The sequence below is a fragment of the Micromonospora sp. WMMA1998 genome, from assembly GCF_027497375.1.
GTDB lineage: Bacteria > Actinomycetota > Actinomycetes > Mycobacteriales > Micromonosporaceae > Micromonospora > Micromonospora sediminicola.
This window is the reverse complement of record NZ_CP114911.1, coordinates 2079400-2194742: the sequence shown is the minus strand read 5'-3', so window position 1 is coordinate 2194742 and position 115343 is coordinate 2079400. Positions and strand designations below refer to the sequence as shown.

Below are 115343 nucleotides of genomic sequence, written 5' to 3'. Positions count from 1 at the left end.
GGAGGCGTATCTCCCCGTCGGCTGAGCCGGCCCCCTCCCGGTGCCACGGCCGGACGCGGGAGAGGGGCGCCTTTCCGGTGCCTTTCGAGCTGATATCAGAAACGACTCACCCGCACGGCACTTCCGCGGCGGGCCTGGCCCGTCCGGATGTCCGGAGCTGCCGGCGGCGGTGGGCGCGGTCCGTCCGGAAGCCCGGCGCGGTGCCTGAGTCGTTTCCGATATCAGCTCGAAAGGCGGTGCCGGGCGATGGCCCGCTCCGCCTGCGAACGGCATCCCCGCGCAATCAAGTTGTGCACAACTTGATTGCGCGCTACTGTTCAAGGCGTGACCGATGATCTGGTGCTACGCCGGCAGGTGTGCTTCGCCCTCTACGCGGCGTCGCGCGCCCTGACCGACGTCTACCGGCCCATCCTCGACGAGCACGGACTGACCTACCCGCAGTACCTCGTGCTGCTGGTGCTCTGGGAGCGCGGCGACGACGCCCCCACGGTCTCCGAGCTCGGCGCGCGGCTCCGGCTCGACTCCGGCACGCTCTCCCCGCTGCTCAAGCGGCTGGAGGCGGCCGGCCTGGTGGTGCGTACCCGCTCGGCTGCCGACGAGCGCCGGGTCGAGGTGGGCCTCACCGACCGCGGCCGGGCGCTGCGGGAGCGGATGGAGGACGTGCCGCTGCGGGTGGCCCGCGCCACCGGCCTCACCGAGGCCGAGCTGGTCGGGCTGCGCGACACCCTCACCCGGGTCACCGAGACGATCCACTCACCGAAGGAGCAGTGACATGCAGGTGCTCTACACCGCGTCCGCCCGGGCCACCGGCGACGGCCGCGACGGCCACGTCCGCACCTCCGACGGCACCGTCGAGCTGGACCTCGCCGTGCCGAAGGAGATGGGCGGCGCCGGTGGCGCGGCCAACCCGGAGCAGCTCTTCGCGGCCGGCTACGCCGCCTGCTTCCACTCCGCGCTGCGCATCGTCGCGCGCCAGGCCAAGGCGGACGTCACCGGCTCCGTCGTCGAGGCCGAGGTGGGCATCGGCCCGAACGGCAGCGGCGGCTACGGCCTGACCGTCACGCTGGTGGTGGACCTGCCCGCCGTCGAGCGCTCGGCCGCCGCGCGGTTGGTCGACGCGGCGCACCAGGTCTGCCCCTACTCCAACGCGACCCGCGGCAACATCGAGGTCGCCCGCACCGTCCGGGAGGCGCTGTGACTGCGAACCGGGAGATCCACCTGGCGTCTCGCCCGCAGGGGTGGCCGACCGCCGACAACTTCCGGCTGGTCACCACCGAGGTACCGACGCCGGGTCCGGGCCAGGTCGTGGTCCGCAACCAGTTCATGTCGGTGGACCCGTACATGCGCGGCCGGATGAACGACGTCAAGTCGTACGTGCCGCCGTTCGCGCTGGACGCCCCGCTCGACGGCGGCGCGATCGGTGAGGTGGTGGCCGGCGAGGCCGAGGGCGTCAAGCCCGGCGACGTCGTCCTGCACGGCTTCGGCTGGCGCGAGTACGCGCTCGTCGACGCGAAGGCCGTCCGCAAGGTCGACCCGGGCGTCGCCCCGGTCAGCGCCTACCTGAGCGTGCTCGGCATGACCGGGCTGACCGCGTACGCCGGGCTGCTCGACGTGGCCGCGATGAAGCCGGGCGAGACCGTCTTCGTCTCCGGCGCGGCCGGCGCGGTGGGCAGCATGGTCGGCCAGATCGCGAAGCTGCGCGGCGCCGGCCGGGTGATCGGCAGCGCCGGTTCCCGGGCGAAGGTCGAGCGGCTCACCGCGCTCGGCTTTGACGCCGCGTTCGACTACCACGACGGACCGGTGTACGAGCAGCTCAAGGCCGCCGCCCCGGACGGCGTCGACGTCTACTTCGACAACGTCGGCGGAGACCACCTGGAGGCCGCGATCGAGGCGATGAACCTGCACGGCCGGGCCGCCATCTGCGGCATGATCGCCCAGTACAACTCGACCGAGCCACCGGCCGCCCCGCGCAACCTGGCGCTGGTGATCGGCAAGCGGCTGACGCTGCGCGGCTTCCTGGTCGGCGACCACGGGCACCTGCGTGAGCAGTTCGTCCAGGAGATGGCCGGCTGGCTGCGCGAGGGCCGGCTGTCCTACGACGAGACCGTGGTCGACGGCATCGAGCAGGCGCCCGAGGCGTTCCTCGGCCTGCTGCGCGGCGAGAACCTCGGCAAGATGCTCGTCCGGCTCTGACCGACGGGCGACCCGGCGGCGGTGGCCGGCCTCACAGGCCGGTCGCCGCCGCCCGCGCGTTGGCTAGGCTTCGGGGCATGACGGTGGCGGTACGGGTGATCCCGTGTCTGGACGTGGACGCCGGGCGGGTGGTCAAGGGAGTCAACTTCCTCGACCTGCGCGACGCCGGCGACCCGGTGGAACTGGCGGCGGCGTACGACCGGGCCGGCGCGGACGAGCTGACGTTCCTCGACGTGACCGCCTCGTCCAGCGACCGCGGCACCATGCTCGACGTGGTGCGGCGCACCGCCGAGTCGGTGTTCATCCCGCTCACCGTCGGCGGCGGCGTCCGGCAGGTCGCCGACGTCGACACGCTGCTGCGGGCCGGGGCGGACAAGGTCGGGGTGAACACCGCGGCGATCGCCCGGCCGGAGCTGATCGCCGAGATCGCCGACCGGTTCGGCCGGCAGGTGCTGGTGCTCTCGCTGGACGTGCGGCGTGCGCCGGCCGGCACCACGCCGAGCGGCTTCGAGGTGACCACCCACGGCGGCCGCCGGGGCACCGGCCTGGACGCGGTCGAGTGGGCCGCGCGCGGCGCGGAGCTGGGCGCGGGAGAGATCCTGCTCAACTCGATGGACGCCGACGGCACCAAGACCGGGTTCGACCTGCCGTTGATCGAGGCGGTCCGCGCGGTGGTCGAGGTGCCGGTGATCGCCAGCGGTGGCGCGGGCGCGGTGGCGCACTTCCCCCCGGCGGTCGGCGCGGGCGCCGACGCGGTGCTCGCGGCCAGCGTCTTCCACTTCGGCGAGCTGACCGTCGGCGAGGTCAAGGACGCGTTGCGCGGCGCCGGGCACCCGGTGCGCTGACCGCGGCGGTCAGGGTCGGCCGGAGTGCCCCTCGGGGGAGCGACGTGGCATCGGAATCGACCGGACGACATATTCCTGGACGGCGGCGGCGTGGTCGTCCTCGTCGAGGCGCCACTCGGACTCGCCCGGCGGGTGCCGGCGGCTCAGCACGCCCTGCACCGTGTCGACCGTGGTGCCCAGCCCGGCGCTGGGCCGGGTGCGCCAGAGGCGCTCACCGTCCGGGGTGACCCGGAACCAGCCGTCGGCGACGCTGACCAGCCCCGCGCCGACGAGCCGGCGGACCGCTCCCTCGACCTCGTGCCGCTCGGGAATGGCCTGGTTGAGGTGGTCGGCGGTGGAGAGGACGTCGGCGAGGCGCACCCCCTCGGGGCGGCGTGTCGCGGCGGCCCGGCGGTGCCGGCCGGCACCGCTCGCGATGACCAACGCGACGAAGATCCAGGCGTCGCTCCAACGCCATCCGTTCTCCCCCATGTACGAATGATGCCCGGCGACGGCGGCGGAGAAAACACCTGGTTTCGGTGCCGTACGTCGTCGCAGCTCAGGGCCGTCCGGCTCGTCCCACCCCGTGGCGGTCGGCCCGACGGCGGTCACGTAGCGTAAGCGTCCACCGGTCGGGTGGGGATGGCGAAGATCGGGATGAACATCTGCGCGAGCGGTCCGATGGCCAGCGCGTAGGCCACGGTGCCGAGCCCGACCGTCCCGCCGAGCAGCCACCCCAGGGCCAGCACGGTGACCTCGATGACGGTCCGGACCAGCCGCACCGACCAGCGCGGGTGGCGGGCGACGAACCCGGTCATCAGGCCGTCGCGGGGGCCGGGGCCGAGCCCGGCGCCCAGGTAGAGGCCGGTGGCGGCGCCGTTGGCGACGATGCCGACGACCAGCAGCGCGGCCCGCACCGGCAGGCCCTCGCCCGGCGGCAGGACGGCCAGGGTGGCGTCGACGACCAGCCCGATCACCACGACGTTGCTCACCGTGCCCAGGCCGGGGCGTTGCCGCAGCGGGATCCAGAGCAGCAGCACGAGCGCGCCGACGGCGATGGTGACGGTGCCGAAGGAGAGGCCGGTCTGGCGGGCGAGCCCCTGGTGGAACACGTCCCAGGGGTCCAGACCGAGTCCGGAGCGGATCATCAGCGCCATGCTCACGCCGTAGAGGGCGAGACCGGCGTAGAGCTGGGTGAGCCGTCGCGCCGGCCGGTGCCGGAGATTGCCAAGCTGAGCCATGCATGCCACCCTAGGGGCCAATTGCGGAGTGCAAGGGGGCCAATTCCGGAGGTGTGGCCATGACGACCCAGGTACGCGGTGTCCAATTGGCGCGTCTGCTCGGCCAGTGGCACGCGTTGCCCGGTCGACGGCGCAGCCCCGACTACGCCGCGCTCGCCAGCGCCGTGCGGGGGCTGCTCGCCGACGGCCGGCTGCCCCTGGGGGTACGCCTGCCGGCCGAGCGCGAGCTGGCCGAGGCGTTGCGGATCAGCCGGACCACCGTCACCGCCGCGTACCGGGAGCTGCGGGAGACCGGCCACCTGGCCAGCCGCCGGGGCGCCGGGAGCTGGACCATGCTGCCCGGCACCCACCGGGTCGCCAGCACCGGCCTGTGGACCCCGCTAGACGACCGGGACATGATCGACCTCGGGGTGGCCGCGCTCTCCGCGCCGGCCCAGCTCGTCCCGGCCGCCCGGGCGGCCGCCGAGGACCTGCCCCGCTACCTCGGCGGCGCCGGCTACCACCCCACCGGCATCATCGAGCTGCGTGAGGCGGTCGCCCGCGGCTACACCGACCGCGGGCTGCCCACCAGCCCGGAGCAGATCATGGTCACCAGCGGCACCCAGCACGCGCTGGACCTGGTGCTGCGGCTGGCCCTGTCACCCGGCGGCGGGGTGCTGGTGGAGTCGCCCACCTACCCCAACGCGCTCGCCGCGCTCGCCGCACGCCGGGCCCGGATCAGCACCCATGGGCTCTCCGACGACGGCTGGGACGCCGACCTGCTGCTCGGCAGCATCCGGCAGACCCGGCCGAAGCTCGCGTACCTGATCCCGGAGTTCCACAACCCGACCGGTCACCTGATGGCCGCCGACCTGCGCGAGCGGCTGGTGGGCGCGGCGCACGCGGCCGGCACCGACCTGGTGGTGGACGAGTCCTTCGTCGACCTGCCGCTGGACGGCACCCCGCTGCCGCCCCCCGTGGCGGTCTTCGACCGGCACTCCCGGGTGATCAGCATCGGTGGGATGAGCAAGCCCTACTGGGGCGGCCTGCGGATCGGCTGGGTGCGCGCCTCCGCGCCCCAGGTGCAGCGCCTGGCCGCGGCCCGGGTCGGCGTGGACATGGCCAGCCCGGTGCTCGACCAGCTCGTCGCCGTGCACCTGCTCGACCAGGCGCCGGCCATCGTGACCGCTCGCCGGGCGCAGCTCGCCACCCAGCGGGACGCGCTGGTCGCGGCGCTCGCCGAGCGGCTCCCGGACTGGCGGGTCACCGTGCCGCGCGGCGGCGTCACGCTCTGGGCCGAGCTGGACGGCCCGATCTCCAGCGCGCTGGCCCGGGCCGCCGAGGAGGTCGGCGTACGGCTGGCGCCCGGCCCCCGGTTCGGCCTGGACGGGACGCTGGAGCGGTTCCTCCGGCTGCCCTTCACGCTGCCGGCCGCCGAGCTGGCGGAGGCGGTCGGGCGGCTCGCCGCGGTCCGCTACGACCTGGACCGGGCCGGCCGGCCGCAGTGGCGGGAGCCGAGCGTCATCGCCTGACCCGCCCGCCGCCCGATCCGGTGGGTGTCCGGGGAACCGGGTCACCGGCCCGGCCCGGCCCCGCAGACTGCGCGGGTGGGCAACGGGGGCGGTGCGCGGTGGTCGCGGTCGGTGCGGCCCGGCGCGCCGGGCTCCCGGACCACCCGGCTGGAGCTCTTCTACGACCTGGTCTTCGTCTTCGCGTTCATCAGCGTCACCACGCTCACCGCCAGCGAACTCACCCCGGCCAACCTCTACCGCTTCGTGCTGGTGCTGGCCCTGCTGTGGTGGTCGTGGACCGGGTTCGCCCGGATGGGCAACGCGCTGCGCGCCGACCAGGGCGTGCTGCCGCTGGTCGGCTTCGTCACCGTGGCCGCGACGTTCCTGCTGGTGCTCAGCGTGCCCGGCGCGTTCGTGGACCGCCCGGGCGGGCTGCCCGGGCCGCTGGTCTTCGCCGGGTCCTACTTCGTGATCCGGATGGCCCAGCTCGCCGTCCTCGGCTGGACGGACCGCGCCGACCCGGTCCGCCGCCGCCGTCTCCTGATCCGCGCCCTGGTCCCGGTCGTGGCCACCGTGCTGCTGGTGGTCGCCGGAACCGTCCCGTCCCGGCTGCCGGAGGGACGGCTCGCGACCGGGCTGCAACTGACGCTCTGGACGTTGGCGCTGCTGGTTGAGTACGTCGTCGGGGTGACGCTGGCGCGGCGCTGGTGGGTGGTGGTCTCGGCCGGGCACTGGGCGGAGCGGCACGCCCTGATGGTGCTGGTCGCGCTCGGAGAGTCGATCATCGCACTCGGGCTCGGCCCGAAGCGGGGACTGCCGCTGACCGGCCCGGTGGCGGTGGCCGCGCTGCTCGGCATCCTGATCGTGGCGGCGCTCTGGTGGGCGTACTTCGACACCCTGGCGTTCGCGATGGAGCAGGCGTTGCACCACGCCCGGGACCGCGTCGCCCGGCTGCGGCTGGCCCGCGACGTCTACACGTTCCTGCACCTGCCGATGATCACCGGCACCATCCTCTACGCGCTCGGCCTCAAGGACCTGCTGGCCGAGGTCGCCGCGCGCGAGACCCCCACGTGGGGGTGGCCGCTGGGCGACTTCTGGGGCGCCGTGCTGTTCGGCGGCGTCGCGCTCTACCTGCTCAGCCTCGCCGGCTGCTGGAGGCTGGCGCTGCGCGAGACGCACTGGCCGCTGCCGGTCACGGCGGCGGCGCTCGCCGCCGCCGGTCCGTTCGCGTTCCGCATCCCGGAGGTGGGCGCGCTGGCCGTCCTGGCGGTCGTCACCGCCGGCGGTGTCGCCTGGGAGACGCGCAGCGAGGACGGGCGGCGGCGCCGGGTGCGCCGGCTGGCCCTGGAGGAGCAGCTCGCCGCGGAGGCCGAGCAGAGCCGGTGGCGGCAGCGGCACCTGTGACCGACGTCCCGGCCCGCGACGGGGCCGACCGGCCGTGCCCCGGGACGGTGGGGCACGGCCGGTCGGCCTCTCGGGTGTCGCCTACAGCTCGGCGAGCGTGCCCTCGTACATCTTGTCGATCTCGCCGGCGAAGTTGGTCTCCACGCTGCGGCGCTTGATCTTCAGCGACGGGGTGACCTCGCCGTCCTCGATGGTGAGGTCGCGGGGGAGGATCGTCACCTTCTTGATCGTCTCCCAGCGGTTGAGCTTGGCGTTCAGCTCGGCCACGTAGCCCTCGACCATCTCCCGCGCCTGCGGCGAGGTGACGATCGTGGTGTAGTCGCTGCCCTCCAGCGGGGTGCCGGCGGCCCAGCCCTTGATCGCGTCCGGGTCCAGCGTGACCAGCATGGTGCAGTAGTTGCGGGCCTGGCCGATCACCACCGCCTGGGAGGTGTACGGGCAGACCGCCTTGAACATGCCCTCGATGTGCGACGGCGCGACGTACTTGCCGCCGGACGTCTTGACCAGGTCCTTCTTCCGGTCGGTGATGCGCAGGTAGCCGTCGTCGTCGAGGGTGCCGATGTCGCCGGTGCGGAAGAAGCCGTCGGCGGTGAACGCCTCGGCGGTCTCCTGCGGCAGGTTGTGGTAGCCGCGCATGACCGGACGACCGCGCATCAGGATCTCGCCGTCGGTGTCGATCCGGCACTCCAGGTCGCCCATGGCCCGGCCCACGCTGCCGATCTTCAGGCCGCCGGGCGGGTTGACGAAGGCGCCGGCGCTGGTCTCGGTGAGACCGTAGCCCTCGGAGATGGGCAGGTTCGCGGCGGCGAAGAACGTGGCGATCTCCTTGCTCAGCGGCGCCGCGCCGGAGACCAGCACCCGCATCCGGCCGCCGAGCCGGGCCTGGAGCTTGCTGAAGACGAGCTTCTCGGCGAGCGCGTACTTCAGCCGCAGGCCGGCCGGGACCGGCTTGCCGGCCTGCTCCAGCGCGACCTTCTCCTTGCCGACCGTGACGCCCCAGGCGAAGATCTTGGCCTTCGCGCCGCCGGCGCCCTGCGCGGTGGTGACCGCCTTGTTGTAGACCTTCTCGAAGACCCGGGGCGCGCCGCACATCAGCGTCGGGCGGACCACGCCGAGCAGCTCGACCAGCTTGTCCACCCGGCCGTCGACGTAGGTGGGCAGGCCGACGTGGGTGGCGCCGCAGAGCAGCGTCTTGCCGAACGAGTGGGACAGCGGCAGCCACAGGTACTGCAGGTCGTCGACCCGCAGCAGGCCCAGCTCGGCCTGTGCCACGCCCTCCCAGCACCAGCCGCCGTGCAGCAGCTCCACGCCCTTCGGGCGGCCGGTGGTGCCGGAGGTGTAGATCAGGGTGGCCAGGTGGTCCGGCCCGATGCCCGCGACCAGCATGTCGATCAGGTCGGGCTCGGCGGCCAGCGCGGCGGCCCCGCGCTCCTCCAGCTCGGCCAGGGTGAGCTGGGGTACGCCGGCGGCCGGGTCGGGCGTGCCGTCGAAGAGCACCACGTGGGTCAGTGCCGGCAGGTCCGCGCCGGCGATCTTCGCCGCCTGCGCGGCGTTCTCCGCGAACAGCACCCGCGACCCGGAGTCGGCGACGATGTAGACCGCGTCGTCGGGTTCGGTGGTCGGGTAGACGGTGGTGGTGGCCCCGCCGGCGCACATGATGCCGAAGTCGGCGAGCACCCACTCCAGCCGGGTGTTGGCCAGGATCGCCACCGGGTCCTCCAGGCCGACACCGAGCCCGTGCAGCCCGGCGGCGATCGCCTTGGCGCGCTGCCCGACCTGCTCCCACGTCAGCCAGACCGGGCCCGAGTCGTCGGGTGCGGGGTGGGCGAAGGCGTGCCGGTCGGGGGAATCCGCCACGCGCTTGAGAAACATGTCGGGTACGGAACGGTACGGTACATCGAGAGCCATCGCTGTAGCCGCCTTCAGGGTGGAGGGACGTGACGGGGGTCACGCCGATCTGCGGTTACCGAAGGGTATTGCCTGCACCGGGGCAGCGGCTAGCCCTGGCGGGCGCGTACCATGCCGGTCCCGCCTCGTGGAACCCGGAGTCAGGTGTATCGGGCGGCCGCGCGGGACCAGTCGTACGTCGCCCGGATCCAGTCCCGTCGGGTGTCCAGGAACGCCCGCACCCCGTCGTCGGCCCCGGTCGCCAACGCCGCGTCCCGCTCCGCGTAGGTGGCGAGGGCGGTGTTGAACCGGGCCGCCGCCGCCCGCAGCGCCGCCGGCTCGTCGTGGCCGTTCTCACCCGCGATCGTGGTGACCAGGTTGTGCGCCTCCGGCGCGACACCGCGCTCCTTGCCGTAGGAGAAGAGGTCGTTGCACCAGCACACCAGGTCGGTGGCGAGGGCGTCCAGCGCGGCCAGCGCCGGCTCGGACCGCTGCGCCGGGCCGGTCCGGGACGTACGCGCCAGGTCGGTCATGGTGAAGCTGGGGCGTACGCCGCCGGTGTGCCGGCGCATCTGGGTGTACTCGGACACCCCGGGCACCCGCCGGTGCTCCCGGTTGGCCGCCTCCCACAGCAGCGCCAGCAGGTACTCCCGCAACTGGCTGACCAGACGCAGCAGCAACGCCGGTTGCCGCTTCCCACGGGCCCGGCGGCACAGGTCGTCGAGCGCGACCGCGAGCGGCCCGACGTGGGTCGGGCTGGGCGCGTCCGGGTCGCCGTGCCGGTCGAGCACGGCCAGCAGCGCCGCCACGGTCGGGGCGAGCCGGGTGGGGTCCGCGCCCAGGCCGTCGTCGTCGCAGGCGTCGTCCATCACGAACAGCCAGTTGATCAGATCGGTCAGCAGCCGCAGGCCGTCCGGTGAGCCTTCGGGGGCCGCCCGCCCGGCCAGCTCGGCGGCGTGCGCGCCGGCCAGCCGGCGTCGCCCGGCCGGGTCGTCGACCAGGCCCAGGTCGTCCGCCCAGCCGGCGCTCTCCCCGGCGATCCGGTCGACGTCAGGGTGCCGCCGGGCCGGGAAGGGCGGCTCGTGCAGCGCCGAGAGCGCGAAGGCACGCATCCGTCGTGTCCCCTGTCCGCCGCCCGTCTGCTCGAGCGGCGGCGAGGAGCGTACGACAGACCGGATCGGTCACCATCGTTGGGCTGCGCAATTTCCACGAGGCGCGGTGACCGGTCCCGCACAGTGGGTCAGAAGCCCAGTTCGGCGGCGCGCAGCCGGTCGGCGCCCTCGCCCGGGCCGTCCACCTGGACCCGGGCCACCCGCTGCCGACCGGTGAGGAACAGGACGAGTTCGCCCGGCGCGCCCACCACCCGCAGCCGCCCGCCGCCGCGCCCCGCCCGCAGCTCGCCGTGACCGGGCGCCTGCACCAGCACCTCGGCCGGGAAGCGGCGCAACGCCATCCGGGCCAGCAGGCCGACCCGCTTCCAGAGCACCCGCTGCTGCCCCGCCGGCAGGTCGCGCGGGTGCCAGCCGGGCCGGGCCCGGCGGACGTCCTCGTGGTGGATGAAGAACTCCAGGCCGTTGGCCAGTTCGTCGGTGAGCGGATTGCTCACCGGGCTCCACAGCGGCGGGCGGCGCACCCGCGCCACCAACTCCGGGTAGGGCCCGGCGGCGATCCGCCGGCGGACCGACTCACCGTGCTCGCGCAGCGGCGGCAGCAGGATCCCGCCGGCCGCGTCCGGCCGGCGCTCGCGCACCAGCAGGTGCGCCGCCAGGTCACGGGTGGTCCACCCCTCGTTGACCGTCGGCGCGTCCGGTCCCAGTTCCAGCATCAGATCGGCGAGCGCCTCGCGCTCCGCCCGGGCGTACCGCGGCATGGCCCGATCGTAGGCCCGGGCGGGCCGATCGGCGCGCCGTGCCCGGCGCGGCGGTGGCGACCGGCCGACCACGCACCGTCGTCCGCCCAGCTCCGGGGCGAACGTGACGGCGGACATATCCCCGGCGGGTCGGCGGACCTGGCGGGGTGCGGTAAGGATGGGGGAGAAACGGGCGGCTTACGGCGGGGGAGAGCGTGGCGAGCGGGACGAGTCGGGACGTGCTCGGCAGAGGACTACGGGTGCTCGGCCGGGCGATCCGGGAGCAACCGCGCATCTTCACGGTGGCGGTGACCGGCAGCGTGCTCTTCGGTCTCCTGGTGATCGCCAGCGCGTACGTGGTCGGCGGCGTGGTCGGTGAGGTGGTGGTGCCGGCGGTCGAGCGCGGCGAGGTGGGCGGCGGGGTCCTCGCGCTCGCCGCCGCGGCGCTGTTCGGCATCAGCGTGCTGCGGGTGGTCGGCATCTTCGGCCGGCGACTCGGCGCCGGCTACATGCAGTACCGGCTCCAGGCCGCCTACCGTCGCCGGGTCACCCGCCGCTACCTGGACCTGCCGCTGGCCTGGCACCACCGCAACTCCACCGGCACGCTGCTGTCCAACGCCAACTCCGACGTCGAGGCCGCCTGGTACCCGATCGCGCCGCTGCCGTTCGCGGTCGGCACCCTGGTGATGCTGGTCGGCGCGGTGGCCTCGCTCTTCGTCACCGACTGGGCGCTCGCGCTGGTCGGCCTCGCCGTCTTTCCCGCGCTGTTCGCGCTCAACGTGGTCTACTCCCGCCGGATGGCGCCCCGCCAGGCCCGGGCGCAACGCCTGCGCGCCGAGGTCAGCGGCATCGCGCACGAGAGCTTCGACGGCGCGCTGGTGGTCAAGACCATGGGCCGGGAGGCGCAGGAGACCGCCCGCTTCGCCGCCCGCGCCGGCGACCTGCGCGACGCGCTCATCTCGGTCGGCCGGCTGCGCGGCGTCTTCGACCCGATGCTGGAGACGCTGCCCAGCCTCGGCACCCTCGCCGTGCTGGTGGTCGGCGCGATCCGGCTGCGGCAGGGCGCGATCACGGTGACCGAGCTGGTCAGCGTGGCGTTCCTGTTCACCGTGCTGGCCTTCCCGGTGCGGGCCATCGGCTGGGTGCTGGCCGAGCTGCCGCGCAGCGTCGCCGGTTGGGACCGGGTCCGCCGGGTCCTCGACACCACCGGCGAGATGCCCTACGGCGAGGTCGCGTTCGACCACGCCACCCGCACACCGGCCACGCTGGGCTTCGACGACGTGCACTTCGGGTACGAGCCGGCCGAGGCGCACCTGCCCGGCGCCGAGGTGCTCGGCGAGGTGACGTTCACCGTGCCGGCCGGGAAGACCGTCGCGCTGGTCGGGCCGACCGGGGCCGGCAAGTCCACCATCGCGTCGCTGGCCGTGCGGCTGGTCGACCCGGACTCCGGCCGGGTCACGCTCGACGGCGTCGACGTGCGGGAGCTGACCGCCGCGTCGCTCGCCGGGACCGTGGCGCTGGTGGCCCAGGTGCCCTTCGTCTTCGACGACACGGTCCGGGCCAACATCACGCTCGACCGCGACGGCATCGGCGACGACGAGGTGTGGGCGGCGCTGCGGCTGGCCGAGGCGGACGGTTTCGTCGCCGGCCTGCCGGACGGGCTGGACACCATGGTCGGCGAGCGGGGCACCTCGCTCTCCGGCGGCCAGCGGCAGCGGCTGACGCTGGCCCGGGCGCTGGCCGGGCGGCCCCGGCTGCTGGTGCTCGACGACGCGACCAGCGCTGTCGACCCGCGGGTCGAGGCGGCCATCCTGGCCGGCCTGCGGAGCCCTGGTGACGGCGGGGCGCCGGCGTCGATCCTGGTCGTGGCGTACCGCCGGGCCACCATCGCGCTCGCCGACGAGGTGATCTACGTGGAGCAGGGCCGGGTGGTGGCCCGGGGCACGCACGCCGAGCTGCTGGCCACCGTGCCCGGCTACGTCGACCTGGTCACCGCCTACGAGCAGGCCGAGCAGGAGCGCGAGCAGAAGCGCACGTACGACGAGGTCGCGCCGGTGCCCTCCGGCCTGGAGATGGAGGTGGACCGGTGAGCAGTGTCGCCGCCGAGGGACGGACCGAGTCGACCTGGGGGACGCTGCGGCGCGGGTTGGCGCTCTCCCCGGAGCTGAAGACCGGGCTCGCCGGCACGCTGGCGCTGGCCCTCGTCTACATGATCGGCCGGGTGGCGGTGCCGGTGGCGGTGCAGCGCGGCATCGACCACGGCATCGTCGGCGGGCTCGACCTGGACGTCATCTCGCTCACCGTGACCATCACGGCCGCCGTGCTGGTGGTGACCACCGCCTGCGGCTATCTGATGATGCGCCGGCTGTTCACGGTCAGCGAGACCGCGCTGGCCGGGGTGCGCACCCGGGCGTTCCGGCACGTGCACGACCTGTCCATGCTGCACCAGCAGTCGGAGCGGCGTGGCTCGCTGGTCTCCCGGGTCACCAGTGACGTCGACCAGATCACCCAGTTCCTCCAGTGGGGCGGCGTGATCCTGATCGTGAACCTGGGTCAGCTGCTGGTCACCACCGCCGTGATGCTCGCGTACTCCTGGCAGTTGACGCTGGTGGTGCTCATCGCGTTCACGCCCGCGGTGCTGATCATCCGGTTGTTGCAGCGCCGGCTGGCCGGCGCGTACGGGCTGGTCCGGCAGCGGACCGGCACGCTGCTCGGCGCCATCGGCGAGAGCGTGGTGGGCGCGCCGGTGATCCGGGCGTACGGCATCGCCGGGCGCACCGCCCGACGGCTGGACGCGGCGATCGACGGGCAGCGGCTGGCCCAGCAGCGGGCGATCCGGATCAGCATCGTGGGCAGCTCGGTCGGCGAGCTGGCCGCCGGCCTGGCGCTGGCCGGGGTGGTGGTGGTCGGGGTGAACCTCGGCGTCGACCGGACGCTGTCGGTCGGCCAGCTCACCGCGTTCCTGTTCCTGGTCACGCTCTTCATCCAGCCGGTGCAGATTGCCACCGAGGTGCTCAACGAGGCGCAGAACGCGATCGCCGGCTGGCGCCGGGTGCTCGACGTGCTGGACGTCGCCCCGGACGTGGCCGACCCGGGCACGCAGGGGCGGGACCTGCCGTCCGGTCCGCTGGACGTCCGCTTCGCCGGGGTGACGTTCGCCTACCCGGGCGGCCCGCCGGTGCTGCACGACGTGACGCTGGACATCCCGGCGAAGAGCCGGGTGGCGGTGGTCGGCGAGACCGGCAGCGGCAAGACCACCTTCGCCAAGCTGCTCACCCGGCTGATGGACCCGAGCGAGGGGGAGGTGCTGCTCTCCGGCGTCGACCTGCGTCGGGTGCGCTTCGACTCGCTGCGCGCCCGGGTGGTGATGGTGCCGCAGGACGGCTTCCTGTTCGACGCCACGGTCGGGGAGAACGTCCGCTTCGCCCGCCCCGACCTGAGCGACGAGCGGCTCACCGCCGCCTTCACCGAGCTGGGCCTGGCCGACTGGCTGGACGGCCTGCCGGCCGGTCTGGACACGCCGGTGGGGGAGCGCGGGGAGGCGTTGAGCGTGGGCGAGCGGCAGCTCGTGGCTTTGGCCCGGGCGTACGTCGCCGACCCGGACCTGCTGGTCCTCGACGAGGCGACCAGCGCCGTCGACCCGGCCACCGAGGTACGCCTGCAACGCACGTTGGACGCGGTCACCCGGGGCCGGACCACGCTGGCCATCGCGCACCGGCTCTCCACCGCGCAGGCCGCGGACGAGGTGATCGTGGTGGACCGCGGCCGGATCGTGCAGCGCGGCCCGCACGACGAGCTGGTCCGCGACACCGACTCGGTCTACGCCCTGCTCTACGCCTCCTGGCTGGAACAGACCCGCTGACCGGGCCACCCCGAACTCCCGCGATCTTGCACTTTCGGCCCCCGGTAGGGGTGGATCGTCCACTTTCGTCCGGGCAGCAAGTGCAAGATCGGCGCGGGGGACGGGTCAGCCCGCGTCCAGCGGGCCGGTGAGGTAGCGCTGGACGGTCGGGCCGATCGTGGCCGCCAGGGTGTCCGGCGTCGCGGACGCGACCGGTTCCAGGCGGATCACGTAGCGCATCATGGCCAGGCCGGCGATCTGGGTGGCGACCAGCGCGCCCCGCAGCGGCACCTCGGCCGGGTCGAGGTCGAGCCGGTCGACGACCCGGCGCAGGATCTGCGTGGTCAGGAACTCGCGCAGCAGGCGGGCAGTCCACTGGTTGCTCACGGCGGAGCGCAGCAGGGCCACCGCGGCGGTCCCCGCCGGGGAGTCCCAGACGCCCAGGAACGTGCGGACCAGTCGTTCGCCGACCTCGTCCCGGCCCCCCGCCAGCACCCGAGGCACCAGCTCGGCCGGGTCGATCGGGATCGCCATGGCGGCCCGGAACAGGTCCTCCTTGGTGCCGAAGTAGTGGTGCACCAGCGCCGGGTCCACCCCGGCGGCGGCGGCGACCGCCCGGACCGGGGTGGCGTCGAAGCCCCGCTCGGCGAACGCGGCCCGGGCGGCGGCCAGGATCGACTCCCGGGTGTCCGGGTTGCCGGGCCGCCGGCCGGTGCGTCGTGGGCTCATCCGCTGCGCCGGCGCAGCGTCGCGGCGGCCAGCACCAGCGCCGCCACCGCCGCGCCGGCCACGATCGCCACGTCGCGCCACATGGTGCCGGTCGGCTCGGCGTGCGCGCCGACCTCCTGCAAGGCCTCGACCGCGTACGACAGCGGCAGCGCGTCGCTGACCGCCTGGAGCCAGCCGGCCATCTGCTCGCGCGGCACGAACAGCCCGCAGAGCAGCAGTTGCGGGGCGACCACCACCGGCATGAACTGCACGGCCTGGAACTCGGTGCGGGCGAAGGCCGAGCAGAACAGACCGAGCGCCACGGCCAGCACCGCGTTCACCCCGGCGATCAGGACCACCAGCCACGGGCTGCCGGCGGTGTGCAACCCGAACACCTGGTAGGCCACCAGCGAGGCGACGGTGGACTGCACCACCCCGGCCAGGCCGAACGCGATGCCGTAGCCGAAGAGCAGGTCGAGCTTGCCCAGCGGGGTGGTGAGCAGCCGTTCCAGCGTGCCGGTGGTGCGTTCGCGGAGCATGGCGATGCTGGTCACCAGGAACATGATGATGAACGGGAAGAAGCCCAGCATGATCAGCGCCACCCGGTCGAAGGTGCTCGGCGCGCCGGGCGGGGTGGGCTGGTCGACGTACATGAAGTAGACCAGGGTGAGCAGCACGATCGGCACCACGACGAGCAACGCCACGGTGCGCCGGTCGTGCCGCAGTTGGCGCAGGATCCGCCCGGTGGTGGCGGTCAGGATCGTCGGGTTCACGCGTCGGCCTCCTCGCTGCCGCGGATCAGGCGCAGGAACGCCTCCTCCAGGTCGTCCACGCCGGTGGCGGCGCGCACCGCGGCCGGCGTGTCGTCGGCGACCAGCCGCCCCTCGCGGATCAGCAGCAGCCGGTCGCAGCGGGCCGCCTCGTCCATCACGTGGCTGGACACCAGCAGGGTGGTGCCGGCGGCGGCCATGGCGTGGAACCGCGCCCAGAGGTCGGCGCGCAGCACCGGGTCCTGACCGACGGTGGGCTCGTCGAGCACCACCAGCTCCGGGTCGCCGACCAGGGCGCAGGCCAGCGAGGCGCGGCTGCGCTGACCGCCGGAGAGCGTGCCGACCAGTTGGCCGGCGGCCTCGGCCAGGCCGACGTCGGCCACCGCCCGGTCGGCCTCGGCGCGTCCCCGGCCGTGCAGCACGGCGAAGTAGCGGGCGTTCTCGCGCACGGTCAGGTCGGCGTAGACGCTGGGGGCCTGCGTCAGATAGCCGACCCGGTGGCGCAGGTCGGCCGCGCCGGCCGGCCGGCCGAGCACGTCGACCGCGCCGGAGCGCACGCTCTGCACCCCGACGACGGCGCGCATCAAGGTGGTCTTGCCGCTGCCGCTGGGCCCCAGCAGCCCGGTGACCGTGCCCCGGGGCACGGCGCAGCTGATGCCGTGCAGCACCCGCCGTCCGCCGCGTTCGACCACCAGGTCACGGACCGACACCGCGTCGTCCATGTCCGCCTCCGATAACTCATCAACTGTTGAAATCAACGCTAGATGAATTTCTCCGTCCGGTCAACGGGCTTGACTTCGAGTGGACTCGAACTGGAAGCCTGGACCGGTGGACATCGGTATCCGGGAGAAGAGCCTCAGCGTCGGCGAGGCGGCGGAGCGGGTCGGCCTGACCACCTACACGCTGCGCTGGTACGAGCAGGAGGGGCTGGTCGCCCCCGTCGGGCGGGACTCGGCGGGTCGGCGGCGCTACACCGAGGACGACGTCAGCTGGCTGTTCCTGCTCACCCGGCTGCGCCGCACCGGAATGCCGGTGCGGGACATGCGCCGCTACGCCGAACTGGCCCGGCAGGGTGACCGCACGCTCGGCGCGCGGCGGGCGCTCTTCGAGGCGCACCGGGCCCGGGTGCTGGCCCGGATGGCCGAACTGACCGAGGACCTGACGGTCCTCGACCACAAGATCGACGCGTACCGGCGGGCCGAGGAGGAACTGGGCTGAAGTCGCCCAGTAGCGGACACCCGGTCCGCCATCGGGCATTGCGCCGAAGATCGGACTTCCGGCACCATGTCGCGGTGGGTCCCGCTTCGTTGCCCGAGTCCGGATTCCTCGACGAGTGGGCCGCCCGCCTGCGGCAGGCCGCGGACCGGCCGGTCGTCGGGATCATGCTGCGTGGCAGCCACGCCCGGCGGGCCGCCACCGAGCACAGCGACGTCGACGTCGACGTGCTCGTCGCGGACGACGACCGCGTGACCCGTACCCCCGGAACGACCGCACCGGCCCGCCCCACCGGCCCGTACGCGGCCCGCCGCGCCTACCTGACCGAGTTCGACGGCCGCCTGGTGCACGTCTCGGTGGCCGCCCGGGACGTCCGCTCCTGGGTGCACCGACTCGGTCAGCCCGCCGACTGGGCCTTCGGGCTCCCGGTCACCGCGCCCGCGCGCCTGCTCTGGGCGGTGCCCGAGTGGCGTCGCCGGATCGACCTGCCGGTGCTCTGCCAGCCCGCCGACGAGCCGCGCCTGGAGGAGCTGATCGCCACGCTGGGCAAGGTGGCCGGCGCCCACTGGGCCGACGACCCGATCGGCGTCCGGCTGGCCGCGGCCGACCTGGCCCGGCTCTGCCCCTCGGTGCTGCGGCTGGCCAACCCGTCGGTGCGGGTGGTGTCCCGCCGGGCCGCCCTGACCGCCGCGCTGGACCTGCCGGTCGCGCCCCCCGGCTACCGCGCCGACATGCTGCTCTGCCTCGGGCTGCGCCCCGCCGACCCGGCCGAGGTCGGCGCCGCCGCCGGCCGCCTGGTCCGCGGGATCCTCCCGCTGGTCCGCCCGTACGCCGGGGAGATCGCCGAGGTGGCCGGCACGGACCTGGCCGAGGCCCTGGTCGACGGCCGGGTGGAGCGCTACCTGCGCCAGTTGGGCCGGGCGCTGGACCCGGTCGGGCCCGTCCCCCGGGACACGTCGGCGGTGCCGACGCCGCGTGCGGGAGAATGGTCAACCGTGCCCGCCTCTGACGCGCCGGTGACCGGCGCCCCCGCCCACTCCGGCGGCGCCGCGGCCCCCGGCCCGGCCCGCCCCTCCCGGCTCGACCCGGCCATCGCGGCCAAGCTGCGCCGCACCCCGGACGGCCTGGTCGCCGCCGTGGTCCGCGCGCACGACTCGGGGGAGGTGCTGATGGTCGCCTGGATGGACGACGAGGCGCTGCACCGCACGCTCACCACCGGCCGGGCCACCTACTGGTCGCGCAGTCGGGGGGAGTACTGGGTCAAGGGCGCCACCTCCGGCCACCACCAGTCCGTCCGCTCGGTGGCGTTGGACTGTGACGGCGACGCGCTGCTGGTCAGCGTGGAGCAGGTGGGCGCGGCCTGTCACACCGGGCACCGCACCTGCTTCTTCACCGAGCTGCCGGTCAGCTCGCCGGAGGCGACCCCGTGACCGACGGCGCGGTCACCCCCGACCGGACCACCTTCGCCGAGCTGGCGGCCCGCTGGCGGGTCGTGCCGGTGACCCGACGGCTGCTCGCCGACGCCGAGACTCCGGTCGGGGTCTACCGCAAGCTCGCCGGCGGGCCGGGCACGTTCCTGCTGGAGTCCGCCGAGCAGGGCGTCGGGTCGGCCGGGACCGCCTGGTCGCGCTACTCGTTCATCGGCGTACGCAGCGCCGCCACGCTCACCGAGCACGACGGCGCGGCCCACTGGACCGGTGCGCCGCCGGCCGGCGTGCCCACCACCGGCGACCCGGTCGCCGTGCTCCGGGAGACCGTCGCCGCGCTCGCCGGCCCGGCCTGGGACCCGGCCGGCGACATGCCGCCGCTCACCGGCGGCCTGGTCGGCTACCTCGGCTACGACCTGGTCCGCCGGTTCGAGCGGCTGCCCGAGCTGACCCGGGACGAGCTGGACGTGCCCGAGCTGGGCATGATGCTCGCCACCGACCTGGTGGTGCTCGACCACTACGAGGGCTCGGCGATCCTGGTCGCCAACGCGGTGCTCCCGCCGCCGGACGCGCCCGACCGGGACGAGCGGGTCGCCGCCGCGTACCACCACGCGGTGGGCCGCCTGGACGCGATGACCACCGCGCTGTCCCGACCGATTCCGCCCATGGTCGCCACGGTCGGCCGGCCCGGCGTCGGCGAGGTGGTGAGCCGGACCCCGGCGGGCGGCTATCCCAAGGCGGTGGAGGCGGCCAAGGAGGCGATCCGGGCCGGCGAGTGCTTCCAGATCGTGCTCAGCCAGCGCTTCGAGCGCCCCACCGACGCCGACCCGCTCGACGTCTACCGGGTGCTGCGCACCACCAACCCCAGCCCGTACATGTACCTGCTGCGCTTCGACGGCTTCGACATCGTCGGCTCGTCCCCCGAGGCGCACCTCAAGGTCAGCGGCGGTCCGGACGGGCGACGCCGGGCCCTGCTGCACCCGATCGCGGGCACCCGCCCGCGCGGTGGCTCGCCGGAGGGCGACGCCAAGTTCGCCACCGAGCTGCTCGCCGACCCGAAGGAGCGCGCCGAGCACGTCATGCTCGTCGACCTGGGCCGCAACGACCTGGGCCGGGTCTGCCGGCCGGGCACGGTGGAGGTGCCGGAGTTCGCCACCATCGAGCGCTACAGCCACGTCATGCACATCGTCTCCACCGTGGTCGGCGAGCTGCGGGACGACCGCACCGCGTTCGACGCGCTGGCCGCCACGTTCCCCGCCGGCACGCTCTCCGGCGCGCCCAAGGTCCGGGCCATGGAGATCATCGAGGAGCTGGAACCGGTCCGCCGTGGCGTCTACGGCGGCACGGTCGGCTACTTCGCCTTCGGCGGCGACCTGGACATGGCGATCGCCATCCGGACCGCGCTGATCCGCGGCGGCCGCGCCTACGTGCAGGCCGGCGCCGGGGTGGTGGCCGATTCCGATCCCGCCGCCGAGGAGCAGGAGACCCGGAGCAAGGCCGCCGCGGTGCTCGCCGCGATCGCCGCCGCCGAGACGTTGCGGCCGGCCCGATGAGCGCGTCCGGCACGGCCGCGACCGGCGCGCCCGCCGCGCGGGGCCGGCGCGAGCTGGCGTACGCGGTGCTGCTCTGCCTGGCCGGCGCGGGACTGGCCTGCTGGGCGGTGACCCGGACCTGGTCGGTCGAGGTGACCACCCGCGGGTCGCTGCCGCCCGGGCGGCCGGGCCGCACCGGCGCGGAGCTGCTGCCGTGGGTGTCGGCGCTGGCCTGGGTCGGGCTGGCCGGCGGCGGCGCGCTGCTGGCGACCGGGGGGCGGCTGCGCCGGGTGCTGGGCACGCTGTTGGCCGGCATCGGCCTGGCCGTGGCGCTGGGCGGTGGGATCGGGCTCGCCGAGTCGGGGGTGAGCCGGCACTGGCCGGCGCTGGTCCTGGCGGGCGGCCTGGCTCTGGCCGCCGGTGGCGCGTTCGCGGCGCTGCGGGGCGGCGGGTGGCCGGCCATGGGCGCCCGCTACGAGCGGCGGGCGTCGTCGTCGGCCGCGCCGGGCGGCGCCGAGCGGCCGGCGGTCGAGCGGGGCGCCCGGGACGCGTGGGACGCGCTGGACCGGGGCGAGGACCCGACGGTCAGCTGACCGGCTGGGCCTCGCGCGCGTCCCGGCGCTCGCGGGCCGCGGCCCGGGCGGCGGCCAGCTCGGCCACCAGCCGCTCCAGCTCCCGACGCTGTGCGGCCCGGGCGCGGTCGGCGCAGACCGCCTCCCAGGCGTTGCCCCGGGCGGTACGGGTGCGGCCGTCGCCCGCCACCGCGCGTTCCAGCGTGTGCACCACGCCGACGGCGAGGGAGGCGACGGTCCGGGAGATGGTGGTCAGGCCCATGGTCTGGTTCGGCCCGTTGACGCTCACTGGTTCACCCCGCACGAGATCGTTGGTGACGGTCGGCAGCCGCCTCGTCGAGTCTGCCCGAGGACCATGCTGCCGGGCTCACGTTTCGGCGCCGTGAAGCCCAGGTCAACGGTCCGACAGAGGGAGCGACCAGGGCAGGGCCGGAGGTCCTTGAGCTTGGTCACAGTCGCGCGGGACCCGCCCCGCTGCGGCGCGGGAGCGGCCGTGGTGAGATAGGGCATGGGCGGCGATCGATACCCACGGTGGCGCTGCGTGACACCGCGTTCACCAGAAGTCGGCCATCATGCCACAGCCCGTTTCGTGAGGTGCGCCATACCCCCCGGCACGTGTCGCCAGGTGGCGCCCCCTAGCATCGGCCCATGACACCCGGAGAGGGGAGTCCGTTGGTGACTGCTGAGCATGCGCACGCGGAGGGGGACGACGCCGCAGGGGCGCCGTCCGCAGGCGTGCTCGACGAGATCCTGGCCGGCGTCCGCGAGGACGTGGCCCGGCGCCAGGAGCAGGTTCCGCTGGAGCGGATCCGCGAGCTGGCCGCGGCCGCGCCGCCGCCGCTGGACGCGTACGCGGCGCTGCGCCGGCCCGGCGTGGCCGTGATCGCCGAGGTGAAGCGCTCGTCGCCGTCCAAGGGGCGGTTGGCCGAGATCGCCGACCCGGCCGACCTGGCCGGTGACTACGCGGCCGGTGGGGCGCGGGCGATCAGCGTGCTGACCGAGGGCCGCTGGTTCGGCGGGTCGCTGGACGACCTGGCCGCGGTCCGGGCCGCCGTGAACGTGCCGGTGCTGCGCAAGGACTTCGTGGTCTCCAGCTACCAGGTGCACGAGGCGCGGGCGCACGGCGCCGACCTGGTGCTGCTGATCGTCGCCGCGCTGGAGCAGAACGCACTGGTCGGGCTGCTGGAGCGGATCGAGTCGCTGGGCATGACCGCGCTGGTCGAGGTGCACACCGAGGAGGAGGCGGACCGGGCCCTGGAGGCCGGCGCCCAGGTGATCGGTGTCAACGCCCGTGACCTGCGTACCCTGGAGGTCGACCGCTCGGTGTTCGAGCGGATCGCGCCCGGCCTGCCCAGCAACGTCGTCAAGATCGCCGAGTCCGGCGTGCGCGGCCCGCACGACCTGATCCGCTACGCCTCGGCCGGCGCCGACGCCGTCCTGGTGGGCGAGGGACTGGTCACCCAGAAGAGCCCCCGTGAGGCGGTCGCCGAGCTGGTCAACGCCGGTAACCACCCGGCCACGCCCCGCCCGGTGCGCTGACCCGCGCCGGGCCACCCGACCCGAGAGGACGCCCCGCGATGAGCGCCGCACCCGCAGCCGGCCAGGTCCCCGACGCCGCCGGCCACTTCGGCCGGTTCGGCGGCCGGTTCGTCCCCGAGGCGCTGGTCGCCGCGCTGGACGAGCTGGACGCGGCGTACCGCAAGGCGATGGGCGACGAGGAGTTCCTCGCCGAGTTCGACGCGCTGCTGCGCGACTACGCCGGCACCCCTTCGAAGCTGTACGAGGCCCGGCGGCTGTCCGCCCAGCTCGGCGCCCGGATCCTGCTCAAGCGGGAGGACCTCAACCACACCGGCGCGCACAAGGTCCGCAACGTCCTCGGCCAGGCGCTGCTCACCCGGCGGATGGGCAAGCGACGGGTGATCGCCGAGACCGGCGCGGGCCAGCACGGCGTCGCCACCGCGACCGCCGCCGCCCTGTTCGACCTCGAGTGCGTCGTCTACATGGGCGAGGTGGACACCGAGCGGCAGGCGCTCAACGTGGCCCGGATGCGCATGCTCGGCGCCACCGTCGTCCCGGTCACCACCGGCTCGCGCACGCTCAAGGACGCGATGAACGAGGCGATGCGGGACTGGGTCGCCAACGTCGACACGACCCACTACCTGATCGGCACCGCCGCCGGGCCGCACCCGTTCCCGGAGATGGTCCGGGACTTCGTGCGCGGCATCGGTGTCGAGGCCCGCCAGCAGTGCCTGGACCTGACCGGCGCGCTGCCGGACGCGGTCGCGGCCTGCGTCGGCGGCGGCTCCAACGCGCTGGGCATCTTCCACGCCTTCGTGCCCGACACCGGGGTGCGGCTCTACGGCTTCGAGGCCGGCGGCGAGGGCGTCGCCACCGGCCGGCACGCGGCCAGCATCACCGGCGGCTCGTCCGGCGTGCTGCACGGCACCCGCACGTACGTCCTGCAGAACGCCGACGGCCAGACCATCGAGTCGCACTCGATCTCGGCCGGCCTGGACTACCCGGGCGTCGGGCCGGAGCACGCCTGGCTGCACGACACCGGCCGGGCGACCTACCTGCCGGTCGACGACGCCGAGGCGATGGCCGCGTTCGAGCTGCTCTGCCGCACCGAGGGCGTGATCCCGGCGATCGAGAGCGCGCACGCGCTGGCCGGCGCCAAGCGGATCGCCCCGGAACTCGCCGCCGAGCTGGGCCGCGAGCCGGTGATCGTGGTCAACCTCTCCGGTCGGGGCGACAAGGACGTCCACACCGCCGGGGCGTACTTCGGCATCCTCGACAAGGAGTGACTGCGTGAGCCGCATCGGGGTCGCGTTCGACAAGGCCCGGGCCGACGGGCGGGCCGTGCTGATCGGCTGCATGCCGGCCGGCTTCCCGACCGTCGAGGGCAGCATCGCCGCCATGACCGCCATGGTCGAGGCGGGCGTGGACGTCATCGAGGTGGAGATCCCCTACTCCGACCCCGTGATGGACGGCCCGGTCATCCAGAAGGCCAGCGACATCGCCCTGGCCGGCGGCGTACGCACCGCCGACGCGCTGCGCGTGGTCGAGGCGGTCGCCGCGACCGGGGCGTCCGTGGTGACGATGACCTACTGGAACCCCATCGAGCAGTACGGCCCGGACGCGTTCGCCCGCGACATGGCCGCCGCCGGCGGCACCGGCCTCATCACGCCCGACCTGATCCCCGACGAGGCGGCCGAGTGGCTGGCCGCCTCCGACGCGCACGGCTTGGACCGGACGTTCCTGGTGTCGCCGTCCTCCACCGACGCGCGGCTGCGGATGACCGTCGAGCACTGCCGTGGCTTCGTCTACGCCACCGCGATCATGGGCGTCACCGGCGCCCGGTCGCAGACCTCCGAGGCCGCCCCGGTCCTGGTCTCCCGGCTGCGCGAGGTCACCGACCTGCCGGTCGGGGTCGGGCTGGGCGTGGGCACCGGCGCACAGGCCGCCACCGTCGCCGGCTACGCCGACGCGGTGATCGTGGGCAGCGCGCTGGTCCGGTGCGTGCTCGACGCCCCGGACCAGGCCGCCGGCCTCGCCGCCCTGCGCACGCTCACCGCCGAACTGGCCGAAGGCGTCCGCAACCCGGTCCGCTGACCGTCTCCGCCAGCCGTCCGGCACTTGTCGGGCTCGCATCGGGCGCCGTCGGGCCGGTGTCGGGCGCCCGTCGGGTCTCCGCGCTCGCACCGGGCTGGCTCGCACCGGGCACCGGGCTGGCTCGCGCCGGGCACCGGGCTGGCTCGCGCCGGGCACCGGGCTGGCTCGCGCCGAACCCGTCGGTGCCCGTCGGTTCCCGCCGCCCGAGACCGGGGCACCCCCGCCGCACGCCTTTCGAGCTGAGTCGTTCGTGATATCGCGCTGCCCCCGTGGCGCAGCGGGCCGCCTCCACCCGCACAGTCGACACCACGCCGCCGAGAAGGCGCTGCGTGGCTCACCCCGATACCGCCGGTCCGGCCGAGTGACGTCCGTTCCTGCGCCGTCCCGGTGGTGCCCACGTACTGGCGAGGTCCCCCGTGTGCAGAGTCGTTACTGATATCAGCTCGACAGGCGTCGGAAAGAGATCCAGCCCGGTATCAGCGCGCCAGGCGTCGGGACGGGATCCAGTCCGGCCGAGCAAGTCGAGGCGGTCTTGTCCGGCCGGCGGCCCGCCCGGGGCCGACCCCGACACGGTGGCGGCTCGCCACGCGCCGGCCGCAACCTCGCGCCGGTCCCGCTCTGCGCCGGTCCCGCTCTGCGCCGGTCCCGCTCTGCGCCGGTCCCGCTCTGCGCCGGTCCCGCTCGGCGTCAGCTCGCTCAGCGCCGGCCGGTGTCGACGTTACCTGGCGACCGCTGGCCGGGCGGCGTGCCGACGCCGTCGGACGGATGCGCGTCTGCCGGCGGCGGGTCGGCGGCGGCCGTGTTCCGGAGCACGCCGGAACGGTCGGCGAGCGCGTCAGCGACGGCGGCCCGGGTGGCGGGGGTGAGCGCGCGGGGCAGTGCGTCCGAGGGGTGCCACTCAGGGTGGCAGCCACGTGCCGTTTCGCCGGCCGGAGCCCCAGTCGCAAGCCGGGCGCGGAACACGTGCACCAGGACGTCCGGCGCAGGGCCGCAGCGGCCGGCCGGCGGCGCGGGAGCGGTCGGGTCGGTGACCCGGTAGAGGCCGACCAGGTCGACCAGTTCGACGAGCCGGCCGGTCTCCGCGCGGATCGCCCGGACGGCGGCGTCGGGCGGGCTCTCGTCGTGGCGCAGCCGCCCGCCCGGCAGGCCCCAGCGGGGCACGCCGCCGGAGCGCCGGCAGAGCAGCACCCGGCCGGACCCGTCGCTGACGACCGCGGCGACCGCCCAGGTGAGCGCGCTCATGGACAAAGAGCGTACGGCCGCGCAAACCAGAAGTCATGCGGCTCCACGACGCGGCGGACCGGGGTGCCGCACACACGGTCCGCACCGGTACCGTGTGCACCCGTGACCCTCGCCCCGATGACCCCACTGGCGGCCATGCCCAGCCCCAGCACCGCCGTCTGGCAGCTCGGTCCCTTTCCGATCCGGGCGTACGCGCTCTGCATCATCGCCGGCATCGCGGTGGCCTGCGTGGTCACCGAGTACCGGCTGCGCCGCCGTGGCGTAGCCCCGGGCGCCGTGCTCGACATCGCGGTCTGGGCGGTGCCGGCGGGCATCGTCGGCGCCCGGATCTACCACGTGATCACCTCGCCGGAGAAATACTTCGGCGCCGGCGGTGAGCCGATCAAGGCGCTCTACATCTGGGAGGGTGGCCTCGGCATCTGGGGCGCGGTGGCCGGCGGCGCGGTGGGCGCGTGGCTCGCCGCCCGGCAGCTGGGCATCCCGCTCACCGTGGTGGCCGACGCGCTGGCGCCGGGGATGCCGCTGGCCCAGGCGATCGGCCGGCTGGGCAACTGGTTCAACAACGAGCTGTACGGCGGGCGGACCACCCTGCCCTGGGGTCTCGAGGTGCACGTGATGGACCCGGACAACCCGGGTCACGCGTTGCGCGACGACGCCGGCAACCCGGTCCTGCAACCCGGGCTCTACCACCCGACGTTCCTCTACGAACTGCTCTGGAACGTCGGCGTCGCCGCGCTGGTGCTGATCCTGGACCGCCGGCTGCGGCTGGGCCGGGGCCGTGCCTTCGCGCTCTACGTGATGGGCTACACGGCGGGCCGCTTCTGGATCGAGCTGATGCGCACCGACGAGGCCAACCACATCCTCGGCGTGCGGCTCAACGTCTGGACCTCCGCGCTGGTCTTCCTCGGCGCGCTCGTCTACTTCGTGCGGGTCCGCGGTCCCCGGGAATACCTCGTCCCGGTGGGTGAGCCTGCCGTCCCGGTGGCGCCGGCCGGCGACGTGTCCCAGGTCGACCTCTCGGCCGGCGAGGCCGGCGCGCGGCCGGTCGCGCCGGAGGGCTACCGGGTGGTGACCGAGGACCAGTTCCGCACGTACCGGGAGACCGGTGCGCTGCCCCCGGCGGACCCGGCGGACCCGGCGGACCCGGTGGACACCGACGACGCGGACCGCGCGATGGCCGACGACACGGACCGCGCGGCGAACCACGACGCGGACAGCGCGACGGCCGACGACACGGACCGCGCGGACCGGGCCGCGACCGACGGCCCGCAGGGCGCACCGGCCGGCCGCACCGGCGGCGACCCGACCGGGTCGGACCACGCGGACGCCGGTCGGGCGGACGCCGGCGGGCGCCCGACGGACCGGGACAGCTGAGCGGGGGAGTCATGCGCAGCGCGGTGGTGGTCGGCGCCGGCCTCGGCGGGATGGCGGTGGCCGGCGCGCTGGCCCGCTCCGGATGGCGGGTCACGCTGCTGGAACGCTCCGACCGGGTCCGGCCGGAGCCGACCGCCGTGGTGCTGTGGCCCAACGGGGTACGCGCGCTGCGCGCCCTCGGGCTCGGCGCCGGGCTGGACGCGATCGCCACGCCGTTGCCCGACGGCGGCATCCGTCGCCCGGACGGGCAGTGGCTGGTGCAGCCCCGGCCCACGCCGGCCGACCGGATGCCGGTGGTGGTGCACCGGGAGGACCTGCACGACGCGCTCATCGCCGGGCTGGGCGACCAGGTGGAGCTGCGCACCGGGGTGAGCGTGCGCAGCGTACGCGCGGTGCCCGGCGAACGTCCCGCGGTGGGCGACGGCCGGCACACGGTCGAGGCCGACCTGGTGGTGGCCGCCGACGGCACCGACAGCGAGATCCGGCGGCAGCTCTGCCCGGAGACGACGGTGGTGAGTTCCGGCTGCGCTGCCTGGCGGGCGGTCATCCCCTGGTACCGCGCGCCGCAGCTCCCCGCCGACCAGACGGTGCACGGCGAGACGCTGGGCGCCGGCTACCGGTTCGTGGCCGCCTCGCTCGGGGAGCGGGGCACCGCCGGAGCCTCCCGCCGGGGCGGCATCTACTGGGTGGCCACCGCCGCCGGCGCACCCCGCCCGGAGCCGCCGGAGATCCAGCTCGCCCTGCTCAAGCGCTGGTACGCGGGCTGGCCCGCGCCGATCGCCACGCTGCTGGAGGCGACCGACCCGGCGGACGTGGTGCAGCAGGAGATCCGCGAGTTGCGGCCGTTGCCCCGGGCGTACGGCTTCCCGGTCGGCCCGGGCGGCGTGGTGCTGCTGGGCGACGCCGCGCACGCGATGCCGCCGCACCTGGGGCAGGGCGCCTGCCTGGCGTTCGAGGACGCGGCCACGCTCGCCGGGCTGTTGCGCGAGTCGCGGCTGCCCGACGCGGTGACCGGCTACGACCGGTTGCGCCGGCCCCGCGCGGCCACCATGGTGCGGCAGACCCGCCGGATGTCGGCGGTGCTGCAGACCCGGGGCCGGCTGGCGCTGCGCGCCCGGGACGCGGCGCTCGGCACGATCAGCCCGCGGATGCGCAACACGGCCGCCGCGGCGGCCGCCGCCTGGCAGCCGCCGTCCTGACCGCCTGGCGTGTCCCTCGCCTGGTCGGCGCGCTGGTCAGATGACGGCGGCCGGCTCGGCGATGCAGGCGGTGCCGACCCGGCGGAAGCCGACCCGCAGGTAGACCCGGGCGATGTCCTCGCTGCCGGCGCTGAGGAAGACCAGGTCGGTGCCGGCGGCGCGCAGCTCCCGGGCCAGCGTGGCGGTGACCGCGGCACCCAGGCCGCGTCGGCGGGCGGAGGGCAGCGTGGCGACGCCGGCGATCTCCGCCACGTCGTCCACCCGCATCGCCATGCCGCTGGCCAGCGCGCCCTCCTGCGGGGTGCCGGCGAGCACCGAGACGCGCCGGCCGTCGGCCACCCGGGCCGCCTCCTCCTCCAGCGCCTCCACGTCGAGGCGGGCCACCGCGGCGTCCCGCTCGGCCGGCCCGGCCTCGCCGCGTGCGGTGCCGCCGTTCGCGAAGCCGACAGCGGCGACGGCCCGGCGCAGCGCGATGTCCGCGGCGAAGCCCGGGTCGCCCGGGTCCAGCACCCGCACCGGTACGTCGCTGAGCGTGCCCGGGTCGGGCAGCAGCTCGGGTTCGAGCAGCATGAGCGGCGCCTCCAGCACGCTCAGCCCCGCCGAGCGGGCCACCGCGAGCAGCTCCGGGTGGTGCTCGTGCACCCACTCGAACGCCTCCGGCAGGCCCAGCTCCCGCTGCCGGGCGCGAACGGCGGTCACCTCGGCCAGGGTGGGCGCCTCGGTGGCGTCGGGCCGGGGGCGGGCGTAGAACGGCCATCCGGCGCCTTCGCGGACGAAGAGCACCAGGGAGTCGAACTCCTCGGTCCGGGCCCCGTCGCGGGGCACCGCGTCGTAGAAACGCTCCAACCGGTCGAGTGCGTCAGCTCGTACGACATCCACCGCGCGAGACTACACGTCCCAGATTCTGGAAGTGTGATCAATCTGAACTGGCCTTGCGCCGCACGCCCTAACGTAGACTCAATAAACCCCAGAGGGCCGACGTCGTCCCCACCATGATCCAACCTGAGTGACGACAGGAGGCCCGGTGGCCTTTCCGTACCCTCTCAGCCCGCAGCCGGCCCCACGGACGACGGGGCTCTACGACCCCGCGTACGAGCACGACGCCTGCGGCGTGGCCTTCGTGGCCGACCTGCACGGGCGGCGCTCGCACCAGGTCGTCGCGAACGGCCTCGGGGCGCTCTGCCGGCTGGACCACCGGGGCGCCCGGGGCGCGGAGCACAACACCGGTGACGGCGCCGGCATCATGATCCAGGTGCCGGACGCGTTCCTGCGCGCCGTGGTCGACTTCCCGCTGCCCCCCGCCGGCCAGTACGCGACCGGCCTGGTGTTCCTGCCCGACGACGACGCGGCCGAGGCGCGCGCCCGCCAGGTGGTGGACAAGTACGCGCTGGTCGAGGGCGCCGACGTGCTCGGCTGGCGCGAGGTGCCGACCGACGCGTCCGGCCTGGGCGAGACCGCGCTCGCGGCGATGCCCCGGGTGCGGCAGCTCTTCGTGGCCGCGCACCGGCTGACCGACTCGCCGGCCGGCCCGGCCGGCTCCCCGCTGGCCGGGCTCGACCTGGACCGGGTGGCGTTCTGCCTGCGCAAGCAGGTCGAGCGGGAGACCGCCGAGCGGGGCGTGCCGGCCTACTTCCCGTCGCTGTCCGGCCGGACGATGGTGTGGAAGGGCATGCTCACCCCCGACCAGCTCCCGGCGTTCTACCCGGAGCTGACCGACGAGCGGGTGGTCAGCGCCGTCGCGCTGGTGCACTCGCGCTTCTCCACCAACACGTTCCCGTCCTGGCCGCTGGCGCACCCGTACCGGTTCATCGCGCACAACGGCGAGATCAACACGATCCGCGGCAACCGCAACTGGATGCAGGCCCGGGAGGCGCTGCTGCGCAGCCCGAGCATCCCCGGCAACATCCGCCGCGTCTTCCCGGTGTGCACGCCGGCCGCGTCGGACTCGGCCAACTTCGACGAGGTGCTCGAACTGCTGCACCTGGCCGGGCGGAGCCTGCCGCACGCGGTGCTCATGATGATCCCCGAGGCGTGGGAGAACGACCCGGACATGCGCGCCGACAAGCGCGCGTTCTACCGCTTCCACGCCAGCCTGATGGAGCCGTGGGACGGCCCCGCCTCGGTCGCCTTCACCGACGGCGAGATCGTCGGCGCGGTGCTGGACCGCAACGGTCTGCGCCCGGGCCGCTGGTGGCACACCTCCGACGGCCTGGTGGTGCTGGGCAGCGAGGCGGGCGTGCTCGACCTCGACCCGACCACCGTGGTGGCCAAGGGTCGGCTCCAGCCCGGCCGGATGTTCCTGGTCGACACCGTCAACGGCCGGATCGTCTCCGACGACGAGATCAAGACCGAGCTGGCCGCCGCGCAGCCCTACCAGGAGTGGCTGCACGCCGGCCTGATCGAGCTGGACGACCTGCCCCCGCGCGAGCACACCGTCTACACCCACGACTCGGTGCGCCGCCGCCAGCAGACGTTCGGCTACACCGAGGAGGAGCTGAAGATCCTGCTCGGCCCGATGGCCCGCAGCGGAGCGGAGCCGATCGGCTCGATGGGCACGGACACCCCGATCGCCCCGCTGTCCACCCGGCCGCGGCTGCTCTACGACTACTTCCACCAGCTCTTCGCCCAGGTCACCAACCCGCCGCTGGACGCCATCCGGGAGGAGCTGGTGACCAGCCTGGCGTCCACCATCGGGCCGGAGGGCAACCTGCTCGACCCGGGCCCGGCGAGCTGCCGCCAGATCGTGCTGCCCTACCCGGTGATCGACAACGACGAGCTGGCCAAGATCCTCTCCATCGACGAGGACGGCGACCTGCCCGGCTTCAAGGCGGTCCGGGTCTCCGGTCTCTACCGGATCCGCGACGGCGGCGCCGGCATCAAGGCCCGGCTGACCGAGATCTGCCGGCACGTGTCCGAGGCGATCGAGGACGGCGTACGGATCCTGGTGCTCTCCGACCGGGACTCCAACGCCGACCTGGCGCCGATCCCGTCGCTGCTGCTCACCGCCGCGGTGCACCAGCACCTGGTGCGCGAGCAGACCCGGACCCAGGTGGCGCTGGTCGTCGAGTCCGGCGACTGCCGCGAGGTGCACCACGCGGCCGTGCTGATCGGCTACGGCGCGGCGGCGGTCAACCCCTACCTCGCGTTCGAGTCGGTCGAGGACATGATCTCCACCGGTGCGCTGGCCGGCGTGGAGCCGGTAAAGGCGGTCCGCAACTACGTCAAGGCGCTCGGCAAGGGCGTCCTGAAGATCATGTCCAAGATGGGCATCTCGACCGTGTCGTCGTACTGCGGGGCGCAGGTGTTCGAGGCGGTCGGCCTGGACACCCGCCTGGTCGACCGCTACTTCCGCGGCACGCCGAGCACGATCGGCGGCATCGGGCTGGCCGAGATCCACACCGAGGTGGCCGCCCGGCACGCGCGGGCCTGGCCCGCGCCGGGCGCACAGGCCAGCGACCGGCTGGAGGTCGGCGGCGAGTACCAGTGGCGCCGCGAGGGCGAGCTGCACCTGTTCAACCCGGAGACGGTCTTCCTGCTGCAGCACGCCACCCGCAGCCGCCAGTACGACGTGTTCCGGCAGTACACCGCCAAGGTCGACGAGCTGGCCGCGCAGGCGGGCTCGCTGCGTGGGCTGTTCACGCTGCGCACCGGCATCCGCCCGGCGGTGCCGCTGGACGAGGTCGAGCCGGCCACCGAGATCGTCAAGCGCTTCGCCACCGGCGCCATGTCGTACGGGTCGATCTCCGCCGAGGCGCACGAGACGCTCGCGATCGCGATGAACCGCCTCGGCGGCAAGTCCAACACCGGCGAGGGCGGCGAGGACGTCGAGCGGCTGCACGACCCGGCGCGCCGCTCGGCGGTCAAGCAGATCGCCAGCGGCCGGTTCGGCGTGACCAGCGAATACCTGGTCAACGCGGACGACCTCCAGATCAAGATGGCCCAGGGCGCGAAGCCCGGCGAGGGCGGGCAACTGCCCGGCAACAAGGTCTGGCCGTGGATCGCGCGGACCCGGCACGCCACCCCCGGTGTCGGCCTGATCTCCCCGCCGCCGCACCACGACATCTACTCCATCGAGGACCTGGCCCAGCTCGTGCACGACCTGAAGTGCGTCAACCCGGCCGCCCGGGTGCACGTCAAGCTGGTCAGCGAGGTGGGTGTGGGCACGGTGGCGGCCGGCGTGGCCAAGCTGAAGGCCGACGTCATCCTCATCTCCGGGCACGACGGCGGCACCGGCGCGTCCCCGCTCAACTCGCTCAAGCACGCCGGCACCCCGTGGGAGCTGGGCCTGGCCGAGGCGCAGCAGACGCTGCTGCTCAACAAGTTGCGCGACCGGGTCACCGTGCAGGTCGACGGCCAGCTCAAGACCGGCCGGGACGTGCTGGTCGCGGCGCTGCTCGGCGCCGAGGAGTTCGGCTTCGCCACCGCCCCGCTGATCGTCGAGGGCTGCGTGATGATGCGGGTCTGCCACCTGGACACCTGTCCGGTCGGCATCGCCACCCAGAACCCGGTGCTGCGCGAGCGGTTCACCGGCCGGCCCGAGTTCGTGGAGAACTTCTTCCTCTTCCTCGCCGAGGAGGTCCGGGGCTACCTGGCCGAGCTGGGCTTCCGCAGCATCGACGAGGCGATCGGGCACACCGAGCTGCTCGACGTGGCCGGCGCGATCGACCACTGGAAGGGCCACGGGCTCGACCTGGGCCGGGTGTTGCACCTGCCGGAGCTGCCCGAGGGCGCGGCCCGCCGGGGCGTCCGCGCCCAGGACCACGGCCTCGACGCGGCGCTGGACAACCGGCTCATCGAGCTGGCCGGCCCGGCGTTGCGCGACCGCACCCCGGTCCGGGTCGAGGTCGAGGTGCGCAACGAGCACCGCAGCGTGGGCGCGATGCTGGGCGGCGAGGTGACCCGCCGGTTCGGCGGCGCCGGGCTGCCCGACGACACCGTCGAGTTCCTGCTGCGCGGCACCGCCGGGCAGTCGTTCGGCGCGTTCCTGCCGCGCGGGGTCACGCTGCGCCTGCACGGCGACGCCAACGACTACGTCGGCAAGGGACTGTCCGGCGGGCGGATCGTGGTCCGGCCGGACACCGACGCGCCGTTCGTCGGCGCCGACGCCGAGCCCGGCCGCCGCGCCGAGGACCAGATCATCGCCGGCAACACGATCCTCTACGGCGCCACCGGCGGCGAGGTGTTCCTGCGCGGTCGGGTCGGCGAGCGGTTCGCGGTGCGCAACTCCGGCGCGGCCGCGGTGGTCGAGGGTCTCGGCGACCACGGCTGCGAGTACATGACCGGTGGCACGGTGGTGGTGCTCGGTCCGACCGGGCGTAACTTCGCCGCCGGGATGTCCGGCGGCACCGCGTTCGTGCACCGGCTCGACCGCCGGCTGGTCAACGCCGAACTGGTCGACCTGTCGCCGCTGCGCGACGAGGAGCGCGACCGGCTGCACGAGCTGGTCCAGCGGCACTTCGCCGAGACCGACTCGGCGGTCGCCGAGGACCTGCTCAAGCGCTGGCCGCAGGCGGTGGAGGAGTTCACCGCCGTGGTGCCCCGGGACTACCGCCGGGTCATGGAGATCATGCGGGCCGCCGAAGCCGCCGGCCGCGATGTCGACGACGCGGTGATGAGCGCCCTCTCCCCGGCGCCGTCCGCGCCCCTGCCGCCCGCGCCCCGGGTGGTCGCCCAGGAGGTGGCTCGTGCCTGACCCGAACGGTTTCCTGCGCTACGACCGGCGGCTGCCGGCCCGCCGTCCGGTGCCGGTGCGGATCTCCGACTGGCGGGAGGTCTACCCGCCGGCCGGCGAGGAACTGGTCCGCGAGCAGGCCACCCGGTGCATGGACTGCGGCATCCCGTTCTGCCACGACGGCTGCCCGTTGGGTAACCGCATCCCGGACTGGAACGACCTGGTCCGCACCGGCAACTGGGACGCGGCGGTCGAGTCGCTGCACGCCACCAACAACTTCCCCGAGTTCACCGGCCGGCTCTGCCCGGCGCCGTGCGAGGCGGCCTGCGTGCTTGGCCTGGGCGGGCAGCAGCCGGTCACCATCAAGCAGGTCGAGGTGGAGATCGCCGACGCCGCGGTGGCCCGGGACGGCCTGCGTCCCCGGCCCGCGTCCGCGCCGACCGGTCGGTCGGTCGCGGTGGTCGGCTCCGGCCCGGCCGGATTGGCCGCCGCGCAGCAGCTCGCCCGCGCCGGTCACACGGTCACCGTGTACGAGCGCGACGACGCGATCGGCGGCCTGCTCCGCTACGGCATTCCCGACTTCAAGTTGGAGAAGCAGCACGTCGACCGACGGGTCGCCCAGCTCACCGCCGAGGGGGTGCGGTTCCGCACCGGCGTCGAGGTCGGCGTCGACGTGACCGCCGACGAGCTGCGCGCCGAGCACGACGCGGTGCTGCTCGCCTGCGGCGCGCTCCAGGGCCGGGACACCCCGGGCACCCCGGGCCGGGCGCTGCGCGGCGTGCACCAGGCGATGGCGCACCTGGTGGCCGCGAACCGGGTGGTGGCGGCCGCGGGTGACGGGCGGCCCGCCCTGGCCGTGCTGCCGGACGGCACGCCGATCGACGCGGCCGGCAAGCACGTGGTGATCATCGGTGGCGGCGACACCGCGGCGGACTGCCTCGGCGTGGCCCACCGGCAGGGCACGGCCGGCGTACACCAGCTCGACCTCTACCCGCAGCCCCCGACGGAGCGGGACGGCGCGCGGGACCCGTGGCCGACCTGGCCGTGGGTGCTGCGGTCCTATCCGGCCCACGAGGAGGGCGGGGAGCGGGTCTTCGCGGTGGCGGTGCAGGAGTTCGTCGACGACGGCACCGGGCAGGTCCGCGCCGTGCGCGTCGCCGAGGTGACCGTGGAGAAGGTCGACGGCCGGCGCATCGTCACCCCGCTGCCCGGATCGGAGCGGGAGATCCCGGCCGACCTGGTGCTGCTCGCGATCGGCTTCGAGGGCACCGAGGAACAGCCGCTGCTGGCCCAGTTCGGGGTGACCCGCAACGGCCGGGGCGCGGTCGACGCCCGACAGGACTGGCAGACCGACGCCGACGGGGTCTTCGTCGCCGGGGACATGCACCGGGGCGCCTCGCTGATCGTCTGGGCGATCGCCGAGGGGCGGGCCGCGGCGGCGGCCGTCCACGCGTACCTGGGTGGGGTGGGCGAGCTGCCCGCCCCGGTCGACCCGGCCCGGCAGCCACTCGCCGCCCGCTGAGCGATGTAAGGAGGGGCCCCCTGTTAACGCCTCCGGTAGAGCAGGGGGCCCCTCTTAACACCCGCGCCAGGGCGGGACGCCCGATCTCGCGCCGACCCGGACCGAGTGTCCGGGTTGCCCGGTGACACCTGCCACCAACTGTCGCCGCGACGTTTCCTCCGCCGCCAGACTTGGCGACCGGCCGGACCTCACGAGGGTCCGGCCTTCGTCATGTCGCTGTCGTCAACGGGGGAGATCGTCGTGGCTCTCGGCGCCACGTTCGCCGCGCTGCGCCACCGGAACTACCGGATCTGGGCGGGCGCCGGCTTCGTGTCGGTCACCGGCACCTGGATGCAGGTGCTCGGCGTCAATTGGTTCGTCCTGGCGGAGACCGGCTCCGCCACCTCGATGGGCCTCACCGTCCTGCTCCAGGCGCTGCCCACGCTGCTGCTCAGCGTGTGGGGCGGCGCGCTGGCCGACCGCCTGCCGGCCAAGCCGCTGCTGGTCACCGCGCAGGCCGCGCACGCGGTGCTGGCCGCCGGCCTGGCCGTGGTCGCGCTCACCGGCGCCGGCGGTCTGCCGGCCGTCTACGCGATCTCGCTGGCCACCGGCGCGGTGTCGGCGATCGAGGGGCCGGTGCTGGGCCGCTGGGCGTCCACCCTGGTGGACCGGGAGAGCCTCGGCAACGCGCTCGCGCTCGGCTCGTTGACCAACTCGGCCGGGCGGATCCTCGGCATGAGCGTGGGCGCCGTGGTGGTCGCCGCCGTCGGCCCGGCGCTGCTGTTCGCGGTCAACGCGGCCAGCTTCGTGGCGGTCGTGGTCGCGCTGCTGGCCGTACGCGAGGGGGAGCGGCACACCGGCGGGCCGGTGGCGGCCGACGCGGGCCCGGCGGACGGCGGCATCCGGGCCGGGTTCCGCTACCTGCGGGGTCAGCCGGTGGTGCTGGTCGCGCTGGCGCTGTCGTTCGTGCTGGGCAGCCTGGGCCGCAACTACCAGGTGACCATGGCGGCGATGAGCGACGGCCCGCTGGGCGCCGGCGCGTCCGGCTACGGCTTCCTGTCCACCGTCTTCGCCGTCGGCGCGGTGCTCGGCGCGCTGGTCGCGGCCCGCCGCGCCGAGCTGAGCTACCCGGTGCTGGTCGGCGCGGGGCTGCTCGCCAGCGCGCTGCAGATCGTGGCCGGGCTGGCTCCGGGCACGGCGAGCTTCGCCGCGGTGATCCTGCCGGTGGCGGCGGCGGCCGTGGTCATCGACACGACGGTCGGCGCCCGCGCCCAGCTGGACACCGACTACGCGATGCGCGGGCGGGTGCTGGCGGCGCTCGCGGTCACCGGCTCGGTCGCCGCCGCCGTGGGCGCGCCGCTGCTGGGCTGGCTGGCCGAGCACGCCGGCCCCCGCCAGACGCTGGTGCTGGCCGGCACGGTCAGCGCCGTGGCGACGCTCGCGGCCGGGGTGGCGCTGGACCGGCTGCGCGAGCGCCGGCTGGTCCGGACGCTGCCCGCGGTGCGTCGTCCGGTCCGTCGGCTCACGCTCGTGCCGGTCGCGGTGCGTCGTCCGGTCCGCCGGGTGGCGGCGAGCGCTGTCCGGGTGGTGCGGCCGGTCCGGGGTGCCGTGCCGGTCCCGTCCGGGCCGACTCCGACCGTCGCGGCGGGTGTCGCGCCGACCGTGATGGCCGGGCGGCCGGTCCCGGCGCCGCGGCCCGGGGTCCGTCCCGGCACGGCTCGGCCGGCCTCGGCCGCCGCCCGGGCGGACGCGGGCCGCCGCTGAGGTGGGCCACGTCATGCCCGCCGGGGCCCCGTCGGCACGATGATCATCGTTACGCTGCGGGCATGGACGTCGAAGTACGCCTGCGGCGCATCCGCCGCTGGCTCTGGGTCGTCGTGGTGGGGCTCTTCCTCAGCGGGGTGACCGCGTTCCCGCTGGAGATCGAGGTCCGGTGGCTGCTCGCGGCGCTCGACCCGCTCGCCGGGCGGCTTCCGGCGCTGGTCGGCTGGATCGAGCGGGTCCACGACGGGCTGGTGGCCGCCGACCGGGACTACCCGTTCCTGCTCTACGGCACCGACTGGCTGGCGTTCGCCCACCTGGTGCTGGCGGTGGCGTTCTGGGGGCCGCTGCGCGACCCGGTGCGCAACGTCTGGGTGGTCCAGGTCGGAATGATCGCCTGCGCCGGCATCGTGCCGCTGGCCCTGATCTGCGGCCCGATCCGGGACATCCCGTGGTTCTGGACGCTGGTCGACCTCTCGTTCGCGGTCGGCGCGTTCCCGCCGCTCTGGTTCGCCTACCGGCACATCCGCGCGGTCGAGGCGGCCCGCACGCCGGCGAGGCCGGTCGGGACGCCCGCGCCCGCGGCCGGCTGACCGGGGCCGTACCCGGCCGCGGCGGGGACCACGGACCCGGGGCCGGTCCGGCCGGACCCGCCCCGCCGGTGGGGTAGCGGGCCCGGCCGGCGCCGGTCAGCGGCCGAGCAAGTCGTGCGCGGCCCGGATCTTCGCCCAGGAGGCGGGTCGGGCCGGGGCCGAGGTCGCCCGCGCGGTGGCGCCCACCTCGGGGCGGCCGGCGGTGAACAGCCAGGTGGTGAACACCGCGTCCAGGTCGCGACCGGAGACGCGCTCCGCGAGCGCCTGGAACTGCTCGATGGTGCCGTTGCCGTACTGGCGCTGGGCCGTCCAGGCGCGCAGGATCCGGAAGAACGCCGGGTCGCCGACGGCCAGCCGGATCTGGTGCAGCGCCATCGCGCCCCGGTCGTAGACGGCGTCGTCGAAGATCCGGTCGGCGCCCGGGTCACCGGGGAGCACCTGCCAGAACTCCGAGTCGGCCGGGTAGCTGGAGTAGGTGAAGTCGAACAGCTCCTGGGCGGTGCCCTCGTCCTGTTCCTCCGACCAGAGCCACTCGGCGTACGAGGCGAAACCCTCGTTCAGCCAGATGTTGCGCCAGGCCGCCACCGAGACCGAGTCGCCGAACCACTGGTGCGCGTTCTCGTGCACCACCACGTACGGGTTCGCGCCGCGTCGCCAGAAGCCGGGGCCGTACACCGGTCGGGTCTGCGTCTCCAGCGCGAAGCCGATGCCGTCGATCGGCCCGGCCACGCCGCCCTGCGCCTCGAACGGGTACGGGCCGAACAGCCCGCTCTCCCAGTCGACGATCTCGGCGGTGCGCTCGATGCTGGCCCGGGCCGCCGGACCGCGCTCGCCCAGCGTGGTGCTGTACGCGTTCACCACCGGCTGCCCGTTCGGCGCGGTGTCGGTGACGATGTCGTACTGCCCGATGGCCAGGAACGCCTGGTAGGTGGCGCCGGGCTTCACGCTGCGCCAGCTCCACCGGGTGCGGTTGCCGGCCTCCGGCAGCGGGTCGCGCGGCTGCACGCCGTTGCTGACGACCTCGACACCGGTCGGCACCGAGACCGAGATGTCCCAGGTGGCCTTGTCCTTCGGGTGGTCGTTGCTCGGATACCACCACCAGGCCGACTCGGGCTCGTTCACCGCGAGCGCCCCGTCGGCGGTCCGGGTCCAACCGGTGTAGCCGTAGACCTTCGTCTGCGAGGGGACGCCGGCGTACTTCACCACGACGGTGAGCTGCTGGCCCTTGGTCAGGGACCGGGCCGGGGTGACCACCAGCTCGTGGTCGCCGGCCCGGGCGAACGTGGCGGCCCAGCCGTTGACCCGGACCGACTCGACGTCGAGCGCGAAGTCGAGGTTGAAGCGGGACATGTCCTTCTTCGCGGTGGCCAGGATCGTGGTGGTGCCGCCGAGGCGGTCGGTGGACGGCTCGTAGCGCAGCCGGATGTCGTAGTGGTCGACGTCGTAGCCGCCGTTGCCGTAGTCGGGGAAGTAGCTGTCGCCCAGCCCGGGGCTGCCCGGCGTCGGGGTCGCCGCCGCGGGGTGCGGGCCGCCCCGTCCGGTCGGGGCGGCCAGGCCGGGGGCGCCGGTCACGGTGGTGCCGGCGGTGGTGAGGGTCAGGGCGGCGATCGCCGCCGTGAGTGCGCGTCGCACGGGTGGGACTCCCTCCGTCGGGTGTACGCACCGGCCAACCTAATCGACGCATGTAAACAGATCTGGGTCGGCGGCTATTCAATTCTTGCGAATGTTTCGATAGCATTACCGACTAGTAACAAGCACGACCCCTCGGCCACGCGCGCGGTCAACGGGCTCCACCACCCCTGTCCCGTGGAGGTCCTGTCATGTCCCGTCGCGTCCGTACCGCCCTCGCCGCGGTGTTGGCGGCCGTCCTCGGCGCCGTGCTCCTGCCCGGCGCGGCCCGCGCCGCCACCGTCAACTACGTCGCCCTGGGCGACTCCTACTCCTCCGGCGTCGGCGCCGGGCCGTACGACTTCTCCACCTGCCTGCGCAGCCAGAAGTCGTACGCCCCGCTCTGGGCCGCGGCGCACGCGGTCACCAGCTTCCGGTTCCCGGCCTGCGGCGGCGCGGTCACCGCCGACGTCCGCAACAACCAGGTCGGGCAGCTCAGCGCGAGCACCACGCTGGTCACCATCACCATCGGCGGCAACGACGCCGGCTTCGCCGACGTGATGACCAGCTGCCGCTTCGGCAGCACGTCGAGCTGTGAGAGCGCGGTGGCCGGGGCCAAGGCGTTCGCCACCGCCACGCTGCCCGGCCGACTCGACGCCACCTACGCCGCGATCCGCGAGCGGGCCCCGAACGCCCGGCTGGTGGTCCTGGGCTACCCGCGGCTGTTCGAGACCGGATACTGCGGCCTGCTCGCCATGAGCAGCTACAAGCGCACCATCCTCAACCAGGCCGCGGACGTGCTGAACGGGGTCACCGCCGACCGCGCCGGCGCCGCCGGGGCCACCTTCGTCGACGCCCGGCCGTACTTCACCGGGCACGGTGTCTGCGCGGCCGAGCCGTGGATCCGCGACGTCAGCGGCGTGATCGAGGCGTACCACCCGAACGCGAGCGGCTACCGCTACGGCTACCTGGCCGCGCTGACCGCCGCCATCGGCTGAGGTGTAAGGAGGGGGCCCCTCTTCACGCATTCCGCAGCGGAGGGGCCCCCTTTTAACAACTCACGCGGGTCAGCGGCCCACCGGCGCCAGACTGCCGACCGTCTCCGCCGCCACGGCCGGCGCGCCGGGCACGCCCGGCACCGGTCCCACCCGCCGCCGGGGTCGCGCGTGGCGCCCGGAGGGGACCGCGAGGGCGGCCAGCGCGGCGGCCAACGAGATGCCGGTGAGCAGCAGGAAGCCCGCGGTGAAGCCGGCCTCCCGGGGCAACCCGCTCGCCTGCGGGTGGGCGGTGATGACGGCGCTGGCCAGGGCCGCGCCGATCGCGCCGCCGATGGTGCGGATGTTGGCGTTCATGCCGGTCGCGGCGCCGGTCTGCGCGGCCGGGACGCTGGCCACGATGAGGTTGGCCATCGAGGCGAACGCCAACCCGATGCCGAGGCCCACGAGGCCGCCGGCCACGCCGACCTCCCACCGGGTGTCGTGCGCCACGGTGAGCATCGCCGCCGCCGCCACGTTGAACGCCGCACCCGTGCTCAGCTGCGCCTTGGCGCTGAACCGGGACTGCAGCCGGCCGGCCAGCAGGCCGGCGGCGAACATGCCGACCAGCATCGGCAGCATCAGCAGCCCGGCCTGGGTGACGCTGGCGCCGAAGCCGTAACCGGCGCTGGTCGGGATCTGGGCGAACTGCGGCAGGAACGCGTAGACGGAGAACATCGAGGCGCCGTAGAGCAGCGCGACCAGGTTGGTCGTCCAGACCGCCGGCAGGCGCATCATCCGCAGGTCGATCAGCGGGTTCCCGGCCCGGGCCTCGGCGACCAGCCAGGCCGCCGCCAGCACCGCGGCCAGCGTCAGCAGCCCGACCACCCGGCCGGAGCCCCAGCCCCACGCGGCGCCCTTGCTGACCGGGAGCAGCAGCGCCACCAGCCAGCCGGAGAGCAGCAGCGCGCTGAGCCAGTTGATCCGGCCCGGCGTGCGCACCGGTGATGGCGGCACGAACCGGTACGCGGCCAGCGCGGTCAGGCCGACCACCACCAGCGGGATCCAGAACAGCCAGCGGTAGCCGAGGGTGGTCACGATCGGTCCGGCCAGCACCACGCCCAGCCCGCCGCCGACGGCGACGACCGCCGAGATCGAGGCGACCGCCGAACTCACCCGGGCGGCCGGGAACTCGTCCCGGATGATGCCGAACGACAGCGGGAAGACGGCGCCGCCGATGCCCTGGACCACCCGGGCGGCGATCAGCACGCCGATGCTCGGCGCGACGGCCGCCAGCAGGCAGCCGAGCGCCAGTGCGGCGAGCGAGACCACCAGCGTCCGCTCCTTGCCGATCATGTCGCCGACCCGGCCGAGGATCGGCGTGAAGATCGACGCGGAGAGCAGGTAGGCGGTCAGCACCCAGGTCACCGTGTTCGGCGAGGTGTGCAGGTCGTGCTGGATCGTGGGCAGCACCGGGGTGATCAGCGACTGGAGCATCGCGAAGAATCCGGTGCCGGCCGCGAGGACGAGGAACGTCATCCGGCGCGAGCCGCGCCGGGGTGTGTCGATCATGTGGGAGAACTCCCGTTCGGTACGAGATCGGTGGCCGCTCGCGCGGGTGGCGGCGGTGGCGGCCGGGTCGTCGCCGGTGGTCAGCAGTCAGCGGGCATGGCGGGACCTCCTGGGGTCCGGGGTCGGTTTCGGTCACCCACGCCGGCCGGACGCGGCCGGGAAGTCCGGAGTACGCTATCCGGAGGGGTGCCTCCACCAACGTAGCGGAGGGTTGCCTCCGGTTGCAAGCGGGAGGAAGAGGTGACGCGCGTCATGGCCAGCGCCGACCAGCGGGACGAGGTCTTCGCGCGCCGCCCGAAGCGGGCCGACGCCCGGCGCAACTACGACGCGCTGATCGCCGCCGCCCGCGAGGTGTTCGGCGAGTGCGGCGCGGGAGCGTCGCTGGAGGAGATCGCCCGCCGGGCGGGCGTGGGCATCGGCACGCTCTACCGCAACTTCCCCGGCCGGCGGGACCTGTTCGAGGCGGTCTACGTCGAGGAGGTGCGGGCGCTCAGCGCCTCCGCCGCCGACCTGGCCGACCTCGCCCCGTGGGACGCCCTGGTCGGCTGGCTGCACCGGTTCGTCGCCTACATCGCCACCAAGCGGGCCCTGGCCGAGGAGTTGGTGCACGACTCCGAGGTGTTCCGCAGTTGTCGCACCGAGATCTACGCGGCCGGCGAGCCGCTGCTGCGCCGCGCCCAGGCCGCCGGGGCCGCCCGACCGGACGCCGACTTCGACGACGTGGTGCGACTGATCAGCGGGCTCGCCGCGTACCAGTTCCCGGACCCGGCGCAGCGCGACCGGGTCCTGGCGATCGCCCTGGACGGCCTGCGCCCACCGGCGACACCCGCCTGATTCGTATGGCGGGTCACAAGAATGGTGACCGGAAGTAGCCGGAAGGGTGCGCCGGGTAGATAAGGATCTTGCCTTCCGCCTAACATCACGTTGACGGACATCGAGTGAGGTGGAGGCTGCGGTGACCAGTACCCCCTACCAGATGCCAGGCTCACTCGTGATCGAGATGAGTGACGACGAGTGGCGCGTCGCGGTCGAGCAGGAACTCGACCAGTTGCACCTCACGTACGGACAGCTCGCCGACATGGCGGAGCGGCGCGACTTCTGCTCGGTGGAGGCCCAGAAGCTCTGGATGTCCATTGGCAACACGCGGCCGTAGTGCGCTCGGGCCGCAGGCCCGTACGTTCGCCGAAACGCTGCAGGGTCTGCTGAACAAGACGGTCTGTGACAACGCCCGGGTCGTGGCGCGGGTGGCCACCGAGCAGGCCGTCGTCGGAACGGACCTCGTCGGGCTCCGGTCGAAGCCGGTACGCATGCGTTCGGCGGCTCGCACGAGCATCTGGCTCGATGTCCAATGCCTTCTCACGCTCGACCAGGACGAAGGCAAGTTTCTCACGATCGAGGCGTCCTACTGCGCGCTGAAGTTCGGTGACACGCCTGAGCCGTTGCTGCACTACGACTTCCAGCGCGACAAGGAGCAGTACACCGAGGCGCATCTGCAGGTCTGCGCCAGCCATCCCACCTTCGAGACTTTTCTCTCCGAGTTGGGGCGTAAGGGCACCGGCGGGCTGAGCAAGATCCACCTTCCGGTCGGTGGGCGTCGATTCCGCCCGGCGCTGGAGGACGTCCTCGAGTGCCTCATCATCGAAGGGCTCGTCGAGGCCAGAAACGGTTGGCAGCAGCTGATCGAGTCGACCCGTCGGGACTACCGACGCCGGCAGATCGCGGCGGTCGTCCGGCGCAACACCGGCACCGCGATGGCCGAGTTGGAGCGATTGGGCTACCGGGTCGTGCCGCCGGACGACCACGGGCTGCGCGCGCAGATCTCGCGATTGATCACGCCTCGCTCGCGCCCTCCGGGCAACAGCCCGAGCGAAAGTGGACCGGTCAACCGTCGCTGATCGCGTTCGACGCCGACGGTCGGAATGCCGACACAGCCCGTGGCGGGGCTGCACTCCAGAGTGATCCTCCTTATCCTGACGTGTTCATCCGTCGGCTATGTACGTGGAGAGCTGTGGATCAGCGACAGGTACGACGTCTGGCAGAGCAGTCCGCCAACTTCGGCTTCCTCAAGGGTCATCCGCTCCTGGTCTGGTATGGCGCGGGCGCCGAGCTGCTCGTCTACGTCGACGCCCAGGCGGCGATGTTCAAGATCCGCGCCTTCGGCGACGAGTTGGCCAAGGACCTGGTGCGCCGCACCGACGCCCGGCCGCAGAAGAACGACTTCTTCCACCGGGTGCAGGCGCTCCAGGCCAACGGCACGCTCGTACCGGAAATCTATCGCGCGTTCGACCGGCTGCGGGACCAGGGCAACCGCGCTGTACACGATCACCTCGGCGAGGTGCGCGCGGCGCTGGAGCTGCTGCGGACCTGCTTCGAGCTGGGTGTCTGGTTCCACCGCGCGCTGACCGGCGACCGCTCGCCGATCGGCTTCGTGCCGCCCACGCCGCCGCCGCAGCAGGTGCCGCAGAGCGTCGCCGAGGCCCTCCAGGCCGAGGTGCAGCGCTACAAGGACGAGTTGGCGCAGACCAAGCTGCTGCTCGACGGCAAGCCGTCGCTGGTGCAGGCCCAGGCCGACGCGCAGGCGGCGGCGGAGCAGGCGGTCCGAGCGGCGAGCGCCCGCCAGGGCGAGGCGGCCGCTCTGGTGGCGAGCCTGGAGCCGGCGGCGCACGAGGCGCAGCGGGCGGCCGAGCAGCGGAAGCCGGCACGGGTGTCCGCCGCCCGGCGGGAGGAGTTCATCGCCCGTGCCCGCCGCGCCTCCCACGAACCGCTCAACGAGGTGCAGACGCGGGGGGAGATCGACCGGCAGTTGAGCGCCGCCGGCTGGGTGGTACAGGACGAGAACCAGATCAACCTGTTCGCGGCCACCGGCGTCGCCGTCCGCGAGGTGACGCTCGCCACCGGCCGCGCCGACTACCTGCTCTACGTCGACCAGCGACTGGTCGGCGTGATCGAGGCGAAGCGGGAGGGCACCGCCCCGCGCGGCGTGGAGGCGCAGCTCGACCGCTACCTGAGCGGGCTCACCCCGGCGCAGAAGCTCAGCGCCTGGCGGCGGGACGAGCCGCTGCCGTTCGGATACGTCGCCACCGGCACGGAGACGGCCTTCGTCAACCGGCTCGACCCGTTCCCGCGTACCCGGGAGGTCTTCGCCTTTCATCAACCGACCACCCTCGCGCGGTGGATGCGGGAGGCCGACGACGATCCGGCCGTGCCGACGCTGCGGGCCCGGCTGCGGCGGATGCCGGCGCTGGACCGGCTCGGTCTGCGGCCCGCGCAGGTCGACGCCGTCGCAGGGCTGGAACAGTCTCTGGCCGAGGACCGGCCGCGGTCGCTGATCCAGATGGCGACCGGCGCGGGCAAGACGTTCACCGCGGTGACCGCCAGCTACCGGCTGCTCAAGCACGCCCGCGCCACCCGGATCCTGTTCCTGGTCGACCGCAACAATCTCGGCAAGCAGACGCTGCGGGAGTACGCCGGCTACCAGACGCCCGACGACGGGCGGAAGTTCACCGACCTCTACAACGTCGACCGGCTCTCCGGCACCGGCATGCTCGACTCGTCCGCCGTGGTCATCTCCACCATCCAGCGCCTCTACGGCGCACTGCGCGGCGTCGAGCTGCCCGACGTCGACCTGGACGATCGCGCCTACGACAGCTACGACCTGGACGAGCCGGCGGAGGTGGGCTACAACCCACAGCTCCCTCCGGAGACGTTCGACCTGATCGTGGTGGACGAGTGCCACCGCTCGATCTACGGCAAGTGGCGGGCGGTCATCGAGTACTTCGACGCGTTCGTGGTCGGGCTCACCGCCACGCCGGTCAAGCAGACGCTCGGCTTCTTCCAGCAGAACCTGGTCTCCGAGTACACCTACGAGCAGGCCGTCGCCGACGGGGTGAACGTCGACTTCGACGTCTACCGGATCAAGACGGAGATCACCGAGAGCGGTGCGGACATCGAGGCCGGCACCGTCGTGCCGCTACGGGACCGCCGCACCCGGGCCGAGCGCTACCAGGAGCTGGAGGACGACTTCACGTACGGCGGCAGCCAGGTCGGCCGGTCCGTGATCTCGAAGGGTCAGCTCAAGCTGGTGCTGGAGACGTTCCGCGAGAAGCTATTCGACGAGATCTTCCCGGGCCGCTCGACCGTGCCGAAGACGCTGATCTTCGCGCGGGACGACAACCACGCCGAGGAGATCGTGCAGATGGTCCGGTACGTCTTCGGTCGGGGCAACGACTTCGTCAAGAAGATCACGTACGCCTCGCGCCGGGACGGTGACAACCCGGACACGCTGATCCAGGCGTTCCGCAACAGCCCCGAGCTGCGGATCGCGGTGACCGTCGACATGATCGCCACCGGAACGGACGTCCGCCCCCTGGAGTGCGTCTTCTTCCTGCGGCCGGTGCGCAGCTCCACCTACTTCGAGCAGATGAAGGGGCGCGGCGCCCGCACCATCGACGCCGCCGACTTCCAGGCCGTCACGCCCGACGCCGAGGTCAAGGACCGGTTCGTCATCGTCGACGCGGTCGGCGTCACCGAGGCCGACCTGGACGAGGCGGTCCCGTTGCAGCGGCACACCGAACGCCAGATCTCGCTGCGCGACCTGCTGCGCAAGGCCGGCACGCTGACCGCCGACGCCGACGAGGTGGCCACGCTCGCCTCCCGGCTTGCCCGCCTCAACCAGCAGCTCACCGACGACGAACGCGCCGAACTGGCCGACCTCGCCGGCCAACCGCTGAAGGACATCGTGCGTAGCCTCACCGAAGCGGTGGCCCCGGAACAGCTCAACCCGGCGACCGAGGCCGGCCCCGCTGCGGTGCGGGACCTGCTGGCCGGTGCGCTGCGCCCGCTCGCCGCGAACCCGCCGCTGCGGGAACGCATCCTGGAGATCCGCCGGGCCCACGACATCACCATCGACGAGGTGAACGCCGACCGGCTGATCTCGGCGCAGGGCGTCCCGGCCGAGGAGCGCGCCCAGGTAACGGTCAAGAGCTGGCACGACTACCTGGAGGAGCACCGCGACGAGATCACCGCGTTGCAGGTCTTCTACGACGGCCGGGGCCGGGTGGGCTACGAGCAGCTCAAGGAGTTGGCGGCGCGGATCGCCCGACCGCCGCAGGCGTGGACGCCGGAGTCGCTGTGGAAGTCGTACGTGCTGCTCGGGCGCACCGCCGAGGCACCCGGCAACCGGGGCGTCACCGACCTTGTCAGCCTCGTCCGGTATGAGTTGGGGCTGGATCAGGAGCTGCGCCCGTACCGCAGTCTCGTCGAGGAGCGCTTCCGTGGGTGGCTGCTCCGACAGGAGCAGTCGGGCGCTACGTTCACTGCCGATCAGGCATGGTGGCTGGAGAGGATCAAAGACGTGATAGCGGTCAGCGTGGAGATCAGCCCGGATGACCTGGAGGGCGCGCCGTTCACGGAGCGGGGTGGCATCGACGGGTACGCGGGCGCCTTCGGTGAGCGCGCCGAACCGCTGCTGACCGAACTGAACCAGGAGTTGTCCGCGTGAGTCATCCCTTCGACATTCCTGCAAGTTGGGCTTGGACGACGCTTGGCGAGATCGCGGAGGTTGTCGGCGGCGTAACGAAGGATACGAAGCGACAGGAAGACTCCAGCTTCGTCGAGGTTCCCTACCTGAGGGTCGCCAACGTGCAACGTGGGTATCTCGACCTCTCCAACGTCTCAAAAATTAGAGTGCCACCACAAAAGGCCCAAGCCTTGAGGCTCTTGCCTGGCGATGTATTGCTAAACGAAGGGGGTGACCGGGACAAGCTTGGCCGCGGCTGGGTTTGGGACGGGCAGATCAGCGGTTGCATTCATCAGAATCACGTTTTCCGCGCACGCATCGCTGACCGCGCCCTGGAGCCTCGGCTGCTGGCCTACTTCGCTAACAGCATCGGCCAGCGTTGGTTCGAGCAGAATGGGCTCCAAAGCGTTAATCTAGCTTCTATCAGCTTGACGACGATGAAGCGTTTCCCGGTTCCGGTGCCACCGCTAGCTGAGCAGCGCCGTATCCTCGAGTCTCTTGAGGAGAAGTTGACTCACCTAGTTGGGGCTGAGCGTGGGGTCACCTCTTCCCTCCGTCGCCTATCGGTTCTGCAGTCAGCCATCATCGAGCAGATGATTGGACCGGGCACAATGCCTTCGCGCACCCTCGGATCGCTCCTCCTCACCAAGATGAGCAATGGAAAGTCTGTGCCGACCCTGGCTGGCGGATTCCCGGTCCTTCGCCTGACGGCGTTGCAGGACGGCCGTATTGATGCTCGCGAGATCAAGGAAGGTGCGTGGGACGCCCTAGCAGCGGCTCCATTCATCATTCGCGGTGGCGACTTCTTGGTTAGTCGGGGCAATGGGTCCCTTCGTCTCGTTGGTCAGGGCGGCCTAGTTGCGTCCAACCCGGATCCAGTGGCTTTCCCTGACACGCTTATTCGAGTGCGAACCGACCCATCGCAAATTCGGGCCGAGTATCTCGCGCTTGTCTGGAAATCCCGGTACGTGCGTCGGCAGATCGAAGCGAGTGCCAGGACGACAGCGGGCATCTATAAGATCAACCAGGCGCTTATGGCAAAGATTGAGCTTCCCGTCCCAGGATTAAGCGACCAGGATGAGGTCCTCCTGCGGTGGCGAGCGGCAGAAGGCAGGCTCAAGCGGCTCGATGCCGTTCTCAATTCGGCTACCCGTCGCGCCGCCGCTCTGCGTTCTTCCTTGATGATCACAGCATTCGTCGGACGCCTAGTGTCCCAAGATGACACCGACGAGCCGGCGCAGCAGCTTCTAGCCCGGCTTCGCGCTAGGCGGACGGTCGTTAGACCAAGGCGGCGGGTGGAAGTTAAGCCTGTCAGACAGGATCTGGCGGCTCCCCCGACCAGGGTGACCGGTGACAACTACCAGCAGGAGGCGCTGCCGCTGTGAGCACTGTGGATTCGCGCCGGTTGGTGCAGAAGCTGTGGAACTACTGTGACGTGCTGCGTGACGACGGCGTCTCGACCATCGACTACGTGGAGCAGTTGACGTATCTGCTGTTCCTCAAGATGGCCGATGAGCGGGCCCGCCGGTCCTTTAAGCCCGAGCAAATCGTGCCGGACGAGCTGAGCTGGCAGACCCTGCTTGACGCCGAGGGCGACGCGCTGGAGGTGCAGTACCGGCACATCCTGACCGGACTAGGCAAGGAGGGCGGCACCCTCGGCACCATATTCCGCAAGGCGCAGAACAAGATCCAGGATCCTGCGAAGCTCAAGCGGCTGATCGTAGACCTGATCGACAAGGAGTCCTGGTCGGGCACCGGCGTCGACGTCAAGGGTGACGCCTATGAGGAGTTGCTGGCCAAGGGTGCCGAGGACGCCAAGTCCGGCGCGGGGCAGTACTTCACCCCGCGAGCGCTGACCGCCGCCATGGTCGACTGCATGTTGCCCACGCCTGACGACACCATCACCGACCCAGCATGCGGCACCGGCGGGTTCCTGCTCGCCGCCTTCGACCACATCCAGCGACACCAGGGCAGCGCACTCACCCCCGACCAGCGGCGGCGGCTCGCGCACGGCGCGATCACCGGCACCGAGCTGGTCGACGGCACCGCCCGACTGGCCGCCATGAACATGCTGCTGCACGGCATCGGCACCCCGGACGGGCCATCGCTCATCACCGTCGGGGACGCCCTCGGCAAGGAGCCGGCAAGCCGGGTGAGTCTGGTGCTGGCGAACCCGCCGTTCGGCCGTAGCTCCTCGATTCGAGTCGTCGGTGAGGACGGCCGCTCCAGCCGCGAGGAGCGGGAGATCGAGCGGGGGGACTTCTGGGCCACCACCGCCAACAAGCAGCTCAACTTCGTCCAGCACATCGCCTCCCTGCTGGAGATCGACGGCCGGGCCGCTGTCGTCCTGCCCGACAACGTGCTCTTCGAGGGTGGTGCGGGGGAGACCATCCGGCGGCGGCTGCTTAAGCAGTACGACCTGCACACGCTGCTGCGGCTGCCCACCGGCATCTTCTACGCGGGTGGGGTCAAGGCCAACGTGCTCTTCTTCGAGCGCAAGCGCGCCCGTGAGGAGCCGTGGACCCAGAAGCTCTGGGTGTACGACTTCCGTACCAACCAACACTTCACGCTCAAGCAGAACCCGCTGCGGCGCGACCATCTTCAGGACTTCGTCGACTGCTACCTGCCAAGTAAGGACCGCGCCGAACGGGTGGAGACCGAGCGATTCCGCGCCTTCTCCTACGACGAGCTGATTGCCCGCGACAAGGTGAACCTGGACATCACTTGGCTCAAGGACGCCTCGGTGGACGACGCCAACTCGCTGCTGCCACCCGAGGTGATCGCCCGAGAGATCGTCGATGACCTGCAAGCGGCTCTGGCAGAGTTCGCGGTTATCGCAGAGGCCCTGGGTTCCAAGAAGCCAGACGCGAACTAGCGCAACGCTGATTGTATCGGGAAGGGTGACTGCATGCCGGAAGCGCCGATCCGCGGTGACGGGTTCACGATTCAGCAGCTATTCAGCCAGTTCCAGTTCCGACTTGATCCCTACCAGCGGGAGTACAGTTGGGCACGCGAAGACGTGAAGATGCTCGTGGACGACTTAACTGGTCACTTCATTGAGGACTGGGTCCCGGGCCACGACCGCAGGGAAGTTCGACACTATCGCCCGTACTTCCTGGGGCCTTTTGTCTACTACCGCGATGACGATCTCGCCGCCTTGGTTGACGGCCAGCAGCGCATCACGACGCTTCACCTTCTATTGCTGCAGCTTCGCCGCCTTGCCATCGATGCTGACCGGCCGGAGTATCACAACGACATCGCCGCACTTGAGCCGCTGATCGCCGGTACCTCGTACGGGGAGCGAGCTTACGCTATTCGGTCGGAGAAGCGAACCCCCGTTTTGGAAGCGATCTACGAGGACAAGCCTTACGTGCCGGCAGTTGACGCCGGGCCCTCCGTGGAGAATCTACACAAACGCAGCGAGGAGCTATACGAGTTGCTTCCCGAGTCCATTCGGGAAGAGGCGCTCCCGCTGTTCATCCACTGGCTACTAAATCGAGTTTGTCTGGTCGGTATAAACGCGAACAATCGCCGCCAGGGCTGGGAAATATTTGAGACCATGAACGACCGAGGCGTGCAGCTCGGTCCGGCTGATCTCCTTAAAAGCTTCCTGCTTCGTAAGGCTAGCAATCGAGACAACCTGCCTCGGCTCGGCGAAGCCTGGAGCCGCGTGTTAACCCGGATTGACAGCCGTGTGCCGCAGGCTGCGGCCAAGTTCCTGCAATCGCTGTTGATCGGCCGCTATGCGCAAAGCGAAGACGAGGCGACAGACATCTCAGTGTCGTTCCATGGGTGGGTGCAGGAGCATCACTCCAGTCGCATGGGCCTCATCAATGCGCCGGATTTCGCTAGCTTTATCGAGCACGACCTGGTCCGGCTTGCGACTCGCTACGCAACTTTAAGGGCTGCCGCTGTAGTGCTAGAGCCGGGTTTGGAGCCAGTCTTCTACAACTCGAAGAATGAAATCGATCAGATGCCTTTTCTGATGGCGGTCATCGATCCAGATGACACTGACGCTCAGTTTCGAGAAAAGGCGCGGTTGGTTGCTGCTTACCTCGACATTGTCTTCGTGCGTCTGGCTGTCAATAACCGACTTGCCAAGTCAGGTGGAGTGGACAATGATCGTCTTCCCGTTCTTCTTGATCTTCGTTCCTCGCGAGACATCGACGGTCTGGCCAAAGCGCTTGGACGCCGGATCGCTCGGTTGGGCGTCGACTTTACCGGCGTTAAGGGCTATGGCCTGCGTATGGACAACCGGGCGCAAGTCAGATACCTGCTCGCACGACTGACCGCGTTCGTGGAGACGGAGTGCGGTCGCCCCAACGAAATGCCTCGATACTTGGATAAGGAGGAGCCTTTCGAGATCGAACATATCTGGGCGAATAAATTCGAGCGCTACCAGCCGGAAGTGAAGACCGAGGCGACATTCCGCATCTTCCGCAACCGATTCGGGGCGCTCCTCCTGCTCAAGAAGTCCCACAATGCGAGCTATCAGGACTCACCATACGAGCAGAAAGTCGAGTGGTATCGGGGTCAGAACCACCTCGCCTCGTCGCTTCACGCCGTCACCCATCAGCGGAACAAGCCGTTCACGGCCGGGGTGGTGAAAAAGCGTGACCTGGGTAAGCTTTTTCACCACATGCCCAAGTTTGGGCGGGCGGAGATTGAGGTCAGGCAGCAGCTCTACGAGCGGCTTTGTGAGATCATCTGGGATCCGGCTGACCTCGGATTCATCTTGCCCCCTGGTGCGGCCCCAATAACGGCTTCGACGGGCCAGGCGGAACTGGCGATACCCGAGCAGCGTGTGCCGTCCCGAGTTGCAAAGCGCACTCGCGCCCACTTCGGAGGTGTGACGATCGCACGCCTCGTCGCTGTGGGTGCCCTGAGTGTAGATGAGCAGTTGTATCTGACCTACAAGCGGGTGCCCTACACGGCAGTGATTAACCATGATGGTCGTATTCAGTTGAGCAGCGGCGAGGTATTTGAGTCGCCGTCTCCCGCTGGCTCGACAGTGACGGGCAAGGCGGCTATGAACGGCTGGAGCGCATGGAAGGTGCGTCGGGAGGGCAACCTGATCCCCCTGTTCGACATCCGTGCAGAGGCTTTGCGGCGCGGACTTCTGGAGGAATCGAATGAGGAACTGGGGTCCGGCCAGGAGATTGCGAATTAAGGCTTCCCTCAAAGCTTCGGCCAGGCGCGGCTGTGCGCAAGGCCGTCACTGCAGCGCCGGCGGGGAGCGAAGAGGGGCCCAGCCGACAAATCGAGCGAATAGAGCCTGCGGACCTGGTGCCTCGACCGGGTTGAGTCGATGCAGATCCTGGGCCGCGTCGTAAAGCTGACCGCAGAGGTAGACCGCCAGGCCGACGCGATCAGCCCCGTACTCAGCGACCAAGGCTAGCCGCGCAACCGCGCAGGGCCATGGCTGAGCGCAGCGCTTACAGATCCAGAGCGGGCGCAGAGGTAGATGTGGGCAGGTGCCGGTGCTCATGCCGGCACCCCCAGCCGTTCGGCAGCCCGGCCGCTGACGATTGGGCGTTCGCCGGCTCTGGGGTTCAGCCGGCGCAACCCGGCCAGCCACACGAACAGTTCTCGCTTGGCGACCGCAACACCGCTGCAATTCAGCTCGTACGCTTCGATCCACGACCAGCCGTCGAATGGTTGGCGATCGGTGATCTCGCGAATGACGCGGACCGTGATGAGGCGACAGAACTGCACGCTGGCCCGCCGGTCGAGGCGCAGGAGGTCCCCCGCCTTGATCGGACGAACGCCCGCCGCCGCACCGACACGCCCGGACGACCTGCTACTGGGCACGGGCTCCCCTTCTGTCGCAAGGACGGGATCGCATCGGACAGCTCGCCGAGGTGCAACCCCAGGACACGCGATCACCGACTGCGGCGACCTGCGAGCCACCTTGCCAAGAGCTATGGGATCAGTACACAGCGTTGCTGTATGGTGCCGAGGTGTCCGGGACGTCCATAGGGGAGCCGGGATGAACGAGGTGCTTCAGGCAGCGATGGTCGAAGCCGGCGAGACTGCCGAAAGCCTCGCAGCTCAAACCGGTGTGGATCCTAAGACCGCAGCGCGTTGGATCTCTCCGGGACGCGTGCCCCAACCTCGCCGACGTGTGCAGGTGGCCGCGCTCCTCGGCCGGGACGTCGGGGACCTATGGCCCGACGTCCTCAAGCGCCGCGAGCCGCACTGGTTGCGTGAGTGGGTCGACTGGGAGCGGGACGCCGTAGCACTCCGTTGGTTCGAGCACATGTGGGTGCCGGGTCTGTTGCAGACGGAGGCGTACGCGCGGGCGACTCTCACCGGTGAGTCGTTCACTGGGTCGGAGGTCGATGAACTTGTCGCCTCGCGGCTCGAACGACAGGCGATCCTCCGTCGAGATCGGCCGCCTCTGTTCATAGCGGTCATCTTCGAAGGCGTGCTCTATCAGTCGGCCTACGGCGACCGTGACCTGATGCGGGAGCAGACCGAGCACCTGGTGGACTGTGCGACGATGCCCGGCGTTCAGGTGCACATCGTGCCGAGGGACGTCGGCATGTACCCGGGGCTTGGCGGCGGCTTCATCCTCGCCGAACTCCCCACCGGTGAGCACGTCGCGCACGTCGACAGTCAGGCGTCCGCGCAGATCCTTAATCAGGCTGCGGCCGTTGCTACGCTCAGCCGTAGGTGGGAGCGCATCAGAGGTGAGGCCCTCACTCGAAGCCAGTCTCTAGACCTGATCAGAGAAGCGGCAGGATCATGGACATGACCGGTGCGCGGTGGCGCAAGAGCACGAAGAGCGGCAACAACGGCGGCTCATGTGTCGAGGTCGCCGACAACCTCTCGGGAGTCGTGTTGGTCAGGGACACCAAGGATCGGGCGGGTGGCACGCTGGCCTTCGAGCCTGCCGCCTGGCAGGGCTTCGTCAAGCTGGCGAAGGAGATCGGTGTGAGCGAGCGTCGATGACGCCAGCACCGGCGCTCGCTGAGGATCTCGACGCTGAACTGGCCCGGCGTGGGATGGCCGTTTGCGCCCAGGGCTTCCGCAATGCCAGGCCGGCGGCACCCGGGACGGGAGCCGCCGGCCGAGAGAGCGGGGTCAGCGGTGGGCGTTGCTCGGACGCCCCCACGGGCCGGTGATCGCGAAGACGTAGCCCGGGGACTGGATGTTCGCGTACAGGATCGTGCCGTCCGCGCTGAACGTCGGGCCGGTGAACTCGCTGTCGTTCAGCTCGTTGCGGGCCAGCGGGTACGCCTTGCCCTGCTCGGTGACGCCGACCAGGTGCGACACGCCCTCGCCGTCCTCGGCCAGGATCACCCCGCCGTACGGGCAGACGGTGATGTTGTCCGGCCCGTCGTAGTTGCCGTTGTCCGCCTCCGGGTCGGTGTTCACCCCGAAGATCGTCTTCAGCGTCACGGTCTGCCGCCGCGGGTCGTAGAACCAGACCTGGCCGTCGTGCTCGTTGACGCTGCCGTCGCTGCGCCGGGCGAAGCTGGCCACGAAGTACGCGCCGCCGTCGCCCCACCAGGCGCCCTCCAGCTTGCGGCTGCGGGTCACCTCGGCGTCGGTGAACTGCTTGCGCACCGACACGGTGCGGGCGTCCCGGTCCGGCACCTCGACCCACTCCACCCGGTACCGGGTGCCTGGAGTGGTGGCCTCGGACAGGTCCGCGACGTGCCCGTCGCCGCGCAGGCAGCGCATCGCCGCCAGGCTGCCGGCGGTGGCGCCGTCCGGCCGCTGGGCGAGCGCCCGCAGCGCGCCCTTGCCGCCCCGGAAGCCGGGCGGCGGCGTCCACCGGAAGTAGAGGCCGTTCGGGCCGCTCGCGTCCTCGGTCAGGTAGATCGAGTGGGTGTACGGGTCGACCGCCACCGCCTCGTGCGCGTAGCGGCCGAGGAACCGCAGCGCCACCGGGTCCTGGTTGGCCGACCGGTCGTGCGGGTCGACCTCGAAGACGTACCCGTGGTCCTTGAGGAACTGACCGCCGGCCCGCTGCTCGGTCTCCTCGCAGGTCAGCCACGTGCCCCACGGCGTGATGCCGCCGGCGCAGTTGTTGTGCGTGCCGGCCACGCTGACGTACTCGCGCAGTCGCCGGCCGTGCCGGTCCACCTCGATGGTGGTGGTGCCGCCGCGCGCGCCGGGGTCGTAGGTGAGGCCGGGCAGCGCCGGCACCGGGTACGGCTCGTCGCCGCCGATCTCGTGGTTGTTCACCAGCACCGACCCGCGCGGGCCGCGGAAGCAGCCGGTGCCGTCGGCGTCGCTCGGGGTCGGCTGCCCCGACTCCAGCAGCGTCACCCCCGCCTGCGCGACGACGGTGTAGGAGAAGCCGCGCGGCAGGGCCAGCAGGCCGGCCGGGTCCGGCACCAGGTCGCCGTAGCCGACCGCGGGGCGGCACGCGGCCCGGGCCGCCGCCGGGCCGGCGATGGCGTCCAGGCTGCCGGCCACCACGATGCCGAGTCCGCCGGCCGCGCTGCCGCGCAGCAGGGACCGCCGGGAGAGGGGAGAGGAGGTCACGTCGTCGCCTTCCTGTGCCTACGGGTTGCACTGGCAGGCAATCCGCGCCGGGGGAACGGCGGGCGGCGCGGCCGTGCGACGCGGGGTGAACAGTGGACGAATCTCGGGTGCCGAGCGTCAGGTGCCGGTGCGGCGCGCGTCCGTTAGGGTTCCTTCGATCGCAGACGGCGTCGGAGGGCGGACGGTGGGCAGGCTCGCGGCGGCGTACCGGCAGGCGGTCGACCGACACCGGCAGGCGCTGCGCCACTGGGAGGCGGCCCGGCGGATGCTCGGCGCCGCCGGCCCGGCGCCCGTCGGCAGCCCCGCGCTGGTCGCGCGGTTGGCCCGGCTGGGCGGGGAGATGGCCGCCGCGGTGCCCGGCACCGCCCGCGTCGCCACCCACCCCGTCCCGGTACGCCTCGGCGAGGCCCGAACGGTCGACGGCGCGTTCCCGGTCCTCGTGCCGGTGGGGGCCGGCGCCCACCTCGCGGTCGACACGGACGCCCGCGACCCGCGCGTCGGCGAGCTGCTGCGCACCGTGGTGGTGCGGCTGCTCACCGCCGCCCCGGCCGGCGCGGTCCGGGTCGTCGGCATCGACCAGACCGCCTTCGGCGCGGCCTTCCTGCCGCTGCGCCCGCTGCACGACGCCGGCGTGCTCGGCCCGGCGGCGACCACCGAGGCGGAGACGACCGCGCTGCTGGAGGCGGCGGAACGGCACGCCCGCGCCGCCCAGCGCAGCGCGCCGGAGGACCGCGAGCTGCTGGTGGTGGTCGCCGCGTCCGCGCCCGCGCCCCGGGAACTGGCCCGGCTGGCCGCGCTGACCCACGCCGGCCCGGCCGCGGCCGTGTGCGTCCTGCTGGCCGGGCACCCGCCGGCCGGGGCGACCACGGCGCCACCGCTGGGCGCCACCACCCAGCTGCGGCTCACCGAGCGCTACACCCTCGTGGGCGATCCGCCCGGGCGCCCGTTCAGCACCGACGGCAGTGGACTGGCCGCGCCGGTGGTGCTCGACGGCGACCCGTCGCACGCCGCGGTGACGGCGCTGGCCCGCCGCTGGGCCGAGGCGGTCGACCAGGGCGCCGTCACGTTCGCCGACCTGATCCCGGCGGAGCGCTGGACGTCGTCCGCCGCCACCGGCCTGCGGACCACGCTCGGCCGCGCCGGCCGCCGGCCGCTGACCGTCGCGTTCGACGACGCCACCCCGCACTGGCTGGTCGGCGGGCGCACCGGCGCCGGCAAGACGGTGCTGCTGCTCGACGTCCTCTACGGGCTGGCGGCCCGCTACTCCCCGGCCGAGCTGCGGCTGATGCTGCTCGACTTCAAGGAGGGGGTCAGCTTCACCGAGTTCGTGCCCACCGACCGCGACCCGTCCTGGCTGCCGCACGCCCGCGCGGTGGGCATCGAGTCCGACCGGGAGTACGGCGTGGCCGTGCTGCGCGAGCTGCGCGCCGAGCTGGGCCGCCGCGCCGACCTGCTCAAACGCCACGGGGTCAGCCGGCTCGCCGACCTGCCGCCGAACGCCCGGCCGCCCCGGATCGTCACCGTCGTCGACGAGTTCCACGTGCTGTTCGCCGGCAACGACGCGCTGGCCCGGCAGGCCGTCGACCTGATCGAGGAGCTGGCCCGCAAGGGCCGCTCGTACGGCCTGCACCTGGTGCTGGCCAGCCAGAGCACCACCGGCATCGAGGCGCTCTACGGCCGGGCCGAGGCCATCTTCGGCCAGTTCCCGCTGCGCGTCGCGCTGCCCGGCGGGGACGCCGTGCTGGACCCGCGCAACGACGCGGCGCGCGGGCTCACCGTCGGCGCCGCCGTGGTGAACACCTCCGCCGGCGCGCCCGGTGCGGACGTCGAGGTGCGGTTCCCCGACGCGCACGCCGCCTCGGCCGAGCTGGCGGCGCTGCGCCACGAGCTGCACGCGGCCCGACCCGACGGCTCCCACCCGCCGGCGGTCTTCCGTGGCCACGAGACGCCCCGGCTCGCCGACGACCCCGCCTGCGCCGCGCTGGCGCCCGGCGCCGACCCGCCGTACGCGCTGGTGGGCCGCGTCGTCGACGTCGCCGGCAGCGCCGCCGGGTTCGCCCTCGACGCGAGCCCCGGCCGGCACCTGGCGGTGGTGGGCACCGCCGCCGGCGGCGCGGACGTGCTCCGGTCGGCGGCCCTCTCGCTGGCCCGGCAGCACGCTGCCGGCAGCGCCCGGTTCCTGTTCGCCCCGCTGGCGCCCGGCACCACCGACGTCGCCGACGACCTGGCCATGACGCTGGCCGCTGCCGGCCACCCGGTACGCCGGCTGGACGTCGACGGGTTGCGCGCCCACCTCGCCGAGGCGGCCGGCGGCGAGGCCCCGGCGTCGGGCCGCACCTACCTGGTCGGGTTCGGGATGGACGCCGCCGCCGGCGTGCTGGGCGCGACCGACCCGGGCACGTTCCGCTCCGGGTACGACGACCTGCGCGCGGTGCTGCGCCACGGCCCGGCGCGCGGGGTGCACGTGCTCGGCTGGTGGCGCGGGCTGCGCCGGCTCGCCGACGACCTCGGCGGCAGCGGCCACCGCGACGACGTGACCGCCCTGGTCGCGCTGAACGTGCCGGCCGCCGACCTGGGCCTGCACCTCGGCACGCACGACCTCGCCTACACCCCACGGGAGGGCCGCGCCCTGCTGGTCGACCGGCACGAGCACCGCACCGCCCTGATCGTGCCGTTCGCCGGCGAGAGCGAACAACCATGACCGGGTTCGACGACTACGCGGCGCTGATCCGGGAGTTGTCCGGCCGGCAGCGCGGCGGGGAACGGGCGATCGCCGCCGAGGCGGAGCGCCGGCGAGGGCTGCAGGCCGGGGTGGACACGCTCGGGCAGCGGCTCGCCGCGCAGGGGCAGCGCCTGGAGCGGTTCGGGCAGGCGATCGGGGTGCCGATGAGTACGGTTCCGGCCGAGGCGCCGGCCCCGGCGGTGCCGGCCGGTGGCGTGTCGGCGGGGCCGCCGACGGGCCCCGGACCGGGGGACCGGGTGACCGGCGGCGCAGCCGCCGCGCCGGGGCGGGCGGGGGTCGGGGCGTATCCCGGGGGGAGCGTGCCGGAGCCGCGGGCCGGTGACCCGGCGACGGAGCTGGCGGCGGCCGGCCGCCTCGCCGACGAGGCCGACCGGCACGGGCAGGAGGCCGAGGCGCTGGCCCGCACGCCGGTGCTGTTGCCCACCTGGTCGGCGCCCGCACGTGCGGTGGCGGTCTACGGCGGCTGCGCACTGGTCGGCTCGCTGCTCATGCTGGGCGCGCTGGTCGGCTCGCCGCTGCCGGTGTCCGGGATGGACCTGGTGGCGGCGCTGTCCTGTGCGGGCGTGCCGCTGATGTCCTTCGTGGCCGGTCAGCTCGTGCTGGCCCGGTGGGGTCGCCCGGCGCTGGACGACGGCACGGCCCCGGCCGGCCGCTACGTCCCGCTCGGCTTCGTGATCTGCGCCCTGGTCTCCCCGTCCCTGTTCTGCCTCTACCTCGTCCTGTTCCGCCTCCTCCGCTGACCCCCGCCGCCCTCGCCTCCCCGCCCTCGATCACCTCGTCGATCTAGGAGTTGTGGCACCTGACGAATGCCCTGTAAGACCGCATTCCAGGCGCCACAACTCCAAGATCGACGAAGAGGTGGGGCGGACGGAGGGCGGTAGGCTGCGCGGTGGTCGGCAGGGTGGGACGCGGGGAGGGCTTGTGAGCGCGGCGGAGATCATCGCGAGGCTGGCGGCGGCGGCGCAGAAGTTGGACGAGGCCAAGGCCCGCACCGCGGCCGCCGCCCAGGACGCGGCGGAAGCGCGGGCGCTGGTGGCGGGCGCGCTGGAGGGGGCCACGGCCGGCCCGCTGATCGGGGTCATCGACGCGTACCGGCAGGCGCTGGCGCAGGCGGCGCAGGGCGGGGAGCCGGCGCGGCAGCACGTGCAGGAGACCATCGCGAAGGTCCAGGCACTCGGCAACTGAGCGCCGGACACTGCGATACGGATCAGTGTCGTCAAACTGACCAGCCAGTCGATCGGCGACTTGCCTCGGGCTAGCGTCCACGAGTCCCTTTGGCGTCGATCGATGTGAGTGGCGGGCATGGCGGACATCATGCGAGCGGTGGCAACCCTGGCATGGCCACTTCTGGTGGTCGTGATCCTGATCTACCTTCTGCCCGCGGTGCGCCGGCTGCTGCGGGAGAGCCACTCGGTCGATGTCGAGGTGGGCGGTGCCAGGGTCAGTGTCCAGACCGCCTCGAACGAGACTCGCAAGCTCATCGAAGACCTGCAGGACCGGGTGAACGAACTGTCCGCACTGGTCGACCGCGGGCAGGAGCCGAGTGTCGAGCCCATGGGGAGCCATCCCGCTCCGCGGGGAATCCTCTGGGTCGACGACGAACCCGGCGGAAACCTGTACGAGCGGGCTCGGGCGACGGATGGTGGCTACGAGGTGGTGCAGGCGACCTCCACCGAGACGGCCTTGAAGCTGCTCGAAGGCATGACGCCGACCGTGATCGTCTCGGACGTGGGCCGCACCGAGAACGGCCGCTTCAACCCAACCGCCGGGCTCGATCTGGTGCGCGAACTGCGTCGGCGTGGTGACCTGACGCCCGTCGTGTTCTACACCTCGCCGCGGGGCGTTGCCCTGGTCCGGCACGATGCGGAACTCCTCACCAATGTCAGTTGCACGGCCTCGCCGACCGAGTTGGCCCGGATCCTCGACATGTAGCCGCGTCGCATCGCCGGGTGCGGAATCCGGCCCGGGATGCCGGTTTGCGCGGAGGGCGCGACAACTGGTTACCGGCGCGTAACTTTCCATTGACGTGTGTGAAATCGGACACGCATCATCGTTCCCACGATCGATCGGATCCCACCCGTCCCTCCCGGGTCCCCCGGGTGCCTCCCCACCGGAGGTGCAGCCCATGCTGCTCCGAACGATCCTGGCCGCCACCACCGCCGCCACCGCCCTGCTCCTGCCGGCCACCGCCGCGCACGCCGCAGCCGAACCCACCACCCCGCCGGCCACGGCGTCCACCTCCACGGCGTCCACCGTGGACACCGTCACCGCCGCCGACCGGGCCGCCGCCGCGGCGGCCGACCCGGTCGTCGTGGTCGGCGGCCTGATCGGAATCTCCATCGCGTACGAGCCGATCGCCGCCCGGCTGCGGGCCGACGGCTACCGGGTCTCCATCTACCAACTGCCGAACCTCGGCTTCGGCGACATCCGCGAGTCCGCCCGGGCGCTGGCGTCCTACGTGGACCAGGTCCGTGCCGCCACCGGCGCGAGCCGGGTCGACCTGGTCACCCACTCCGAGGGTGGCCTGGTCAGCCGCTGGTACGTGAAATTCCTCGGCGGCTCCGCCAAGGTCGACCAGTACGTCAGCCTGGGCAGCCCGCAGTACGGCACCTACGTCGCCAACATCGTCAACTTCCTGGGGCTGGGCAGCTGTGCCGGCATCGTCGCCTGCCAGCAGATGACCATCGGGTCGAGCTTCCTCGCCGACCTCAACGCCGGTGACGACACGCCGGGCCCGGTCCGCTGGACCACGGTGCGCACCTGGCAGGACGAACTGGTCCGGCCGGTCGACAACGCGGCACTCGCCGACGGCGCGACCAACATCCTGGTGCAGGCGTGGTGCCCGCTGCGGGTCGTCGGGCACCTCGGCCTGGTCCTGGACGGCACCACCTACACGGCGGTGCGCCAGACGTTGGCCGGCGCGCAGATCCGGCCGAACTGCTTCGCCGTCTGACCCGGTCCGGGCCCGCCGACGGGCGGGCCCGGACCGGAACGCTCACCCCCGGTCGCGACCGAGGATCAGCTCGGACGCCCGCCAGGCCAGCGCGGTCACCGGGGCGCTGGTCCAGCCCGCCACCATCACCGGCAGCACCGACGCGTCGACCACCCGTAGCCCGTCGACGCCGCGCACCCGCAGCCGCGGATCCACCACGTGGTCGTCGTCCGGGCCCATCGCGCAGGTGCCGATGGCGTGGTAGCCGCAGTAGCCGTGCGCGACGGCCGCCTCGACGATCTCCTCGTCGGTCCGGGTGGCCGGCCCGGGCACTGTCTCCGCCCGGACCCGCCCGGCGATCGGCCCGGTGCCGAAGAACTTCCGCATCCGGCGGAACAGGTCGACCGCCACCCGCCGGTCGTGCGCGGTGGCCAGGTAGTTCGCCACGATCGCCGGTGGGGTGCGCGGGTCGGCGTCGGTGATCGCGAGGTGGCCCTCGCTGTCCGGCCGGGTCACCGTGCCCAGGCACATCACGCCGGGCTCCCGTTCCAGCTCCAGCGCCCGACCCGGGCGCGGCGGGGCGGCGGAGAACGGCGCCATCAGCAGGTGGACGTCCGGGCGGTCCAGCTCCGGCCGGGACTTCACGTGGGCCGCGACGTCGAGCACCGGCAGCGCGAGCGGGCCGCCCCGGGTGAGCAGCCAGCGCATCGCCGCGCGGGCCTGCCCGAGCGGACTGCCGAGCCGGGCGTTGTAGCCGCCCGGCCCGGCGAGCCGGTACTGCATCGCGACGGACCGGTGCTCCCGCAGCCCGGCGCCCACCCGGGGTCGGTCGAGCAGCACCGGCACGCCGGCCGCGCGCAGGCTGTCCGCCGGCCCGATGCCGGAGACCTGCAACAGCTGCGGGGTGGCCAGGGCCCCCGCGGCGAGGATCACCTCGCCGGCCGCCCGGTGCTCCACCTCCCGGCCCCGGTGCGCGACCCGTACGCCGACCGCCCGGCCGCCCTCGACCAGCACGCGCAGCACGACCGCCTCGACCGCGACGGTCAGGTTGGGCCGGCCGCGGCACGGGTGCAGGAACGCGTCGGCGGCGCTGACCCGGCGTCCGCCGTGGATGGTGGCGGTCGGGTAGCCGATCCGCTCGTCGTCGTCGGCGTCCAGGTCGTCCACCCGGCGCCAGCCCAGCCCGACGCCGGTCGCCACCATCTCCTCGGCGAGCGGGTCGGTGCCGGTGGCGACGGAGAGCCGCACCGGACCGCCGACGCCCCGGTGCGGCGCCGGGCCCAGCGGGTGGTCCTCCAGCCGCTGGAACACCTGCCGCATCGTCGACCAGCCCCAGCCCAGCGGCGCCAGCGCATCCCAGTCCCGGGCCGCGCCCCGACTCCAGATCATCCCGTTGACCGAGGTCGAGCCGCCGATCATCCGGCCGCGCTGCCAGGTCTCCCGCCGGTCGGGCCCGATCGTCGCCGGGTAGTGCCAGGCGGTGCGCGGGTCGTCCATCAACCGGGAGAACGCCTTCGGCACGCGGACGAACGGGCTGCGGTCCCAGCCCCCCGCCTCCAGCAGCAGCACCCGGGTGCCCGGGTCCTCGGAGAGCCGGTTGGCCAGCACGCATCCCGCCGCACCGGCGCCCACGACGACGTAGTCGAACTCGTCCACAGCGGACCCCCACTCGTGAGAATCCTTCTGACGGTAGTTGCTCGATCACGCGCCGCAAAGGGCCGACCGGTTCAGGCCGCGTGTGCCAACGCCTCGAACTCGTCGTCGCTCAGCTCCACCTCGGCCGCCGCCACGTTCTCCTCCAGGTGCGCCACCGACGACGTGCCCGGAATGGGCAGCATGACCGGCGAGCGCCGCAACAGCCAGGCCAGGGCGAGCTGCGCGGGGCTGGCGCCGTGGCTGGTCGAGATCGCGTCCAGCGGGCCACCGGGCCGGGCCAGGTTGCCGGTGGCGATCGGGAACCACGGGATGAACGCCAGGTCGTTGCGCTCGCAGTGGGTCAGCACGTCCTCGGCGCTGCGGTCGACCAGGTTGTAGAGGTTCTGCACCGACACGATCGGGGTGATCGCCCGGGCCTGCTCGATCTGCTCGACGCTCACCTCGGAGAGCCCGATGTGCCGGACCTTGCCCTCCTGCTTGAGCAGCGCCAGCTCACCGAGCTGGTCGGCCAGCGGCACCTTCTCGTCGATCCGGTGCAGCTGGTAGAGCGGGATGCAGTCCAGCCCCAGGTGGCGCAGGCTCAGCTCGCACTGCTGGCGCAGATACTCCGGGCGCCCCACCGGCCGCCAGTCGCCCGGACCGGAGCGGGTCAGCCCGGCCTTCGTCGCGACCACCAGATCCTCGGCGTACGGGTGCAGCGCCTCCCGGATCAGCATCTCGCTGACGAACGGCCCGTACGAGTCCGCGGTGTCGATGAACGTCACGCCCAGCTCGTAGGCGCGGCGCAGCACCCGCACCGCCTCGGCCGGGTCCTTCGGGTCGCCCCAGACGCCCGGGCCGGTGAGCTGCATCGCCCCGTAGGCGAGGCGGTCGACCCGCAGGTCACCGCCGATCCGGTAGCTGCCCGACGCCTTCGCCGGCTGGGTGCTGGTGGCCATCACGGTCCTCCTGTGTCGCGCGGTCGGCGGGCGGTCACGTCGCCCGACCGTTCGACATTCCCCGAAACGGCCCGCCGATGCCCGCTCAGCCGATGTGCCGCAGCACCACCAGCGCCTGGTCGTCCTCGGAGCCGGCCAGGTCGCGCAGCAACGCGTCCGCGATCGCCTCCGCCGGCTCGTCGCGCACCGCGACCAGCGCCCGGTGCAGCGCCGCGACGCCCTCGTCGTACGGCCGGCCGCGCCGCTCCACCAGCCCGTCCGTGTACGCCACCAGCAGGTCGCCGGGGCCGAACGGGATCGTGGTGGCGGTCATCGGCCGGTCCACCATGCCCAGCGGCATCGCGTTCTCGGTGTGCACGGTGCGCGGCGGCGCGCCGGCGGGCAGCACCACCGGGTGCGGGTGGCCGGCGCGGGCCACCCGCGCGGTGCGGGCCCGCGGGTCGACCAGCACGACCAGGCAGGTGCCGAGGAAGCCGACGCCGAGCAGTTCGGTGAGCCGCAGGAACACCTCCTCCAGCGGCACGCCCAGCCGGATCAGCGTGTTCAGCATGGTGCGCAGCTGAGCCATGTCGGCCGCGGCCTCCACCTGGTGCCCGACCACGTCGCCGAGCACCACGGCCAGCCGGTCGCCGTCCTGGCGGACCAGGTCGTACCAGTCGCCGCCCAGGTGCAGGCCGCTCATCGCGGGCCGGTAGCGGGTGGCCACCTCCAGACCGCGCGGGGTGGTCAGCGACGAGCTGCGCAGCCGGCCGGCCAGGCGGGTCACCAGGTTGTGCTCGGCGGCGGCCAGCCGGACCCGCTCCAGCGTCTGCTCGCACAGGTCGGCGACGGTGTCCAGCAACGCCAGGTCGCTGTCGCGCAGCGGCCGTTCCCGTCGCCAGCCGAAACCCAGCGCGGCGATCGGGCGGCGACCGGCGCCGAACAGCGGCAGCGCCACGGTGGTGACCAGGCCGTGCCCGCCGACCGGGTCGGCCAGCCCGGGGAACCGGGCGGCGAAGTCGGCCCGGTCACGCAGCACGATGCGCTCCCCGTCGCGCAGCGCGCGCACGATCGGGCGCGGGTCGTCGACGGTCAGGTCGCGGAACGTGGCGGCCAGTGTGCCCGGCACGTCGCCGTGGTGCCAGAGCCGGACCCGGCGGCCCTCGTCGCGCATGGCCAGCCCGGGCAGCTCCGCCCCGAGCGCGGTGGTGGCGGCGTCGAGGATCACCTCGATCGCCTCGGCGGTGGAGCGGGTCACGCTGAGTCGGGCGGCGAAGCCGGCCATCGCCTGCGCCGACCCGGTCAGCTCGGCCCGTTGCAGCGCCTGGCTGCACAACCCGGCCACCGCGTCGAGCAGGTTCCGCAGCGCCTCGTCCTCGGCGACCGGCCCGGCCCAGCGCACCTCCAGGGCGCCCAGCGCGGCACCGTCGCCGTAGCGCAGCGGCAGGCACAGCCCCGTGGTCCGGCCGTCGACGCCGGTCAGCGGCAGCGCCGCGTTGTCGCGTACCGCGCGGGCCAGCGGGCCCTCGGCGTCCACCGGCACCCGCTCGGCGGGGACGTCGCCACCGGCCACGTCGAGCACGGTGCGGCCGGGTCGGGCGAGCGCCACCCGCAGCGCGACCGCGTCCACCACGGCCGGCCCGACCGTGGTCACCACCTCCACGATGGCCTCGTGGCCACGCGCCGAGCTGAGCGCCGCGGCGAGCCGGGCCAGCGCCTCCGCCCGGCGCAGCGCCCGCTGCCGGTCGCTGACGTCGCGCGCCACGGTGGCCACGAACGCGGTGCCGTCCCGCCCGTCGCCGGTGGCGACGGTGAACGTCTGGTGGTCGACGTCGATCGCCTCGCCGGTGTCCCGGCGCACCAGGCGGCTCTCCGCCCGGTGATGCCCCTCGCGCAACGCGGTCGGGATGAGCTCGGTACGCCACAGCTCCCGCGCGTCCGGGGCGGCGAGGTCCACCAGGCCCAGCCCGTCCACCCGCTCCCGGTCACCGAGCCCGACCAGCGCCCGTCCGGCCGGGTTGACGTAGACGGTCCGGCCGTCCGGTGTGGCCACCGCGATGAAGTCGCCGGAGCGTTCCACCAGCGCCTGGAACAGCCGCAGCTCGGCCGGCGCGGCGCGGTCCGCCGCCCGCCGGCGCCTCGCCCGGGCCAGCGCCAGCGCCGTGCCGATCTGCCCGGCGACCAGCTCGACGAAGGTGCGGGCGTCGGGGTCGACCGGGCCACCCGGGGCCAGCGCGGCGACCAGCACCCCGGCCGGGCGGTCGCCGTCGGGGTCGGGCACGGGCAGCAGGGCGACCACCGGCGCGGCCGACCCGCCGTCGGTGGACCGCGGCGGCAGCAGCCGGGGCATGCCGTCGGCCAGCACGGCGGCCACCGGCCACCCGTCGGCCGGCGCCGGCGGAACCTCGACCCCGTCCGCCGTGGCCGGTCGTGGACCGTCCGGCCCGGCCAGGTGGAGCCGGACGAAGGGCAGTGCGGGAGTTCCGGCCAGCACCTTGACCGCCCGCCGGGCCACCTCGTCCGGGTCGCCCGCGTCGGCCAGCGCCGTGGCCAGCGCGGCGAGCAGCCGCAGCCGCTGATCGCCGCGAACCGCGCCCGCGTCCGCGCCGGTGGCGGCGACGACGTCCGGCCACCGGGCGCCGTCCGGCGGGGTGATGCTCACCCGGGACCTCCGCTCCGGTGTGGGCGTCCGCAGTACCCGGAAACGTACCAGCGGCGTGCCGCCGCGGGCGATCGTCGGACCGGTCCCCGTCGCGCGCGCGACGGGACGAACGGCCCGGCGGGTCGGCAACCGTCGCGCCGTGGCCGCCAGTTGCGGCGACGCCACCCGGCGGCCGGGGCCGGCGTGCGAGGCTGGGCGGGACGGTGGTCAGGAGGTGCGCATGGGGGCGACGCCACGGCTCGACTTCGCGCTCGACACGTACGAGTGCATCGTGCTCTACCCGGGTCCGTCCGGGCGGGCGCTGCCGGAGGAGACCGTGCAGCGGTTGCAGGCCGAGCACGTCCAGCACATGGGGGCGCTGCAGCGACGCGGCATCGTGCTGGTCGACGGCTCGGTGGACGGCCCGGCCCGGGAACCCGACCCGCCGATCGGCTTCGGCCTGGCCCGGACCGGTTCGGTGGACGACGTGCGCAGCGTGATGGAGGCCGATCCCGCGGTGCAGGCCGGGCTCTACCGGGTCGAGGTGCTCACCTTCCTCTGCCCTGCCGGCTCGCTGGAGTTCCCCCTGCTCAAGACCCAGAGCTGAGGGTCGCCGCGCACTGTCGCGCGGGCGACGGCGGCGGCGTCGCGGCGGTGCTACGGTCCGGCGCAGTGAGCCGCCCCGGCCCGTCCGGCGCCGCCGGCCCGGGTCGGTCGAGGAGCCGCCATGACCTCCGCCCCGGACCTGCCGCGCGCCGCCGACCTGCTCCGCGAGTTGCTCGGCGACCGCCTGCTCACCCCGGCCGACGCCGGTTACCCCGACGCCGTGCGGCTGTGGAACGGCGCCCCGGCCGCCGCTCCCGCCCTGGTGGCCCGCGTCCGTGACGCCGGGGAGGTCGCGCACGCGGTTCGCGTCGCCGGGCGTTGCCACGTGCCGCTGTCGGTGCGCGCCGGGGGCCACGACTGGGCCGGCCGGGCCCTACGCGACGGTGGCCTGGTCCTCGACCTCACCGCGCTGCGGCGGGTGGACCTCGACCCCGGGACCGGGGAGGTCACCGTGGGCGGCGGGGCGACGGCCGCCGACGTGCTCGCCGCCCTGCGACCGTACGACCGGGTCGTCGCCACCGGCGTGGTGCGCGCGGTCGGGCTGGCCGGGCTGACCCTGGCCGGCGGTTACGGCCCGCTCTGCGGCCGGTTCGGGTTGGCGCTGGACAACCTGCTCGGGGCCGAGGTGGTGCTCGCCGACGGCCGCCGGGTGACCGCCGACGCCACGCACGAGCCCGAGCTGTACTGGGCGCTGCGCGGCGGAGGCGGCAACTTCGGCGTGGTCACCGCGCTGCGCTACCGCACCCACCCGCTGGCCGCCGCGCTCGCCGGCATGCTGCTGTTCCCGTCGGACCAGGCGGCGGCGGTGCTGCGCGGCTACGGCGAGGAGGTGCGCCGGGCGCCGGACGAGTTGACCGTGATGGCCGGCTTCCTGCCCGGCCCGGCGGGGGAGCCGGTGGTCTTCCTCGCCCCGGTGTTCACCGGCGCCGACGAGGCGGCGGGCCGGGCCGCGGTGGACCGGCTGCGGGCGCTCGGCACCCCGCTGGTCGACCAGGTCGCACCGCTGCCCTACGAGGACGTGCTGCGCATGTTCGACGGCGGGATGGCCGACGGCAACCACTACCTGCTGCGTACCCGGTGGTTGCCCCGGGTGGACGGGCCGGTGGTGGCCGCGCTGACCGCGGCGGCCGGCGCGGTCACGTCGCCGTTCTCCGCGATCGCGCTGCACCACTTCCACGGGGTCGCGGCCCGGGTGGGGGTGGGGGAGACCGCGTTCGGGCTGCGCGCCGACCACCTGCTCGCCGAGATCATCGCGGTCTGGGCGCCGGGCGGCGACCCGGCGCCGCACCGGGCGTGGGCCGAGCACACCAGCGCGGCCCTGGCCCCGCACGCGCTGCCCGGCGGCTACCCGAACCTGCTCGCGCCGGAGGAGACCGACCGCGTCCGGCTGGCCTACGGACCGAACTGGGACCGGCTGCGCCGGGCCAAGCGCCGCTACGACCCGCGCGACGTCTTCTCGGCCGTGCCCACGCTGCCGCCGGCCGGCCCGCCCGCGCCCCGGGCCGGACAGGGGCGGCCGGATCCCCGGGAGCACCCGGCCGGACGGTGACGGCGAGCGGTACGATTTCCGCCGCGCGGTCGCCGATGCCCGCCACTCACGACGTCGCGGTGCGGTGCATCCACCGCCCGCCCGCGCGGGTTTCGCGCGTCGTTGGACAACTGTTCCACAGTCCGCAAGGGGTCGGCCGGCAGGTCGATCCGGAGGAGAGACTAGCCTGATGGGCGTGACACGCCGCGCGAAAATCGTCTGCACTCTCGGCCCCGCCACCTCGTCCCCGGAGCGCATCCGGGGGCTCGTCGAGGCGGGCATGAACGTGGCGAGACTCAACTTCAGCCACGGCAGTCACGCCGACCACGAGTCGGTCTACCGGATGGTCCGGGAGGCCGCCGAGGCCTCCGGCAAGCCGGTCGCCGTCCTCGCCGACCTCCAAGGCCCCAAGATCCGCCTCGGCCGCTTCGCCGACGGGCCGCACGAGTGGCGCACCGGCGACTCCGTGGTGATCACCAGCGACGAGATCGTCGGCACCAAGGAGCGGGTCTCCTGCACCTACCGCAAGCTGCCGCAGGAGGTAAAGCCGGGCGACCGGCTGCTGATCGACGACGGCCGGGTCGCGGTCGAGGTCAGCGACGTCACCGGCAACGACATCCGCTGCCTGGTCACCGAGGGCGGCCCGGTCTCCAACAACAAGGGCGTCTCGCTGCCCAACGTGGCGGTCAGCGTCCCGGCCATGTCCGACAAGGACGCCGAGGACCTGCGCTTCGCCCTCGGCCTCGGCGTCGACCTGGTCGCGCTGTCGTTCGTCCGCTCGCCGGAGGACATCAAGCTGGTCCACTCGATCATGGACGAGGAGGGCGTGCGCCGCCCGGTCCTCGCCAAGGTCGAGAAGCCGGAGGCGGTCGACCACCTGGAGGCGATCGTGCTCGCCTTCGACGGCGTCATGGTCGCCCGCGGCGACCTCGGCGTCGAGCTGCCGCTGGACCAGGTGCCGCTGGTGCAGAAGCGCGCCGTGCAGCTCTGCCGGGAGAACGCCAAGCCGGTCATCGTGGCCACCCAGATGCTCGACTCGATGATCGAGAACTCCCGCCCCACCCGCGCCGAGGCCTCCGACGTGGCCAACGCGGTGCTCGACGGCGCGGACGCGGTGATGCTCTCCGGCGAGACCAGTGTCGGCAAGTACCCGGTGCTCACCGTCAGCACCATGGCGAAGATCGTCACCACCACCGAGGCGGGCTCCATCGCCGTCCCCCGGTTGCAGCACGACCCGCGTACGCACGGCGGCGCGCTGACCGTCGCCGCGTCCTCCATCGCCCGCGCCATCGGCGCCAAGGCCATGGTGGCGTTCTCGCAGACCGGCGACACCGTCAAGCGACTCAGTCGGCTGCACTGCGACCTGCCGCTGCTGGCCTTCACCCCGGTGCCGGAGGTGCGCAACCAGCTCGCGCTCTGCTGGGGCGTGGAGACGTTCCTGATGCCGTTCGTCGAGCACACCGACGACATGTTCCGCCAGGTCGACCAGGCGCTGCTCGGCCTCAACCGGGCCAACCCGGGCGACTACGTGGTGATCGTGGCGGGCAGCCCGCCCGGCACTCCCGGCTCCACCAACACGCTGCGGGTGCACCAGCTCGGTTCGCTCGTCGACGCTGCCTCGGCCCGGGCCCTTCAGTGAGCGTGAGGAGTGAGCCGGTGTTGCGAGCCCCGCAGTCGCGAACGAAGGTGGCGCTGTGAGTGACGCTCCGGTGGCGACCGGGCAGGCGGCGGTCGACCAGCTCCTGGAGGTGCTCGACCTGGCGCAGACCGGCGAGATGGCCTTCCGCGGGATGAGCCCGCCGGTGGGCCCGCAGCGGGTCTACGGCGGTCAGGTCGCCGGCCAGGCGTTGGTCGCGGCCGGCCGCACGGTCGACCCGGAGCGGGCCGTGCACTCGCTGCACGGCTACTTCGTCCGGCCCGGTGACCCGGCCGAGCCGATCGACTACCAGGTGGAGAACGTCCGCGACGGCCGCTCCTTCTCGGTACGCCGCTCGGTGGCGTTGCAGCACGACAAGCCGATCTTCTTCATGTCGGCGTCGTTCCAGCGGCAGGAGGAGGGGCTGGACCACCACGCCCCGCTCCCGCCCGACGTGCCCGCGCCGGACGACGTGCCGACCATGACCGACCGGCTGTCCCGCTACCCGGAACGGCTCGGCATCTGGGGCCAGATTCCGCGCCCGATCGACGTGCGCTACGTCGGCGAGCCCGGCTGGGTACGCCCCGGCGACCGGCCGGCGGAGCCGCACCAGAGGGTCTGGATGCGCATCGACGGCAAGCTGCCGGACGACCCGCTGCTGCACGCCTGCGCCCTCACGTACGCGTCCGACCTGACGCTGCTCGACTCGGTGCTGTCGGTGCACGGCGAGGTGTGGGGGCCGGGCGGCGTGGTGGGCGCCAGCCTCGACCACGCGCTCTGGTTCCACCGGCCGTTCCGCGCCGACGAGTGGTTCCTCTACGACTGCTGGAGCCCGTCGGCGTCGGGGGCCCGTGGCCTGGCCACCGGCCGGATGTTCACCACCGACGGCCGGCACATCGCCAGCGCCGTGCAGGAGGGGCTGCTGCGTCGGGTGGGCGGCTGAGTCGGCAACCGTGACCGATCGGCCGAGGGTCGGGAGTCCGGGCGGCTGAATCGGCGACTAACCTTGCCGGCATGCGTCTCTCCGCCCGGGTCGACTACGCCCTCCGTGCGGCCGCCGAGCTGGCCTCGGTCGCCGACGGCGCGGCCGTCGGGCGGAGCCGGCCGGTGACGGCCGAGCAGATCGCCCGCTCCCAGGACATCCCGCCGAAGTTCCTCGAGAGCATCCTGCTCCAACTGCGCCGGGGCGGCATCGTGCACGCGCAGCGCGGCCCGGAGGGCGGCTACTGGTTGGCTCGCCCGGCAGGCGAGATCTCCCTGGCCGAGGTGATCCGGGTGATCGACGGCCCGCTCGCGCACGTGCGCGGGCAGCGTCCGGAGCAGCTCGGCTACCAGGGCGCGGCCCGTGCGCTGCAGGACGTCTGGATCGCGTTGCGGGCCAGCGAGCGGGAGATCCTGGAGCTGGTCACCATCGCCGACGTGGCCGCCGGCACGCTGCCCGGCCGGGTCAACGAGTTGGCCGCCGACCCGCGCGCCTGGAGCTGACGCCCGCCGTCGCGCTCCCGACCGCCCCGCCGCCGGGGCCGTCCGGCGTGTTCCCACCAACCGGATGGGGGACTTGACCGGGACCCCCTCCGTGCCGCATTGTCGACCAAGTCGATAGGAGATACCGAAAAGTCAGGGGGCGCTCGTGCGCAAGCTGCTGGTCCTCGCCCTCGTCGGGCTCGCCGCGCAACTGGTCGACGGCGCGCTCGGCATGGCGTACGGGCTGACCTCCTCGACCCTGCTGCTCTTCGCCGGGGTCGCGCCGGCCGCCGCGTCCGCCTCGGTGCACCTGGCCGAGATCGGCACCACGCTCGCCGCAGGCGTCTCGCACTGGCGCTTCGGCAACGTCGACTGGAAGGTGGTCGGCCGCATCGCCCTGCCGGGCGCGCTCGGCGCGTTCGCCGGCGCCACCTTCCTCAGCTCCATCTCCACCGAGTCGGCCGCCCCGTGGATGGCCGCCATCCTGTTCACCCTCGGCGCGTACCTGCTGGTCCGCTTCTCCCGGCCGCTGCGCGCCAACCGCGCCGCCGGCCGGCTGCGCAGCCGCTTCCTGGCCCCGCTCGGGCTGGTCGCCGGCTTCGTCGACGCCACCGGCGGTGGCGGCTGGGGGCCGGTCGCCACCCCGGCGCTGCTGGTCTCCGGCCGGATGGAGCCGCGCAAGGTCATCGGCTCGGTCGACACCTCCGAGTTCGTGGTGGCGGGCGCGGCCAGCCTCGGCTTCCTGATCGGGCTCGGCTCCGAGGGCTTCCTGCTGCCCACCGTGGCCGCGCTGCTGGTCGGCGGCCTGATCGCCGCGCCGATCGCGGCCTGGCTGGTCCGCATCGTGCCCGCCCAGGTGCTCGGCGCCGTCATCGGCGGCGTGATCGTGCTGACCAACGCCCGCACCCTCCTGCGCGCCGGTGAGCTGGGCGGCCCGGTGCCGGCCCTGGTCTACGCGGCGCTCGGCGCCGGCTGGCTGGTCGCCGTGACGCTCGCGGTACGCGCGCTGCGCCGTGCCCGCCGTGCCCGCGCCACGGTCGACGCGGTGCTCGCCGCGACTCCCGCCGTTCCCGCCGCTTCTGCTGCTCCGGCCGTTCCCGCCGCTTCGGCCTCTCCCGCCGCCGAGGCTGCGACCCCGTTCGACGAGCCGGGGGAGTCCCGTCGGCTCGCTGCCGCCGTCGAGAGCTGACGCGGCCCGCCCCGGCCCGGGCCCGGCGATCCGTGCCCGGCGGGGGCGGCGTCTCCCGGGGCGATCCCGACACGACAAGCTCCCGGCTGAACACCCGCCGGCGCGGCCTCCGTCGGCGCGTCGCCGGTCGAGACCTCATCCCTTTCGAGCGATATACCGGTGGGTCATATTTATGACTCAGCGGTATATCGCCCTTTCCATCGTCGGTCGTGGACGGCGGCTACCGGGAGTGACGGACCGCCAGCCGGCAATCCGACCCGTGGCCGGGGCAGGACCGCGGACGGGACGCGTTCACCGTTGCCGGCCGGCGGCCGGCGGGAGTCAGCGGTCGGCGGTCTCCGCCTCCGGCGAGGGGCCGGGGCGCGCCGGCCTTGTCGGGAGAGCGGCTTGTCGGGTGTGCGGCGATGCCCTAACCTGACGGAACGCGGAGCCTAGTTACCGACGTCGATGTCCGGCGTCGGCCGTCGCGTCAGCGCGCGTATCCTCTCGCCGGCCCGGGCAGGCCGGCGCCCTCGCGTGCCTGACCTCCGCGAAAGGCATCCCCGTGCACCCCACCACCCCACGCCGTCGGCTCGCGCTGCTCGCCGCGGCCTCGGCGCTCACCCTGACGGCCGGCGCGTTCACCACGGTGACCGCCGCCGCCGCGGCCGCCGCCTGCCGGGTCGACTACCGGATCACCAACCAGTGGGGCGGCGGCTTCGGCGCCGACGTCACCGTGACCAACCTCGGCGACCCGGTGAACGGCTGGACGCTCGCCTGGAGCTTCGCCGCCGGCCAGCAGGTCGTCCAGGCCTGGAACGCCACGGTCAGCCAGTCCGGCGCCCAGGTCACCGCCCGCGATGCCGGCTACAACGCGGCGATCGGCACCGGCGGCACCGCGAGCTTCGGCTTCAACGGCTCGTGGAACAACGCCGCCAACCCCGCGCCGACCGCGTTCACGCTCAACGGCGCCGCCTGCACCGGCGCGACCCCGACCACACCTCCGCCCACCACACCACCCCCCACCACGCCCCCGCCCACCACGCCACCCCCGACCACACCTCCACCGACCACGCCACCGGCCGGCGCCAAGCAGATGGAGAAGCTCGACCGAGGGCTGATCAGCGTCCGCTCCGGCAGCGGGAACCTGGTCTCCTGGCGGCTGCTCGGCACCGAGACCACCGGCGTGTCGTTCAACCTCTACCGGGGCGGCGCGAAGGTCAACGGCAGCCCGATCACCGGCGCCACCACCTACCTGGACGCCGGCGCGGCCGCCGGGTCCGCGTACTCCGTGCGGGCCGTGGTGGGCGGCGCCGAGCAGGCGGCTTCCGCCCCGGCGCTGCAGTTCGCCAACGGCTATCTCGACGTGCCGATCCAGGCGCCGCCCGGCGGCACCACGCCGAGCGGCGAGGCGTACACCTACTCCGCCAACGACGCGAGCGTGGGCGACCTCGACGGCGACGGCCGCTACGAGTTCGTGCTCAAGTGGGACCCGTCGAACAGCAAGGACAACTCGCAGTCCGGCTACACCGGCACCGTCTACGTCGACGCGTACACCCTCACCGGCGCCCGGCTGTGGCGCGTCGACCTGGGCCGCAACATCCGCGCCGGCGCCCACTACACCCAGTTCCAGGTGTACGACTACGACGGCGACGGGGACGCCGAGGTGGCCATGAAGACCGCCGACGGCACCCGCTCCGGCACCGGCCAGGTGATCGGGAACGCCTCCGCCGACCACCGCAACTCCAGCGGTTACGTGCTCGCCGGGCCCGAGTACCTGACCATGTTCGACGGCCGCACCGGCGCTGCGCTGTCCACTGTCGACTACGACCCGCCGCGCGGCACCGTCTCGTCCTGGGGCGACTCGTACGGCAACCGGGTGGACCGGTTCCTCGCCGGCACCGCCTACCTGGACGGGCAGCGCCCCTCGCTGGTCATGGCGCGCGGCTACTACACCCGGGCGGTGATCGCCGCCTGGGACTTCCGCGACGGCACGTTGCGCAGGCGGTGGACGTTCGACTCGAACGCCTCCGGCAGCGGCGCCGCCGCCGGCCAGGGCAACCACAACCTGTCCGTCGCCGACGTGGACGGCGACGGCCGCCAGGAGATCGTGTACGGCGCGGCCACCGTCGACGACAACGGCCGGCTGCTCTACTCCACCGGCAACGGTCACGGCGACGCGCTGCACGTGGGCGACCTCGACCCGACCCGCGCCGGCCTGGAGGTGTTCAAGGTCGACGAGGAGGCCAGCAAGCCCAGCTCGTGGATGGCCGACGCGCGCACCGGACAGATCCTCTGGCAGACCGCGCCCAACGGCGACAACGGCCGGGGTGTCTCCGACGACGTCTGGGCCGGCAGCCCCGGCGCGGAGTCCTGGTCGTCGGCGGTCGACGGCCTGCTCAACACCCGGGGTCAGAACGTCGGCCGCAAGCCGTCCTCGGCGAACTTCCTGATCTGGTGGGACGGCGATCCGGTCCGCGAGCTGCTCGACGGCACCAAGATCGACAAGTACGGCACCGGCGGCGAGACCCGCCTGCTCACCGGCGGCAACGTCGCGTCGAACAACGGCACCAAGTCCACGCCGGCACTCTCCGGCGACATCCTCGGCGACTGGCGCGAGGAGGTGGTCTGGCGCACCGCCGACAGCACCGCGCTGCGGATCTACAGCACGTCGGTCACCACCGGCCTGCGGCTGCCCACCCTGATGCACGACCCGCAGTATCGGGTGGCCGTGGCCTGGCAGAACACCGCCTACAACCAACCGCCGCACCCGGGATTCCACCTCGGCGACGGGATGAGCACGCCGGCCGCGCCGAACATCTATCTGCGCTGAAACGGCAGGCACCGGGTCGCCGGCCGCGGAATCCGCTCGGCCGGCGACCCGGTGCACCACACCGCAGCATTCCCGACCCGTCCCGACCGGGAATGCCGTACCACCACCGGGGACAAAGCTATGCGTCCCACGCGACGCCACGGTGACGTGCCTATGAAGAGCGTGTTTCAGCCCTTCCGGCGCAGGCCACCCGCCACCTTCTCGGCGATCAACTCGAACGAGCGGACCCGGTCGGCCACGTCGTAGACCATCGTGGTCAGCATCAACTCGTCCGCGCCGGTGCGCTCCACCAGCGCACCGAGCTGCCCGGCCACCGTCTCCGGCGAGCCGGTCGCCTGGCCGTCGCGGCGCTGGGCCACGAACTCCCGCTCGAACTCCGAGTACGGGTAGGCCGCCGCCTCCTCCGGCGTGACCAGCGGCTCCGGCCGCCCGGAACGCAGCTTCAGGAACGACAGGCCGGCCGGCCCGGCCAGCCACTGCGCCCGCTCGTCCGTCTCCGCGCACACCGCGTTGACCGCCACCATCGCGTACGGCCGGTCCAGCCACTGCGACGGCCGGAAGTGCTGCCGGTAGAGCTGCAACGCCGGGATCGTGTTCTGCGCGCTGAAGTGGTGCGCGAACGAGAACGGCAACCCGAGCAGGCCGGCGAGCTGGGCGCTGAACCCGCTGGACCCGAGCAGCCACACCTGCGGCGACTGACCGCGACCTGGCGTCGCGGTGATCGGCCCCGGCTCGGCGCCGGAGAAGTAGTTCATCAGGTCGGCCAGCTCACGCGGGAAGTGCTCCGCGGACAGGCCCTCCATGGTGCGGCGCAGCGCCAGCGCGGTCACCTGGTCGGTGCCGGGCGCCCGCCCGATGCCCAGGTCGATCCGGCCCGGGTGCAGCGCCTCCAGGGTGCCGAACTGCTCGGCCACCACCAGCGGCGCGTGGTTGGGCAGCATCACCCCGCCCGAACCCAGCCGGATCGTGCTGGTGTTCGCGGCCAGATGCGCGAGCAGCACCGCCGGCGCCGAACTCGCGATCGCCGGCATGTTGTGGTGCTCGGCCACCCAGAACCGGCGGTAGCCCAGCTCCTCGGTGCGGTGGGCCAGCTCGGTGGTGTGCCGCAGCGCCTCACCGGCGCTGCCGGTCGCGGCCACCGGGGCAAGGTCAAGGACAGACATCGGTACGTCGATCACGGCTGGGTGCAACCTGCCGAGTGCCGGAATTGTTCCCTCGGGTGCGCTACCCCATACCGCGGGCCTGCTCGAAGATCAGACTGGTCTGGGTGTGCTGCACCACCGGATCCACCGCCAGGTGGTCGAGCACGAAGTCGCGCAGCGCGTCACCCGAGGCCGCCCGCACGTGCAGTACGTAGTCCTCCGCGCCCGCCACGTGGAACACCGACACCACCCCGGGCAGCCGCACCGACCGGGCCCGGAACGCGTCCACCGCGGCCCGCTCGTGCGCCGTCAGCCGCACCGACACCAGCGCCTGCAACGGCAGGCCCACCGCCGCCGGGTCCACCTCGGCGTGGAACCCGCGGATCGCCCCGCACTCGCGCAACGCCCGGGTCCGCGTCAGGCACGTCGAGGGGGCCACCCCGACCCGCTCCGCGAGCGCGTTGTTGGGCAGTCGCCCGTCGGTCGCCAGTTCGGTGAGGATCGCGCGGTCGACGTCGTCCAGGCCGGCGAACGGCCGTACATCATTCGGTGCGGCAGGCATGCCGCCATCTTTCACCGAACTCAGGCGAGGCGAAAGCGTGATTCGCAGAATCTTGTTCGCTTCTCTTGCCCCGGAGCATCGTCATGTTCGACGCTTCCGCCATGACTTCCGTGGACACCGCAGCCGTGCACGCCGGACGCGACGACCTCGCCGGGCTCGGCGTCCACGTCCCGCCCATCGACCTCTCCACCACCAACCCGCTGCCCTCCGTCGCCGGCGGCGGCGACGACTACGAGACGCTCGCCACCGGCGGCACCCTCCCGGCCGGCGGCAGCGCCGTCTACCAGCGCCTCTGGAACCCCACGGTGGCCCGCTTCGAGACCGCGCTCGCCCAGCTCGAGGGCACCGCCGAAGCGGTCGCGTTCGCCAGCGGCATGGCCGCGCTCACCGCCACGCTGCTGGCCGCCACCCGCGACGGGAACCGCCACGTCGTCGCCGTCCGCCCCCTCTACGGCGGCACCGACCACGTCCTCGCCACCGGCCTGCTCGGCACCGAGGTCACCTGGGCCCGCGCGGGCGAGGTCGCCGCCGCGATCCGCCCCGACACCGCAGTGGTCGTCGTCGAGACCCCCGCCAACCCCACCCTCGACCTGGTCGACATCGCCGCGCTCGCCACCGCCGCCGGCGATGTCCCGCTGCTGGTCGACAACACCGTCGCCACCCCGGTGCTCCAGCGACCCGCCCGCCACGGCGCCGCCCTCGTGCTGCACAGCGCCACCAAGAGCATCGGCGGCCACGGCGACGTCCTCGCCGGCGTCGTCGCCTGCGCGCCCGAGTGGGCCGCCCGGCTGCGCCAGGTCCGCGCCGTCACCGGGGCCGTCCTGCACCCGCTCGGCGCGTACCTGCTGCACCGCGGCCTGCAGACCCTGCCGCTGCGGGTCCGTGCCCAGCAGGCCGGCGCCGAGAAGCTCGCCGCCTGGCTCGCCGGCCACCCCGCCGTCGAGCGCGTCCACCACCCGTCGCGGCACGACCCGGCCGGGCTGGTCGGCCGCCAGATGTCCGGCACCGGCAGCCTGCTCGCCTTCGAGGTACGCGGCGGCGCGCCCGCCGCGGCCACCGTCGCCGGCGCCTGCGAACTCATCACCCACGCGGTGTCGCTGGGCGGCGTCGACACGCTGATCCAGCACCCGGCCTCGCTCACCCACCGGCCGGTCGAAGGCGACGCGAAGCCGTGCGGCGGGCTGCTGCGCGTCTCGGTCGGACTGGAGGACCCGGAGGACCTGCGGGCCGACCTGGCGCGGGCGCTGGCCACGATCTGAGGCCCGGCCGCGTCACCGGCGCCTCGGGTTGACCTGGCGCGGGCGCTGCCTCGATCTGCGGCCCCGGCTCCCGGCCGCGTCGCCGGCGCCGTCCGGTCAGGACTTCGGGCCGACGTGGCGGTCCAGGGCGGCGACGGCCTCGCGGCGGGCCACCGACAGGGAGTTGCGGCGGTTCATCCGCCAGGCGATGCCGAGCAGGTCGAGCGCCCACTGGCAGAGGCCCATGATGTCGGTGGACTCGTTGGCGAACATGTAGCGCGGATAGACGTGGCGCTTGCCGCGCACGACCACCTGATTGGCGAAACGGCAGCCGTCGGAGTGGAACAGGCCGCGCAGGAAGTCGCCCGGACGGGCCTCGACGAGGGGGCGTTGCCAGTCGGTCAGGACGATCGGGCGCTCGTGTTTCTTGCCCGGCCCGTGCTGCGGTAGTAGGCACGGCCAGTGCTTGCCGTAACTCTGCACACTGACGCAGCCCGGGTTTTGTACCCGCTGCACGTTCTCGGCCAGCACCGCTCGCATGGCGTTGTCGCACGCTTCGATCAGGCCCGGCCAGCAGTCGCTGCAGGCGATCCGGAGCACCGGCACCCGGGCCTTGGTCACGAGGTGGCCGTCGCCGAGGTAGAGGCCGAGGAGATAGGTGTATGCCGCCGGGTCTGTCGGAACGTGCATGTCCTCACGACAGCGGAAGCATCGCAGCGCGGTGCCCTGCTGCTTCGGCTCCGGCCGATCCTTGCACCAGTGACGGACCGTCGGATAGGAGAGGCCCACGGTCCGCGCCACCTCAGCGACGGTCGCGCCGTCGAGGTAGAGACGTCGCGCCCGGGCGCGCAATTCGGGTGGATGCACAGGCTCATCGTCGAACGCCTGTATGACATTTTGGTGCCCTCGGTGGGATTCGAACCCACACTGTATGGAGTTTGAATCCATTGCCTGCTGCCAGTTGGGCTACGAGGGCGTTCCGTGATTCGGCCTCGACAGCCTACCCGCTAGGCTGAAGGCGGCGACACCCGGCACGGCGGGTGTCAGGTTCGAACCGGTGGGAGTGGCTCGTGGGCGAGATGCAGACGGATGCCGAGCGCAAGCGCGTTCTGATCGCCGAGGACGAGGCGCTCATCCGGCTGGACCTGGCCGAGATGCTGGTCGAGGAGGGCTACGACGTCGTCGGCGAGGCCGGTGACGGCGAGACCGCCGTCAAGCTCGCCGAGGAGCTCAAGCCGGACCTGGTCATCCTCGACATCAAGATGCCGATCATGGACGGGCTGGCCGCCGCCGAGCGGATCGCCGGCGCGCGCATCGCCCCCGTGATCATCCTGACCGCGTTCAGCCAGCGGGACCTGGTCGAGCGGGCCCGGGCGGCCGGCGCGATGGCCTACCTGGTCAAGCCGTTCCAGAAGAGCGACCTGGTGCCGGCGGTGGAGATCGCGCTGTCCCGCTACTCGGAGATCGCCGCGCTGGAGGCGGAGGTCGCCGGCCTGACCGACCGGCTGGAGATCCGCAAGACCGTCGAGCGGGCCAAGGGCGCGCTGATGACGACGTACGGGATGACCGAGCCGCAGGCGTTCAAGTGGATCCAGCGCACCGCGATGGACCACCGGATGACCATGAAGGAGGTCGCCGAGCGGATCCTCGCCGAGACCGCCGGCGGCGAGATGGCGCAACCCGCCTCCTGACCCGTCGTCGGGTTACCGGGGTCGGCGGCGGTCGATACGATCGTCGCATGCGACGACCGGCGGCGGTGCTCGGTCTGCTCCTGGTGCTGCTGGCCGCGTGTCACGCCGCCGACCGGCCCGCGCCGCAGGCGCTGCGCCCGGCCTGGCAGCAGGTCGACCTGCCGCTGCCGACCGGCCTCTCCGGTCGGGAGGTGCTGCGTGACGCCGCGGCCTGCGCGGGGCGGTGGTTCGTCGTCGGGGCGGTGCGGGACCCGGACGGGACCCCGCATCCGGCCGCCTGGTCGAGTGTGGACGGCGCCGCCTGGACGCCGCTGCGTCCGGTGCCGCGTAGCGCGTACGGGGCGGAGAACGTGCTGACCGCGGTGGGCTGCCGGGACGGTCGGCCGGTGGCGGTGGGTGGGCGGAGCGGCGGGGTGCACGGCAATCCCCGGATCAGCACCTGGCGCCAGGACCGGGACGGTTCGCTGGTGGAGGTGCCGGCGGAGTTCGAGGTGTTCGGCGGCCCGGACGCGGTGAACGTGGGCCGGGTCGCGGGCGGGCCGGGCGGTTGGTTGGTCTCCGGGAACCGGGCCACCGGCGCGGCCGCGTGGGTGTCGCCGGACGGCTCGGAGTTCCGGCTGGTCAGCGGGGTGCCGGGGCTGGTCGCCGACGGTTCGGGTCGGCCGTGGGTGGCCGACGGCGCGGCGACCGGGTCGGGGTGGCTCATGGTGGGCTCGGTGCTGCCGTCGGGGCGTACCGGATCGGACGCGGCGGTGTGGACCTCGCCGGACGGGTCGTCCTGGCGGCGTGCGGTGCTCCCCGGCGGCGGCGTGGACCAGGACCTGCAACGGGTGGTCCGGTTGGGCGACCGGTCGGTGGCGTTGGGTCGGCGCGGCGACGGGGTGGGCGCGTGGGTGGGGGAGGCCGACGCCTGGCGGCCGTCCGGCGGTCCGGCGGGCGGGGGCGCGGACCGGCCCGCCCAGGTGTGGGGGTTGGCGGCGCGCGGTGACGGCGTGTTCGCGGTGCTCGCCGGTCCGGCGGAGGGGGCGGGCTGGTTCTCGCCGGACGGGGACCGGTGGTTGCCGGTGGCGCTGCCGGCGGCGGTCCCGGGGGGTAGCGACCGGTCGGTGGCGGTCGCGGCGGCGGGTGACGGCGCCCTGCTGCTGGTGGACGACGGTGGCCGGGCGCGGGTGTGGTCGGCGCGCGGGTCGTGGCGCCCCGCGTGACGTTCTCACCAGCGTGTTTCCGGTCCGTGTCGGATGTCCGATCGTCCCACCCCGTGATCCGGTGTGTTACACCACAGCTGTGAATCCGGCCACTCAACGTAACGGTTAGGTCAACCCCGCTTCTCAGGTCTACCTTCGCCCCCCGCTGGTGGGATAACGTCCCGGCCCAGACCGGGATCGCGGTCGGTCCGGCCAACCCTCGCAAGGTCCAATTCGCGCTGGGTGGTTTCCGGGCCTTCGGACGGAGGAGGGTACGAGCCGTGAGGCAGAAGCTCGCACGGGTGCTCGGTGGTGTGGCCATCGGCGCGCTCGTTTTCAGTGGCGCGGCCTGCAAGGCTGACAGTGGTAGCGAAGCGGGGGGCAGCAAGGCCGCCTGCGACCTGAAGATCGGCTTCTTCGGCCCGCTGACCGGCGACGCCGCGGGTCTCGGTATCCACATGCGCAACGGCACCAAGCTGGCCATCGACCAGTACAACAAGGACAACGCGGACTGCAAGGTCAACCTGGAGGAGTACGACTCCCAGGGTGACCCGGCCAAGGCTCCGGCCCTGGCCCAGAAGGCGGCCGGCGACAGCAAGGTCGTCGGCGTGGTCGGTCCGGCGTTCTCGGGTGAGTCGGAGGTGGCCGACCCGATCTTCGACGAGGCCGGTCTGCCGATCATCACGCCGTCGGCCACCCGGCCGAGCCTGAGCACCAAGGGCTGGAAGATCTTCCACCGGGGCGTCGGCAACGACACCTCGCAGGGTCCGGCCGCCGGCCGTTACATCAAGAACGTCCTCAAGGCCGACAAGGTCTACGTGGTCGACGACCAGTCCGCGTACGGCGCGGGTCTGGTGGACGAGGTCAAGAAGGTCATCGGCACCCCGGCCGGCGAGGACAAGATCCAGGTCAAGCAGACCAACTTCTCCGCCGTGGTCACCAAGATCCAGAGCAGCGGCGCGAACGTCCTCTTCTTCGGTGGCTACTACACCGAGGCCGGCCTGCTGCTCAAGCAGCTCAAGGGCGCGGGCTGGAAGGGCACGATGGTCGCCGGTGACGGTGTCAACGACGCCAACTTCATCAAGGTCGCCGGCGAGCAGGTCGCCGAGGGCACGATCCTGACCTGCCCGTGCGCCCCGGCCACCGCGGCCAAGGGCTCGTTCGTGACCGACTACAAGGCCGCGTTCGACAACGCCGAGCCGGGCACCTACGCCGACGTGTCGTACGACATCACCAAGATCATGCTGGCGGGCATCAAGGACGGCAAGGGCACCCGCGCCGACCTGCTGAGCTTCATCAAGTCCTACAACAAGGCCGGTGACGCCACCGGCGTGACCTACAAGTTCGAGTCCACCGGTGAGCTGGACCCGGCGCAGGTCATCGTGTGGGCGTTCAAGGTGAACGCGGGCAAGGTCGTCCCCGACATCGAGATCCCCAAGAGCTGACCGGTTCATCCGGTCCTGTCACGGGACACCAGGCGTGCGGCCGGGAGTGAGTTTCTCCCGGCCGCAACGCTTGGCCGCACAGTTGGAGCCCCCATTTGAACTTCGATGAGCTCTTCGGGAACTTCCCGGCGCTGACCATCACCGGCCTGGAGCAGGGCGCGATCTACGCGCTCATCGCCCTCGGCTACACCCTGGTGTACGGCGTTCTCCGCTTGATCAACTTTGCTCACTCCGAGGTCTTCATGGTCGGTACCTTCGCCGCCCTGTGGACCTGGCAGGCCCTCGGCTACGACCAGAACTCGGCCGCCCCGGCGCTCGGCCCGCTGATCCTGGCGGTCGTCGCCGGTCTCGCGGTGGCGATGGTCGCCGCGGCCGCCACCGCGGTCACCGTCGAGCTGGTGGCCTACCGGCCGCTGCGCAAGCGCAACGCACCGCCGCTGGCCTTCCTCATCACCGCGATCGGCGCCTCGTTCGTGATCGCCGAGTCGTTCGGCATCGGCACCAGCCGCGCGCCGTTCGGCATGGCGACGATGATTCCGCAGGAGCCGGTCTTCACCATCTTCGGCGCCGCCGTGACCAACCTCCAGTTGGTGATCCTCGGCGTCACGCTGGTCATGATGGTGGCGCTGGACCAGTTCGTGAACCGCAGCCGGCTGGGCCGCGGCATCCGCGCGGTGGCCCAGGACGCGGACACCGCCGCCCTGATGGGCGTCAACAAGAACCGGGTCATCCTGCTGGTCTTCGTGCTCGGCGGCCTGATGGCCGGCGTGGGCGCGCTGCTGTGGGACCTGCGGTTCAGCTACACCAAGTTCAACGTCGGCTTCCTGATCGGGCTCAAGGCGTTCGCGGCCGCGGTGCTCGGCGGCATCGGCAACCTGCGCGGTGCGCTGCTCGGCGGCCTGCTGCTCGGCGTGGCGGAGAACTACGCCGCCGGCCTGTTCGGCGGCGACTGGAAGGACTTCACCGGCTTCGTGCTGCTGATCGTGCTGCTGATGTTCCGGCCGACCGGTCTGCTCGGCGAATCTCTGGGGAGGGCGCGCGCATGACCGCCACCGTGGACAAGAAGCGGACCGCGGGCATCAGGACCCGCTGGGCCGCGATGCCCAAGCAGGTGCGCTGGGCGGCGATCGCCGCGCTGATCGTGCTGCTCTACATCCTGCCCAACAAGTGGTTCTACGAATACCTCGGCTTCCCGATCGGCAGCGAGTACTTCGCCCTCTACACCACCCGCTCGGACTTCGCCGGGGTGCTCTTCGACACCGCCGTGTTCGTGCTGCTGGCCGTGGGCCTCAACGTGGTGGTCGGGTTCGCCGGCCTGCTCGACCTGGGCTACTTCGGCTTCTACGCGCTCGGCGCGTACACGGTCGCGTTGCTCACCTCGCCGGAGAGCCGGTTCGGCACGAACTGGCCGTGGCTGGCGGCGGTGCCGCTGGCGGTCATGGTGGCGATGGTCTCCGGCGTGATCCTCGGCGGCCCGACACTGCGCCTGCGCGGTGACTACCTGGCCATCGTGACGCTCGGCTTCGCCGAGATGATCCGGCTGTACGCTGCCCGCCAGGACGGCCTCCTCCAGGGCCAGCGGGGCATCCCGGCGATCCCGCACCCGCCGGGCAACGGCAGCGACGGCAAGGCGCTGTTCGGGGTGGTCGACTCCCGGCCGTACTACTGGCTCATGCTGACGCTGATCCTGGTCGTGCTGGTGCTGATCCGGAACCTGGCCAACAGCCGGGTGGGCCGGGCCTGGGTGGCGATCCGCGAGGACGAGGACGCCGCCGAGGTGATGGGCGTGCCCACGTTCAAGTACAAGCTGTGGGCGTTCGCCATCGGCGCGGCGGTGGCCGGCCTGACCGGCGCGGTCTTCGCCGGCAAGCAGACGTTCATCAACTCGGACCAGTTCGTGCTGGAGAGTTCCATCCTGGTGCTCGCCGCGGTGATCCTCGGCGGCGCCGGCAACATCAAGGGCGCCATTGTCGGCGGCGCGGTCACCTGGTACCTGCCGGAGTGGCTGCGCGGCGTCGGTGACCTCCTCGGCCTGGAGTTCGACGCGGCCGAGTACCGCATCCTGGTGTTCGGCATCGTGGTCATCGTCATGATGATCTTCCGGCCGCAGGGTCTGGTGCCCAACCGGCGGCGGGCGGCCGAGCTCGCCGACCGACGCAAGGAAGCGGTTCCCCAGGAGACGGTGCCCAATGAGTGAGCCGCAGATGCACAGCGAGCGGGATCAGACCAGCGAGCGGGACATCGCCGACGACGGCCGGAGCACGGTCGGCACCCCGCCCGAGTCCGGGTCGGACACCCCGGTCGAGACCAACCCGGGCGACACCGCCCCGGCCGGCCGGGAGCCGCTGCTGGAGGTCGACCACGTCACGCTCCGCTTCGGCGGCGTGGTGGCGCTCAACGACGTCGCGTTCACCCTCTACAAGGGGGAGATCCTCGGCCTGATCGGCCCGAACGGCGCCGGCAAGACGACCTGCTTCAACGCGATGACCGGCGTCTACCGGCCCACCGAGGGCGAGATCCGGTTCGCCGGGCAGCGGATCAACGGCAAGCGCCGGAGCTGGATCACCAAGGCGGGCATCGCCCGGACGTTCCAGAACATCCGGCTGTTCCCGGAGATGACCGCGCTGGAGAACGTGATGGTGGGCGCGGACGCCCACCACAAGACCAGCGTGATCTCCGCGATGCTGCGGCTGCCCCGACACTGGCGGGAGGAGCGGGAGGGCCGGGACAGGGCCCACGAGCTGCTGCGCTTCGTCGGTATCGAGCGCCGCGCCGGCGACCTGGCGCGCAACCTCTCGTACGGCGAGCAGCGCCGGCTGGAGATCGCGCGGGCCCTGGCGACCGACCCGAAACTGCTCTGCCTGGACGAGCCGGCAGCCGGCTTCACCCCGGCGGAGAAGGAGGAACTGCTCGGGTTGATCCGGAAGATCCGCGACAATGGCACCACGGTGCTGCTGATCGAGCACGACATGCGACTCGTCATGGGCGTGACCGACCGGATCGTGGTGCTGGAGTTCGGCAAGAAGATCGCCGAGGGCCTGCCGGCCGCGGTCCGCGAGGACCCGAAGGTGATCGCGGCGTACCTGGGGGTGCCGACCGATGCTGCTTGAGATCAACGACCTGACGCTGCTGTACGGGCGGATCCAGGCCCTGCACGGGATCAGCCTGCACGTCGACGAGGGTGAGGTGGTGGCCCTGATCGGTGCGAACGGCGCCGGCAAGACCACCACCATGCGGGCCATCTCCGGGCTGCGCCCGGTGGCCGAGGGCTCGATCGTCTTCAACGGCACCGACGTCACCCGGATGCGGGCCGACCTGCGGGTGGTCCGGGGCATCGGGCAGGCGCCGGAGGGTCGGGGCGTCTTCCCCGGCATGACGGTCATCGAGAACCTGGAGATGGGCGCGTACACCCGCCGGGACCGGGCCGGCATCGCCGAGGACCTGAAGATGGTCATGGACCTCTTCCCCCGGCTGCACGAGCGACGCAAGCAGGCCGGCGGCACCCTCTCCGGTGGCGAGCAGCAGATGCTGGCGGTGGGCCGGGCGCTGATGGCCCGCCCGAAGCTGCTGCTGCTCGACGAGCCCTCGATGGGTCTCGCGCCGATGCTGATCCAGCAGATCTTCGAGATCATCACCCGGATCAACGAGCAGGGCACCACCATCCTGCTGGTCGAGCAGAACGCCCAGCAGGCGCTCTCCCGCGCCCACCGGGCCTACGTGCTGGAGACCGGCCGGATCGTCAAGGAGGGCACCGGCCAGGATCTCCTGCACGACCAGGCGGTCAAGGACGCGTACCTCGGCGTGGCCTGAGGTCGTACCGGTCGACGGCCGGTCGTCCCCGCGGGGGGCGACCGGCCGTCGTGTTCCCGGTGCCGCCGGCCACGGGTTGTCGGGGCCACGGACTAGAGTCGCTGCCGTGACAGCTACGACGCCGCGCCTGCTCCTCGTCGACGGACACTCCCTGGCATACCGGGCCTTCTTCGCACTGCCGGTGGAAAACTTTTCCACCACGACGGGGCAGCCGACCAATGCCGTCTACGGCTTCACCTCCATGCTGATCAACGTGCTCCGCGACGAGCAGCCGACGCACATCGTGGTCGCCTTCGACGTCTCCCGCCGGTCCTTCCGCACCGACCGCTACGCGGAGTACAAGGCCGGCCGCAGCGAGACCCCGACCGACTTCAAGGGCCAGGTCAGCCTGGTCAAGGAGGTGCTCGCGGCGCTGCGCGTGCCGGTGGTCGAGAAGGAGGGCTTCGAGGCCGACGACGTGATCGCCACGCTCGCCTGCCAGGCCCGCGACCAGGGCATGGACGTGCTGATCACCACCGGCGACCGGGACGCGTTCCAGCTCGTCGGCGACCGGGTCACCGTGCTCTACCCGCGCAAGGGCGTCTCCGACCTGGCCCGGATGGACCCGGCCGCGGTCGAGGCGAAGTACGGCGTCACGCCGGACCGCTACCGCGACCTGGCCGCGTTGGTCGGCGAGACCAGTGACAACCTGCCCGGCGTCCCCGGCGTCGGGCCGAAGACCGCGGCCAAGTGGATCAACCTCTACGGCGGTGTCGAGGGCGTGGTGGCCCGGGCCGACGAGATCAAGGGCAAGGCCGGCGACAGCCTGCGCGAGCGCCTGTCCGACGTGATCCGCAACTACGAGATCAACTGCCTGGTCTCCGACCTGGAGCTGCCGGTGCGTCCGGAGGACGCCCGCTGGCAGGGCTGGGACCGGGAGGCCGTGCACCAGGTCTTCGACACGCTCCAGTTCCGCATCCTGCGCGACCGGCTCTACCAATACCTGGAGGCGGTCGAGCCGGAGGCGGAGGCCGGCTTCGAACTGGCCGGCGAGGTGCTCACCGAGCCGGGCGCGGTCGCGGGCTGGCTGGACACGCATGCCGGCGCGGGCGCGCCCGTCGGTCTGGCGGTCACCCTCGACACCGGTCCCAACCGCCGGCACACCGCCACCGTGACCGGGATGGCGCTGGCCACCGCCGGCGGCGCCGCGGCGTGGTTCGACCCGAGCGGCCTGGGCGCCGACGACGAGGGCGCCCTGGCCGGCTGGCTCGCCGACGCGACGCGCCCGAAGGTGCTGCACGACAGCAAGCCGGCGGTGCTGGCGTTCGCCGCGCACGGCTGGGACCTGCAGGGCATCGCCCGCGACACGCAGATCGCCGCCTACCTGGCCCGCCCCGACCAGCGGTCCTACGACCTCACCGACCTGGCCCTGCGCTACCTGCATCGCGAGCTGCGCGTCGACGCCCCGGAGACCGGCCAGTTCACGCTCGACGGGTTCGGCGACGACGGCGCGGCCGAGCAGAACCTGATGCTCCAGGCCCGGGCCACCCTCGACCTGGCCGACGCGATCGACGCCGAGCTGTCCCGCGACGGCGAGCAGTCCGCCCGGCTGATGGCCGGCGTGGAGCTGCCGCTGATGCGGGTCCTCGCCACCATGGAGCGCACCGGCATCGCCGCCGACACCGACTACCTCTCCGAGCTGGAGGCGCACTTCGCCGCCGAGGTGAAGGCCGCCGCCCAGGCCGCCTACGAGGTGGTCGGCCGGGAGTTCAACCTCGGCTCGCCGAAGCAGCTGCAGGAGATCCTCTTCACCGAGCTGGGCCTGCCCAAGACCAAGCGGATCAAGACCGGCTACACCACCGACGCCGACGCGCTGCAGTGGCTCTACGCGCAGACCGAGCACCCGCTGCTGCACCACCTGCTGCGGCACCGCGACGTCGCCAAGCTCAAGTCGACGGTCGACGGGCTGCTCAAGTCGGTCTCCGACGACGGCCGGATCCACACCACGTTCAACCAGACCGTGGCGGCGACCGGGCGGCTGTCCTCGACCGAGCCGAACCTGCAGAACATCCCCATCCGCACCGAGGAGGGCCGGCGGATCCGCCGTGCCTTCGTGGTCGGCGAGGGCTACGAGTCCCTGCTGACCGCCGACTACAGCCAGATCGAGATGCGGATCATGGCGCACCTGTCCTCGGACGACGCGCTGATCGAGGCGTTCAACTCCGGGCACGACTTCCACGCGGCGACCGCCTCGTCGGTCTTCACCGTCGAGGTCGACCAGGTCACCGCCGACCAGCGGCGCAAGATCAAGGCGATGAACTACGGCCTGGCCTACGGGCTGAGCGCGTTCGGCCTGTCCCAGCAGCTCGGCATCACCGCCGAGGAGGCGCGCGGGCTGATGGAGAACTACTTCGCCGGGTTCGGCGGGGTCCGCGACTACCTCCAGGAGGTGGTGGCCCGGGCCCGGCAGGACGGCTACACCTCCACCATCCTGGGTCGCCGCCGCTACCTGCCCGACCTGGTCAGCGACAACCGGCAGCGCCGGGAGATGGCCGAGCGGATGGCGCTCAACGCCCCGATCCAGGGCTCGGCCGCCGACATCATCAAGGTCGCCATGCTGCGCGTCGACGCCGCGCTGCGCGAGGCCGGGCTGCGGTCCCGGATGCTGCTGCAGGTGCACGACGAGTTGGTCTTCGAGGTGGCGCCGGGGGAGCGCGAGGCGCTGGAGGCGCTGGTGCGCCGGGAGATGGGCCAGGCGCACCCGCTCTCGGTCCCGATGGAGGTGTCGGTCGGCGACGGCCGCGACTGGAACAGCGCCGACCACTGACCACCCCACCCACCCCCACCAGGCCCGGCCGAACCTGGTAGTGATCAAGGAGTTCGCGTCGCCGCACGAGCCGGCGCCCGACACGAACTCCTTGATCACTGTCGAGAGGACGGGGACGGCGCAAGGGGTGGGGAGGCGGCGCGCAGGGCGGCGGCGAGGCGGTCCCGGACGGCCACCTGGGCGGCGATCCGGGCTTCCAGCACGGCCAGGCGTTCCTGCCCGACCCGCAACCCGGCCGGAGACGGCGGCGCCGACGCCACGTCCCCGTCCAGGCAGGGCAGGAAGACCCGCACGTCGTCCAGCGTCAGCCCGGCGTCGAGCAGGTGACGGATGTTGCGGACCCGGGTGATCACCGCGTCGTCGTACTCGCGGTAGCCGTTCGCCGCCCGGACCGAGGCGATGAGCCCGTGTTCCTCGTAGTGCCGCAGGGCACGCGGGGTGCATCCCGTCGCTTTCGCCACCGCGCCGATCCGCACCGCCGCCACCGTCCTCTCACGCGACCACCGCGCCCCCGTCCACCGGCAGCACCACACCCGTGACGAAGCCCGCCTCCGGCTCGCACAACCGCCGGATCGCCCAGGCTACGTCCTCCGGGCGGCCGATCCGGCCCGCCGGTGTGTGGGCGAGCTGCCAGTCCCGCACCGCCGCGCGCCGCTCGGGGGACAGGCCACTGTGCACCCCGATCGGGGTGTCGATCGCGCCGGGCGCGACCGCCACCACCCGGACGCCACGTGGTGCGAGTTCCACCGCCCAGCTACGGGTCAGCGAGTCCAGCGCGGCCTTGCCGGCCGCGTACACCGAACTGCTCGGCCAGGCGCGCAGGCCGACCGACGTGGTGACGTTGACGAGCACGCCGCGCGTCGCGGCGAGCGCCTCGACGGCGGCGTGCGCCAGCCGGATCGGGGCCAGCAGGTTCGTCTCCAGTTGCCGCCGGGCGGCGTCCTCGTCCAGCTCCGCCAGCGGCCCGCCGCCGGCCACCCCGGCGTTGTTGACCACGACGTCCAGCCGGCCGTACCGGTCGAGCGCGGCGCTGACGATCCGGTCCGGGCCGTCGGGGTCGGTGAGGTCGGCGGTCAGCGCGGTGATGTCCGGCCGGCCGGCGGCGGTCTCGGACAGCGGCGCGGCGCGCCGGCCGACGGCTACGACGGCGTACCCGGAGGTGGCGAAGGCCTGTGCGGTGGCCCGGCCGATGCCGGTGCCCGCACCGGTGATCACGGCGACGCGTGGCGTGTGGCGTTCCATGCCGGCATCGTCCGACCCTGCCGCCTGCGGCAGGGTCAAGTCAGAGCCGCAGCAGGACGGGTATCGCGTTGACCGCCCCGTGCACCACGAGCAGCGGGCACATCCTGCGGTTGCGCCGCGAGCGACCAGGCGGGCTCAGCCCTTGAGCGGGTCGTGCCCCCAGTTCATCAGCGACCAGCGCCAGCGGGTGTCCCGGACGTCGCCGGAGGGCCGCTGGGCGAGGTGCCGGTGGACGTACCCGATCACCTTGCGCATGTGCTTGTAGTCGGCGGCGGTCAGGTCGGCGCGCTTGCGGCGCAGCAGGTCGACGATCCTGCGGCCGGAGTCGTGCCCGACGGACTCGCCGCCCTTGGTGCCCTTCTTGTGCCAGCCGACGTGCTTGGACTCGTCGCTCTCCAGCCAGCGGGTCAGCTCGGCGGGCTTCATGTTCACCGCGTCGGTGAACTCCCGGTAGGTCTGCTGCGGATCCTCAGCGCGACTCATGGCGCAGCACCTCCGGGCGGTGGGCGACGTCGCGGCCCGAGTCGTCGTTGGTGATCCGGTACTGCGGCTGCTCCGGTGAGGCGTCCACCGGGTGCCCGCGGACGTGGGTGCGCTCGGTCAGCTTCTCCTTGACGACCCCGTACGCCCGGCCGCTGTGGCTGGCCCAGGAGACGTGGTCGCCGGCGCGGAACTCCATCTCGGCCATGCCGGCCGGTTACCCGCCGGCACCAGCGGCTAACGGCACGGTCAGGGCCGGATCTCCGCGATCGGCAGCTTGATCGCGAAGGGCTCGGTCAGCTCGATCACCTCGCTGCCGTCGTCCACCAGCTCGTACTGCCGCTCGCCGCCCGGGCCGATCCGGTCACCGAGGCGGTAGGCGTAGAGGTGCACCGGATCCTGCTCGATCCGCCAGTAGAACGGGATGCCGGCGGCGGCGTACTCGCCCGGCTTGGCAAACCGGTCGACCCGCCGGGTGCCGGGGGAGACGATCTCGACGGCCAGCACGACGTCCGCCGCTCGCAGCAGCGACCGGTCGCTCGGCAGCCCGGCGTGATGGAGCAGGACGTCCGGTTGCCGGCTGGTGTTGGGGCTGAGCCCAACGCCAACAGCCAGGGAGGCCTCGACATGCGTCGGTGCGTGGGACCGGAGCCAGAGCCAGAGCAGGCTGGCGATGGTTTGGTGGCCCAGGGTGGGGGGAGGGTGTCAACCGGAGGACGCCGTCGACGAGTTCGACGCGGGGGGCGTCGTCCGGCAGGGTGAGCAGGTCGTCCAGCGTGTAGTCCGCACGCTGCTGCCGCATCGGGTCCGGACACCAGGGGCCAGGTGGTGTCGGGTCGGGCTCGGCGCTCATGCGGCGAACGTAGCGCCGGGTGCCGGCGCCGCGGTCGCACCGGCCGTGCGACGCGCTCAGTCCGCCGGCTTCTCGGCGACGAAGATCGCGGTGCCGGGGAAGAGCCGACCGCGCAGCGGGCTCCACTGGCCCCAGATCCCCTCGTGCCCGGCCGGCCACTCCGGTTCCACCAGGTCCAGCAGGCGGAAGCCGGCGCCGACCAGCTCCCGGATCCGGTCGCCGAGGGTGCGGTGCTGCTCCACGTACGTGGCCACGCCGCGCTCGTCCTGCTCCACGTACGGGGACCGGTCGAAGTACGAGTGCACGGCGGTCAGCCCGCCCTCGCCCGGGTCGTCGAGGAAGATCCAGCGCATCGGGTGGGTGACCGAGAAGACCCACCGGCCGCCCGGGCTCAGCACCCGGGCCACCTCGCGCATCGCCGCCGCGGAGTCGTCCACGAACGGGATCGCCCCGAACGCGGTGCAGACGGTGTCGAAGGCGGCGTCGGCGAACGGCAGCGCGAGCGCGTCGGCCTGCACCAGCGGCACGCGTACCCCGGTTCGGTCGGCGGCCTCGGCGGCGTGCCGCAACATGCCGGCGGAGAGGTCCAGCGCGACCGGTCGGGCGCCTCGCGCGGCCAGCCAGCGGGCGGCGGCGGCCGCGCCGGCGCCGAGTTCGAGGATCCGCCGGCCGGCGACGTCGCCGAGCAGCCGCGCGTCGGCCTCGCGCAGCCCCTCGGGGCACCAGACGAAGTCCGTCTCGCCGAGGAACGCGCCGTGCTCGGCCTGGTAGGCGTCGGCGTCGGTGTCCCACCAGCCCCGGTTGGCGCGGCGGATCTCGGCGGCGTCGACCCGCCGGCGGGTCACCCTGTCGTCGTCCACCCGTCCACGCTAGGGCGGACCGGGGCGCCGGACCCGGGCGGGGTCGGCGTCTTGCGGATGGGGCAGGTGTGACGGACGAGACAGCTGTGGCACCTTACCGCGCGAAATCTCCGCTTTCGCAGCGGATGAGGCCGCACGGACCCGGGAGGGCTTGCACGCTGTGGTAATGCAGCGGGTAGGCTAGACGATGCGCTCGCGGATCGTGTGCCTCGGCAGGGAGCAGGTGCGCGGTCACCGGAGCCACTAATGATCTTCTCGCGTCGATCGTTCGGTGTGCCCCGCGACGGATCCGCTGGCGCGGAAGAGTCACCGCGACACCCATGCCCGCTGTGACAACCCATCCGACCGGAGCAACCGCCCACATGACGAGCAGCATCGAGGCCCCCTCGAGCGCCAACAAGGTCACGCACGACGATCTCGGTTCCGAGGAGGCTTTCCTCGCCGCGATCGACGAGACCATCAAGTACTTCAACGACGGCGACATTGTCGAAGGCACCGTCGTCAAGGTCGATCGGGACGAGGTCCTGCTCGACATCGGCTACAAGACCGAGGGCGTCATCCCCTCTCGGGAGCTGTCGATCAAGCACGACGTGGACCCCGCCGAGGTCGTCTCGGTCGGTGACCACATCGAGGCCCTCGTCCTCCAGAAGGAGGACAAGGAGGGTCGGCTGATCCTCTCCAAGAAGCGGGCGCAGTACGAGCGGGCCTGGGGCACGATCGAGAAGATCAAGGACGAGGACGGCGTCGTCCGCGGCTCGGTCATCGAGGTCGTCAAGGGTGGTCTCATCCTCGACATCGGCCTGCGCGGCTTCCTGCCCGCGTCGCTGGTCGAGATGCGGCGGGTGCGTGACCTGCAGCCGTACGTCGGCCGCGAGCTCGAGGCCAAGATCATCGAGCTGGACAAGAACCGCAACAACGTGGTCCTGTCCCGCCGTGCCTGGCTGGAGCAGACGCAGTCCGAGGTGCGCACCGAGTTCCTCAACAAGCTCCAGAAGGGGCAGGTCCGCAAGGGCGTCGTCTCCTCGATCGTCAACTTCGGCGCGTTCGTCGACCTGGGCGGCGTGGACGGCCTGGTGCACGTCTCCGAGCTGTCCTGGAAGCACATCGACCACCCGTCCGAGGTCGTCGAGGTGGGCCAGGAGGTCGAGGTCGAGGTCCTGGACGTCGACCTGGACCGCGAGCGGGTCTCGCTGTCGCTGAAGGCGACCCAGGAGGACCCGTGGCGTCAGTTCGCCCGCACCCACGCGATCCAGCAGATCGTGCCGGGTAAGGTCACCAAGCTGGTGCCGTTCGGCGCCTTCGTCCGGGTGGACGACGGCATCGAGGGCCTGGTCCACATCTCCGAGCTGGCCGAGCGCCACGTGGAGATCCCCGAGCAGGTCGTGCAGGTCGGCTCCGAGGTCATGGTCAAGGTCATCGACATCGACCTGGAGCGCCGCCGGATCTCGCTGTCGCTCAAGCAGGCCAACGAGGGCTTCGTCGAGGGCGAGGAGCACTTCGACCCGACCCTCTACGGCATGGCCGCCACGTACGACAACGAGGGCAACTACATCTACCCGGAGGGCTTCGACCCGGAGACGGGTGAGTGGCTCGAGGGTTACGACAAGCAGCGCGAGACCTGGGAGCAGCAGTACGCCGAGGCGCGTCAGCGCTGGGAGGCCCACACCAAGCAGGTGCAGACCTCCCGCGCCGCCGACGCCGAGGCCGCGGCCAACCCGGCTCCGCCCGCCAGCGCCACGACCACCTCGACCTCGTCGGCCCCGAGCCGTCAGGCCGAGGAGCCGGCCGGCACGCTGGCCACCGACGAGGCGCTCGCCGCGCTGCGGGAGAAGCTCGCCGGCGGTAAGTGACCGGTCGCTGACGTCGGTCCACCCCCGGGCGGGCCGGCAGGTCGCCTCCGACGAACGGGCCCCGTCCCCGCGTTCCGCACCAGCGGAGCGCCGGGGGCGGGGTCCGCTCCGTTTCCGGCGACGACCGGGTCCGGTCGTCGCCGGCGGGGTCCGGTTGGCACGCGGACGGGCATCCGGTTGACTGTCCGGGTGCTGAGGGTGGGGTTGACGGGCGGGATCGGATCCGGCAAGAGCGCGGTGGCGCGTCGGTTGGCCGCGCTCGGCGCGGTGGTCGTCGACGCGGACCGGATCGCCCGCGAGGTCGTCGCCCCGGGCACCGAGGGGTTGGCCGAGGTGGTCGCCGCCTTCTCCGACCGGGTCCTGGACGCCGACGGGGCGCTGGACCGGGCCGCCCTCGGCGCCGTGGTCTTCGGTGACGAGGTGGCCCGCCGCAGGCTGGAGGCGATCACCCACCCCCGGGTACGGGCGCGGACCGCCGAGCTGGTCGCCGGCGCTCCCGCCGACGCGGTGGTGGTCAACGACGTGCCCCTGCTGGTGGAGGTGGGGCTGGCGCCCACGTACCACCTGGTGCTGGTGGTGCAGACGGCGGTGGCGACCCGGTTGGCGCGGTTGTCGCGCGACCGGGGAATGGACCCGGCCGAGGCCGAGCGGCGGATCGCCGCGCAGGCCGACGACGCCCGCCGGCGGGCGGTGGCGGACGCGCTGCTCACCAACGACGGCACGCTGGCCGAGCTGCACGACGCGGTGGACCGCCTCTGGCACGAGCGCCTGCTGCCCTACGAGCGCAACGTCCGGACGCGGCACGCGGTGCGGCCCGGTCCGACGGCGCCGACCGGGCCCGACCCGACCTGGCCAGAGCAGTACGCCCGGCTGGCCGCCCGGATCCGGCACGCGGTCGGCGGCGACGTCCGGGTCGACCACGTCGGCTCCACCGCCGTGCCCGGGCTGGCCGCGCCCGACGTCATCGACGTCCAGCTGACCGTGCCCTCGCTGGCGGAGGCGGACGGGCCGCTCGCCGATCGGCTGGCCGAGGCCGGTTTCCCCCGCCTGCCGGGACAGTGGTGGGACGCGCCGCGCCGGACCGACCGGGTGCACTGGGCGAAGCGGCTGCACGGCAGCGCGGACCCCGGTCGTCCGGTGTTGCTGCACCTGCGCCCGGCCGGCTCCGCCGGCTGGCGGTACGCGCTGCTGATGCGCGACCACCTCCGCGCCGACCCCGGGCGGCGGGCCGACTACCTCCAGGTCAAGCGGGATCTGGCGGCCACCGCGCCGGCGGGGGCCGAGCAGGGCACGCTCGGCGATCCCTGGTTCGACGAGGAGCACCTGCGGGCCGAGGAGTGGGCCGCGCAGACCGGCTGGCGCCCCTGAGGCGGCGCCTGTCCCGCCCGGTCAGCGTGCGGACGGCGCGGCCGTCGGGCCGGTGCCCGGTCTCGGCCCTGGGGTGAGGTCGAGCCGGACCCAGACGCCCCGGCCGGTACGCAGCTCCACCCGGCGCGGCAGCCCGCCCCGGTCGAGCCACCAGCGCCGGCCGCCCGGGACCTCGACGACGTCCACCACGCGGTCGGCCAGCCGGTCCTCCCGGATCCGGACCGCCGCCGCGGCGGGTGCCCGGGTGGCGGCCCGCAGCGCCGCGTCGACCAGCCGGTCCAGGTCGTCGGCGGCCGGCCGGGCGGTGGCCGTCAGCAGCCCGCTCGGCACCGGCGTCGGTGGCGTGGCCGGACCGTCGGGGGACCCGGGTGTCTGTGCCACCCGCCCCGGCCGGATCCACCGCAGCGACCGGCGGCCGGTGTCCTCGTCGGTCACCGCCAGGTAGGCCGACGGCGCCGCCCAGCTCAGCGTGCCGGCGCCACCCAGGTTGGCGGACGGGCCGAGCGGGGCGGCCACGGTCACCGCCGCGCCACCGGCGGCACGCAGCCGGGCGGGCAGCCGGGCCAGCCGGTCGGCCTCGGCGTCGGTGAGCGCCCGGGGCTGCCCGGGCGGCCCGCCGAGCGCGTCCACCGGGCGCAGGGTGGGGCGGTCGACGCGGACCAGGTCGACGGTGACGGGGGCACCGTCGGGCAGCCGGCCGGTCAGCCGGTGCAGGCGGGCGTCCGGGTCGATCCAGAGCGTCGGCGCCGGGCCGCCCGCCGGCGTGGCGCCACCGGCCAGCGGGGCCTGGACCACGTCCACCGGCACGCCCCCGAGGGTCTCCCGGCGCAGCCAGCGACCGTCCGGTCCGGCCGGGTCGACCCGGTCCGCGCCGAGTGAGAGCAGGAGGTCGCGTACGGCCGCCACGCCCCGTCCGGCGGGCGGCTCGCGGAGCCGCCAGCGGTCGCCCGGCGGGACCAGCGGCGGGCGCGCGGGTGTGGGCAGCGTGGTCGGGTCGGGGCGGACCAGCAGCGTCGACGCGGTGGCCTGGGCCAGCCCGCGGTCGGCGCCCGCCCCGGGACCGCCGACGTCCAGGTAGACCAGCGGCCGGGCCCAGTCGACCCAGCCGAGCAGCTCGACGCGGTCGCGGCCGGCGCCGACGGCGACCCGCACACCGGCGCGGACGTCCCGCAGGTTGCCGACCCGGAGCGCGGCCACCCGATCGGCCTCGTCCGCGCTCAGCGCGCGCGTCGCCCCGGGCCGGTCGGCCGGGTCCGGCGAGCCGCCCGGCAGGCCGGCGACGAGGACGGCCGCGGAGGCCGCGGCGGCCGCCACGAGCGCGGCCAACGCGACGCGCCGCCGGCCCGGCGGATCGGGCGGGTCGGCCCTGCCGTCCGTCTCCGGGTCGTCGCCGGGGCCGGTGGACCGGGCCGACAACCGACCGGCGTCGGTCCGCCGACGGCGACCGGCGACCGTGGCCGGTCGCGCCGGGGCGTTGGTCCGGCCGCGCCGGTGCCCCCGGCCCGGCTCGCGTGGTACGGCCTGGTCGCCGCCGCCGCGCGCGGTGGGCCGGTGGGGGACTCTCTCGGCGCGCGGCCGGCCCGGTTCCGCGGCCGGGGTGGGCGCGCCGGTGTCCGGGGTGTGATCGCCTCGCGGCCGGCGCTCGGGAGAGGTCTCCACACGTGGAGAACGCGGCGGTGGGGTTTCGGTGACGAGCAGGGGCGCTCGCGGCGGCCGGTCAGCGCCGTCGGCGCGACCACCGTGGGCGCGCACGCCGGTCGTCCCGGGTGCTGCGGCCCTGGCGCCGGGGGCGGCCGGGCCCCCGGAGGGGGCGGCCACCGGCCCGGACGGCCGCCGCGAGCGGCCTACGGTACGAGGGTAGACCGGTGAGATGAGCCACACAATGGGAATATCGAAGCCGATCAGGGACGGTCCGTGGTCGTCGGGGGAAGTGTCGGACCGCGGGCGTACGGTTGGTGTCATGGCGCTCGACATTCCCCGGCTCGACGGCCGCTTCCAGGTCGTCAGCGAGTTCCAGCCGGCCGGCGACCAGCCGGCAGCCATCGACGACCTTGAGCGTCGGGTGCGCCGCGGCGACCGCAACACGGTGCTGCTCGGCGCGACCGGCACCGGCAAGAGCGCCACCACGGCGTGGCTGGTCGAGCGGCTGCAGCGGCCCACCCTGGTGCTCGCCCCGAACAAGACCCTCGCCGCCCAGCTCGCCAAGGAGTTCGGCGAGCTGCTGCCGCACAACGCGGTCGAATACTTCGTCTCCTACTACGACTACTACCAGCCCGAGGCCTACATCCCGCAGACCGACACCTACATCGAGAAGGACTCCTCGATCAACGAGGAGGTCGAGCGGCTGCGGCACTCGGCGACCATGTCGCTGCTCACCCGGCGCGACGTCATCGTCGTCGCCACCGTTTCGGCGATCTACGGCCTGGGCACGCCGGAGGAATACCTCGACCGCGCGGTGCGGGCCAAGGTGGGCCAGGAGCTCGACCGCGACCAGCTGCTGCGCCGGCTGGTCGACATCCAGTACACGCGCAACGACATGGCCTTCCAGCGCGGCACCTTCCGGGTCCGCGGCGACACGCTGGAGATCATCCCGGCCTACGAGGAGCTGGCCGTCCGGATCGAGCTGTTCGGCGACGAGATCGAGAAGCTCTACTACCTCAACCCGTTGACCGGTGACGTGGTCCGTGAGGTGGACAGCCTGGTGATCTTCCCGGCGACGCACTACGCGGCCGGTCCGGAGCGGATGGAGCGGGCCATCCGCGACATCGAGGCCGAGCTGGCCGAGCGGCTGGCCGAGCTGGAGCGTCAGGGCAAGCTGCTGGAGGCGCAGCGGCTGCGCATGCGCACCACCTACGACATCGAGATGATGCGCCAGGTCGGCTTCTGCTCCGGCATCGAGAACTACTCGATGCACATGGACGGCCGGCTGCCCGGCAGCCCGCCGCACTGCCTGCTCGACTACTTCCCCGACGACTTCCTCACCGTGGTCGACGAGTCGCACGTGACCATCCCGCAGATCGGCGGGATGTACGAGGGCGACGCCTCCCGCAAGCGGATGCTGATCGACCACGGCTTCCGGCTGCCCAGCGCCGCCGACAACCGGCCGCTGCGGTTCGACGAATACCTGGAGCGGGTGGGCCAGTCGGTCTTCCTCTCCGCCACCCCCGGCCCGTGGGAGCTGGAGCAGGCCCAGGGCGAGTTCGTCGAGCAGGTGATCCGACCCACCGGCCTGATCGACCCCGAGGTGGTGGTGAAACCCACCAAGGGGCAGATCGACGACCTCATGCACGAGATCAAGCTGCGCACCGAGCGCGACGAGCGGGTGCTGGTCACCACGCTGACCAAGAAGATGGCCGAGGACCTCTCCGACTACCTGCTGGAGAACGGCATCCGGGTGCGCTACCTGCACTCCGAGGTCGACACGCTGCGCCGGGTCGAGCTGCTGCGCGAGCTGCGCAAGGGCGACTACGACGTGCTGGTCGGCATCAACCTGCTCCGGGAGGGCCTCGACCTGCCCGAGGTCTCCCTGGTGGCGATCCTCGACGCCGACAAGGAGGGGTTCCTGCGCAGCGGCCGGTCGCTGATCCAGACGATCGGCCGCGCGGCCCGTAACGTCTCCGGCCAGGTCCACATGTACGCCGACAAGATCACCCCGTCGATGGCGAACGCGATCGACGAGACCAACCGCCGGCGGGCCAAGCAGATCGCGCACAACGAGGCCCACGGGATCAGCCCGGAGCCGCTGCGCAAGAAGATCCACGACATCCTCGACGACATCTACCGCGAGGCGGAGGACACCGAGAACGCCACGGTCGGCGGGGCCGCCCGGCAGTTGTCCCGGGGCAAGGCGCCGGTGAAGGAGACGCGCAGCCGTGGGGGTCGGGGCGGTGCGGCGACCCCGTCGCGCGAGGGCATGGCCCGGGCCGACCTGGCCAACCTCATCCAGGAGCTCAACGACCAGATGCTCGCGGCCGCGCGGGAGCTGCAGTTCGAGTTGGCCGCGCGGATCCGGGACGAGGTCTCCGACCTGAAGAAGGAGTTGCGCGGGATGGACGCCGCCGGGGTGCGGTGACCGGCGCGCCGGCGCGGGGAGGGGTGCGATGCTGACCGAGGCCGTCGTCGGGCTGCCCGATGCCCGGCTGCGTCCGTGGGTCGACCGCTACCTCGGCTACCGGGAGGTCGCGTCCACCCCGCTGGTGCGCCGGGAGGTCGCGGGCGCCTTCGTGGTGCTGATCCTCGGCTGGGCCGACCCGCTCGACGTCGCCGACCCGCGCGCCGTCGGTCGGGGGGTCTCCGGCAGCGCCTTCCTGGCCGGCCCGTTCGACGGCTGGTGCCTCACCCGCACCACCGGGACCGGCGCGGGCGTGCAGGTGGTGCTGAGCGCGCCGGCCGCCCGGCGGTTCCTCGGGGTGCCCCTGGGCGAGTTGGCCAACCGGGCGGTCCCGGTCGACGGGGTCGGCGGCTGGCTGGTCCGGCTCCGCGACGAGCTGGCCGCCGAGGCGGCCTGGCCGGCGCGTTTCGCCCGGCTCGACGCCGCCCTCGCCGCGCGGCTGGCGGCCACCGACCCGGTCGACGGTCGCCTGCTGAGGGCCTGGCGGCGACTCGAGGGCACCGGGGGAGCGGTGAGCGTCGGCGCTCTGGCCGACGAGGTCGACTGGTCCCGCCGCCATCTCGCGGTGCGGTTCCGGCGGGAGTTCGGGTTGCCGCCGAAGACCGTCGCCCGGCTGCTGCGCTTCGAGCGCGCGTACGCCAGCCTGGGCCGCACCCTGTGTGCGGCGCCGGCCGCCGGCCCGCACGGGACGGGGTGGGCGGAGCGGGCGGCCCGGTGGGGCTACTACGACCAGTCGCACCTGATCCGGGAGTTCCAGGAGTTCGCCGGCGCCACACCCGCGGCGCTGGTCCGGGCCGGATCGCATTCGTCCAATCCCGGGTGACCCGGCGGGCGGCAGACTGACCGGCATGCGAAGCATCTATCCGGTCCTGCGCTATCCCGACGTCCGCGCCGGCGTCGACTTCCTCCGGTCGGCGTTCGGTTTCACCGTCCACGAGCTGCACGAGGGGCCCGACGGCACGATCCGCCACGCCCAACTCGGTCACGGCGACGACCTGGTCATGGTCGGGCCGGGGCCCGCGCCGGCGAGCCGGCCGGCCGACGACGACTACCGCGTCTACGTGGCGGTCGACGACGTCGACGCGCACCACGAGCGGGCCCGCGCCGCCGGAGCGGAGATCGTCCGGGCGCCGTTCGACACCGACTACGGCTCCCGCGACTACGCCGCCCGCGACGTGGCCGGCGTGGTCTGGTCCTTCGGCACCTACCGTCCCTGACCGCGTCCCGTGCGGTAGCTCTGTGCGAGCGAGGTATTGCCGTGTGTGATGGTCATGCGTACGCTCCCACCCTGGGAGGCGCGCATGCCGTTGTCAGCAAGTCCTGTCGTCCGGAGGGTGCGGCTCGGCGTCGAGCTGCGCCGGCTGCGTCGGCGTGAGTCGATGACGCTGGAGCAGGTGTGCGCCCGGCTCGGCTGGGCGTCCACATCGAAGCTGTCCCGCATCGAGCTGGGCCAGAGCCGACCCGACCTGGCCGACGTCCTCGACCTGCTCGACGTCTACGCGGTGCCGCCGCACCAGCGCGATGAGCTGATCGTCATCGCCCGCGACGCCGCCACCGGCCGCGGCTGGTCCAAGGCGTTGGGCGAGATGGGTGAGCGGCAGCGGGCGTACGCCGAGCTGGAGGCGGGCGCCGAGCGCATCGTGGAGTACCAGCCGGCGCTCGTGCCCGGGCTGTTGCAGACCCCGGCGTACGCCCGGCTGCGGGTGACCGCCGGCGCGCTGCTCGCCGACGGCGTGGATGTGGAGGCCGACGTCCGTGCCCGGGCGGTGCGCCAGGAGCTGCTGGTGCGGTCGGACCCGCCGCACTACACCGCGCTGATCGACGAGCGGGCCTGCGACCCGGGCGGCCTGCCGGCCGACGTGTGGCGGGACCAGCTGCGGCACCTGCTGACGCTGGCCGAGCGGCCGCACGTCACCGTCCGCGTGCTGCCGCGCGGCGCCTCGCCCGGCGACGACCTGCACCCGCTGGCGCCCTTCTCCTACTACGCCTATCCCGACCCGGCCGACCCGCGCACGGTGCTGGTGGAGACGCTCACCACGGACCTGCGCCTGGTCGCCGAGACCGACGTGACCCGCTACGAGCAGGTGATCGAGCGGCTGCTCGCGGCGGCGCTGACCGAGGCGGAGACCGTCGATCTTCTGGCCCGCCGGCTCGGGGCCGCGCCGGTGCCCCGGCCCCGGGACCCGCACGAGCTGGAGTGACGCCGCGCGCCCACCGGGCCCGGCGCCCTCGATGCCCGTCGGGACCGGTGGCCGCGCGTCGCGCGCAGGCTATGTGCGGGGTACGACAGATCAGGCCGGCACGTCGACGAAGTGCTCGACCAGCGGCGGGCCGGCGAAGTACGGACCGATCAGGCCCCGCCACTGCGCGAACCGCTCGGTCTGCCGGAAGTTCACGTCGTGCGCCTCGACCGAGTCCCACTCGACCAGCAGCACGAACCGGGTGGGTGACTCCACCCCGCGGGTCATCCGCACGGAGCGGCAGCCCTCGGCGCCGGCGAGGATCGGACGGGCCTTCGCGTAGGCGGCGGCGAAGTCGTCCTCGTTTCCGGGCGTCACGTCGATCAGCGCGACCTCAAGAACCATGACCGCAGCCTTTCACGCCGGGCGCCCACCGGTACGCTCCGGGGGCGCTCCGGCGGGCCGCATCCCTGCGCGGCGGCGCCGGCAGCGGGGGAGGACACATGCTCGACTGGCTCACCGGCACCGCGTTCACCGTCCTGGGCGCGGGCACCACCTGGGCCGAGCTGCTCGGCTTCGTCACCGGCGTGGTGAACGTCTGGCTGGTGGCCCGCCAGCACATCGCGAACTGGCCGGTCGGCATCGCCAACGTGCTGCTGCTGATGGTGCTGTTCTGGACCGCCGGCCTGTACGCCGACGCCGGCCTCCAGCTCGTCTACGTGGCGCTCGGTGTCTACGGCTGGTGGCACTGGCTGGTCGGCGGCGAGCGGCGCAGCCGGTTGACGGTCGCCCGCACCCGGCGGCGGGAGTGGTGGGCGCTGGGCGCGGCCGGGCTGCTGCTCACCGCCGGCCTGTGGGTGCTGCTGGACCGGGCCACCGACTCCACCGTCCCGCTCGCCGACGCGGTCACCACGGCGCTGTCGCTGCTGGCCACCTACGGCCAGACCCGCAAGCTGGTGGAGAGCTGGTGGCTGTGGATCGCCGCCGACCTGATCTACATCCCGCTCTACGCGTACAAGGGACTGTGGCTGACCGGCGGCCTGTACCTGATCTTCCTGGCGCTCTGCGTGGTGGGATTGCGGGCCTGGCGGGCGGACCTGCGGCGGCGCGCGGCGGCCACCCCGGTGCCACCCGGCCCGGCGCCGGTGGCCGCGTGAGCGCGAGGGGTGAGCCGGGTCTGCGAGCCCCGCAGTCGCGAACGGGAGGCTCGGTGAGTGGGCCCGCCGGCGACCGACGGCCGTTTCGGCACGGCCTGGTGGTCGGCAAGTTCTATCCGCCGCACGCCGGGCACCACGCGCTGGTCGAGGCCGCCGCCGCCCGCTGCGCCGCGGTGACCGTGGTGGTGGCGCCGTCGAGCCGGGAGTCGATCCCGCTGGAGCTGAGGTTGGCCTGGCTGCGCGAGACCCACGCCGACACCCCGTGGGTGCGCTTCGTCGGTCGCCACGACGACCACCCCGTCGACTACGCGGATCCGGCGGTCTGGGACCTGCACTGCGCGGTGTTCGCCGACGCGCTCGGCGGCGAGCCGGTGGACGCCGTCTTCTCCTCCGAGGCGTACGGCGAGGAACTGGCCCGCCGGTTCGACGCGGTCGCGGTCGCCGTGGACCCGGGGCGTCGGGCCGTACCGGTGTCCGGCACCGCGGTGCGCGCGGACCCGGCGGCGCACTGGCGGTGGCTGAGCCCGCCGGTGCGGGCGTGGCTGGTCCGCCGGGTGGTGGTGGTCGGCGCCGAGTCGACCGGCACCACGACCATGGCGCGGGCGCTGGCCGCCCACTACCGGACCGCATGGGTGCCGGAGTACGGGCGCGAGCTGACCGAGCGCAAGCTCGCCGCGCTGCGCCGGTCCCGCCCGGCGGCGACGGTCGTCGACGTGAGCTGGGACCGGGACGACTTCGTCGAGGTGGTCCGCGAGCAGCAGGCCGCCGAGGACGCGGCGGCCCGGCTCAGCGGTCCACTGCTGTTCTGCGACACCGACGCCCGGGCCACCGCGATCTGGGAGGAGCGCTACCTCGGGTCGTCCTCGGCCCGGGTCCGGGCGGCCGCCCGCCGTCCGGCGCTGTACCTGCTCACCGATGACGCCGGAGTGCCGTTTACCGACGACGGCCTGCGCGACGGGGAGCACCTGCGGGCGTGGATGACCGGGCGGTTCCGGGCCGAGCTGGCCGGGTGCGGGGTGCCGCTGGTCGAGCTGCGCGGCGGGCACGAGGAGCGGCTGGCCACCGCGGTGACCGCGTGCGACGCGCTGCTCGCCGCCGGCTGGTCGTTCACCGATCCGGTGCTGCCCGCGCGCCCCTGACGGCTCCTGCTGCCGCCTGCTGCCACCTGCCCGCCTCGTCTCCGTCTCGGCTTCCGCTGGTCCGGCTCGTGTCCTCGCGGTTCCCGCTGGTCCGGTTCCCGCTTGCCCGGCCCGTGCCTGCCCCGGTTCCCGCTGGCCTGGCCCTCACCGGGGTTCCCGGCCGGCTCATGCCTGCTCGCGGACAGGGGGACTCCCTTCGGTGCCGATCCGACCCCTGGCCGCGTCCGCGTAGCCGGGTGGTGCCTCCGCGCGCAGGAGGGCCCGCGGTGCCGGCGACCGAGGGGTTCGCGAAGAGCGATATACCTCAGAGGCATATTTATGACTCTGAGGTATATCGCTCTCCACTGATCGGTTCGGCTCGCGGCGACACGCCGACGGCCGCCTCCAGGCCCTCACCTAGCCTCCTAGGATGCGCTACGCGACGTGAGCCCGCGCACGCGACGGGCCTATCCGGGCGCCCGAAGATGCGGCACCCGGGGGTGATGGTGAACAATGGCGGCCGAGGAGGGGAGTATTCCCCCGCGACGGAGTCGTCAGCACGGAAGAGCGCCGGTACCCCACGGTGGTTCGACCCGGCTCCGTCGGTCGGGACCACCAGGCCCCGGCGGAAGAGACCTCCGACAGTCACCAGAGTCAGCGTCGACGCACCCCGGCCCCACACCCGGCGTACGGTGTGCCCGACGCTGCGTGTCTGCCGGAGGATGGATTTGAACGTGTCCGCATTGGTGTGGGCGGTAACCCTGACCGCGATGATCGCGGTCCTGCTCGCCGACCTGTTCATCATCGGTCGCCGTCCGCACGAGCCCAGCGTTCGGGAGTCGAGCCTCTGGGTCGGCTTCTACGTGGCGCTGGCGCTGGTCTTCGGCGCGGTGCTCTGGGCGACCTCCGGGGCGAGCGTGGCCGGCCAGTTCTACACCGGCTGGCTCACCGAGTACAGCCTCTCGGTGGACAACCTCTTCGTCTTCGTGATCATCATGGCCCGCTTCGGGGTGCCCCGGCAGTACCAGCAGAAGGTGCTGCTCATCGGCATCCTGCTGGCGCTGGTGATGCGCGGCGGCTTCATCGCCGCCGGTGCCGCGTTGATCTCCCAGTTCTCCTGGGTGTTCTACATCTTCGGCGCCTTCCTCATCTACACGGCGGTCAACCTCGCCCGGCAGGGCGAGCCGGACGAGGACGAGTTCAGCGAGAACCTGCTGATCCGGTGGAGCCGCAAGGCGTTGCCGCTGTCCCGGGACTTCGACGGGGCGCGGATGACCACCCGGGAGAACGGGCGGCGCCTGTTCACGCCGATGCTGATCGTGATGATCGCGATCGGCACCACCGACCTGATCTTCGCGCTCGACTCGATCCCGGCGATCTTCGGCATCACCCAGGAGCCCTACCTCGTCTTCACCGCCAACGTCTTCGCGCTGATGGGGCTGCGGCAGCTCTACTTCCTGCTCGGCGGGCTGCTCGACCGGCTCATCTACCTCAGCTACGGGCTGGCCGTGGTGCTCGGCTTCATCGGCGTCAAGCTGGTCCTGGAGGCGCTGGCCGACAACAACCTGCCGTTCATCAACGGCGGCGAGCACGTGGCCTGGGCGCCGCACATCCCGATCTGGCTGTCGCTGACCGTCATCCTCGGCACGCTGGCCGTCGCCACGGTGGCCAGCCTGGTCAAGTCGTCCCGCGACCGACGCCGCGAGCTGGCCGAGGCGCGTAGCTGACCGGTACGTACGTCAGGGGCGTCCCGCCGGTCGGGGCGCCCCTGATCCGTCTTGCCGGTCAGACCCGGTGGGCGCCGACGAGGGTGGCGACGCGGGCCTCCGGCAGTTCCTCCTCGACCACCCGGCGGGTGCGGTAGCAGGCGTGCAGCATCCGGCGCCGGCCGTCGTGCGGCTCGGCCGAGACGATGCCGACGTGGTGGATGCGCCGGCCGGGGCGGGCGAAGAAGTAGAGATCGCCCGGACGCTCGTCGTCCAACGCCAGCGGGGTGGTGGCCTCGGCCTGGTCGTCGGCGTCCCGGGGGAGGGTGGTCCCGTACCGCCGCCAGGCCAGGTGCACCAGGCCGGAGCAGTCGATGCCGTCGGTGGACAGGCCGCCCCAGACGTAGACCAGGTCCCGCAGCCGCTCGGCGACCGCGAGCACCTCCTTGGCCTCCGGCCGTTCGCCGGGCAGCGGCACCAGGTCGCCCTCCGGCGCCCAGAGCGGGTCGACCCCGCCGGGCGCGCGGACCGGCCGCCAGCCGTCCACCGGTCGCCCGGCCGAGGCGAGGTGGGTGCCCAGGACCACGCCGGGAAGCGCCGGAGGGCCGTCCGGGGCGGCGCGCAGCGCGGTGCGGACGACGTCGACCACCAGCGTGCCGGCGGTCGGCGCGGCGTCGACGGGCCCGGCGAGGTGGGCGGTGCGCAGCCAGCCCGGGTAGCCGCGGACGTCGAGCTTGGCGGCCGGCTGCCCGAGCGCGACCACCCGGGCCCAGCCGTCCGGCCGGACCTCGGTGACCAGCACCGGCTCGCCGAGCAGCAGCTGGGTCAGGACGCAGTCGCCGACCTGCTGATCGGTGTCCATCGCGGCGATCCAGGCGGCGACGTCGGGTGGGTCGGCCAGGGCGGGGCGGTCGATCGCGCGAACCGCCTCGGGTGCGGTCCACAGGGTCGCCACCGCGACCCGTACGACGGCCTGGTGGCCCGGCTGAGGCGCCATCTGCACCCCTCCTCCCACGCTTCTCCGGGCGACCCTATGAAAAATTCCAACGACACTCAACCGCGGTTTTGAACCTTAGCTTCACTCACGTCGGTGATCCCGAGCCCCGGCGCGTCCGGCAGCAGCACTGTCGCGCCCTCGTACCGGAGCCCGCCGCTGACCGGCGACCAGGCGAGCCACCAGGCGGCGTCGAGGTCCGACACGGCCGTGGTGCCGTACGCGGCGACCAGGCTTGCGGCCGCGCCCACGCCGACCGGACCCTCCATCATCGAGCCGACGATCGTGCCCATGCCGTGCGCGGCGGCCAGGTCGAGCAGCGTGCGGGCCGGCTGGAGCCCACCGCACTTGGCCAGCTTGACGTTGACCATGTCGGCCGCCCGGCGGCGGATCACCTCGACCAGGTCGCGCACGTCGAAGACCGACTCGTCGGCGAGGATCGGCAGGTCCACCCGGTCGCTGACCCAGGCCAGCCCGTCCAGGTCGCGGCGGTGCACCGGCTGCTCGACCAGCTCGACGTCGAGCCCGGCGTCCTCGATGCCGCGGATCACCCGGACCGCCTCGCGGGGCGTCCACCCCTGGTTGGCGTCCAGCCGGATCCGGACGTCCGGGCCGACGGCGGCGCGTACCGAACGGACCCGGTCCAGGTCGCCGCGGGCGTCGGTGCCGACCTTCAGCTTGAGCACGGTGAACCCCTCGGCCCGCCGCCGGCCGGCCGCCGTGGCCAGGTCGACCGCGTCGCCTGCGGCCAGCGTGACGTCCGTCGGGACGCGCAGCGCGGTGCCGCCGAGCAGCCGTACCAGGGGTACGCCGAGCCGCCGCGCGGCCAGGTCGTGCAGCGCCACGTCGACGGCCGCCTTCGCCGACTCGTTGCCCACCACGGCCCCGCGCACCTGCGCGCACCGGGCCTGGAGGTCGTCCGCGTCGCGGCCGGTCAGCAGCGGCGCGAGCAGTTCGCGGACGCACGCCTCGGCCCCGGCGACCGACGCGCCGGTGACCTGCCACACCTGCGGGGCCTCGCCGAAGCCCGAGCGACCGTCGCTGTCGATCACCTCGACGACCAGGGTGTCCACGGTGGTGGTGCGGCGCAGCGCGGTGACGAACGGGGTGTGTAAGGGGGCCGAGAGCCGGTGGGTGCGTACCGCGGCGATCGTCATGTGGGGCACCCTATAGGCAACTGGCGGCGAACAGGGGAGGGCCGATGACCGGGCGGGACTGGGAGCTGGTGGGCGCGCCGAACGCCCGCGACCTGGGCGGGTTGCCGACGACGGACGGGCGGCGGGTCCGCGCCGGGCGGCTCCTGCGCACCGCGGCGCTGGGCCGGCTCACCGACGACGACCTGCCGGTGCTGGGCAAGCTCGGTGTGGCCTGCGTGGTGGACCTGCGCGACGCCGACGAGCAGGCGGTGGCCCCGCCGGACCGGCTGGTGGGTGAGCCCCGGCGGGTGCACCTGCCGGTCTACGACGCGGCGCACCCGGTGTTCACGTACGTCTCGGCCGTGCTTCAGGGCCACGACCTGAACGCGTACGCGGCGCTGGCCACCGAGGGCATGCCGGGGGCGATGACGGCGATCTACCGGTGGTTCGTCACCGGGGAGTCGGCCCGGGCCGGGTTCGGCGCCGCGGTGCGGCTGGCCGCGGACGCGGGGAACCTGCCGCTGCTGTTCCACTGCTCGGCCGGCAAGGACCGGACGGGCTGGCTGTCGGTGGTGCTGCTGACCGCGCTGGGGGTGCCGGAGCCGGCCATCCGGGCCGACTACCTGCGGCACAACGAGCTGACCGAGAGCCTGCGCGAGGTGCTGCTGACGGCCATGACGCGCCGTCGGCCGGACCTGGACCCGGCGGTGGCCCGGCCGCTGCTGGAGGTGCGCCCGGAGTATCTCGACGCCGCCTACGACGAGGTGCGCCGGGTGCACGGCACGTTCGAGGCATACCTGCGTGACGGGCTGGGCGTGACCGACGAGGTCCGGGCGGGGTTGCGGGCGGGGCTGCTGGAGTAGCGCCTCAGCCGGCCAGCTCGTGCCGGGCGTCCCACACCCGCGCGGAGACGTGCGCGATGAGCCGGCAGGCGTCGTCCTCGACCTGCTCGCCGTCCGCGCCGCCGTCGGCCAGGTCGGTGGTCGTGCACACCACGACGGTGTACGGCGGCGCGTCGTCCGGGAAGACCACGCCGGCGCCGTGGCGGACACCGCGTACCCAACCGTTCTTGTGGGCGATGCGGGTGCCGTCGGGCAGACCGGCGGCCAGGTCCTCGCGGTGTTCCTGGGCGACGAGCACGTCGAGCATGGCGGCGCAGCCGGCCGGCGAGGCCAGCGGGCCGGGCCGGTTCGCGCCCAGCGCCAGCTCGCCGAGGAGGGCGGCCAGGTCGGCGGCGGTGACCAGGTTGTCGATGCCGGCGTCGCGGGCCGCGAAGTCCTCGATGCCGCGGCCGGTGACGCTGTGCCGCGCGCCGGCCAGCGCCCACGCCTGCGCGACGGCGGGCAGGCCGACCTGGCCGACGCAGATGTTGGTGGCCAGGTTGCTGGAGCGGACGATCATGCGTTCGGCGAGCCAGCGCAGCGGGGCGACGCCGCCGACGCGCTCCCAGACCGCCTCGTCGTTGTCGTAGTCGCGGGCGTTGGTGAAGCGGGGCGCGCCGGGCAGCGCGGAGTCGAAGGAGTTGCGCACCGGCAGCGGCGCGTCCAGGTCGAGCCGGCCGGCTTCGGCGGCGCGGTGCAGCGCCACCAGGACGGCGACCTTCATGGTGCTCGCCGCGTAGTGGGTGGCGTCGGCCCGCCGGGTCCAGGTGGGCCGCGCGCCGAGGCGGCCCACGTGCGCGGAGACGGTGCCGGGCACCTTGTCCAGGTGCGCGTCGAGGTCCTCCCAGATCATGGGGTGACCGTAGCGGATCTTCGAGGCGCGCGGGGCAGCGGCGCGGCCGGGTCCGGGGCTAGCGTGCGGACATGACGACCGCCCGGTACGACGACATCGCGGACTGGTACGAGGAGTACGCCACCGTCGGTTCCGCGGCCTACATGGACCGGGTCCGATCGGTGCTGGCGGAGCTGTTGGGCCCCGGCCCCGGGCGGTGCCTGGACCTGTGCTGCGGCACCGGGGCGCACGCGGGCGAGCTGCACCGGCTCGGCTGGACGCCGGTGGGGGTGGACCTGTCCGGCGGGCAGTTGCGCCACGCCCGGGCCCGGCTGCCGGTGGCCGGTGCCGACGCCACCGCCCTGCCGCTGGCCGACGGCGCTCTGCCGGCAGTGGTCTGCGTGCTGGCGCACACCGACATGCCGGACTATCCGGCCGCGATCGCGGAGGCGGCCCGGGTGCTGGCCCCGGGCGGCCGGCTGGTGCACATAGGGGTGCATCCCTGCTTCGTGGGCGCCTTCGCGGATCGGTCCGAGCCGGAGCGGATCGTGATCGACGGCGGCTACGCCACCCGGGAGCGCACGACCCGGTCCTGGAACGCGAGCGGGGTACGGGCCCGCGTGGGCGCCTGGCACCTGCCCCTGGCCGACCTGCTCACCGCCGTCGCCGCCGCAGGCCTGGTGCTCGATGAGGTGGTCGAGTCCGGCTCCGGCCCGATCCCCGACGTCCTGGCCCTCCGCGCCACCAGACCCCGCTGACGGCCACCCTCCCCAGCCACCCTCCCGTCCCGCGGCCACCCGCCGCCGGTGCTGGTCCGCGACTCGGATCCCGCTGCTTTCCCCGCCACCGGCTTCCGCCCCCGCCATTCCAGCCCCCGCCTTCCGGCCAGCCTCACTCCCGCTACCGCCCCCACCTCGTCGGCCGCTCCGCTCCCAGAAGTCGGGAGTTTGCGCCCACACACCGAGACGTGCGGAGATCTTGGAAGGAACGTGCCCCTATAGGCGGACTCAATCGGTGGTTGCAACACCTAGTAGCTGGGTCATCTTCTCACCGGGGGTGGCCCAGCCCAGGGTCATGCGGGGGCGGTCGTTGAGTTCGTCGGCGATGGCGTTGAGGCCGGTTTGGTCGATGGTGGTGAAGTCGAACTGGCCTTTGGGGAAGTACTGGCGTAGTAAGCCGTTGGTGTTCTCGTTGCTGCCGCGTTGCCAGGGGCTGTGTGGGTCGCAGAAGTAGACCGGGCAGTCGGTGGCGATGGTGAAGTCGCGGTGCCGGGCCATCTCTGTGCCCTGGTCCCAGGTCAACGAGGCCCGCAACCGCTGCGGTAGCCAGGTCATCGCCGCAGCCAGCTGAGACACGACGTGTTCGGACACCTTGCCCTCGGGCAGCCCGACCAGGATCACGAACCGGGTAGCACGTTCCACCAGGGTCGCGATCGCGGAACCACCGCGTCCACCCCGACGTACTCCCTCGAGCAGGTCGCCCTCCCAATGCCCGGGCACCGCCCGATCGGCGACCTCAGCGGGTCGGGCGCTGATGTTCAACCCGAGCCACGGCCGCACGGAGCGAACCGCCGCCGCGGCCACCGGCCGGCGCCGACGCGCCGCCCGCCCAGACCGCAGGGCCACCTGACGGGACAACTCGGCACGCAGATTCCCCCGCGCCTGCAGGTAGATCGCCTGATAGATCGTCTCGTGCGACACATGCATCTCCGGCCGCAGCGGGTACTCCAGCCGCAGCCGAGCGGCGATCTGCTGCGGCGAACGACGTCGACGCAGCATATCCAGCACCGTCTGACGCAACAGCCCGTCAACAGCTAGCCGCGGCACACGCTTGGCGCGGTTATGCCGCAGAAACGACGCCCACTGCGCCATCGACGGCTGATACCGCTGCCCGTAACGCTCGAACCGGCCCACCTCCCGCGAGACAGTCGACACCGCCCGCCCCAACCGACGCGCGATCGACCGCAACGACTCACCAGCCGCCCGACCCAACCCAATCTGCTCCCGCTCCAGCGGGCTCAACCTCGACGCCACAACCACCCCAACGAAGATCATCCGAAGGGTGTTGCAACCACCGGTTGAACCCGCCATAGGGGCCATTCCGTACCAAGATCTCGCGCCAGGTCCATGGATCATGAGGTTGGCGGCAGATGTGGGCTTCTGAACCGCCGTCAACCTCATGATCGACCGGCGATGGGTGGCGGGGGTGGTGCGGGGTTGGCGGCGGTGGGAGGGGTGGGGAGTCGGAGAGACGGGGGAGCCCGGTCCGCCGGGGTGGCGGGCCGGGCTCCGGGTGGGGCGTCGGGCTGGTGGGTCAGCCGGCGTGCTTGCGGCGGGCGGCCATCCGGCCCCGCTGCGTCTGGTCCAGGATCACCTTGCGGATGCGCACCGAGGTCGGGGTGACCTCGACGCACTCGTCCTCGCGGCAGAACTCCAGCGCCTGCTCCAGCGACAGCTTGCGCGGCGGGATCAGCTTCTCGGTCTCGTCGGAGGTCGACGCCCGCATGTTGGTGAGCTTCTTCTCCTTGGTGATGTTGACGTCCATGTCGTCGGAGCGGGAGTTCTCCCCGACGATCATGCCCTCGTACACCTCGGTGGTCGGCTCGACGAAGAGCTGGCCGCGCTCCTGCAGGTTGATCATGGCGAACGAGGTGACCGAACCGGCGCGGTCGGCCACCAGCGAGCCGTTGTTGCGGGTGCGCAGCTCGCCGAACCACGGCTCGTAGGACTCGAAGACGTGGTGCAGGATGCCGGTGCCCCGGGTGTCGGTGAGGAACTCGGTGCGGAAGCCGATCAGGCCGCGCGCCGGGACCAGCCACTCCATCCGGATCCAGCCGGTGCCGTGGTTGACCAGCTGCTCCATCCGGCCCTTGCGGGTGGCCAGCAGCTGGGTGATCGCGCCCAGGTACTCCTCCGGCGCGTCGATGGTCAGCCGCTCGACGGGCTCGCAGGTCTTGCCGTCGATCTCCTTGGTGACCACCTGCGGCTTGCCGACGGTCAGCTCGTAGGACTCGCGGCGCATCTGCTCGACCAGGATGGCCAGGGCCAGCTCGCCACGGCCCTGCACCTCCCAGGCGTCCGGCCGCTCGGTGGGCAGCACCCGCAGCGAGACGTTGCCGATCAGCTCCTTGTCCAGCCGGTCCTTGACCATCCGGGCGGTGACCTTGGCGCCCTTGACCCGGCCGACCAGCGGCGAGGTGTTGGTGCCGATGGTCATCGAGATGGCCGGCTCGTCCACCGTGATCAGCGGCAGCGGGATCGGGTTCTCGGCGTCGGCCAGCGTCTCCCCGATCATGATCTCGGGGATGCCGGCGACCGCGATGATGTCGCCCGGTCCGGCCGACTCGGCCGGCTTGCGCTCCAGGCCCTCGGTCATCAGCAGCTCGGAGATGCGGACCCGCTGGGTGCTGCCGTCGGTGCGGCACCAGGCCACGGTCTGGCCCTTGCTGATCGTGCCCTGGCGGACCCGGCACAGCGCGAGCCGGCCCAGGAACGGCGAGGCGTCGAGGTTGGTGACGTGCGCCTGGAGCGGCGCGTCCTCCTCGTACGCGGGCGCCGGAATGGTGTCCAGCAGGGTGCGGAACAGCGGCTCCAGGTTGCTGCTGTCGTCCGGCACGGCGCCGTCGGCCGGCTGGGTGAGCGAGGCGATGCCGTCGCGGGCGCAGGCGTAGACGATCGGGAAGTCGATCTGCTCCTCGTCGGCGTCCAGGTCGAGGAAGAGCTCGTAGGTGTCGTCCACGACCTCCTTGATCCGGGCGTCGGGGCGGTCCACCTTGTTGATCACCAGGATGATCGGCAACCGGGCGCGCAGCGCCTTGCGGAGCACGAACCGGGTCTGCGGCAGCGGGCCCTCGCTGGCGTCCACCAGCAGCACCACGCCGTCGACCATGGTCAGGCCGCGCTCGACCTCACCACCGAAGTCGGCGTGACCGGGGGTGTCGATGATGTTGATGGTGACCGGGTCGCCGTCCGCCGGCAGGTACCGCACGCCGGTGTTCTTGGCGAGGATGGTGATGCCCTTCTCCCGCTCGAGGTCCATCGAGTCCATGACCCGCTCGGTGTCCTCACCACGGGCGCCGTAGGCGCCGGCCTGCCGCAACATGGCGTCGACCAGGGTCGTCTTGCCGTGGTCGACGTGGGCGATGATGGCGACGTTGCGGAGGTCGGTGCGTAGCTGCATACCCTCCATACTCCTGTCTGCGGTTGCCGGGGCACGCCTCGGGGTCACCCCGAGATCGCCCGGATCTGTGGCGAAAGTGCTGTGCCGACCGTTCCAGCGACTGGCATGCTGGCTCCCGTGCGGGATGCCGGATGCCTGACCTGCTGAACTGGCTGCAGGAGCTGCCGCCCCTGCTGATCTACCTGGCCGCCGCGACGATCGTCGCGGGTGAGACCGCGGTGATCTTCGGGCTGCTGGTGCCGGGCGAGGCGACCCTGCTGCTGGTCGGCTTCCTAGCGTACGCGGGGACGCTACGGCTCGTCCCCACGCTGCTGGCC

At 73.1% G+C, this 115343-nt stretch carries 99 protein-coding genes, 1 tRNA gene and 2 pseudogenes (2 of these 102 only partly in view); 66 read left to right on the top strand and 36 right to left on the bottom strand.

From position 1 onward, the window contains the following. The 5 genes from O7600_RS09490 to hisF form a co-directional block, all read left to right on the top strand. Window positions 1-25: the 3' end of a RidA family protein gene (locus O7600_RS09490; RefSeq protein ID WP_281593278.1), read on the top strand. It extends 401 nt beyond the left edge of the window; only the last 25 of its 426 coding nucleotides appear in the window; its start codon lies beyond the left edge, outside the window; the stop codon is at window positions 23-25. 299 nt (window positions 26-324) lie between these two features. Next, window positions 325-771: a MarR family transcriptional regulator gene (locus O7600_RS09485; RefSeq protein WP_281593277.1), complete on the top strand. Its 447-nt coding sequence runs from the start codon at window positions 325-327 to the stop codon at window positions 769-771. A gap of 1 nt (window position 772) precedes the next feature. Further along, window positions 773-1198 carry an organic hydroperoxide resistance protein gene (locus O7600_RS09480; RefSeq protein ID WP_281593276.1) on the top strand — a complete coding sequence of 142 codons (426 nt, stop codon included), beginning with the start codon at window positions 773-775 and terminating at the stop codon, window positions 1196-1198. Next, entirely contained in the window at window positions 1195-2193 is a 999-nt protein-coding gene (locus O7600_RS09475; RefSeq protein ID WP_281593275.1) for an NADP-dependent oxidoreductase, read from the top strand. Before O7600_RS09480 ends, O7600_RS09475 begins: the two co-directional genes overlap by 4 nt. A 77-nt stretch (window positions 2194-2270) precedes the next feature. After that, window positions 2271-3038 carry an imidazole glycerol phosphate synthase subunit HisF gene (gene hisF / locus O7600_RS09470; RefSeq protein ID WP_281593274.1) on the top strand — a complete coding sequence of 256 codons (768 nt, stop codon included), beginning with the start codon at window positions 2271-2273 and terminating at the stop codon, window positions 3036-3038. Between the two features lie 9 nt (window positions 3039-3047). Here the strand turns inward: hisF and O7600_RS09465 are convergent, their stop codons facing one another. Together O7600_RS09465 and O7600_RS09460 are read right to left on the bottom strand one after the other, a co-directional pair. Then, window positions 3048-3509 carry a hypothetical protein gene (locus tag O7600_RS09465; protein ID WP_281593273.1) on the bottom strand — a complete coding sequence of 154 codons (462 nt, stop codon included), beginning with the start codon at window positions 3507-3509 and terminating at the stop codon, window positions 3048-3050. A 116-nt stretch (window positions 3510-3625) separates the two neighbouring features. Beyond that, the gene (locus O7600_RS09460; RefSeq protein ID WP_281593272.1) at window positions 3626-4258 is read right to left on the bottom strand and encodes a hypothetical protein; all 633 of its coding nucleotides are present in this window, start codon (window positions 4256-4258) and stop codon (window positions 3626-3628) included. Window positions 4259-4317: 59 nt separating this feature from the next. Between O7600_RS09460 and O7600_RS09455 the strand changes: the two genes are divergently transcribed. Beyond that, on the top strand, window positions 4318-5769 hold the full coding sequence (locus O7600_RS09455) for a PLP-dependent aminotransferase family protein (RefSeq protein WP_281593271.1): 1452 nt from the start codon (window positions 4318-4320) through the stop codon (window positions 5767-5769). Between the two features lie 111 nt (window positions 5770-5880). Beyond that, window positions 5881-7152: a low temperature requirement protein A gene (locus O7600_RS09450; RefSeq protein ID WP_281594108.1), complete on the top strand. Its 1272-nt coding sequence runs from the start codon at window positions 5881-5883 to the stop codon at window positions 7150-7152. An 81-nt stretch (window positions 7153-7233) separates the two neighbouring features. On the opposite strand, the gene O7600_RS09445 is transcribed toward O7600_RS09450, so the two are convergent. The 3 genes from O7600_RS09445 to O7600_RS09435 all read right to left on the bottom strand — a co-directional run bounded on the left by O7600_RS09445 (window position 7234) and on the right by O7600_RS09435 (window position 10909). Beyond that, window positions 7234-9060 (bottom strand): long-chain fatty acid--CoA ligase, encoded by a 1827-nt coding sequence (locus O7600_RS09445; protein WP_281593270.1) that lies wholly within the window; start codon window positions 9058-9060, stop codon window positions 7234-7236. 140 nt (window positions 9061-9200) lie between these two features. Continuing rightward, window positions 9201-10151 carry a terpene synthase gene (locus O7600_RS09440; protein WP_281593269.1) on the bottom strand — a complete coding sequence of 317 codons (951 nt, stop codon included), beginning with the start codon at window positions 10149-10151 and terminating at the stop codon, window positions 9201-9203. A gap of 128 nt (window positions 10152-10279) precedes the next feature. Continuing rightward, window positions 10280-10909 carry a TIGR03085 family metal-binding protein gene (locus O7600_RS09435; protein WP_281593268.1) on the bottom strand — a complete coding sequence of 210 codons (630 nt, stop codon included), beginning with the start codon at window positions 10907-10909 and terminating at the stop codon, window positions 10280-10282. Between the two features lie 194 nt (window positions 10910-11103). On the opposite strand from O7600_RS09435, the gene O7600_RS09430 reads away from it, so the two are divergent. Both O7600_RS09430 and O7600_RS09425 read left to right on the top strand, forming a co-directional pair. After that, a complete protein-coding gene (locus O7600_RS09430) occupies window positions 11104-12978 on the top strand; it encodes an ABC transporter ATP-binding protein (RefSeq protein WP_281593267.1) in 1875 nt (624 codons plus the stop codon). Beyond that, window positions 12975-14750 (top strand): ABC transporter ATP-binding protein, encoded by a 1776-nt coding sequence (locus O7600_RS09425; protein ID WP_281593266.1) that lies wholly within the window; start codon window positions 12975-12977, stop codon window positions 14748-14750. The genes O7600_RS09430 and O7600_RS09425 overlap by 4 nt, the downstream gene beginning before the upstream one ends. A 105-nt stretch (window positions 14751-14855) precedes the next feature. Here O7600_RS09425 and O7600_RS09420 read toward each other — a convergent pair whose 3' ends face one another. Genes O7600_RS09420 through O7600_RS09410 form a run of 3 tightly spaced genes read right to left on the bottom strand, consistent with a single transcriptional unit; the run spans window position 14856 to window position 16929 of the window. Then, window positions 14856-15458 carry a TetR family transcriptional regulator gene (locus O7600_RS09420; RefSeq protein ID WP_281593265.1) on the bottom strand — a complete coding sequence of 201 codons (603 nt, stop codon included), beginning with the start codon at window positions 15456-15458 and terminating at the stop codon, window positions 14856-14858. Continuing rightward, window positions 15455-16210: an ABC transporter permease gene (locus O7600_RS09415; protein ID WP_281593263.1), complete on the bottom strand. Its 756-nt coding sequence runs from the start codon at window positions 16208-16210 to the stop codon at window positions 15455-15457. The genes O7600_RS09420 and O7600_RS09415 overlap by 4 nt, the downstream gene beginning before the upstream one ends. Continuing rightward, a complete protein-coding gene (locus O7600_RS09410; RefSeq protein WP_281593262.1) occupies window positions 16207-16929 on the bottom strand; it encodes an ABC transporter ATP-binding protein in 723 nt (240 codons plus the stop codon). The genes O7600_RS09415 and O7600_RS09410 overlap by 4 nt, the downstream gene beginning before the upstream one ends. Window positions 16930-17035: 106 nt before the next feature. On the opposite strand from O7600_RS09410, the gene O7600_RS09405 reads away from it, so the two are divergent. The 5 genes and pseudogenes from O7600_RS09405 to O7600_RS09385 all read left to right on the top strand — a co-directional run bounded on the left by O7600_RS09405 (window position 17036) and on the right by O7600_RS09385 (window position 20974). Next, window positions 17036-17425, top strand: a complete 390-nt coding sequence (locus tag O7600_RS09405) for a MerR family transcriptional regulator (protein ID WP_281593261.1) — start codon at window positions 17036-17038, stop codon at window positions 17423-17425. Window positions 17426-17589: 164 nt separating this feature from the next. Beyond that, a pseudogene (locus O7600_RS09400) lies at window positions 17590-18237 on the top strand (phosphoribosyl-AMP cyclohydrolase); the annotation flags it as partial. A gap of 201 nt (window positions 18238-18438) precedes the next feature. After that, window positions 18439-18852, top strand: a complete 414-nt coding sequence (gene hisI, locus O7600_RS09395) for a phosphoribosyl-AMP cyclohydrolase (protein ID WP_281594107.1) — start codon at window positions 18439-18441, stop codon at window positions 18850-18852. Then, complete coding sequence (locus tag O7600_RS09390; RefSeq protein ID WP_281593260.1) at window positions 18849-20402, top strand: anthranilate synthase component I; 1554 nt, start codon at window positions 18849-18851, stop codon at window positions 20400-20402. Before hisI ends, O7600_RS09390 begins: the two co-directional genes overlap by 4 nt. Beyond that, the gene (locus tag O7600_RS09385; protein WP_281593259.1) at window positions 20399-20974 is read left to right on the top strand and encodes a Trp biosynthesis-associated membrane protein; all 576 of its coding nucleotides are present in this window, start codon (window positions 20399-20401) and stop codon (window positions 20972-20974) included. Before O7600_RS09390 ends, O7600_RS09385 begins: the two co-directional genes overlap by 4 nt. Here O7600_RS09385 and O7600_RS09380 read toward each other — a convergent pair. Continuing rightward, window positions 20967-21215 (bottom strand): hypothetical protein, encoded by a 249-nt coding sequence (locus O7600_RS09380; protein ID WP_172968087.1) that lies wholly within the window; start codon window positions 21213-21215, stop codon window positions 20967-20969. The two genes, O7600_RS09385 and O7600_RS09380, sit on opposite strands and share 8 nt — an antisense overlap. Before the next feature lie 473 nt (window positions 21216-21688). Between O7600_RS09380 and trpC the strand changes: the two genes are divergently transcribed. Genes trpC through trpA form a run of 3 tightly spaced genes read left to right on the top strand, consistent with a single transcriptional unit; the run spans window position 21689 to window position 24565 of the window. Further along, the gene (trpC, locus tag O7600_RS09375) at window positions 21689-22492 is read left to right on the top strand and encodes an indole-3-glycerol phosphate synthase TrpC (RefSeq protein ID WP_172968088.1); all 804 of its coding nucleotides are present in this window, start codon (window positions 21689-21691) and stop codon (window positions 22490-22492) included. 38 nt (window positions 22493-22530) lie between these two features. Then, on the top strand, window positions 22531-23757 hold the full coding sequence (gene trpB, locus O7600_RS09370) for a tryptophan synthase subunit beta (RefSeq protein ID WP_098748080.1): 1227 nt from the start codon (window positions 22531-22533) through the stop codon (window positions 23755-23757). Between the two features lie 4 nt (window positions 23758-23761). Beyond that, window positions 23762-24565, top strand: a complete 804-nt coding sequence (gene trpA, locus O7600_RS09365) for a tryptophan synthase subunit alpha (protein WP_281593258.1) — start codon at window positions 23762-23764, stop codon at window positions 24563-24565. Between the two features lie 696 nt (window positions 24566-25261). On the opposite strand, the gene O7600_RS09360 is transcribed toward trpA, so the two are convergent. Further along, window positions 25262-25807, bottom strand: coding sequence for an NUDIX hydrolase (locus O7600_RS09360; RefSeq protein ID WP_281593257.1), 546 nt, complete (start codon window positions 25805-25807; stop codon window positions 25262-25264). A 102-nt stretch (window positions 25808-25909) separates the two neighbouring features. Between O7600_RS09360 and lgt the strand changes: the two genes are divergently transcribed. Both lgt and O7600_RS09350 read left to right on the top strand, forming a co-directional pair. Further along, complete coding sequence (gene lgt, locus O7600_RS09355; protein ID WP_281593256.1) at window positions 25910-27181, top strand: prolipoprotein diacylglyceryl transferase; 1272 nt, start codon at window positions 25910-25912, stop codon at window positions 27179-27181. An 11-nt stretch (window positions 27182-27192) separates the two neighbouring features. Beyond that, entirely contained in the window at window positions 27193-28380 is a 1188-nt protein-coding gene (locus O7600_RS09350; RefSeq protein WP_281593255.1) for an NAD(P)/FAD-dependent oxidoreductase, read from the top strand. Between the two features lie 36 nt (window positions 28381-28416). On the opposite strand, the gene O7600_RS09345 is transcribed toward O7600_RS09350, so the two are convergent. Further along, complete coding sequence (locus O7600_RS09345) at window positions 28417-29259, bottom strand: GNAT family N-acetyltransferase (RefSeq protein ID WP_281593254.1); 843 nt, start codon at window positions 29257-29259, stop codon at window positions 28417-28419. Window positions 29260-29404: 145 nt separating this feature from the next. Between O7600_RS09345 and gltB the strand changes: the two genes are divergently transcribed. The 4 genes from gltB to O7600_RS09325 all read left to right on the top strand — a co-directional run bounded on the left by gltB (window position 29405) and on the right by O7600_RS09325 (window position 37906). Further along, window positions 29405-34072: a glutamate synthase large subunit gene (gene gltB / locus O7600_RS09340; protein WP_281593253.1), complete on the top strand. Its 4668-nt coding sequence runs from the start codon at window positions 29405-29407 to the stop codon at window positions 34070-34072. Beyond that, on the top strand, window positions 34065-35573 hold the full coding sequence (locus O7600_RS09335; RefSeq protein WP_281593252.1) for a glutamate synthase subunit beta: 1509 nt from the start codon (window positions 34065-34067) through the stop codon (window positions 35571-35573). The genes gltB and O7600_RS09335 overlap by 8 nt, the downstream gene beginning before the upstream one ends. Window positions 35574-35783: 210 nt before the next feature. Next, window positions 35784-37316 (top strand): MFS transporter, encoded by a 1533-nt coding sequence (locus O7600_RS09330; RefSeq protein ID WP_281593251.1) that lies wholly within the window; start codon window positions 35784-35786, stop codon window positions 37314-37316. A 62-nt stretch (window positions 37317-37378) separates the two neighbouring features. Next, window positions 37379-37906: a hypothetical protein gene (locus O7600_RS09325; RefSeq protein ID WP_281593250.1), complete on the top strand. Its 528-nt coding sequence runs from the start codon at window positions 37379-37381 to the stop codon at window positions 37904-37906. A gap of 96 nt (window positions 37907-38002) precedes the next feature. Here the strand turns inward: O7600_RS09325 and O7600_RS09320 are convergent, their stop codons facing one another. Then, window positions 38003-39538 (bottom strand): M1 family metallopeptidase, encoded by a 1536-nt coding sequence (locus O7600_RS09320; protein WP_281593249.1) that lies wholly within the window; start codon window positions 39536-39538, stop codon window positions 38003-38005. A 188-nt stretch (window positions 39539-39726) separates the two neighbouring features. Here O7600_RS09320 and O7600_RS09315 point away from each other — a divergent pair, with 188 nt between their 5' ends. Further along, window positions 39727-40512: an SGNH/GDSL hydrolase family protein gene (locus tag O7600_RS09315; RefSeq protein WP_281593248.1), complete on the top strand. Its 786-nt coding sequence runs from the start codon at window positions 39727-39729 to the stop codon at window positions 40510-40512. 69 nt (window positions 40513-40581) lie between these two features. On the opposite strand, the gene O7600_RS09310 is transcribed toward O7600_RS09315, so the two are convergent. Further along, complete coding sequence (locus O7600_RS09310; RefSeq protein ID WP_281593247.1) at window positions 40582-42060, bottom strand: MFS transporter; 1479 nt, start codon at window positions 42058-42060, stop codon at window positions 40582-40584. A 240-nt stretch (window positions 42061-42300) separates the two neighbouring features. On the opposite strand from O7600_RS09310, the gene O7600_RS09305 reads away from it, so the two are divergent. The 7 genes from O7600_RS09305 (at window position 42301) to O7600_RS09275 (ending at window position 52748) form a co-directional block, all read left to right on the top strand. Further along, complete coding sequence (locus tag O7600_RS09305; RefSeq protein WP_281593246.1) at window positions 42301-42894, top strand: TetR/AcrR family transcriptional regulator; 594 nt, start codon at window positions 42301-42303, stop codon at window positions 42892-42894. Window positions 42895-43036: 142 nt separating this feature from the next. After that, window positions 43037-43213, top strand: coding sequence for a hypothetical protein (locus O7600_RS09300; protein ID WP_281593245.1), 177 nt, complete (start codon window positions 43037-43039; stop codon window positions 43211-43213). Further along, complete coding sequence (locus tag O7600_RS09295) at window positions 43194-43955, top strand: hypothetical protein (protein WP_281593244.1); 762 nt, start codon at window positions 43194-43196, stop codon at window positions 43953-43955. Before O7600_RS09300 ends, O7600_RS09295 begins: the two co-directional genes overlap by 20 nt. A 113-nt stretch (window positions 43956-44068) precedes the next feature. After that, window positions 44069-47560 carry a DEAD/DEAH box helicase family protein gene (locus tag O7600_RS09290; protein ID WP_281593243.1) on the top strand — a complete coding sequence of 1164 codons (3492 nt, stop codon included), beginning with the start codon at window positions 44069-44071 and terminating at the stop codon, window positions 47558-47560. Next, window positions 47557-48963 (top strand): restriction endonuclease subunit S, encoded by a 1407-nt coding sequence (locus O7600_RS09285; RefSeq protein ID WP_281593242.1) that lies wholly within the window; start codon window positions 47557-47559, stop codon window positions 48961-48963. Before O7600_RS09290 ends, O7600_RS09285 begins: the two co-directional genes overlap by 4 nt. Next, window positions 48960-50453: a class I SAM-dependent DNA methyltransferase gene (locus O7600_RS09280; protein WP_281593241.1), complete on the top strand. Its 1494-nt coding sequence runs from the start codon at window positions 48960-48962 to the stop codon at window positions 50451-50453. The genes O7600_RS09285 and O7600_RS09280 overlap by 4 nt, the downstream gene beginning before the upstream one ends. A gap of 33 nt (window positions 50454-50486) precedes the next feature. Beyond that, entirely contained in the window at window positions 50487-52748 is a 2262-nt protein-coding gene (locus tag O7600_RS09275) for a DUF262 domain-containing protein (RefSeq protein WP_281593240.1), read from the top strand. A gap of 45 nt (window positions 52749-52793) precedes the next feature. Here O7600_RS09275 and O7600_RS09270 read toward each other — a convergent pair whose 3' ends face one another. After that, window positions 52794-53066: a hypothetical protein gene (locus tag O7600_RS09270; protein ID WP_281593239.1), complete on the bottom strand. Its 273-nt coding sequence runs from the start codon at window positions 53064-53066 to the stop codon at window positions 52794-52796. Then, window positions 53063-53389 carry a hypothetical protein gene (locus O7600_RS09265; RefSeq protein WP_281593238.1) on the bottom strand — a complete coding sequence of 109 codons (327 nt, stop codon included), beginning with the start codon at window positions 53387-53389 and terminating at the stop codon, window positions 53063-53065. Before O7600_RS09265 ends, O7600_RS09270 begins: the two co-directional genes overlap by 4 nt. 178 nt (window positions 53390-53567) lie before the next feature. Here O7600_RS09265 and O7600_RS09260 point away from each other — a divergent pair, with 178 nt between their 5' ends. Both O7600_RS09260 and O7600_RS09255 read left to right on the top strand, forming a co-directional pair. Further along, window positions 53568-54335, top strand: a complete 768-nt coding sequence (locus O7600_RS09260; RefSeq protein ID WP_281593237.1) for a DUF5753 domain-containing protein — start codon at window positions 53568-53570, stop codon at window positions 54333-54335. Then, on the top strand, window positions 54332-54532 hold the full coding sequence (locus O7600_RS09255; protein WP_281593236.1) for a DUF397 domain-containing protein: 201 nt from the start codon (window positions 54332-54334) through the stop codon (window positions 54530-54532). The genes O7600_RS09260 and O7600_RS09255 overlap by 4 nt, the downstream gene beginning before the upstream one ends. Window positions 54533-54664: 132 nt before the next feature. Here the strand turns inward: O7600_RS09255 and O7600_RS09250 are convergent, their stop codons facing one another. Then, a complete protein-coding gene (locus O7600_RS09250) occupies window positions 54665-56077 on the bottom strand; it encodes an alkaline phosphatase PhoX (RefSeq protein WP_281593235.1) in 1413 nt (470 codons plus the stop codon). Between the two features lie 184 nt (window positions 56078-56261). Between O7600_RS09250 and O7600_RS09245 the strand changes: the two genes are divergently transcribed. The 5 genes from O7600_RS09245 to O7600_RS09225 all read left to right on the top strand — a co-directional run bounded on the left by O7600_RS09245 (window position 56262) and on the right by O7600_RS09225 (window position 61773). Continuing rightward, window positions 56262-58778, top strand: a complete 2517-nt coding sequence (locus O7600_RS09245; RefSeq protein ID WP_281593234.1) for an FtsK/SpoIIIE domain-containing protein — start codon at window positions 56262-56264, stop codon at window positions 58776-58778. Next, a complete protein-coding gene (locus O7600_RS09240) occupies window positions 58775-59560 on the top strand; it encodes a hypothetical protein (protein ID WP_281593233.1) in 786 nt (261 codons plus the stop codon). The genes O7600_RS09245 and O7600_RS09240 overlap by 4 nt, the downstream gene beginning before the upstream one ends. Before the next feature lie 181 nt (window positions 59561-59741). Continuing rightward, window positions 59742-60005, top strand: a complete 264-nt coding sequence (locus O7600_RS09235; RefSeq protein WP_091573340.1) for a DUF6244 family protein — start codon at window positions 59742-59744, stop codon at window positions 60003-60005. Window positions 60006-60122: 117 nt separating this feature from the next. Then, window positions 60123-60752, top strand: a complete 630-nt coding sequence (locus tag O7600_RS09230; RefSeq protein ID WP_281593232.1) for a response regulator — start codon at window positions 60123-60125, stop codon at window positions 60750-60752. Window positions 60753-60945: 193 nt separating this feature from the next. Beyond that, window positions 60946-61773, top strand: coding sequence for an alpha/beta fold hydrolase (locus O7600_RS09225; protein ID WP_281593231.1), 828 nt, complete (start codon window positions 60946-60948; stop codon window positions 61771-61773). A gap of 42 nt (window positions 61774-61815) precedes the next feature. Here the strand turns inward: O7600_RS09225 and O7600_RS09220 are convergent, their stop codons facing one another. The 3 genes from O7600_RS09220 to O7600_RS09210 form a co-directional block, all read right to left on the bottom strand. Continuing rightward, complete coding sequence (locus O7600_RS09220; RefSeq protein WP_281593230.1) at window positions 61816-63408, bottom strand: GMC family oxidoreductase N-terminal domain-containing protein; 1593 nt, start codon at window positions 63406-63408, stop codon at window positions 61816-61818. A gap of 71 nt (window positions 63409-63479) precedes the next feature. Continuing rightward, complete coding sequence (locus O7600_RS09215; protein ID WP_281593229.1) at window positions 63480-64346, bottom strand: aldo/keto reductase; 867 nt, start codon at window positions 64344-64346, stop codon at window positions 63480-63482. Window positions 64347-64431: 85 nt separating this feature from the next. Continuing rightward, complete coding sequence (locus O7600_RS09210) at window positions 64432-66987, bottom strand: SpoIIE family protein phosphatase (protein WP_281593228.1); 2556 nt, start codon at window positions 66985-66987, stop codon at window positions 64432-64434. A 220-nt stretch (window positions 66988-67207) separates the two neighbouring features. Between O7600_RS09210 and O7600_RS09205 the strand changes: the two genes are divergently transcribed. The 7 genes from O7600_RS09205 (at window position 67208) to O7600_RS09175 (ending at window position 76201) form a co-directional block, all read left to right on the top strand. Continuing rightward, window positions 67208-67573: a YciI family protein gene (locus O7600_RS09205; RefSeq protein WP_091573345.1), complete on the top strand. Its 366-nt coding sequence runs from the start codon at window positions 67208-67210 to the stop codon at window positions 67571-67573. 120 nt (window positions 67574-67693) lie between these two features. Then, entirely contained in the window at window positions 67694-69121 is a 1428-nt protein-coding gene (locus O7600_RS09200) for an FAD-binding oxidoreductase (RefSeq protein ID WP_281593227.1), read from the top strand. Window positions 69122-69290: 169 nt separating this feature from the next. Then, window positions 69291-70739, top strand: coding sequence for a pyruvate kinase (gene pyk / locus O7600_RS09195; protein ID WP_281593226.1), 1449 nt, complete (start codon window positions 69291-69293; stop codon window positions 70737-70739). A gap of 55 nt (window positions 70740-70794) precedes the next feature. Then, the gene (locus O7600_RS09190) at window positions 70795-71679 is read left to right on the top strand and encodes an acyl-CoA thioesterase II (RefSeq protein ID WP_172967958.1); all 885 of its coding nucleotides are present in this window, start codon (window positions 70795-70797) and stop codon (window positions 71677-71679) included. A gap of 71 nt (window positions 71680-71750) precedes the next feature. Further along, the gene (locus O7600_RS09185; protein ID WP_281593225.1) at window positions 71751-72221 is read left to right on the top strand and encodes an Rrf2 family transcriptional regulator; all 471 of its coding nucleotides are present in this window, start codon (window positions 71751-71753) and stop codon (window positions 72219-72221) included. A gap of 145 nt (window positions 72222-72366) precedes the next feature. Next, entirely contained in the window at window positions 72367-73389 is a 1023-nt protein-coding gene (locus O7600_RS09180) for a sulfite exporter TauE/SafE family protein (protein ID WP_281593224.1), read from the top strand. Between the two features lie 544 nt (window positions 73390-73933). Beyond that, a complete protein-coding gene (locus O7600_RS09175) occupies window positions 73934-76201 on the top strand; it encodes a cellulose binding domain-containing protein (RefSeq protein ID WP_281593223.1) in 2268 nt (755 codons plus the stop codon). Window positions 76202-76368: 167 nt separating this feature from the next. Here the strand turns inward: O7600_RS09175 and O7600_RS09170 are convergent, their stop codons facing one another. Beyond that, window positions 76369-77364, bottom strand: coding sequence for an LLM class flavin-dependent oxidoreductase (locus O7600_RS09170; RefSeq protein WP_281593222.1), 996 nt, complete (start codon window positions 77362-77364; stop codon window positions 76369-76371). Between the two features lie 61 nt (window positions 77365-77425). After that, the gene (locus O7600_RS09165) at window positions 77426-77905 is read right to left on the bottom strand and encodes an Lrp/AsnC family transcriptional regulator (RefSeq protein WP_098748120.1); all 480 of its coding nucleotides are present in this window, start codon (window positions 77903-77905) and stop codon (window positions 77426-77428) included. An 83-nt stretch (window positions 77906-77988) separates the two neighbouring features. Between O7600_RS09165 and O7600_RS09160 the strand changes: the two genes are divergently transcribed. Further along, a complete protein-coding gene (locus tag O7600_RS09160) occupies window positions 77989-79164 on the top strand; it encodes a PLP-dependent aspartate aminotransferase family protein (protein ID WP_281593221.1) in 1176 nt (391 codons plus the stop codon). Window positions 79165-79260: 96 nt separating this feature from the next. Here the strand turns inward: O7600_RS09160 and O7600_RS09155 are convergent, their stop codons facing one another. Beyond that, window positions 79261-80010 carry a helix-turn-helix domain-containing protein gene (locus O7600_RS09155; RefSeq protein WP_281593220.1) on the bottom strand — a complete coding sequence of 250 codons (750 nt, stop codon included), beginning with the start codon at window positions 80008-80010 and terminating at the stop codon, window positions 79261-79263. 31 nt (window positions 80011-80041) lie between these two features. Further along, window positions 80042-80119, bottom strand: a tRNA-Leu gene (locus tag O7600_RS09150). Window positions 80120-80213: 94 nt separating this feature from the next. On the opposite strand from O7600_RS09150, the gene O7600_RS09145 reads away from it, so the two are divergent. The 8 genes from O7600_RS09145 (at window position 80214) to polA (ending at window position 90079) form a co-directional block, all read left to right on the top strand. Next, a complete protein-coding gene (locus O7600_RS09145; protein WP_281593219.1) occupies window positions 80214-80834 on the top strand; it encodes a response regulator in 621 nt (206 codons plus the stop codon). Window positions 80835-80881: 47 nt separating this feature from the next. Then, the gene (locus O7600_RS09140; RefSeq protein ID WP_281593218.1) at window positions 80882-82039 is read left to right on the top strand and encodes a hypothetical protein; all 1158 of its coding nucleotides are present in this window, start codon (window positions 80882-80884) and stop codon (window positions 82037-82039) included. 260 nt (window positions 82040-82299) lie between these two features. Further along, window positions 82300-83463, top strand: a complete 1164-nt coding sequence (locus O7600_RS09135; RefSeq protein WP_281593217.1) for a branched-chain amino acid ABC transporter substrate-binding protein — start codon at window positions 82300-82302, stop codon at window positions 83461-83463. A gap of 95 nt (window positions 83464-83558) precedes the next feature. Further along, window positions 83559-84509 carry a branched-chain amino acid ABC transporter permease gene (locus tag O7600_RS09130; RefSeq protein ID WP_281593216.1) on the top strand — a complete coding sequence of 317 codons (951 nt, stop codon included), beginning with the start codon at window positions 83559-83561 and terminating at the stop codon, window positions 84507-84509. Next, window positions 84506-85660, top strand: coding sequence for a branched-chain amino acid ABC transporter permease (locus tag O7600_RS09125; protein WP_281593215.1), 1155 nt, complete (start codon window positions 84506-84508; stop codon window positions 85658-85660). The genes O7600_RS09130 and O7600_RS09125 overlap by 4 nt, the downstream gene beginning before the upstream one ends. Further along, complete coding sequence (locus tag O7600_RS09120; RefSeq protein WP_281593214.1) at window positions 85653-86573, top strand: ABC transporter ATP-binding protein; 921 nt, start codon at window positions 85653-85655, stop codon at window positions 86571-86573. Before O7600_RS09125 ends, O7600_RS09120 begins: the two co-directional genes overlap by 8 nt. Continuing rightward, entirely contained in the window at window positions 86563-87273 is a 711-nt protein-coding gene (locus tag O7600_RS09115) for an ABC transporter ATP-binding protein (RefSeq protein WP_281593213.1), read from the top strand. The genes O7600_RS09120 and O7600_RS09115 overlap by 11 nt, the downstream gene beginning before the upstream one ends. A gap of 106 nt (window positions 87274-87379) precedes the next feature. Then, window positions 87380-90079 carry a DNA polymerase I gene (polA, locus tag O7600_RS09110; RefSeq protein ID WP_281593212.1) on the top strand — a complete coding sequence of 900 codons (2700 nt, stop codon included), beginning with the start codon at window positions 87380-87382 and terminating at the stop codon, window positions 90077-90079. 95 nt (window positions 90080-90174) lie between these two features. On the opposite strand, the gene O7600_RS09105 is transcribed toward polA, so the two are convergent. The 6 genes and pseudogenes from O7600_RS09105 to O7600_RS09080 form a co-directional block, all read right to left on the bottom strand. Then, window positions 90175-90540: a MerR family transcriptional regulator gene (locus O7600_RS09105; RefSeq protein ID WP_281593211.1), complete on the bottom strand. Its 366-nt coding sequence runs from the start codon at window positions 90538-90540 to the stop codon at window positions 90175-90177. Between the two features lie 31 nt (window positions 90541-90571). Then, window positions 90572-91321 (bottom strand): SDR family oxidoreductase, encoded by a 750-nt coding sequence (locus O7600_RS09100; RefSeq protein WP_281593210.1) that lies wholly within the window; start codon window positions 91319-91321, stop codon window positions 90572-90574. Window positions 91322-91459: 138 nt separating this feature from the next. Then, window positions 91460-91804, bottom strand: a pseudogene (locus O7600_RS09095) (DUF3140 domain-containing protein); the annotation flags it as partial. Next, window positions 91791-92009, bottom strand: a complete 219-nt coding sequence (locus O7600_RS09090; protein WP_281593209.1) for a DUF2945 domain-containing protein — start codon at window positions 92007-92009, stop codon at window positions 91791-91793. The gene O7600_RS09090 and the pseudogene O7600_RS09095, both read right to left, overlap by 14 nt. A gap of 41 nt (window positions 92010-92050) precedes the next feature. Then, a complete protein-coding gene (locus tag O7600_RS09085) occupies window positions 92051-92467 on the bottom strand; it encodes a Uma2 family endonuclease (protein WP_281594106.1) in 417 nt (138 codons plus the stop codon). Window positions 92468-92710: 243 nt separating this feature from the next. Next, entirely contained in the window at window positions 92711-93514 is an 804-nt protein-coding gene (locus O7600_RS09080) for a class I SAM-dependent methyltransferase (protein WP_281593208.1), read from the bottom strand. Between the two features lie 320 nt (window positions 93515-93834). Here O7600_RS09080 and rpsA point away from each other — a divergent pair, with 320 nt between their 5' ends. Further along, window positions 93835-95364, top strand: a complete 1530-nt coding sequence (gene rpsA, locus O7600_RS09075) for a 30S ribosomal protein S1 (RefSeq protein WP_281593207.1) — start codon at window positions 93835-93837, stop codon at window positions 95362-95364. 189 nt (window positions 95365-95553) lie between these two features. Then, window positions 95554-96732 (top strand): dephospho-CoA kinase, encoded by a 1179-nt coding sequence (gene coaE / locus O7600_RS09070; RefSeq protein ID WP_281593206.1) that lies wholly within the window; start codon window positions 95554-95556, stop codon window positions 96730-96732. 21 nt (window positions 96733-96753) lie between these two features. Here coaE and O7600_RS09065 read toward each other — a convergent pair whose 3' ends face one another. Beyond that, window positions 96754-98148, bottom strand: coding sequence for a hypothetical protein (locus O7600_RS09065; protein WP_281593205.1), 1395 nt, complete (start codon window positions 98146-98148; stop codon window positions 96754-96756). A 544-nt stretch (window positions 98149-98692) separates the two neighbouring features. On the opposite strand from O7600_RS09065, the gene uvrB reads away from it, so the two are divergent. The 4 genes from uvrB (at window position 98693) to O7600_RS09045 (ending at window position 103044) form a co-directional block, all read left to right on the top strand. Then, window positions 98693-100804: an excinuclease ABC subunit UvrB gene (gene uvrB, locus O7600_RS09060; protein WP_091573370.1), complete on the top strand. Its 2112-nt coding sequence runs from the start codon at window positions 98693-98695 to the stop codon at window positions 100802-100804. A 28-nt stretch (window positions 100805-100832) separates the two neighbouring features. Then, complete coding sequence (locus tag O7600_RS09055; protein WP_281593204.1) at window positions 100833-101666, top strand: AraC family transcriptional regulator; 834 nt, start codon at window positions 100833-100835, stop codon at window positions 101664-101666. A gap of 25 nt (window positions 101667-101691) precedes the next feature. After that, complete coding sequence (locus O7600_RS09050; protein WP_281593203.1) at window positions 101692-102060, top strand: VOC family protein; 369 nt, start codon at window positions 101692-101694, stop codon at window positions 102058-102060. Window positions 102061-102144: 84 nt separating this feature from the next. Next, entirely contained in the window at window positions 102145-103044 is a 900-nt protein-coding gene (locus O7600_RS09045; RefSeq protein ID WP_281593202.1) for a DUF5753 domain-containing protein, read from the top strand. 90 nt (window positions 103045-103134) lie between these two features. Here the strand turns inward: O7600_RS09045 and O7600_RS09040 are convergent, their stop codons facing one another. Continuing rightward, the gene (locus O7600_RS09040) at window positions 103135-103428 is read right to left on the bottom strand and encodes an antibiotic biosynthesis monooxygenase (RefSeq protein ID WP_281593201.1); all 294 of its coding nucleotides are present in this window, start codon (window positions 103426-103428) and stop codon (window positions 103135-103137) included. Window positions 103429-103526: 98 nt separating this feature from the next. Between O7600_RS09040 and pnuC the strand changes: the two genes are divergently transcribed. The 3 genes from pnuC (at window position 103527) to O7600_RS09025 (ending at window position 107025) form a co-directional block, all read left to right on the top strand. Beyond that, the gene (gene pnuC, locus O7600_RS09035) at window positions 103527-104180 is read left to right on the top strand and encodes a nicotinamide riboside transporter PnuC (RefSeq protein WP_281593200.1); all 654 of its coding nucleotides are present in this window, start codon (window positions 103527-103529) and stop codon (window positions 104178-104180) included. 53 nt (window positions 104181-104233) lie between these two features. Next, window positions 104234-105319 carry an AAA family ATPase gene (locus O7600_RS09030; protein ID WP_281593199.1) on the top strand — a complete coding sequence of 362 codons (1086 nt, stop codon included), beginning with the start codon at window positions 104234-104236 and terminating at the stop codon, window positions 105317-105319. A gap of 707 nt (window positions 105320-106026) precedes the next feature. Next, on the top strand, window positions 106027-107025 hold the full coding sequence (locus tag O7600_RS09025; protein ID WP_281593198.1) for a TerC family protein: 999 nt from the start codon (window positions 106027-106029) through the stop codon (window positions 107023-107025). A 58-nt stretch (window positions 107026-107083) separates the two neighbouring features. Here the strand turns inward: O7600_RS09025 and O7600_RS09020 are convergent, their stop codons facing one another. Together O7600_RS09020 and O7600_RS09015 are read right to left on the bottom strand one after the other, a co-directional pair. Next, the gene (locus tag O7600_RS09020; RefSeq protein ID WP_281593197.1) at window positions 107084-108001 is read right to left on the bottom strand and encodes an NlpC/P60 family protein; all 918 of its coding nucleotides are present in this window, start codon (window positions 107999-108001) and stop codon (window positions 107084-107086) included. A 56-nt stretch (window positions 108002-108057) separates the two neighbouring features. Then, entirely contained in the window at window positions 108058-109155 is a 1098-nt protein-coding gene (locus O7600_RS09015) for a dipeptide epimerase (RefSeq protein WP_281593196.1), read from the bottom strand. 44 nt (window positions 109156-109199) lie between these two features. On the opposite strand from O7600_RS09015, the gene O7600_RS09010 reads away from it, so the two are divergent. Continuing rightward, window positions 109200-109997: a tyrosine-protein phosphatase gene (locus tag O7600_RS09010; RefSeq protein ID WP_281593195.1), complete on the top strand. Its 798-nt coding sequence runs from the start codon at window positions 109200-109202 to the stop codon at window positions 109995-109997. A 4-nt stretch (window positions 109998-110001) separates the two neighbouring features. On the opposite strand, the gene O7600_RS09005 is transcribed toward O7600_RS09010, so the two are convergent. After that, window positions 110002-110868, bottom strand: a complete 867-nt coding sequence (locus tag O7600_RS09005) for a serine hydrolase (protein ID WP_281593194.1) — start codon at window positions 110866-110868, stop codon at window positions 110002-110004. 71 nt (window positions 110869-110939) lie between these two features. Between O7600_RS09005 and O7600_RS09000 the strand changes: the two genes are divergently transcribed. Continuing rightward, entirely contained in the window at window positions 110940-111605 is a 666-nt protein-coding gene (locus O7600_RS09000) for a methyltransferase domain-containing protein (protein WP_281593193.1), read from the top strand. A gap of 249 nt (window positions 111606-111854) precedes the next feature. Here the strand turns inward: O7600_RS09000 and O7600_RS08995 are convergent, their stop codons facing one another. Continuing rightward, a complete protein-coding gene (locus O7600_RS08995; protein ID WP_281588100.1) occupies window positions 111855-112901 on the bottom strand; it encodes an IS30 family transposase in 1047 nt (348 codons plus the stop codon). Between the two features lie 259 nt (window positions 112902-113160). Beyond that, complete coding sequence (gene typA, locus O7600_RS08990; RefSeq protein WP_281593192.1) at window positions 113161-115026, bottom strand: translational GTPase TypA; 1866 nt, start codon at window positions 115024-115026, stop codon at window positions 113161-113163. Window positions 115027-115157: 131 nt separating this feature from the next. Here typA and O7600_RS08985 point away from each other — a divergent pair, with 131 nt between their 5' ends. Further along, window positions 115158-115343, top strand: partial view of a DedA family protein gene (locus O7600_RS08985; protein WP_281593191.1) — the start only. It continues 1281 nt past the right edge of the window; only the first 186 of its 1467 coding nucleotides appear in the window; its start codon is at window positions 115158-115160; the stop codon falls past the right edge of the window.

Excerpts from the sequence above, each read along its gene's own strand:
- O7600_RS09480 (WP_281593276.1), top strand. The coding sequence starts at position 773 with ATGCAGGTGCTCTACACCGCGTCCGCCCGGGCCACCGGCGACGGCCGC.
- hisF (WP_281593274.1), top strand. The coding sequence starts at position 2,271 with ATGACGGTGGCGGTACGGGTGATCCCGTGTCTGGACGTGGACGCCGGG.
- O7600_RS09465 (WP_281593273.1), bottom strand. The coding sequence starts at position 3,509 with ATGGGGGAGAACGGATGGCGTTGGAGCGACGCCTGGATCTTCGTCGCG.
- O7600_RS09460 (WP_281593272.1), bottom strand. The coding sequence starts at position 4,258 with ATGGCTCAGCTTGGCAATCTCCGGCACCGGCCGGCGCGACGGCTCACC.
- O7600_RS09455 (WP_281593271.1), top strand. The coding sequence starts at position 4,318 with ATGACGACCCAGGTACGCGGTGTCCAATTGGCGCGTCTGCTCGGCCAG.
- O7600_RS09445 (WP_281593270.1), bottom strand. The coding sequence starts at position 9,060 with ATGGCTCTCGATGTACCGTACCGTTCCGTACCCGACATGTTTCTCAAG.
- O7600_RS09440 (WP_281593269.1), bottom strand. The coding sequence starts at position 10,151 with ATGCGTGCCTTCGCGCTCTCGGCGCTGCACGAGCCGCCCTTCCCGGCC.
- O7600_RS09435 (WP_281593268.1), bottom strand. The coding sequence starts at position 10,909 with ATGCCGCGGTACGCCCGGGCGGAGCGCGAGGCGCTCGCCGATCTGATG.
- O7600_RS09420 (WP_281593265.1), bottom strand. The coding sequence starts at position 15,458 with ATGAGCCCACGACGCACCGGCCGGCGGCCCGGCAACCCGGACACCCGG.
- O7600_RS09410 (WP_281593262.1), bottom strand. The coding sequence starts at position 16,929 with ATGGACGACGCGGTGTCGGTCCGTGACCTGGTGGTCGAACGCGGCGGA.
- O7600_RS09385 (WP_281593259.1), top strand. The coding sequence starts at position 20,399 with ATGAGCGCGTCCGGCACGGCCGCGACCGGCGCGCCCGCCGCGCGGGGC.
- O7600_RS09380 (WP_172968087.1), bottom strand. The coding sequence starts at position 21,215 with ATGGGCCTGACCACCATCTCCCGGACCGTCGCCTCCCTCGCCGTCGGC.
- trpB (WP_098748080.1), top strand. The coding sequence starts at position 22,531 with ATGAGCGCCGCACCCGCAGCCGGCCAGGTCCCCGACGCCGCCGGCCAC.
- O7600_RS09360 (WP_281593257.1), bottom strand. The coding sequence starts at position 25,807 with ATGAGCGCGCTCACCTGGGCGGTCGCCGCGGTCGTCAGCGACGGGTCC.
- O7600_RS09350 (WP_281593255.1), top strand. The coding sequence starts at position 27,193 with ATGCGCAGCGCGGTGGTGGTCGGCGCCGGCCTCGGCGGGATGGCGGTG.
- O7600_RS09330 (WP_281593251.1), top strand. The coding sequence starts at position 35,784 with ATGTCGCTGTCGTCAACGGGGGAGATCGTCGTGGCTCTCGGCGCCACG.
- O7600_RS09325 (WP_281593250.1), top strand. The coding sequence starts at position 37,379 with ATGGACGTCGAAGTACGCCTGCGGCGCATCCGCCGCTGGCTCTGGGTC.
- O7600_RS09315 (WP_281593248.1), top strand. The coding sequence starts at position 39,727 with ATGTCCCGTCGCGTCCGTACCGCCCTCGCCGCGGTGTTGGCGGCCGTC.
- O7600_RS09310 (WP_281593247.1), bottom strand. The coding sequence starts at position 42,060 with ATGATCGACACACCCCGGCGCGGCTCGCGCCGGATGACGTTCCTCGTC.
- O7600_RS09300 (WP_281593245.1), top strand. The coding sequence starts at position 43,037 with ATGCCAGGCTCACTCGTGATCGAGATGAGTGACGACGAGTGGCGCGTC.
- O7600_RS09275 (WP_281593240.1), top strand. The coding sequence starts at position 50,487 with ATGCCGGAAGCGCCGATCCGCGGTGACGGGTTCACGATTCAGCAGCTA.
- O7600_RS09270 (WP_281593239.1), bottom strand. The coding sequence starts at position 53,066 with ATGAGCACCGGCACCTGCCCACATCTACCTCTGCGCCCGCTCTGGATC.
- O7600_RS09260 (WP_281593237.1), top strand. The coding sequence starts at position 53,568 with ATGAACGAGGTGCTTCAGGCAGCGATGGTCGAAGCCGGCGAGACTGCC.
- O7600_RS09255 (WP_281593236.1), top strand. The coding sequence starts at position 54,332 with ATGACCGGTGCGCGGTGGCGCAAGAGCACGAAGAGCGGCAACAACGGC.
- O7600_RS09240 (WP_281593233.1), top strand. The coding sequence starts at position 58,775 with ATGACCGGGTTCGACGACTACGCGGCGCTGATCCGGGAGTTGTCCGGC.
- O7600_RS09230 (WP_281593232.1), top strand. The coding sequence starts at position 60,123 with ATGGCGGACATCATGCGAGCGGTGGCAACCCTGGCATGGCCACTTCTG.
- O7600_RS09225 (WP_281593231.1), top strand. The coding sequence starts at position 60,946 with ATGCTGCTCCGAACGATCCTGGCCGCCACCACCGCCGCCACCGCCCTG.
- O7600_RS09215 (WP_281593229.1), bottom strand. The coding sequence starts at position 64,346 with ATGGCCACCAGCACCCAGCCGGCGAAGGCGTCGGGCAGCTACCGGATC.
- O7600_RS09205 (WP_091573345.1), top strand. The coding sequence starts at position 67,208 with ATGGGGGCGACGCCACGGCTCGACTTCGCGCTCGACACGTACGAGTGC.
- O7600_RS09200 (WP_281593227.1), top strand. The coding sequence starts at position 67,694 with ATGACCTCCGCCCCGGACCTGCCGCGCGCCGCCGACCTGCTCCGCGAG.
- pyk (WP_281593226.1), top strand. The coding sequence starts at position 69,291 with ATGGGCGTGACACGCCGCGCGAAAATCGTCTGCACTCTCGGCCCCGCC.
- O7600_RS09185 (WP_281593225.1), top strand. The coding sequence starts at position 71,751 with ATGCGTCTCTCCGCCCGGGTCGACTACGCCCTCCGTGCGGCCGCCGAG.
- O7600_RS09170 (WP_281593222.1), bottom strand. The coding sequence starts at position 77,364 with ATGTCTGTCCTTGACCTTGCCCCGGTGGCCGCGACCGGCAGCGCCGGT.
- O7600_RS09165 (WP_098748120.1), bottom strand. The coding sequence starts at position 77,905 with ATGCCTGCCGCACCGAATGATGTACGGCCGTTCGCCGGCCTGGACGAC.
- O7600_RS09160 (WP_281593221.1), top strand. The coding sequence starts at position 77,989 with ATGTTCGACGCTTCCGCCATGACTTCCGTGGACACCGCAGCCGTGCAC.
- O7600_RS09140 (WP_281593218.1), top strand. The coding sequence starts at position 80,882 with ATGCGACGACCGGCGGCGGTGCTCGGTCTGCTCCTGGTGCTGCTGGCC.
- O7600_RS09125 (WP_281593215.1), top strand. The coding sequence starts at position 84,506 with ATGACCGCCACCGTGGACAAGAAGCGGACCGCGGGCATCAGGACCCGC.
- O7600_RS09120 (WP_281593214.1), top strand. The coding sequence starts at position 85,653 with ATGAGTGAGCCGCAGATGCACAGCGAGCGGGATCAGACCAGCGAGCGG.
- O7600_RS09115 (WP_281593213.1), top strand. The coding sequence starts at position 86,563 with ATGCTGCTTGAGATCAACGACCTGACGCTGCTGTACGGGCGGATCCAG.
- O7600_RS09100 (WP_281593210.1), bottom strand. The coding sequence starts at position 91,321 with ATGGAACGCCACACGCCACGCGTCGCCGTGATCACCGGTGCGGGCACC.
- O7600_RS09090 (WP_281593209.1), bottom strand. The coding sequence starts at position 92,009 with ATGGCCGAGATGGAGTTCCGCGCCGGCGACCACGTCTCCTGGGCCAGC.
- rpsA (WP_281593207.1), top strand. The coding sequence starts at position 93,835 with ATGCCCGCTGTGACAACCCATCCGACCGGAGCAACCGCCCACATGACG.
- uvrB (WP_091573370.1), top strand. The coding sequence starts at position 98,693 with ATGGCGCTCGACATTCCCCGGCTCGACGGCCGCTTCCAGGTCGTCAGC.
- O7600_RS09055 (WP_281593204.1), top strand. The coding sequence starts at position 100,833 with ATGCTGACCGAGGCCGTCGTCGGGCTGCCCGATGCCCGGCTGCGTCCG.
- O7600_RS09050 (WP_281593203.1), top strand. The coding sequence starts at position 101,692 with ATGCGAAGCATCTATCCGGTCCTGCGCTATCCCGACGTCCGCGCCGGC.
- O7600_RS09045 (WP_281593202.1), top strand. The coding sequence starts at position 102,145 with ATGCCGTTGTCAGCAAGTCCTGTCGTCCGGAGGGTGCGGCTCGGCGTC.
- O7600_RS09040 (WP_281593201.1), bottom strand. The coding sequence starts at position 103,428 with ATGGTTCTTGAGGTCGCGCTGATCGACGTGACGCCCGGAAACGAGGAC.
- pnuC (WP_281593200.1), top strand. The coding sequence starts at position 103,527 with ATGCTCGACTGGCTCACCGGCACCGCGTTCACCGTCCTGGGCGCGGGC.
- O7600_RS09020 (WP_281593197.1), bottom strand. The coding sequence starts at position 108,001 with ATGGCGCCTCAGCCGGGCCACCAGGCCGTCGTACGGGTCGCGGTGGCG.
- O7600_RS09015 (WP_281593196.1), bottom strand. The coding sequence starts at position 109,155 with ATGACGATCGCCGCGGTACGCACCCACCGGCTCTCGGCCCCCTTACAC.
- O7600_RS09010 (WP_281593195.1), top strand. The coding sequence starts at position 109,200 with ATGACCGGGCGGGACTGGGAGCTGGTGGGCGCGCCGAACGCCCGCGAC.
- O7600_RS09005 (WP_281593194.1), bottom strand. The coding sequence starts at position 110,868 with ATGATCTGGGAGGACCTCGACGCGCACCTGGACAAGGTGCCCGGCACC.
- O7600_RS09000 (WP_281593193.1), top strand. The coding sequence starts at position 110,940 with ATGACGACCGCCCGGTACGACGACATCGCGGACTGGTACGAGGAGTAC.
- O7600_RS08995 (WP_281588100.1), bottom strand. The coding sequence starts at position 112,901 with ATGATCTTCGTTGGGGTGGTTGTGGCGTCGAGGTTGAGCCCGCTGGAG.
- typA (WP_281593192.1), bottom strand. The coding sequence starts at position 115,026 with ATGCAGCTACGCACCGACCTCCGCAACGTCGCCATCATCGCCCACGTC.